98 protein-coding genes (2 of these 98 only partly in view) are annotated in these 115,343 nt (G+C 42.9%); 44 read left to right on the forward strand and 54 right to left on the reverse strand.

Going from position 1 to position 115,343, the window contains the following annotated elements; all coding sequences use genetic code 11:
• From ACYFDN_RS05465 to ACYFDN_RS05475, 3 genes are all read left to right on the forward strand, one after another.
• Nucleotides 1-848, forward strand: the 3' portion of a protein-coding gene (locus ACYFDN_RS05465) for a DUF2333 family protein (RefSeq protein WP_483510237.1). It extends 142 nt beyond the left edge of the window; the window shows 848 of its 990 coding nt (coding positions 143-990); its start codon lies beyond the left edge, outside the window; its stop codon occupies nucleotides 846-848.
• Between the two features lie 87 nt (nucleotides 849-935).
• The gene (locus tag ACYFDN_RS05470; protein WP_152782442.1) at nucleotides 936-1,229 is read left to right on the forward strand and encodes a DUF1244 domain-containing protein; all 294 of its coding nucleotides are present in this window, start codon (nucleotides 936-938) and stop codon (nucleotides 1,227-1,229) included.
• Nucleotides 1,230-1,336: 107 nt separating this feature from the next.
• Complete coding sequence (locus ACYFDN_RS05475; protein ID WP_472590781.1) at nucleotides 1,337-2,026, forward strand: DUF2982 domain-containing protein; 690 nt, start codon at nucleotides 1,337-1,339, stop codon at nucleotides 2,024-2,026.
• A 31-nt stretch (nucleotides 2,027-2,057) separates the two neighbouring features.
• Here ACYFDN_RS05475 and lpxM read toward each other — a convergent pair whose 3' ends face one another.
• From lpxM to ACYFDN_RS05490, 3 genes are all read right to left on the reverse strand, one after another.
• On the reverse strand, nucleotides 2,058-3,005 hold the full coding sequence (lpxM, locus tag ACYFDN_RS05480; RefSeq protein WP_483510239.1) for a lauroyl-Kdo(2)-lipid IV(A) myristoyltransferase: 948 nt from the start codon (nucleotides 3,003-3,005) through the stop codon (nucleotides 2,058-2,060).
• Between the two features lie 90 nt (nucleotides 3,006-3,095).
• Nucleotides 3,096-3,425, reverse strand: coding sequence for an antibiotic biosynthesis monooxygenase family protein (locus ACYFDN_RS05485; RefSeq protein ID WP_220718180.1), 330 nt, complete (start codon nucleotides 3,423-3,425; stop codon nucleotides 3,096-3,098).
• 67 nt (nucleotides 3,426-3,492) lie between these two features.
• Nucleotides 3,493-4,509 (reverse strand): adenosine deaminase, encoded by a 1,017-nt coding sequence (locus tag ACYFDN_RS05490; RefSeq protein ID WP_483510241.1) that lies wholly within the window; start codon nucleotides 4,507-4,509, stop codon nucleotides 3,493-3,495.
• A 133-nt stretch (nucleotides 4,510-4,642) separates the two neighbouring features.
• On the opposite strand from ACYFDN_RS05490, the gene ACYFDN_RS05495 reads away from it, so the two are divergent.
• The 3 genes from ACYFDN_RS05495 to asnB all read left to right on the forward strand — a co-directional run bounded on the left by ACYFDN_RS05495 (nucleotide 4,643) and on the right by asnB (nucleotide 8,864).
• Entirely contained in the window at nucleotides 4,643-5,392 is a 750-nt protein-coding gene (locus tag ACYFDN_RS05495) for an HAD-IIA family hydrolase (protein WP_016401134.1), read from the forward strand.
• A gap of 20 nt (nucleotides 5,393-5,412) precedes the next feature.
• On the forward strand, nucleotides 5,413-7,005 hold the full coding sequence (locus tag ACYFDN_RS05500; protein WP_040307008.1) for a cation:proton antiporter family protein: 1,593 nt from the start codon (nucleotides 5,413-5,415) through the stop codon (nucleotides 7,003-7,005).
• Nucleotides 7,006-7,199: 194 nt separating this feature from the next.
• A complete protein-coding gene (asnB, locus tag ACYFDN_RS05505; protein ID WP_016401136.1) occupies nucleotides 7,200-8,864 on the forward strand; it encodes an asparagine synthase B in 1,665 nt (554 codons plus the stop codon).
• A gap of 98 nt (nucleotides 8,865-8,962) precedes the next feature.
• Here the strand turns inward: asnB and ACYFDN_RS05510 are convergent, their stop codons facing one another.
• The 4 genes from ACYFDN_RS05510 to apt all read right to left on the reverse strand — a co-directional run bounded on the left by ACYFDN_RS05510 (nucleotide 8,963) and on the right by apt (nucleotide 12,725).
• Nucleotides 8,963-9,385: a DUF3010 family protein gene (locus tag ACYFDN_RS05510; protein WP_338621493.1), complete on the reverse strand. Its 423-nt coding sequence runs from the start codon at nucleotides 9,383-9,385 to the stop codon at nucleotides 8,963-8,965.
• A 93-nt stretch (nucleotides 9,386-9,478) separates the two neighbouring features.
• Nucleotides 9,479-9,805 carry a YbaB/EbfC family nucleoid-associated protein gene (locus tag ACYFDN_RS05515; protein WP_016401138.1) on the reverse strand — a complete coding sequence of 109 codons (327 nt, stop codon included), beginning with the start codon at nucleotides 9,803-9,805 and terminating at the stop codon, nucleotides 9,479-9,481.
• Between the two features lie 71 nt (nucleotides 9,806-9,876).
• Entirely contained in the window at nucleotides 9,877-12,165 is a 2,289-nt protein-coding gene (gene dnaX / locus ACYFDN_RS05520; protein ID WP_483510243.1) for a DNA polymerase III subunit gamma/tau, read from the reverse strand.
• Between the two features lie 14 nt (nucleotides 12,166-12,179).
• Nucleotides 12,180-12,725 (reverse strand): adenine phosphoribosyltransferase, encoded by a 546-nt coding sequence (apt, locus tag ACYFDN_RS05525; protein ID WP_483510245.1) that lies wholly within the window; start codon nucleotides 12,723-12,725, stop codon nucleotides 12,180-12,182.
• A gap of 433 nt (nucleotides 12,726-13,158) precedes the next feature.
• Here apt and ACYFDN_RS05530 point away from each other — a divergent pair, with 433 nt between their 5' ends.
• Both ACYFDN_RS05530 and ACYFDN_RS05535 read left to right on the forward strand, forming a co-directional pair.
• A complete protein-coding gene (locus tag ACYFDN_RS05530) occupies nucleotides 13,159-14,100 on the forward strand; it encodes a tRNA-dihydrouridine synthase (protein ID WP_483510246.1) in 942 nt (313 codons plus the stop codon).
• A 180-nt stretch (nucleotides 14,101-14,280) separates the two neighbouring features.
• Nucleotides 14,281-14,655, forward strand: coding sequence for a TraR/DksA family transcriptional regulator (locus ACYFDN_RS05535; RefSeq protein ID WP_246611969.1), 375 nt, complete (start codon nucleotides 14,281-14,283; stop codon nucleotides 14,653-14,655).
• Between the two features lie 72 nt (nucleotides 14,656-14,727).
• Here ACYFDN_RS05535 and ACYFDN_RS05540 read toward each other — a convergent pair whose 3' ends face one another.
• Together ACYFDN_RS05540 and ACYFDN_RS05545 are read right to left on the reverse strand one after the other, a co-directional pair.
• Nucleotides 14,728-15,750 (reverse strand): porin, encoded by a 1,023-nt coding sequence (locus tag ACYFDN_RS05540; RefSeq protein ID WP_483510248.1) that lies wholly within the window; start codon nucleotides 15,748-15,750, stop codon nucleotides 14,728-14,730.
• A 397-nt stretch (nucleotides 15,751-16,147) separates the two neighbouring features.
• A complete protein-coding gene (locus ACYFDN_RS05545) occupies nucleotides 16,148-17,164 on the reverse strand; it encodes a porin (protein WP_338621498.1) in 1,017 nt (338 codons plus the stop codon).
• Between the two features lie 348 nt (nucleotides 17,165-17,512).
• Between ACYFDN_RS05545 and dinG the strand changes: the two genes are divergently transcribed.
• The 6 genes from dinG (at nucleotide 17,513) to ACYFDN_RS05575 (ending at nucleotide 22,945) form a co-directional block, all read left to right on the forward strand.
• Nucleotides 17,513-19,537: an ATP-dependent DNA helicase DinG gene (dinG, locus tag ACYFDN_RS05550; protein WP_483510250.1), complete on the forward strand. Its 2,025-nt coding sequence runs from the start codon at nucleotides 17,513-17,515 to the stop codon at nucleotides 19,535-19,537.
• On the forward strand, nucleotides 19,537-20,316 hold the full coding sequence (locus ACYFDN_RS05555) for a TSUP family transporter (RefSeq protein ID WP_016401150.1): 780 nt from the start codon (nucleotides 19,537-19,539) through the stop codon (nucleotides 20,314-20,316). Before dinG ends, ACYFDN_RS05555 begins: the two co-directional genes overlap by 1 nt.
• Nucleotides 20,304-20,912 carry a primosomal replication protein PriC gene (gene priC, locus ACYFDN_RS05560; RefSeq protein WP_483510252.1) on the forward strand — a complete coding sequence of 203 codons (609 nt, stop codon included), beginning with the start codon at nucleotides 20,304-20,306 and terminating at the stop codon, nucleotides 20,910-20,912. The genes ACYFDN_RS05555 and priC overlap by 13 nt, the downstream gene beginning before the upstream one ends.
• A 3-nt stretch (nucleotides 20,913-20,915) precedes the next feature.
• The gene (locus tag ACYFDN_RS05565) at nucleotides 20,916-21,692 is read left to right on the forward strand and encodes a YccT family protein (protein WP_483510254.1); all 777 of its coding nucleotides are present in this window, start codon (nucleotides 20,916-20,918) and stop codon (nucleotides 21,690-21,692) included.
• A gap of 74 nt (nucleotides 21,693-21,766) precedes the next feature.
• The gene (rsmS, locus tag ACYFDN_RS05570; protein WP_016401153.1) at nucleotides 21,767-21,928 is read left to right on the forward strand and encodes a pleiotropic regulatory protein RsmS; all 162 of its coding nucleotides are present in this window, start codon (nucleotides 21,767-21,769) and stop codon (nucleotides 21,926-21,928) included.
• Nucleotides 21,929-22,201: 273 nt separating this feature from the next.
• Entirely contained in the window at nucleotides 22,202-22,945 is a 744-nt protein-coding gene (locus ACYFDN_RS05575) for an outer membrane protein OmpK (protein WP_016401154.1), read from the forward strand.
• A gap of 48 nt (nucleotides 22,946-22,993) precedes the next feature.
• On the opposite strand, the gene ACYFDN_RS05580 is transcribed toward ACYFDN_RS05575, so the two are convergent.
• Together ACYFDN_RS05580 and ACYFDN_RS05585 are read right to left on the reverse strand one after the other, a co-directional pair.
• On the reverse strand, nucleotides 22,994-26,050 hold the full coding sequence (locus ACYFDN_RS05580) for an AAA family ATPase (protein WP_483510257.1): 3,057 nt from the start codon (nucleotides 26,048-26,050) through the stop codon (nucleotides 22,994-22,996).
• A complete protein-coding gene (locus ACYFDN_RS05585; protein ID WP_483510259.1) occupies nucleotides 26,050-27,189 on the reverse strand; it encodes an exonuclease SbcCD subunit D in 1,140 nt (379 codons plus the stop codon). The genes ACYFDN_RS05580 and ACYFDN_RS05585 overlap by 1 nt, the downstream gene beginning before the upstream one ends.
• 211 nt (nucleotides 27,190-27,400) lie before the next feature.
• Here ACYFDN_RS05585 and ACYFDN_RS05590 point away from each other — a divergent pair, with 211 nt between their 5' ends.
• From ACYFDN_RS05590 to ACYFDN_RS05615, 6 genes are all read left to right on the forward strand, one after another.
• On the forward strand, nucleotides 27,401-27,628 hold the full coding sequence (locus ACYFDN_RS05590) for a hypothetical protein (protein ID WP_220718200.1): 228 nt from the start codon (nucleotides 27,401-27,403) through the stop codon (nucleotides 27,626-27,628).
• A complete protein-coding gene (locus tag ACYFDN_RS05595) occupies nucleotides 27,628-28,260 on the forward strand; it encodes a DUF2959 domain-containing protein (RefSeq protein WP_152782410.1) in 633 nt (210 codons plus the stop codon). Before ACYFDN_RS05590 ends, ACYFDN_RS05595 begins: the two co-directional genes overlap by 1 nt.
• Nucleotides 28,261-28,371: 111 nt before the next feature.
• Nucleotides 28,372-30,036 carry an EAL domain-containing protein gene (locus tag ACYFDN_RS05600; protein ID WP_483510260.1) on the forward strand — a complete coding sequence of 555 codons (1,665 nt, stop codon included), beginning with the start codon at nucleotides 28,372-28,374 and terminating at the stop codon, nucleotides 30,034-30,036.
• 103 nt (nucleotides 30,037-30,139) lie between these two features.
• Complete coding sequence (locus ACYFDN_RS05605) at nucleotides 30,140-30,580, forward strand: dCMP deaminase family protein (protein ID WP_016404080.1); 441 nt, start codon at nucleotides 30,140-30,142, stop codon at nucleotides 30,578-30,580.
• A 538-nt stretch (nucleotides 30,581-31,118) separates the two neighbouring features.
• On the forward strand, nucleotides 31,119-32,366 hold the full coding sequence (locus ACYFDN_RS05610; RefSeq protein WP_483510261.1) for an alginate lyase family protein: 1,248 nt from the start codon (nucleotides 31,119-31,121) through the stop codon (nucleotides 32,364-32,366).
• Between the two features lie 68 nt (nucleotides 32,367-32,434).
• Complete coding sequence (locus tag ACYFDN_RS05615) at nucleotides 32,435-33,190, forward strand: oligogalacturonate-specific porin KdgM family protein (protein ID WP_338621508.1); 756 nt, start codon at nucleotides 32,435-32,437, stop codon at nucleotides 33,188-33,190.
• A gap of 64 nt (nucleotides 33,191-33,254) precedes the next feature.
• On the opposite strand, the gene ACYFDN_RS05620 is transcribed toward ACYFDN_RS05615, so the two are convergent.
• Complete coding sequence (locus ACYFDN_RS05620) at nucleotides 33,255-33,689, reverse strand: DUF4174 domain-containing protein (RefSeq protein ID WP_483510263.1); 435 nt, start codon at nucleotides 33,687-33,689, stop codon at nucleotides 33,255-33,257.
• A 356-nt stretch (nucleotides 33,690-34,045) separates the two neighbouring features.
• Here ACYFDN_RS05620 and ACYFDN_RS05625 point away from each other — a divergent pair, with 356 nt between their 5' ends.
• Nucleotides 34,046-34,834, forward strand: coding sequence for a PEP-CTERM sorting domain-containing protein (locus tag ACYFDN_RS05625; protein WP_483510264.1), 789 nt, complete (start codon nucleotides 34,046-34,048; stop codon nucleotides 34,832-34,834).
• 68 nt (nucleotides 34,835-34,902) lie between these two features.
• On the opposite strand, the gene ACYFDN_RS05630 is transcribed toward ACYFDN_RS05625, so the two are convergent.
• Entirely contained in the window at nucleotides 34,903-37,044 is a 2,142-nt protein-coding gene (locus ACYFDN_RS05630; RefSeq protein WP_483510265.1) for an alpha-amylase, read from the reverse strand.
• Nucleotides 37,045-37,430: 386 nt separating this feature from the next.
• Between ACYFDN_RS05630 and leuC the strand changes: the two genes are divergently transcribed.
• From leuC to ACYFDN_RS05645, 3 genes are all read left to right on the forward strand, one after another.
• A complete protein-coding gene (gene leuC, locus ACYFDN_RS05635) occupies nucleotides 37,431-38,834 on the forward strand; it encodes a 3-isopropylmalate dehydratase large subunit (RefSeq protein ID WP_040307706.1) in 1,404 nt (467 codons plus the stop codon).
• 48 nt (nucleotides 38,835-38,882) lie between these two features.
• Complete coding sequence (gene leuD, locus ACYFDN_RS05640; RefSeq protein WP_016403980.1) at nucleotides 38,883-39,500, forward strand: 3-isopropylmalate dehydratase small subunit; 618 nt, start codon at nucleotides 38,883-38,885, stop codon at nucleotides 39,498-39,500.
• A gap of 94 nt (nucleotides 39,501-39,594) precedes the next feature.
• Nucleotides 39,595-41,097 carry an alpha-isopropylmalate synthase regulatory domain-containing protein gene (locus ACYFDN_RS05645; protein WP_249483649.1) on the forward strand — a complete coding sequence of 501 codons (1,503 nt, stop codon included), beginning with the start codon at nucleotides 39,595-39,597 and terminating at the stop codon, nucleotides 41,095-41,097.
• 73 nt (nucleotides 41,098-41,170) lie between these two features.
• Here the strand turns inward: ACYFDN_RS05645 and ACYFDN_RS05650 are convergent, their stop codons facing one another.
• Complete coding sequence (locus tag ACYFDN_RS05650; RefSeq protein ID WP_483510268.1) at nucleotides 41,171-41,416, reverse strand: Rho-binding antiterminator; 246 nt, start codon at nucleotides 41,414-41,416, stop codon at nucleotides 41,171-41,173.
• 158 nt (nucleotides 41,417-41,574) lie between these two features.
• On the opposite strand from ACYFDN_RS05650, the gene ACYFDN_RS05655 reads away from it, so the two are divergent.
• A complete protein-coding gene (locus ACYFDN_RS05655) occupies nucleotides 41,575-42,798 on the forward strand; it encodes a DEAD/DEAH box helicase (RefSeq protein WP_483510269.1) in 1,224 nt (407 codons plus the stop codon).
• A gap of 69 nt (nucleotides 42,799-42,867) precedes the next feature.
• Here the strand turns inward: ACYFDN_RS05655 and ACYFDN_RS05660 are convergent, their stop codons facing one another.
• From ACYFDN_RS05660 to ACYFDN_RS05675, 4 genes are all read right to left on the reverse strand, one after another.
• Nucleotides 42,868-43,440, reverse strand: a complete 573-nt coding sequence (locus tag ACYFDN_RS05660) for a DUF6151 family protein (protein ID WP_483510270.1) — start codon at nucleotides 43,438-43,440, stop codon at nucleotides 42,868-42,870.
• 17 nt (nucleotides 43,441-43,457) lie between these two features.
• Nucleotides 43,458-44,597, reverse strand: coding sequence for a GNAT family N-acetyltransferase (locus ACYFDN_RS05665; RefSeq protein ID WP_483510272.1), 1,140 nt, complete (start codon nucleotides 44,595-44,597; stop codon nucleotides 43,458-43,460).
• Between the two features lie 124 nt (nucleotides 44,598-44,721).
• Nucleotides 44,722-46,359 (reverse strand): putative bifunctional diguanylate cyclase/phosphodiesterase, encoded by a 1,638-nt coding sequence (locus ACYFDN_RS05670; protein WP_483510273.1) that lies wholly within the window; start codon nucleotides 46,357-46,359, stop codon nucleotides 44,722-44,724.
• A gap of 385 nt (nucleotides 46,360-46,744) precedes the next feature.
• Entirely contained in the window at nucleotides 46,745-49,945 is a 3,201-nt protein-coding gene (locus ACYFDN_RS05675) for an FG-GAP-like repeat-containing protein (protein ID WP_483510275.1), read from the reverse strand.
• 389 nt (nucleotides 49,946-50,334) lie between these two features.
• Here ACYFDN_RS05675 and ACYFDN_RS05680 point away from each other — a divergent pair, with 389 nt between their 5' ends.
• Nucleotides 50,335-50,655 (forward strand): hypothetical protein, encoded by a 321-nt coding sequence (locus ACYFDN_RS05680; protein WP_215426499.1) that lies wholly within the window; start codon nucleotides 50,335-50,337, stop codon nucleotides 50,653-50,655.
• Nucleotides 50,656-50,836: 181 nt separating this feature from the next.
• Here the strand turns inward: ACYFDN_RS05680 and ACYFDN_RS05685 are convergent, their stop codons facing one another.
• The 6 genes from ACYFDN_RS05685 to ACYFDN_RS05710 all read right to left on the reverse strand — a co-directional run bounded on the left by ACYFDN_RS05685 (nucleotide 50,837) and on the right by ACYFDN_RS05710 (nucleotide 56,011).
• Nucleotides 50,837-51,310, reverse strand: coding sequence for a P-loop nucleotide/nucleoside kinase family protein (locus tag ACYFDN_RS05685; protein WP_483510276.1), 474 nt, complete (start codon nucleotides 51,308-51,310; stop codon nucleotides 50,837-50,839).
• Between the two features lie 20 nt (nucleotides 51,311-51,330).
• Entirely contained in the window at nucleotides 51,331-52,101 is a 771-nt protein-coding gene (locus ACYFDN_RS05690; protein WP_483510277.1) for a GNAT family N-acetyltransferase, read from the reverse strand.
• Between the two features lie 123 nt (nucleotides 52,102-52,224).
• Nucleotides 52,225-52,839: a bifunctional 4-hydroxy-2-oxoglutarate aldolase/2-dehydro-3-deoxy-phosphogluconate aldolase gene (locus ACYFDN_RS05695; RefSeq protein ID WP_016403991.1), complete on the reverse strand. Its 615-nt coding sequence runs from the start codon at nucleotides 52,837-52,839 to the stop codon at nucleotides 52,225-52,227.
• A gap of 16 nt (nucleotides 52,840-52,855) precedes the next feature.
• Nucleotides 52,856-53,800: a 2-dehydro-3-deoxygluconokinase gene (gene kdgK / locus ACYFDN_RS05700; protein WP_483510278.1), complete on the reverse strand. Its 945-nt coding sequence runs from the start codon at nucleotides 53,798-53,800 to the stop codon at nucleotides 52,856-52,858.
• Nucleotides 53,801-53,812: 12 nt separating this feature from the next.
• Nucleotides 53,813-54,148, reverse strand: a complete 336-nt coding sequence (locus ACYFDN_RS05705) for a cupin domain-containing protein (protein ID WP_016403993.1) — start codon at nucleotides 54,146-54,148, stop codon at nucleotides 53,813-53,815.
• 96 nt (nucleotides 54,149-54,244) lie between these two features.
• Nucleotides 54,245-56,011, reverse strand: coding sequence for a sodium:solute symporter family transporter (locus ACYFDN_RS05710; protein ID WP_406608818.1), 1,767 nt, complete (start codon nucleotides 56,009-56,011; stop codon nucleotides 54,245-54,247).
• A gap of 318 nt (nucleotides 56,012-56,329) precedes the next feature.
• Between ACYFDN_RS05710 and ACYFDN_RS05715 the strand changes: the two genes are divergently transcribed.
• From ACYFDN_RS05715 to ACYFDN_RS05730, 4 genes are all read left to right on the forward strand, one after another.
• Nucleotides 56,330-58,468 carry a heparinase II/III domain-containing protein gene (locus ACYFDN_RS05715; RefSeq protein WP_483510280.1) on the forward strand — a complete coding sequence of 713 codons (2,139 nt, stop codon included), beginning with the start codon at nucleotides 56,330-56,332 and terminating at the stop codon, nucleotides 58,466-58,468.
• Nucleotides 58,469-58,470: 2 nt separating this feature from the next.
• The gene (locus ACYFDN_RS05720; RefSeq protein ID WP_483510282.1) at nucleotides 58,471-60,618 is read left to right on the forward strand and encodes a heparinase II/III domain-containing protein; all 2,148 of its coding nucleotides are present in this window, start codon (nucleotides 58,471-58,473) and stop codon (nucleotides 60,616-60,618) included.
• Between the two features lie 290 nt (nucleotides 60,619-60,908).
• Nucleotides 60,909-61,247: a hypothetical protein gene (locus ACYFDN_RS05725; RefSeq protein ID WP_016403997.1), complete on the forward strand. Its 339-nt coding sequence runs from the start codon at nucleotides 60,909-60,911 to the stop codon at nucleotides 61,245-61,247.
• A 181-nt stretch (nucleotides 61,248-61,428) separates the two neighbouring features.
• A complete protein-coding gene (locus ACYFDN_RS05730) occupies nucleotides 61,429-63,048 on the forward strand; it encodes a phospholipase A (RefSeq protein ID WP_483510283.1) in 1,620 nt (539 codons plus the stop codon).
• Between the two features lie 5 nt (nucleotides 63,049-63,053).
• Here ACYFDN_RS05730 and ACYFDN_RS05735 read toward each other — a convergent pair whose 3' ends face one another.
• From ACYFDN_RS05735 to ACYFDN_RS05755, 5 genes are all read right to left on the reverse strand, one after another.
• The gene (locus ACYFDN_RS05735; RefSeq protein ID WP_483510284.1) at nucleotides 63,054-63,746 is read right to left on the reverse strand and encodes a DUF4336 domain-containing protein; all 693 of its coding nucleotides are present in this window, start codon (nucleotides 63,744-63,746) and stop codon (nucleotides 63,054-63,056) included.
• Nucleotides 63,747-63,934: 188 nt separating this feature from the next.
• Entirely contained in the window at nucleotides 63,935-64,657 is a 723-nt protein-coding gene (locus tag ACYFDN_RS05740; protein WP_016404001.1) for a FadR/GntR family transcriptional regulator, read from the reverse strand.
• Nucleotides 64,658-64,945: 288 nt separating this feature from the next.
• Nucleotides 64,946-65,701 (reverse strand): SDR family NAD(P)-dependent oxidoreductase, encoded by a 756-nt coding sequence (locus ACYFDN_RS05745; RefSeq protein WP_483510285.1) that lies wholly within the window; start codon nucleotides 65,699-65,701, stop codon nucleotides 64,946-64,948.
• 110 nt (nucleotides 65,702-65,811) lie between these two features.
• Nucleotides 65,812-66,492 (reverse strand): oligogalacturonate-specific porin KdgM family protein, encoded by a 681-nt coding sequence (locus ACYFDN_RS05750; RefSeq protein ID WP_483510286.1) that lies wholly within the window; start codon nucleotides 66,490-66,492, stop codon nucleotides 65,812-65,814.
• Between the two features lie 497 nt (nucleotides 66,493-66,989).
• Entirely contained in the window at nucleotides 66,990-68,885 is a 1,896-nt protein-coding gene (locus ACYFDN_RS05755) for a LamG domain-containing protein (protein WP_483510288.1), read from the reverse strand.
• A 1,218-nt stretch (nucleotides 68,886-70,103) separates the two neighbouring features.
• Here ACYFDN_RS05755 and ACYFDN_RS05760 point away from each other — a divergent pair.
• Nucleotides 70,104-71,048, forward strand: coding sequence for a LysR family transcriptional regulator (locus ACYFDN_RS05760; RefSeq protein ID WP_483510289.1), 945 nt, complete (start codon nucleotides 70,104-70,106; stop codon nucleotides 71,046-71,048).
• Between the two features lie 74 nt (nucleotides 71,049-71,122).
• Here ACYFDN_RS05760 and acuI read toward each other — a convergent pair whose 3' ends face one another.
• Together acuI and ACYFDN_RS05770 are read right to left on the reverse strand one after the other, a co-directional pair.
• Nucleotides 71,123-72,103, reverse strand: coding sequence for an acrylyl-CoA reductase (NADPH) (gene acuI / locus ACYFDN_RS05765; RefSeq protein WP_483510291.1), 981 nt, complete (start codon nucleotides 72,101-72,103; stop codon nucleotides 71,123-71,125).
• Between the two features lie 142 nt (nucleotides 72,104-72,245).
• Nucleotides 72,246-72,437 (reverse strand): (2Fe-2S)-binding protein, encoded by a 192-nt coding sequence (locus tag ACYFDN_RS05770; protein ID WP_483510292.1) that lies wholly within the window; start codon nucleotides 72,435-72,437, stop codon nucleotides 72,246-72,248.
• A 237-nt stretch (nucleotides 72,438-72,674) separates the two neighbouring features.
• On the opposite strand from ACYFDN_RS05770, the gene ACYFDN_RS05775 reads away from it, so the two are divergent.
• Nucleotides 72,675-73,907, forward strand: a complete 1,233-nt coding sequence (locus ACYFDN_RS05775) for a carbohydrate porin (protein ID WP_483510293.1) — start codon at nucleotides 72,675-72,677, stop codon at nucleotides 73,905-73,907.
• A 3-nt stretch (nucleotides 73,908-73,910) separates the two neighbouring features.
• Here ACYFDN_RS05775 and ACYFDN_RS05780 read toward each other — a convergent pair whose 3' ends face one another.
• From ACYFDN_RS05780 to ACYFDN_RS05790, 3 genes are all read right to left on the reverse strand, one after another.
• Nucleotides 73,911-74,252: a hypothetical protein gene (locus tag ACYFDN_RS05780; RefSeq protein WP_483510294.1), complete on the reverse strand. Its 342-nt coding sequence runs from the start codon at nucleotides 74,250-74,252 to the stop codon at nucleotides 73,911-73,913.
• 21 nt (nucleotides 74,253-74,273) lie between these two features.
• Nucleotides 74,274-75,686, reverse strand: a complete 1,413-nt coding sequence (locus ACYFDN_RS05785) for an esterase/lipase family protein (protein ID WP_483510295.1) — start codon at nucleotides 75,684-75,686, stop codon at nucleotides 74,274-74,276.
• A gap of 203 nt (nucleotides 75,687-75,889) precedes the next feature.
• Nucleotides 75,890-77,569 carry a sodium:solute symporter family protein gene (locus ACYFDN_RS05790; protein WP_483510297.1) on the reverse strand — a complete coding sequence of 560 codons (1,680 nt, stop codon included), beginning with the start codon at nucleotides 77,567-77,569 and terminating at the stop codon, nucleotides 75,890-75,892.
• Nucleotides 77,570-78,330: 761 nt separating this feature from the next.
• On the opposite strand from ACYFDN_RS05790, the gene ACYFDN_RS05795 reads away from it, so the two are divergent.
• From ACYFDN_RS05795 to ACYFDN_RS05805, 3 genes are read left to right on the forward strand one after another with little or no spacing between them, the layout of a single operon-like run.
• Nucleotides 78,331-80,253, forward strand: a complete 1,923-nt coding sequence (locus ACYFDN_RS05795; RefSeq protein ID WP_016404012.1) for a PrkA family serine protein kinase — start codon at nucleotides 78,331-78,333, stop codon at nucleotides 80,251-80,253.
• Between the two features lie 18 nt (nucleotides 80,254-80,271).
• Nucleotides 80,272-81,543 carry a YeaH/YhbH family protein gene (locus ACYFDN_RS05800; protein ID WP_483510299.1) on the forward strand — a complete coding sequence of 424 codons (1,272 nt, stop codon included), beginning with the start codon at nucleotides 80,272-80,274 and terminating at the stop codon, nucleotides 81,541-81,543.
• Nucleotides 81,544-81,550: 7 nt separating this feature from the next.
• Complete coding sequence (locus ACYFDN_RS05805; protein ID WP_472590738.1) at nucleotides 81,551-83,050, forward strand: SpoVR family protein; 1,500 nt, start codon at nucleotides 81,551-81,553, stop codon at nucleotides 83,048-83,050.
• A 220-nt stretch (nucleotides 83,051-83,270) separates the two neighbouring features.
• On the opposite strand, the gene nhaD is transcribed toward ACYFDN_RS05805, so the two are convergent.
• Nucleotides 83,271-84,686, reverse strand: coding sequence for a sodium:proton antiporter NhaD (nhaD, locus tag ACYFDN_RS05810; protein WP_483510300.1), 1,416 nt, complete (start codon nucleotides 84,684-84,686; stop codon nucleotides 83,271-83,273).
• Between the two features lie 56 nt (nucleotides 84,687-84,742).
• The gene (locus tag ACYFDN_RS05815) at nucleotides 84,743-85,921 is read right to left on the reverse strand and encodes a GGDEF domain-containing protein (RefSeq protein ID WP_483510301.1); all 1,179 of its coding nucleotides are present in this window, start codon (nucleotides 85,919-85,921) and stop codon (nucleotides 84,743-84,745) included.
• Between the two features lie 108 nt (nucleotides 85,922-86,029).
• Between ACYFDN_RS05815 and ACYFDN_RS05820 the strand changes: the two genes are divergently transcribed.
• Together ACYFDN_RS05820 and ACYFDN_RS05825 are read left to right on the forward strand one after the other, a co-directional pair.
• The gene (locus ACYFDN_RS05820; protein WP_483510303.1) at nucleotides 86,030-87,244 is read left to right on the forward strand and encodes an aminotransferase class V-fold PLP-dependent enzyme; all 1,215 of its coding nucleotides are present in this window, start codon (nucleotides 86,030-86,032) and stop codon (nucleotides 87,242-87,244) included.
• A complete protein-coding gene (locus ACYFDN_RS05825; RefSeq protein ID WP_483510304.1) occupies nucleotides 87,237-87,632 on the forward strand; it encodes a SufE family protein in 396 nt (131 codons plus the stop codon). The genes ACYFDN_RS05820 and ACYFDN_RS05825 overlap by 8 nt, the downstream gene beginning before the upstream one ends.
• A gap of 4 nt (nucleotides 87,633-87,636) precedes the next feature.
• Here ACYFDN_RS05825 and ACYFDN_RS05830 read toward each other — a convergent pair whose 3' ends face one another.
• From ACYFDN_RS05830 to ACYFDN_RS05860, 7 genes are all read right to left on the reverse strand, one after another.
• Nucleotides 87,637-87,879 (reverse strand): hypothetical protein, encoded by a 243-nt coding sequence (locus tag ACYFDN_RS05830; protein ID WP_016400514.1) that lies wholly within the window; start codon nucleotides 87,877-87,879, stop codon nucleotides 87,637-87,639.
• 129 nt (nucleotides 87,880-88,008) lie between these two features.
• On the reverse strand, nucleotides 88,009-88,899 hold the full coding sequence (locus ACYFDN_RS05835) for a LysR family transcriptional regulator (RefSeq protein WP_483510306.1): 891 nt from the start codon (nucleotides 88,897-88,899) through the stop codon (nucleotides 88,009-88,011).
• Nucleotides 88,900-88,974: 75 nt separating this feature from the next.
• Complete coding sequence (locus ACYFDN_RS05840) at nucleotides 88,975-89,415, reverse strand: hypothetical protein (protein WP_016400516.1); 441 nt, start codon at nucleotides 89,413-89,415, stop codon at nucleotides 88,975-88,977.
• Between the two features lie 156 nt (nucleotides 89,416-89,571).
• On the reverse strand, nucleotides 89,572-91,308 hold the full coding sequence (locus ACYFDN_RS05845) for a sodium:solute symporter family protein (RefSeq protein WP_016400517.1): 1,737 nt from the start codon (nucleotides 91,306-91,308) through the stop codon (nucleotides 89,572-89,574).
• Nucleotides 91,309-91,560 (reverse strand): DUF4212 domain-containing protein, encoded by a 252-nt coding sequence (locus ACYFDN_RS05850; RefSeq protein WP_040306877.1) that lies wholly within the window; start codon nucleotides 91,558-91,560, stop codon nucleotides 91,309-91,311. It lies immediately after the preceding gene.
• A 362-nt stretch (nucleotides 91,561-91,922) separates the two neighbouring features.
• Complete coding sequence (locus ACYFDN_RS05855; protein ID WP_152782333.1) at nucleotides 91,923-92,195, reverse strand: hypothetical protein; 273 nt, start codon at nucleotides 92,193-92,195, stop codon at nucleotides 91,923-91,925.
• A 216-nt stretch (nucleotides 92,196-92,411) separates the two neighbouring features.
• Nucleotides 92,412-93,452: a porin gene (locus ACYFDN_RS05860; protein ID WP_152782331.1), complete on the reverse strand. Its 1,041-nt coding sequence runs from the start codon at nucleotides 93,450-93,452 to the stop codon at nucleotides 92,412-92,414.
• Nucleotides 93,453-93,765: 313 nt separating this feature from the next.
• Here ACYFDN_RS05860 and ACYFDN_RS05865 point away from each other — a divergent pair, with 313 nt between their 5' ends.
• Both ACYFDN_RS05865 and ACYFDN_RS05870 read left to right on the forward strand, forming a co-directional pair.
• Complete coding sequence (locus ACYFDN_RS05865) at nucleotides 93,766-94,443, forward strand: tRNA (adenine(22)-N(1))-methyltransferase (protein ID WP_483510307.1); 678 nt, start codon at nucleotides 93,766-93,768, stop codon at nucleotides 94,441-94,443.
• Nucleotides 94,444-94,596: 153 nt separating this feature from the next.
• Complete coding sequence (locus ACYFDN_RS05870; protein ID WP_483510308.1) at nucleotides 94,597-95,898, forward strand: inosine/guanosine kinase; 1,302 nt, start codon at nucleotides 94,597-94,599, stop codon at nucleotides 95,896-95,898.
• Nucleotides 95,899-95,939: 41 nt separating this feature from the next.
• On the opposite strand, the gene ACYFDN_RS05875 is transcribed toward ACYFDN_RS05870, so the two are convergent.
• From ACYFDN_RS05875 to ACYFDN_RS05890, 4 genes are all read right to left on the reverse strand, one after another.
• Nucleotides 95,940-97,985, reverse strand: coding sequence for a putative bifunctional diguanylate cyclase/phosphodiesterase (locus ACYFDN_RS05875; RefSeq protein WP_016400523.1), 2,046 nt, complete (start codon nucleotides 97,983-97,985; stop codon nucleotides 95,940-95,942).
• Between the two features lie 2 nt (nucleotides 97,986-97,987).
• Complete coding sequence (locus ACYFDN_RS05880) at nucleotides 97,988-98,524, reverse strand: YfiR family protein (protein WP_483510309.1); 537 nt, start codon at nucleotides 98,522-98,524, stop codon at nucleotides 97,988-97,990.
• Between the two features lie 3 nt (nucleotides 98,525-98,527).
• Nucleotides 98,528-100,579, reverse strand: a complete 2,052-nt coding sequence (locus ACYFDN_RS05885) for a TonB-dependent receptor plug domain-containing protein (protein WP_483510310.1) — start codon at nucleotides 100,577-100,579, stop codon at nucleotides 98,528-98,530.
• A gap of 204 nt (nucleotides 100,580-100,783) precedes the next feature.
• The gene (locus tag ACYFDN_RS05890; RefSeq protein WP_406608845.1) at nucleotides 100,784-101,713 is read right to left on the reverse strand and encodes a sensor domain-containing diguanylate cyclase; all 930 of its coding nucleotides are present in this window, start codon (nucleotides 101,711-101,713) and stop codon (nucleotides 100,784-100,786) included.
• Between the two features lie 821 nt (nucleotides 101,714-102,534).
• Between ACYFDN_RS05890 and ACYFDN_RS05895 the strand changes: the two genes are divergently transcribed.
• The 3 genes from ACYFDN_RS05895 (at nucleotide 102,535) to ACYFDN_RS05905 (ending at nucleotide 106,479) form a co-directional block, all read left to right on the forward strand.
• Nucleotides 102,535-103,308, forward strand: a complete 774-nt coding sequence (locus ACYFDN_RS05895; protein ID WP_483510311.1) for a family 16 glycosylhydrolase — start codon at nucleotides 102,535-102,537, stop codon at nucleotides 103,306-103,308.
• 231 nt (nucleotides 103,309-103,539) lie between these two features.
• Entirely contained in the window at nucleotides 103,540-105,564 is a 2,025-nt protein-coding gene (locus ACYFDN_RS05900; RefSeq protein WP_483510312.1) for a methyl-accepting chemotaxis protein, read from the forward strand.
• Between the two features lie 9 nt (nucleotides 105,565-105,573).
• Nucleotides 105,574-106,479 carry a heparin lyase I family protein gene (locus tag ACYFDN_RS05905; RefSeq protein WP_483510313.1) on the forward strand — a complete coding sequence of 302 codons (906 nt, stop codon included), beginning with the start codon at nucleotides 105,574-105,576 and terminating at the stop codon, nucleotides 106,477-106,479.
• 5 nt (nucleotides 106,480-106,484) lie between these two features.
• Here ACYFDN_RS05905 and ACYFDN_RS05910 read toward each other — a convergent pair whose 3' ends face one another.
• A complete protein-coding gene (locus ACYFDN_RS05910) occupies nucleotides 106,485-107,387 on the reverse strand; it encodes an alpha/beta fold hydrolase (protein ID WP_483510314.1) in 903 nt (300 codons plus the stop codon).
• Nucleotides 107,388-107,555: 168 nt separating this feature from the next.
• On the opposite strand from ACYFDN_RS05910, the gene ACYFDN_RS05915 reads away from it, so the two are divergent.
• Nucleotides 107,556-107,981, forward strand: a complete 426-nt coding sequence (locus ACYFDN_RS05915; RefSeq protein ID WP_483510315.1) for an RNA-binding S4 domain-containing protein — start codon at nucleotides 107,556-107,558, stop codon at nucleotides 107,979-107,981.
• A 104-nt stretch (nucleotides 107,982-108,085) separates the two neighbouring features.
• Here the strand turns inward: ACYFDN_RS05915 and fusA are convergent, their stop codons facing one another.
• Nucleotides 108,086-110,170 carry an elongation factor G gene (gene fusA, locus ACYFDN_RS05920; protein ID WP_016400532.1) on the reverse strand — a complete coding sequence of 695 codons (2,085 nt, stop codon included), beginning with the start codon at nucleotides 110,168-110,170 and terminating at the stop codon, nucleotides 108,086-108,088.
• A 312-nt stretch (nucleotides 110,171-110,482) separates the two neighbouring features.
• Nucleotides 110,483-110,824: a YajD family HNH nuclease gene (locus tag ACYFDN_RS05925; RefSeq protein ID WP_152782311.1), complete on the reverse strand. Its 342-nt coding sequence runs from the start codon at nucleotides 110,822-110,824 to the stop codon at nucleotides 110,483-110,485.
• A 159-nt stretch (nucleotides 110,825-110,983) separates the two neighbouring features.
• On the opposite strand from ACYFDN_RS05925, the gene ACYFDN_RS05930 reads away from it, so the two are divergent.
• The gene (locus ACYFDN_RS05930; RefSeq protein WP_483510316.1) at nucleotides 110,984-111,589 is read left to right on the forward strand and encodes a hypothetical protein; all 606 of its coding nucleotides are present in this window, start codon (nucleotides 110,984-110,986) and stop codon (nucleotides 111,587-111,589) included.
• Nucleotides 111,590-111,605: 16 nt separating this feature from the next.
• Here the strand turns inward: ACYFDN_RS05930 and ACYFDN_RS05935 are convergent, their stop codons facing one another.
• The 4 genes from ACYFDN_RS05935 to ACYFDN_RS05950 all read right to left on the reverse strand — a co-directional run.
• The gene (locus ACYFDN_RS05935) at nucleotides 111,606-112,784 is read right to left on the reverse strand and encodes a glycosyltransferase (RefSeq protein WP_483510317.1); all 1,179 of its coding nucleotides are present in this window, start codon (nucleotides 112,782-112,784) and stop codon (nucleotides 111,606-111,608) included.
• Between the two features lies 1 nt (nucleotide 112,785).
• Complete coding sequence (locus ACYFDN_RS05940; protein ID WP_483510319.1) at nucleotides 112,786-113,505, reverse strand: acyltransferase; 720 nt, start codon at nucleotides 113,503-113,505, stop codon at nucleotides 112,786-112,788.
• A 141-nt stretch (nucleotides 113,506-113,646) separates the two neighbouring features.
• On the reverse strand, nucleotides 113,647-115,068 hold the full coding sequence (locus ACYFDN_RS05945; protein ID WP_483510320.1) for a lipopolysaccharide biosynthesis protein: 1,422 nt from the start codon (nucleotides 115,066-115,068) through the stop codon (nucleotides 113,647-113,649).
• Nucleotides 115,055-115,343: the end of a glycosyltransferase family 2 protein gene (locus ACYFDN_RS05950; RefSeq protein ID WP_483510321.1), read on the reverse strand. The gene runs 677 nt beyond the window's last position; only the last 289 of its 966 coding nucleotides appear in the window; its start codon lies beyond the right edge, outside the window — the gene reads right to left on this strand; the stop codon is at nucleotides 115,055-115,057. The genes ACYFDN_RS05945 and ACYFDN_RS05950 overlap by 14 nt, the downstream gene beginning before the upstream one ends.

Genomic DNA, 115,343 nt, shown 5'->3' on the forward strand with positions numbered 1-115,343 from the left:
GTGAGGAAGCGGTAACCGGATATGCCACCACCACCGCATTGATGTTTGTGGCCGAAACCCTGCTAAACAAATCGGGCGGTTACTTAAGTAACGATAAAATGCCCCCCAGTGTGTTTATGGACAATATGCCAAGTTGGGAGCTTGGTGCATTAAACCAAGTTCGAGATTTATCGCTGATTATGCGTAAAGATTTTAGCCGCTCTCAAGCGCAATCAGTAGAACATGCTCAGCTTAAAGTCGCCCAGCCTAAGTTCAATATTGACCATACTTCATGGCAGCTTCCAAGTGCAGAACGCGAATATCAAGATGCTATAGATGCCCTTGCAATTTATCGCGCCCAATTAGCCGATCCTAAAGACCCAAATGCGCAGTTTTATGCTCGTGCCGACAACTTAGTTACCTGGCTTAACGAAGTACAATCACGCCTGGGAAGCATGTCGCAAAAGCTTTCGGCCTCGGTAGGCCGAGAGCGCATTAACACTAGCTTAGTGGGCGATGAAGGTGCTGCACAATCTACCTTTGCTCCATCAGAAAGCATGGTTAAAACCTCTTGGTGGAAAATTGATGATGTGTTCTATGAAGCGCGTGGCGAAGCGTGGGCATTGTTGCACTTTTTCCAAGCAGTAGAAGTAGACTTTAAAGGCGTATTAGAGAAGAAGAATGCTACAGTAGCGGTTCGTCAAATTGTTCGCGAGTTAGAAGCGACCCAAGAAACCGTATGGAGCCCAATGATATTAAACGGCACAGGTTTTGGCCTTATGGCTAACCACTCTCTAGTAATGGCTAACTATGTATCACGTGCTAATGCGGCCATTATTAATTTGAATAATTTGCTTACCAAAGGCTAAATTGGCTACCTGGCAATACCAAAAGCAGCGTTGATTCGCTGCTTTTGTGCATTTACACTGGCTTAACTTTTACCAAGGATAAGTAACATGGACAAACAACAAGCAATTGAAGCTGCCACTTTTCGCCGTTTGCTGGAACACCTAGACCAACACAAAGAAGTACAAAACATTGAGCTGATGAACTTAGCTGATTTTTGTCGAAACTGTTTAGCCAAGTGGATGATGGCAGCAGCAGAAGAGCAAGGTGAAAGCCTTAACTATGATGAAGCAAGAGAAAAAGTGTATGGCATGCCATACTCAGAGTGGAAAGAGCACCACCAACTGCCAGCTACCGATGAGCAAATGGCCATTTTCAACGCTAAACAAGCCGCTAAAAAGTAATACGCTAAGGTGATGTGAGCGTTCTTCTTTCACTAACCATTGTAATGAACATTTAGCCAATCCGGTCCGTATATCTAAGTGTCGCGGTAAATGATTGAGGTAACACAATGCCAAAATCAGTATGGATAAAAAGCAAGGCCAGCAATAACGCTAAAACCTTAGTTCTAGCTGGCTCTCTACTAGTCTTGATAGGAATAAGTACCCTCTACGTTCCAGCGGTATTGGTGTCACTTATAGCCTCGGTGATTTTCTTTTTAGCATATTTGGGAATTCGAGTCGGCGTAGAAAAATGGATGCAACCGGTGTATTCAGTTGTATTGTGTTACGACCACATTCAATTTCACCATCGTTATGGTGGTTGGTGTTTGCCCTGGGATAAACTACAACGTATCGATGTCCCAAGGTTAAGTGATGGACTTAATTGGCAGGATATGAATTACGTTGGCTTACGTTTGAGTGACCCAGATTATTTACTCGACAGTCTGTCCCCTCGCCTATCTGCACATTTACTCACTGAGCAAAGAGCGGCTTTGCTCGCATCCTTACGAAGAAGCTGTAAACATTGCCAAGACAGTAAAGTGAGTGACCATTTAATTGAAGACGATTATTTTAAATCGAGCAGTGGGAAGATTTACACCGGACTCACCGGCATGTTCGCAAACAGAATGAAAAAGCTTCGAGAGCTCACTGGTTATGATCTATTAATTGAGCAAGATATTCTTGACCGAGAACCAGAAGATTTCATTAGCTTAGTTCGTAACTACAAAAACCAAACTCTGCGCGAGCACAACGCATAATCACCTAGCTCGCTAGAGAACGATTACCAAATTAATAACGCGGCTTATCGCTGCCTTCAACGGTACGCAATAACTTTAAAGTCCACATGTATTGCTCTGGCGAGCGAGAGATTAACTTCTCTACCTCTTGATTCATTCGCAAGGTATCTTGCGCAACATCTTTGCTGGGGAAGTCTTGCATAGCAGGATGAATGAACAACTTAACTTTATGCAGTTCGCTGTCGTATCCCGCATAGATAGGCACCACCTTTGCGCCACTTAATTTGGTCATTTTACCCAATACCGGCAACGTGGCTTTTTTAGTAGCAAATAATGGCGTCATTAAACTGGCTTCTGGACCAAAGTCTTCATCTGGTAAATAGATACACCCAAAACCGGCTCTTACTGCTTTGATCAGCGTTTTAATACCTGCGTTACGTTCAAAAATAACGCCGCCAAAACGAGTACGTTGTTTTGCCATCGCCCAATCAACAATGGGGTCACCAGTTTTTTTAAACATGGTGCACATATCATGGCCTCGGGTACAAAAATAAGTCCCCAGAAAATCCACTGGGTAGGTATGTGGTAATAGAATTATAAAGTTTTCATTATTATCGAGAATACTTTGTATATGCTCTTCACCATCAACCACAATACGGTTCTGCAGATAACGTTTTGAGCGAACAGACATCTCGCCCGCTCCCAAAATAAGCTGAGCAAAAATCTGCATATTTTTTTGCATTAATTGCTCGCGCTGTTGCGCGGTCATATCGGGGAAACACAGCTTTAAATTAGTGTCGGCAATTGCACGGCGTTTCTTCAAGGCTTTAAGGTTAAAGATACGGTTGGCAATAGCTACGGCAATTTTATCTCGTAGCTTTACCGGCACATAGGCCAGCAGAATGATGAGTCCGCCCACCAACCAGGTGCCCCAATGCTTAGGGGCTAACCATGTTTTGGAAAACGATATAGAAAATGCTTGAGACTCAAACTTCGACATAGTCTAACAACACTACCTTAAGAAATTGATAAAACTGCGCGCCAGTTTACTCTGCAGTGGCGCTAAAGCAAGTTTACTCAAGGCGGTGAGTTACAAAATAGAGTGTGTAGCATCCAAGTTACTCGATACGAAATGATCAAGTTGTGGCGCCATTAATAAGGGTTCATCTTGCCAAATAATCGCTTTACGCATTTTTTGGCGTGCATCTAATACCATAGATTCAGATTCTTTAGAGCGTAACCAATGGTCTTTACTAGGCCACTGAGAGTAAGAAATCCACGTGCCGTCGGAGGCTTTATGCAAACGCGATCCCAATGCGGCACACTTATCAATATTAAAATGAATAATCTCTGACCAGCCTTCTTTAAAGGACTGAATATGCTCTTCATTTAACTTCCAACGAAACAACACAACAAACATCGACAATCTCCTTATTATTCTCGCTTAACATAACTATGGCTGTAGCCTGCCTTAAAACACAAGGTCTCTAGCTAAACTCTGCTAAACGGTTATCAATTAGTTGACTTAACTCACTTTTTCTTTGCTCACTGGCATAACTTGCGGCAACAGCGTTGTGGCAAAGCTGGGCAATCTGTCGCGGGCTCCAGGCAAAAGTTTCACTGCAGGCCTGCAAGTTATCCAGTAAATATCCACCAAAATAAGCAGGATCGTCTGAGTTAATAGTAACCGCTAAGCCTTTTTGCAACATTTTCGGTAATGGGTGCTCACTTAAGTACTCAACCACCTTTAGTTTTACGTTACTAAACGGACAAACAGTTAAAGGCATTTGAGCGGCGGCAAGTTTTTTAACTAAAGTTTCATCTTCTAAACAGCGAACGCCATGGTCAATTCGGCTAACACCCAACAACTGCCAAGCGTTTGCCACATTGGCTGCTGGGCCTTCTTCTCCTGCATGAGCCACTCTTTGCAGCCCCAGTTGCTTGGCCATCGCAAACACTTGTTGGAACTTCTCAGGAGGATGACCTTGTTCACTAGAATCTAAGCCCACACCAATTATATGTTTAAGGTAAGGTTTAGCCGCTTCTAAAGTCTCTATTGCAGAGTCCTGCGATAAGTGGCGCAGAAAACACAATATATATTCGCTGGTTATTCCAAACTGGGTAAAAGCTTGTTGCTTAGCCCTCACCAGCCCATTAATCACTGTGCTTATTGCGATACCGCGTTCAGTGTGAGTTTGCGGGTCAAAGAATATTTCCGTATGTAATACATTATCGCGGTGGCAGGTTTCAAAGTAAGCCCAAGCTAAATCGAAAAAGTCCTGTTCTGTTTGCAACACTTCTGCACCTTGATAGTACAAATCTAGAAACTCTTGAAGGTTATTAAACTGGTAAGCTTTTCTTAAGTCATCAACGCTGGCATAAGGCAAAGTAATATTGTTTCGTTTAGCTAGCTTAAACATTAACTCAGGTTCTAAGCTACCTTCAATGTGCAAATGCAGCTCAACCTTTGCTATTTTTTTAATAAAATCTTGTTGATTAAACATCAATCTTTTCCTTCAACTGCTTGGATACTAATGAATATAAGCTATTTGTTGCCGTTAGGTTATTTTTCTCTAGCGCTTTTTAGTCACACTACGTTACTCTGAACTACGGATTATAGGGTTCTAAGGAAAAAGAATGAGCAAAGCAGTTATTTGTGACATTGATGGTGTACTACTACACGACAACCAACTGATAGACGGAGCCAAAGCATTTATTGAACGTTTACTGGCTAACGATACCAAGCTAGTAATTTTAACTAACTATCCTGCTCAAACTCCGCAAGATTTACAGAACCGCTTTCAAACTGCTGGAGTTGATATTCCAGAAAGCTGTTTTTATACCTCAGCGATGGCTACCGCAGATTTTCTTAAACGCCAAGAAGGTAACAAAGCCTATGTTATTGGCGAAGGCGCGTTAATTCATGAACTTTATAGCGCTGGATTTACCATCACCGACATTAACCCCGACTTTGTAGTGGTGGGCGAAACCAAAAACTACAATTGGAATATGATTCAACATGCGGCAAAATTTGTTGCACAAGGCGCGCAGTTTATTGCCACCAACCCAGACACTCACGGACCAAACATGAGCCCAGCTTGTGGTTCACTGTGTGCCCCTATCGAACGAATTACCGGGCGCGAACCCTTTGTTGTTGGTAAACCCTCTGCTTGGATTGTACGTGCGGCTCTCAATAAAATTGGCGCACATGCAGACGACACCGTGATTATTGGTGATAACCTACGCACTGATATACTGGCTGGCTTTCAAGCTGGTTTAGAAACAATTTTGGTACTATCTGGTGTGAGCAGTGAAGCCGACATTGAAATGGTACCCTTTAGACCGAACTATGTTTTCCCTAACGTGGCAGCAATCGACATAATATAACGATAAAGATTTAGCACTTAATGGATATTTCTATACTAATAACAGTGACGTTTTTGGCAGGATTTCTTGCTCATTTAGCGCACTTACCCCCTCTAATTGGATTTTTGGCCGCCGGTTTTGCCTTACGCGAAATGGGTTATGAACAAAATGAATTGATCTCTACGGCAGCAGATTTAGGTGTAACATTACTGCTGTTTACCGTTGGGTTAAAACTAGATATACGTACCTTGTTTAAACGCGAAGTTTGGGGAACCGCTACCGCGCATATGGGTACCAACATGCTGCTGTTTGTAGGCACGCTATCAGCCGTTAAATGGTTTGGTATAAGCAGCATTGGTGAGCTGTCTACCACTGGTATTGTTGTATTGTCTTTTGCATTGTGTTTTTCCAGTACAGTATTTGCAGTAAAAGTATTAGAAGACAAGAGTGAAATGAATGCACTGTATGGCCGCGTGGCTATTGGTGTATTGATTATGCAGGACATCTTTGCGGTAGTATTCCTGGCTGCTACCACTGGCAAAGTTCCAACCATGTATGCGCCACTACTATTGCTGTTATTGCCGCTACGGCCAGTGTTGTATCGTTTGCTAAACCGCGTAGGCCACGGCGAATTGCAGCTAGTTTTAGGCTTCTTTTTAACTTTTGTTCTAGGCGCGCAACTATTCGACAGCGTTGGCCTTAAATCAGATTTAGGTGCGCTAATTATAGGCATGTTGCTAGCAGGCCATCCCGCTGCAAGTGGCATGGCAAAGGCCTTATTTAGCTTTAAAGAACTCTTTTTAGTTGCCTTCTTCCTATCGATTGGTTTATCCAGTGAGTTAAGCTTCGAATCTATCTATATCGCACTATTCTTAGTGGGCATTCTAGTGATAAAAACAGCATTTTATTTGCTGTATTTACTGCAATTTAGATTACGTTCGCGAACCGCATTTCTAGGTGCTGTGAGCTTGGCAAACTACAGCGAATTTGGCTTGATTGTAACGGCTGTTGCAGTGCAACTTGGCTGGCTACATGGCGACTGGATGGCAACCTTAGCAATGGCTGTAAGTATTAGCTTTTTGGTTGCGGCTCCTATCCACAAAAACGCCGATATCATTTACCAGTTTATTCGCCCAAGCCTAAAACGCTTACAGCGCTCTAAGTTGCACTTAGAAGACCAACCTATCGAGCTTGGGCAAATGCAGGTAGTAATATTAGGCATGGGCCGAATTGGTGAAGGTGCCTACGATATGCTGCAGCAACACTATCCCGATTTGGTTATCGGTATTGATACCGACCTTGAGAAAATTCAGCACCAAATTGAAAGTGGCCGAGCAGTAATTCAAGGTGACGCTACTGACTCCGATTTTTGGGAAAAGTTAGCCCCCTCAAAAGATTTAAAACTGGTATTACTGGCAATGCCCCATCACCATGGAAACCAATACGCATTAAAGCAACTTAAGAAAGGTGAGTTTAATGCCAAAATTGCCGCCATTGCGCAGTTCGCCGATGATGTTGAAAAGCTAAAGCGCCTTGGCGCAGACGAAGTCTTCAACCTCTACAATGAGGCCGGTGCGGGTTTTGCCGACCACGTTCACTCGCAACTCATTGATAGCAATAAACCACAAGAATAAAGCTTAAAATTTGCAAAAAGACTTACAAAAATAGCCAGTTTGTTAATAATTCTTAGTTTTCTGGCTTTTTTTAGCAAAAAATGTCATTCAGGACTTGCAATAATTTCTGATCTTGGCAAATTGAGGGCAATATTGGAACAAATGGCGAAGTACCATTTGTTCGAGAGTAAACACAAAGTAGTTAAGGGAAGAGTATGTGTTCCATATTTGGAGTTCTAGACATTAAATCTGACCTCAGTGTATTGCGTAAGCAAGCACTTGAGATGTCAAAACGTTTACGCCACCGTGGCCCGGATTGGTCAGGTATTTACACTTCAAAAAATGCCATCTTAGTGCATGAGCGTTTATCTATCGTAGACGTAAATACCGGCGCACAACCTCTTTATAATCCCGAAAAAACTCACGCTCTTGCGGTTAATGGTGAGATCTACAACCACAAAGATCTTAAAGCTCAGCTTAATGTTGATTTTGAATTTCAGACAGAGTCTGACTGTGAAATCATCTTGGCCTTGTACAAAGAAAAAGGCATTGAGTTCTTAGACGACCTAAACGGTATCTTCGGTTTCTGCTTATACGACTCTGAAGAAGACGCCTACCTAATTGGTCGTGACCATATTGGTATTATTCCTCTTTACACTGGCTACGATGAGCACGGTAACTTCTACGTTGCCTCAGAAATGAAAGCATTGACGCCTATTTGTAAAACAGTGAGCGAATTCCCTCCTGGTCACTACTTATACAGCAAGAACGGCGAACCTGTTAAATACTACAAGCGCGACTGGATGGACTACAAAAACGTAGAAAACAACGACGCTAGTGTAGAAGATTTAAAAGTAGCTTTAGAAGCTGCGGTAAAACGCCAGTTAATGTGTGACGTTCCTTACGGTGTATTACTATCTGGTGGTTTGGATTCTTCGGTTATTTCTGCAATTACTAAAATGTATGCTGACAAGCGTGTTGAAGATAATGACAACTCTGAAGCTTGGTGGCCACAACTACACTCATTTGCAGTTGGCCTAGTAGGCTCGCCAGACCTAATTGCTGCACAAAAAGTTGCTGACCATTTAGGTACTGTTCACCACGAAATTCACTTTACCGTTCAAGAAGGTATTGACGCCATTAAAGACGTTATTTACCACCTTGAAACCTACGACGTAACCACCATTCGTGCGTCTACTCCTATGTACCTAATGGCCCGTAAGATTAAAGCGATGGGCATTAAAATGGTACTTTCTGGAGAAGGTGCAGATGAAATCTTCGGTGGTTACTTGTACTTCCACAAAGCACCAAATGCTAAAGAATTCCACGAAGAAACCCTACGTAAACTTGAGAAACTGCACATGTTCGATTGTAACCGTGCTAACAAATCTCTTGCTGCTTGGGGCATTGAGGGCCGCGTACCATTCTTAGACAAAGAGTTCATGGATGTTGCAATGCGCATAAACCCAGAAGCTAAGATGTGTGCCGGCGATAAAATTGAGAAGCACATTGTACGTGAAGCTTTTGAAGGTTACTTACCTGCTGAAGTGGCTTGGCGTCAAAAAGAGCAATTCTCAGATGGTGTTGGTTACTCATGGATTGACAGCTTAAAAGAATTGGTTGAATTGGAAGTATCTGACCAAGAGTTGTCAAATGCGGCCTTCCGCTTCCCAATTAATACACCAGATACTAAAGAAGCGTACTTCTATCGCAGTATGTTTGAAGAGCATTTCCCACAAGACTCTGCAGCAGAATGTGTACCTCACGGTAAGTCTGTAGCTTGTTCAACCCCTGAAGCGATTGCTTGGGATGAGAGCTTTGCCAACAACGCCGATCCTTCTGGTCGCGCAGTACTATCTGTACACAACGAAGCTTACTAGTTACTAAAAACTTTACCGCTTTAAACAAAAAACCGATGCTTTAGCATCGGTTTTTTATTGCGCGTAAATCCAGCCCTAAGGCTAAATCTAAACGTAAATCAAGCCATACAAGCTACATAAGCAGTGGTAAACGATGCCTCTTGAAAGGCTTTAAGGCCCGTTGCAGAAAACTCTACCGGCATTGGGTTATCTTTGAGTACTTGCTTAGATTTAGTGGCTGAAACTAAGTCCACATTTAGCTCGCTAATTAACTCGATAGCCGCTTCTAATTTAAAGCCTACCGCACCACCGGCAAATTTACCTTTCATTGGGCGCTGCTTTATCGCCACCTTTTCAACCTTGTAATCACTCATCAACTTAGCAAAAGCGAACTGGAAATCACGTAAGTGCTGAGTGCTGTTTATGTCGCTTAAAGTAAGACGGCGCACACGACAATCTGGAATTTGAAATAGTCCATCTTCCAGCGTTAGCAAGCTAACAATAACTTCATTACTTTTTATTTCTACACCGCATACTTTCATCTTGCTACCTATTTTAATCTACGTTCATGCAAACTAAGTGTTGCACAAAAAAGGCCGCTATGCGGCCTAATCAATTTGCTGCTCTAAGCTAGCTTAGAATGGCATTTTCATACCTGGAGGCATTTGCATTCCACCAGTTACATCAGCCATTTTTTCTTTGCTGGTTTCTTCTACACGACGCACTGCATCATTAACCGCTGCAGCCAGTAAGTCTTCAATCATGTCTTTGTCATCGTCCATTAAGCTTTCATCTAGCTCAACACGACGAACGTTGTGGTTACCAAGCATAACAACTTTCACCAAGCCTGCGCCTGATTCACCAGTAACTTCCATTTTGGCGATTTCTTCTTGAGCGCGCTGCATTTTATCTTGCATTTGCTGCGCTTGCTTCATTAGGTTACCCATTCCGCCTTTAAACATAACTATTCTCTTCTCTTCTATTAGTTATAACTGCGACATTACATCTAGATTAATGTCGAAAATCAAGTTGTTCAGTGGTATTTCACACTGTCGTTATCTAATTCTGCACCAAAGCGTTGCTGTAATACTTGGATATTAGGATCTCCCAATAACCTATCAATGGCTGCATTGGTATTTTTTTGATGAAGTAACTGCGCCAACTCTAAAGGTGTTTTGCCATTTGAGTTTTCACCGACAGTTATTTCTAATTCAATTTCCTGCTGCAAGCACACGCTCAATTGCTGATTTAACTCTTCTACCGAGCTTGGTTTAGGCAAGTGAGATAACTCGGGTTTTAATAGCAACTTTACGGTGCTTTCGGAAAGTTGATACAAAGAGTTAATGGCTATTTGTCGAGCAATTGGCCCTAATTCCATAAACTTCACCATCTCGGACCAAGCTTCATCATTGTCGTTTGTAGTGGCGACAAAACTTACCGTTTCTACTTCCTCTACTACTTCAACCGTTTCTGGCTGCGCTTGTGAAAGATTATTAGACGATGGCTCAGAAGCATTTGCTGATGCTAAGTTTGGCTTTAGATTGTTAGAGGCGCCCGCCTCTTCAGACTTTTTTCCGGACTTTCCTCGCCCACGTAGCTGGCTTCTTAACTGCAGCAAAGAAGCCGTTTCTTCTTTAGCAGGTGCTTGAGGAATATCTACTGGAGTAGCCTCGGGCATTGCAGTAGGCAAGTCTTGAGCTTGGTATTCGACAGCATAATTAGGCTCTTGATATTCAGCCTCAGCATTCATGTCGGCAAACTGGGCATAATAACTATCATCAACCGTTGCTTGATCTGCACTAACAGCGATTTGCTTGGTGTTGGCCTGAGGAGCAGCTTGAGTTGATGAAGGTGGTGTTTGGGAAGGCGCCGGATGGCTTGCCACTGGTGGCGTGCTCCCTGTAGATGCTTCCGTTGCAACTGGTTCTGCTGGGTTGCCTACATCCGCTGAAGAAGCAGCTTGTTTGGTTTGCTGTTGCTGTTGCTGTTGCTGTTGCTCAGAATTATCGCCTCGTAACTGATTTTTCAGCTTGGCAATGCTCTGCTCTCGCTGCACAACTCGCTCATCTTTATCAACAGGAGCCGGCGCATTATCGCTAATACGGGAAACTGCAGGAGCGGTAGGCATTTCGTAACCTTGCTGCGTCGCCTGTTCCAGAATTTCCTGTTGCTCTTTTACTAAGCTTTTATCCGCTAAATCTGCATTGCTCGGGCTATTTTCTTTAGTAATCGGGCTTGCTACTTCACCCTGCTCTGCCGGCTGAAATGCCAACATTCGTAACACGGTCATTTCGAAACCGCTACGTGGACTTGGAGCGTAAGCAAAGTCTCGCTTTCCAGTAATCACTATTTGATAAAGTAACTGCACCAGTTGCGCGTCTACTTGCTCTGCAAGCATTTGAATCGTTTCATCATGTTGACTTGCTGGTAGCACCTGCGCCATCGCTACTTTATGAATAATCTCAGCGAGTTGTTGATGCAAGTGCTCGTAATCAGGCGACATACTCGCTAACTCTGAGATTTTGCTGAATACCGACTCTGTTTGCCCGGCAACGACATGACAAAGAAGCTGACGTAACTGATGAGGATCTAACACGCCCAACATGTTAAGTACTTGCTGGTAAGCTAGCTCTTGATTAGACAAGGCTAAGGCTTGATCAGTTAAGCTTAAAGCGTCTCGCATACTGCCATCGGCTGCATGGGCTAAAGCAGCAAGTGCTGCAGGCTGATATTGACGCTGTTCAGCATCTAATATATGCGCTAACTGCTGAGAAATTTGTTCTTCACTCAGCGCTTTCAACTGAAATTGTAAGCAGCGTGACAAAACCGTTACCGGCAGTTTCTGCGGATCGGTGGTAGCAAGTAAGAATTTAACGTGCTCTGGTGGCTCTTCTAACGTTTTTAGTAGCGCGTTAAAGCTATGGCGTGACAACATATGTACTTCGTCAATTAAGTACACCTTATAGCGGCCTTTGGCGGGGCTATACTGCACGTTGTCTAGAAGCTCTCGAGTATCTTCCACTTTTGTGCGCGAGGCAGCATCAATTTCTAACAAGTCAACAAAGTTACCTTGGTCGACCTCTAGGCAATTACTGCACTTGCCACAAGGATTAGAAGACACTCCTTGCTCACAATTGAGGCTTTTAGCAAACAAGCGCGCAATGGTTGTTTTACCCACACCGCGGGTGCCACTAAACAAATATGCGTGATGCAAACGCTGTTGGTCTAATGAGTTTATCAAGCCAGCTAGTACATGTTGCTGGGCAACAACTTGCTGGAATGTTCTGGGTCGCCATTTTCTCGCTAGGGCTTGATAATTCATTAAATGCTGTTGTCCTATTCGCCTTCGAACTCAACTAGATAAGTTGATTCTACTCCGAGTGTCGTTAATTTCTGTGCGCCAGGTAAGTCTACCAAATTAATGACAAAGGCCGCATAGTTGATTTCACCGCCTAACTGGCGAATTAACTTCACAGACGCCTCGGCGGTACCGCCAGTTGCGATTAAATCATCAACCAACAACACTTTGTCGCTAGGCTGAATAGCATCGGTATGTATTTCCAAAGTATCCATACCATATTCAAGCTCATAGCTTTCGCCAATAACTTCGCGAGGTAACTTGCCAGGTTTGCGAACCGGAATAAAACCAACCCCTAATGCCAGCGCTAGTGGCGCACCAAAAATAAAACCTCTTGCTTCGGTACCAACGATCTTGGTAATACCAAGGTTTTCGAAACGCTGTTGCCATTCATGAATAACCAAGGCAAAAGCCTTTGGATCTTCAATTAAACTGGTAACATCCCTAAACAATATCCCCTCTTTTGGGTAGTTAGGGATAGTTTTAATTGCGTTCTTTATATACTCAAGATTAGCGCTGCTCATACCGGCTTCCATTTTCCAAAAAAAACGCCCAAACAGGATGGGCGTATTTACAATCTTTAATTATCTCAGTTTATGACGATAAAGCAACGAAGTGCTAACCTAGATAGTAGCCAAAAATTAGCCAAATATTTTTAGCAGAGACAAGCTCAAAGGTAGGGTTGGTAACAGCAGCGCCACTACAAAACCTAGGAAATAGAATACGTTATAATCTTCTTTAAACTGCTGGTCCATCTAAACTTCACCTTTAAACTAAATTCAATCAACATTGATCTAGATCAATTATACTTGAGCGTCACCTTCACAAACACCCAGCAAAAACATGGAAATAAGCTGTTCATTCAGCTTATTCAGGCTAATGAATTGCGTAGCTAATTTGCTAGCAGCAAAAACCGCAAACCGTTAGAATGGCCGCTTTTTCAAACTAAGGTTTACTATGCGCGTAGTTTTAGCCCCAATGGAAGGCGTTGCAGATGCTTCCATGCGCCAGCTTTTGTCTAGTTGTGGTGGCTACGACTGGTGCGTAACAGAGTTCATTCGTGTTACTGACGTAGCCCTGCCCGACAAAGTATTTTACAAGTACTGCCCGGAACTACATGAGCAAGGTTTAATAGCAGGCCACACCCCGGTTAGAGTACAGCTGTTAGGCCAGCATCCTAGTCCCATGGCAGAAAATGCGGTACGAGCTATCGAACTTGGCTCTCATGGTTTAGATCTAAACTTTGGCTGCCCCAGCAATACTGTTACTGGAAGCTGCGGTGGTGCCTCTATGTTAAAAGCCCCTCAGTCGATTTATGATGTTGTAAGTGAAGTAAGAAAAGCCGTACCCAAGCAGCATGTTGTATCTGCCAAAATTCGCTTAGGTTGGGAAAACAAAGATGACTGTTTTGATATTGTACAAGCTGTGCAAGAAGCAGGCGCCAATGAGCTAACCATTCATGCTAGGACCAAGCTCGACGGTTACAAAGCGCCAGCGCATTGGCACTATATAAAGCAAGTTAAACAGCAGTTCTCTATTCCTATTATTGCTAATGGAGAAGTTTGGAACCGAGAAAACTACTTACAGTGCAAAGAAGCCAGCGATTGTGAAGATGTAATGATTGGCCGCGGCGCACTTACTATTCCGAACCTTGCTAAAGTAGTACGAGGTGACGAAGAACCATTGCCTTGGTCAGCAGTGATTGAGCTACTAATCCGCTACTCTCAGCACGAAATCACCAGTGAAAAAGCCAAGTACTACCAAAGCCGGGTGAAACAGTGGTTAAGATATCTTTCTGGCTACTACACCGAAGCCGACGATCTATTTCGCAACATCAGAGTATTAAAAGATACCAATTCTATTGTTAAGCAAATCCGCTTACAGCAATGCAAAGATTGACCTTTCGTTAAGCTTGGCTTTACGTTTCTTCGCACTATTTGCTCATATTCTGTATTAGATCAACAAAACCCTAATAAAAGTAGTTATATAGCTTTTTAGTGTTTCGTTTTGATTCACATCATATCTCGGGGTTAGACCCGGTGTTTATACTGCTAGCTCATTTAATAATTGGGCTTAAACGTGGAATTTAGAGATTATCAGTTGCGACTCACGCAACAATTAGAGCAGTTAAAGTCTGAAATAATCTCAATTTTAACTGCCTCAGAAAAAACCAGCTTGAAGCTAACAGCTGACAAATTGCAGTCTTTAACTAACGAAGAACTTATTGACCAGGCCCTGAAATTGCAGCTCTCAGAGCTAACGACTCAGTTAAAACAATTACAAAGGGTTGACGCAGCACTTTGCCAAATAGACTTAGGTTTATATGGTTTGTGTAGCGACTGTGAAGAAGAGATTGAAATTAGCCGTTTAGAGAACGACCCAAGCACTCAACGCTGTCAACGCTGTAGTGACAAACACCGTATGTTTAAGCGGCGCGAAAGTTTCGCACTTTAAATAATACTGAAACCAGTAAATACAAAAAGGCCACCCTTAGGTGGCCTTTTTACTTCCATCTTCTTAGAAGAATTAGAAGTTGTAACGTACACCCACAGCTAAGCGGTTGTCGTCTTCTTTAGCACCAGATACAGACTTAGTAGTCTCGTCTTGGTACTCGGTGTACAAAAGAACGTTGTTCCAATCGTACATTGCACCAACTAAAGCAGTTTTTAGGTCAGCAGAAGAGTTTTTGTCTTCTTGAACGTTCCAACCAGTGTAAAGCTGTAGACCCATGTCTAGCGTGTAAGCGAATACACCTTCGTGGCCGATAGCTTTGTCAGATACGCCATTAGCGCCTTCAAACTGTACGTGGTTTTTGAACTCACCGTAAGATACCGCAGCGTAGATAGGGCCTTGGTTGTAGCTAGCCGCTAACGCAGTTAGCTTAGCATCGCCATCGTTGAATACGTCTGATTTTTCAGCATCAGTACGGTTCATTTGGTGGTAAGTTGCACCAACATTTAGACCGAAATCGAAGTCATAAGAAACAGCACCAGAGTAGCTATCTTTACGACCTTCATCTTCGTCAGCGAATTGGTACTGACCGCTTAAGTTAACGCCGCCAAAGCTACCGTTGTATTGCAGTGCGTCGTTAGCACGTGCAGTACCTACTTTGTCACCGTTGTCGTAAATACCCATTGCGGTACCGCCGTATACCCAAAATACATCGGTTACGCCAGTGATAGTGTAGTAAGTAGACCATTGCTTACCGTAAGAAACAGAACCATAGTCTGCGTGGTCAACTGCGATGAAACCTAAACGGTTGAAGAAAGGAGAGTCACTGTTACCATTTGGGTTGTCTAAACCGTACTCCATAGTAGCGCGAGCAGTAACATTTTCGCTCATTTTGCGAGAGAAGTTTAGGTTAATACGTGAAGAGTTGTTTTCTGAACGAAGATCGCGCTCGCCTTCGTTGTTAGCAGACTCAACCATAAGGTTAAGACGACCACCGATAGAAAATGCGTTTTCGCCGTCGTTGTAAATTTCTTGAGCGTTAGTTGCACCAGTTGCAAATAATGCTGGGATTGCGATTGCTAGAATAGTCTTTTTCAAAGTTCCACTGCCTATTTTGAGATTAATAATTTATCTCTTCCTTGACCCATTCATTCGTCCTTGGAATGGTTTCCTTGAGCAGTGAATTCCCTCTCACGGCCGACATATTTGCTGATAATGAGAGTGAAATCAACATTTTTTTGAAGTTTTTATGAACTTTTATGGTTAATTGAAAGTGCAATAGGCATATCAACAAAATAAAAATCTAAACAATGTCTATTTAATAGCAAATATTTAGGCAAACTTAAGATTTAAAAAGCTTTTTAGGGAAAGTAAAGGAAGAGAGTTTACAAGCTAGACAAGGAAAATTTGGAATCAGGTAAAACGAAAAAGCCCACCGAAGTGAGCTTTTTAATGGCTATAGAACGCTTAACTAGCGTTCATCGCAACAATAAACTTAGAAGTTGTATTGTACTGCGATAGTCCACTCGTTGTCTGCGCCTTCTAGGCCATTGTTCAAGTACTCAGCCCATGCTTTCATGTTGCTGTTGAACTTGTAAGCTGCACCCAATTTGAATGCTTTAGCAGTATCGCCTAAACCACTAGCGTCACCTTTACCTTCTTGCGCAGCGTAACCAGTATATAGAGATACAGCGTTAATATCGTATGAAGCAACTAAGTCATAGCCTTCAAGTTCTGCACCATCTAAATCAGTAGTAGCGTATACAGCGCCTAAGTACAGGTCTTCCCATGAGTAAGTAGCAGAAAGTGCCATGTTCTTCTTATCAGCACCATTTACTGTACCGTTTTCGAAAGAATCAAATTTTTCTACGTGGTAACCACCGTATAGACCTAAACCGAAGTCAAAGTTGTAACCTAAAGTAGCAGCGTAACCTTGATCTAAAGAAGCTTGAGTAGGTTCAGCAGGGATGCCTGAGTCAGGGTTGCCAAAACCTAGTTTGAAGTTTTCATCACGGAACTGGTAAGAAGCACCAACGTAAAAACCACCAAACTCACCAGAGTATACGATTTGACCTTCTTGGCGACCATCTTCGATTGCTGTGAAAGCTTCGTAACCGTAGGTATTGAAGATATCTGTTGCTGCTACAGCTTGGTAGAAAGCAGTATCAGTTTGACCAAATACTACTGAACCAGCATCATCGAATTCGAAACCAGCGTAGATGTGACGAGCTGAAAGCTGTTTAGCTGATTCGCCGCTGTTTTCAGCACGAATTTGCCATTCACCACGAGCTAAACCGTAAACGCCTGATGCAATTTCAGATTTTGCTTTAAAGCCCATGCGAGCAGAACCAACACCATCAAGGTCTGAATCATCGCCACCAGCATCACTGATATCAAATTGCATACGACCGTAAAGTTCAGCTGTTACGCCGTCAGCGTCATATACTGTTGCAGCTTGTGCAGATGCTGCGAATAGAGCTGGTATTGCTACCGCTAGAATTGTCTTTTTCATTTTTCCTGTGCCTTCTTAGCAATTAAACACTTGTTCCTTAAATTCCCTGTGCGACAGTGATTTCTCACTGTCTGGTCAATACATTATCAAGCTGAAAAATTTTTGCAATAAAAAATTGAACTTTTATAAAATCACGTAAAACCCTGTATCTACGTGCTTTTAGAGTGGTCAAACTATAATCAGGCACAATAAAAGAATGTATCAGAGATAAAAACGTGATCTACATCTAACAGTATTTAAGCCAAGAATTTGATTTTTTTGCAGTACTTTATATCGCAACACTCATCTATAATACACAAGCTGAGAACAATCAGTCTTTACTAAGTTGTTAACAACATTGAGGAATTCATGTTAACAGAAAAAAATAAGAAACGAATTCGCCATTGGTATAATACTCTTCAGGAGCAAAACCCAACATTTATTAAGAGGGCTGCACAAAGTTCTCTTATTGCGCAAATAGCCAAAACAATTGCTGGGGACATTAATCGTAAACAACGGGTACTTTTAGCAGAAGCTGGCACGGGAACAGGTAAATCGCTAGCTTATTTACTGGCCTCTATTCCATTAGCCAAAGCCCTTAATAAAAAAGTTGTCGTTTCCACTGCAACCGTTGCCCTACAGCAACAGCTCATAGAAAGCGATTTACCCACTGTGCATAGAGCAGCAAATGGCGAGTTTGAGTTTGCCTTAGCAAAAGGAAGGCAGCGTTATTGTTGCGCCCATAAACTTGTAGCAGCTACAAGCACCGATTTAAGCCTCACCCCAAAACAATTAGATCTCACCAAAAGAATGGCGATTGCTTTACAGCAAGGTAAATGGGATGGCGACAGAGATAGCTGGCCAGGGCAAGTACCTTGGCAGATTTGGCAACATGTTGTGGTTGATACGCTAAGTTGCTCGGTTCAATCGGCTAGGCATAGAAGTTGTCCGTTTCATAAAGCGCGCAAAGGTTTAAAAAAAGCTGACGTTATTGTGGTAAACCACAGTTTGTTGCTTGCCGATCTTCATGCTGGCAGTGGTCATATTCTGCCGGCAGCTGAGGATTGCATCTATATATTAGATGAAGCTCATCAGTTTCCAGAGATAGCAAGAGAAGCTAGCGCTAAGCAACTAATGCTAAATCACGCATTGAAGGAGCTAGAGAACCTAAAGCTGTTCGACAAAGAATTAGCGAACATACTAAACCCAAATGCCATTGCAGGAAGCAGCCTAAAGCTAAAGGAAGCTTGCGCAGAACTAAACCGCTGCTTTAACAAACTTAAAGATGTTGCCAATGCGAATAAAGAATCTTTTGATAACAGTCAGCATTGGCGCTTCGCACTAGGAAAAACACCCTCGGCAATTATTAACCTAGCCAGTAACTACCATAAAGAAGCCAATAAGCTCAGCAATAGTTTGCAGCATTACGCTGGGGTTATCCAAGAGAACGTTGCCAACAATCAAATGAAGTCTGCCCAGGCTGAAGCCTTACTGAGTAGATTAAGCATCATGCAAAGTTTAGCTGAGTCTTGGTTGGAGGTGTTGTTTAGTTATGCGAACGAAAACAACCAAAAAAACTATGCCTTTTGGTTTACTCGTAAAGATAAAGAAATACAGCTTTGTAGTTCACCAATAGAAATTGGTGGTTTACTGCAACAGCTGCTGTGGCAAGATGCTTTTTCGGTCATAGCCGTATCAGCAACACTTAGTGCTCTAGGTAACTTCTCCTATTATGTAAACCAAATTGGCTTACCTAAGTTAGCCAGTGAACAGCTCATAAAGCTGCCTTCTCCTTTTAACTACCAACAGGTTATTTTAGAGGTTCCGAATAATATCGCCGAGCCAGATCATCCAGAATTTGCCAATAATGTTGCTGAAAAGATCATCGAAGCTCAGCACAATCAAGGCGGCATATTGGTACTTTGTAACTCTTATCGTTTAGTGGATAAAGTCGCAGAGCAATTAGAAAAGCAGAAGCTAGATAACCTTTGGATTCAAGGTCAATTAACCAATCAGCAAATACTGGCAAAACACCGACAAAGCCGCCAACAAAATCAAACCAGCACTATTCTAGCAACTATCGGCTTTAGCGAAGGCATCGACTTACCCGGTGATCTATTAACCGACCTTATCATTGCTCGCCTCCCCTTTGCAGTTCCTACAGAACCAGTAATGGCTAGCCATGCCGAGCTGCTTGAAAGTCGCAACCAAAATCCGTTCATGTTGCTAACTTTACCTAGCGCCAGCAGAAAACTAGTACAGAGCTGCGGAAGACTAATGAGAAAAGAAAGTGATTCAGGTAGAATCGTGCTGCTCGATAGTCGACTCACTACTCGTCGATACGGCAAGCAACTATTAGCTGCATTACCACCTTATAAAAGAAGTGACCATTGATGTTAGAACTGGGACTCGACCCTTCTGTTTTAATCCTTATCGTAGGCATAGGCCTAACAGCCGGTTTTATTGATGCTATTGCAGGAGGCGGGGGCCTATTAACCATTCCCGCCTTACTAAGCATTGGCTTACCTCCTCACATTGCCTTAGGTACCAACAAGCTTGCTGCGAGTTTTGGCTCAAGCACCGCTGCATGGACATTTTATCGCAAGCAACTGTTTAACCCGGTGTTTTGGCTTTGGAGCTTTGTTGCTACCGCAATTGGCGCTTTTGCCGGCACCTTTATCGTAGATTTTATTAGTACCGAGTGGTTAGAAAAGCTATTACCTCTAGTAATTATGGCAACCGCGGTTTATACCATCCTAAATCGTAAACAAGCCGACGGCCAAGCAGTGCTTCCCAAAGCAGACAAAAAACTAACTAAACAAATGCTTGGGCAAGGTTTAAGCTTAGGCTTTTACGATGGTGTTGCCGGTCCAGGTACCGGAGCTTTCTGGACGGTATCGTCCATGGCCTTATATAAGATGAACATTTTATTGTCCTCTGGCCTAGCAAAAGCAATGAACTTCACCAGTAACTTTGTTTCCTTTATTACCTTTGTATACTTAGGCCATGTAAATTGGGCAATTGGTTTAACCATGGGCGTAAGTATTATGCTTGGTGCAGTTGTTGGCGCGCATTCTGCCATTCACTTTGGTGCTAAATTTATTCGTCCGGTGTTTATTACTGTGGTAATGGTTATTGCTGGTAAACTGGCTTGGCAAGCATGGTTGAGTTAGAACTTGAAAAGTTGGCGCAAAAGCTTCGACAACTAAAGGAGCAAGCCGAACACCGAGATTTGCAAGGTGAACGCAGCGCATACGCAAAAACCGCAGTTCTTGATGAGCGATTTAGCTGTCGTAGTGATCTGTTTAGTGACTATGTTAGCGAGCTTGAACAAGACCTCCTTCAAATAAGTCGCTTAGGTAAAAAAACCAAAGACATAGAATTGCTCAAACTATACTGCGACCGATTTGTAGGTAAATTTGCCATGCTGCAAGGTAAAATTAACCAGATAACTCGCAAACAAAAACAACGCTCCATTCCCCAGCAGCAGCGGATCCAGAGTTGGCAAAATCGCTTAAATAAAGTAATGAACTCTGGCGATCAAAATCAACTGCGCGAAAAGCTCAATCAACAAAAGCAATTTGAAGCGCAATTAGAACAAAAAATTGCAGAAAAAAACCAAGTACTTAATCGTAGTAATATCAAGACAGATACTGCTAGACTAAGCGCGGAGATCCTCAGCTTAAAAAGTCGTTTAGGTGAGTGTCAAAAAACCACTTGGAAACTGGAACAGAAAATAAATCAGTTAGAATCACGCTTTAAGGAGTAATTCATGCGATTCTTTGGGAAGACTGTAAGCTTAACATTTGCTTGTATTGCAAGCTTCAACGCCTTTGCCGCGAGCTTTTCTACACCTAGTCACTTTGAGATTATGTATGTAGATAAACAGTCTACTGGTGTACTTAGCCTTAGCAAAACTAGCGCCGACTTAAATGCTGGTCCTCATCAAGTTGTGGTTCGCTACGCAGACAACGTAGGCTCTAACAGCAATTCAGAAATTATTAAGTCAACGCCCATCGTTATCAACTTAAACGTTAAAGATGGCCAAGACATCGTTTTAAAAGCTCAACAACCCCGCAGTATTAGCAAAGCCAAAAAATTTGCTGATAAGCCAAGTTTTAGTTTAAAAGATGAAAACGGTGGTTCTGTAGACTCAAGTTATTATCTTCTGCCTTTAAAACCAGGTATGCAGTTTTCTCGTGATTATTTAGAAGAGATTGCAGCCATTGAAGCTAAACAAGGTACAGCGGCTCCAGCAGCAGCTGCCGCCACAACCACTGCCGTGGTAGCTAAAAACGACACTCCAGCGGCAAGCTCTACAAATAGCAACAGCAATACCACTGCCGCAGTAGCAACAACCGCAGTAGCAACAACCGCAGTTGCAGCTACAGCAGTAGCAGCCTCTAACGATAGTCCAGCTGCAGCGAGTAACGATGTAGCAGTTCCTGCAGGTGACAATACCGAATTACAAATGCTGCAATTTTGGTATCAGCGTGCCGATGCAGCTACTCGTAAGCAGTTTCAAATTTGGGTAATCCAACAGCAATAAAAACCTAACTAATACTGGCCTGAGTTGTGTCAACTCAGGCCATTTTCCTATAGCTTTAACTCTCCCGGATCTCTATGTCTCTTAACTCCGCTCCAAAACACATTCAGTTGGCTGTAGATTTAATTCAATTACTTGAAGAAAACCACATTGAGCCAGAGCTCGCGCTTAAAGCACTAGAAATAGTGAGCCAAGACTGCCAAAAAAAACTTGCAGAACAAGCAAAACCAGAAGATTAAACTCAAAATATCCTCACAAATTTAACTTAGTGCTCAACAATTAGCCTAAGAGCCTGAATTTTAGATATTTGTCACTTATATATTTTTATTATTTTTTTGTGAAATACCAAATACCATAAACATATTTGGTTAATAAGATTTAATTGACCAATAAGTGAGCGGTTTTTTGTGATCCAAATCAGAACTTTAGTTCCCTTCCACTATAAACTTTCTGCCGAACTCAAAACAAAACACACACGGTAATTCACTTAAACGTGAACAAGGAACTACCCTATGAAAAAAATTGCACTACTTTCAGCTGCCGCTCTTTTAGCCAGCGCGCCTGCCAGCGCCGAGTATCTTTACGGTTTTGGTAACATCAGCGTAAACTACTTAGATTGGTCTAAAAACACTCAAGACCGTACTGGTTTCCAAGAAGATTTTGCTTACCTTGAATTAGAAGGTGGCGCAGGTTTTGATTGGGGTGAAGTATACGGCTTCTTCGATCTAGAAAACGTTCAAGATGGAAGCGATGAACTACGTACAGCGTATAAAGGGACTATTGCTTACAAAATCGCTGATACTGATTTCCGTTTATACGGCCAACACTACGCAACTGACTCAAAAGGTTTTGCTGCAAACAACACTGTACTAGGTGGTCAATACCGCTTCCAAGGTGACGGTTGGTTTGTTACTCCTTGGGTTGGTGCTCACATGACTATCACAAACCCTTCTTGGAACGACGGTTTCACTGGTTTTAACGGTGGTATGTTCGGTTGGACCGCGGTTTACAACTTTACCGCTTGGGACCAAAAATTCTGGATCTCTAACTGGCACGAATCTGAATTTGCACGTAAGTCAGATTACACCGACGTTTCTGGCGAAACTGATGATGTATCAATGAATGGTGCATTAGCATTTTGGTGGGATGCCACCGAGCACGTAACTACCGGTATCCAATACCGTTACGCTTACAATAAGCTTGGTACTGTAGGCAACCAAAACGCCTTCATCTACTCACTACGTTACAACTTCTAAGTTTGTATGTAGTTGAGCGAAAAGCCAGGCATTGCCTGGCTTTTTTGTTTAAGGGAGGTGTAACTGAGTAGTGCTACCAGATGAATGCTTAAGCACATCTATACGGCTGGTAATTTGTTCCTTCATTTCAGACACATGGGAAATCACCCCCACCATCCGGCCTGCACTTTGCAAATCCACCAAAGTTCGAATCGCCAAATCTAATGACTCTTGATCCAAGCTACCGAAACCTTCATCAATAAACAGAGTATCTAGCTTTATGCCACCCGCATAGGCTTGTACCACATCAGACAGCCCTAACGCCATGGCTAGCGCCGCCATAAAGCTCTCGCCACCGCTTAGGGTTGCGACGGAGCGTACTTTAGAAGTGTAGCTATCTTCCACTTCTAGCTCTAAGCCAGAGGCTTTGTTGCCTTTCGCCCGTTGCTCTTTGCGAATAAGCTGGTAACGCCCTTTACTCATAACGCTTAGCCGCTGGCTGGCCTGCAGCAATACGTCATCCAGCAAAACACTCAATACAAAGCGCTGCAAACTCACTTTGTTACCGGTTTGACCGTTAGCCACATCGGCTAAAGTGCCTACTACTTGGTATTGGTCAGCCAGAGATTGGGCATTCTTATCGGCTTGATTTAGCTTGTTTTGAATCTCTAACAAACTTAACTGACGATTATTGAGCTTGTTCCACTCAGCATCTGCTAAATCTTTTTGTTCTAGCAGCTTGTTAAGCGCTTGCGCTAACTCTTCGAGATTTTGCTGCTTTTTACCCTTTAGTTTGACCTTCAATTGCTCTAATTGCGCAGACACTGTTGTTAAGTCGCTATGATAATCTTCTAGCTCCTTTGCAAGTGCTGCCATTTCATCATCACTAATCAAGGCCATGTTAAAGGCGCTTTCATTGGCAAAACTAGACTTTGCTAATTGTTCAGAAAACGTAGCTTGCGCTTCACTTAAAGCTTGCTGAGCGAGCTGCAGCGCCTGTTTTGCTGCTGTAGCTGCCGATTGCTTAGCACTTAAGTCTTCACGAGCGACATTGTGTTGCTCGTTTATCGCTGCAATAGATGTCTTAAGTTGCTCAATTTTCTGGTGTTGTAAGTTTATTGCTTCATCAAGAATTGACGGCTGCTGAAACTTCTCGGGTAGATTTTGCTCAGCACTTTCACGCTGCCCCTGCAACACATCTAACTGGCTTTTGGTTTGCTGATATAAGTCTCGCGCTTGCTCTACCTGAGCTTGCAGCTGCTTCTCTGTTTGCTCTGTTTGCTCAAGTTGTTGTTGCTGTTGTTTAGCATGTAACTGAGCCTGTTGAGTGGCGGCCAAAGCTTGCTGTGCAGCATCCAGTTCTGCGCGAAACTGTTGCAAGGAGGTTGCCGCTTTATCTCCCAGTTGCTGGCTAAGGTTCTGTTGTTGATTTAGCCATTCGCTCTGCTTGGTTTTTAAGGTTTTGTAGTGCTGACGCGCTTCTTCTAGTTTATCGCGCGCGATTTGCTCATTGTTACGTGCCTGCTCTACATCATTTTCGCTGGGCAATGCTTGCTGGCTCGCCGCAAGTTGAGGATGCGCAGTACTGCCACATACAGGGCAAGCATCACCAGCCTTAAGTCGTTGCGCCATGATAGCTGCTTGGCCTTGGTGCCAAGTTAGTTGAACCTGATTCGCCTGCTGCTGAGCTTGCTCGTAATGAGCTTTAAGCTGCTTACCTTGCTCAGCAGATTGTTCAACTTCCCGTTTATTCTCACGTAGCTGTTGATTGAGTTTAGCTAAAGAATCAGCCTGCTCAACATACTGTTGAGCTAAACCTAAAAGCCGCTGTTTTTCCGCTTGGGTTTCCGCCAACTGGCGACTGCTGGTAAGTTGCTCGCTCAAAGCGGCTTTACTGCTAACTAAATCTACCAGCTGCTGCTTTAACCCCTTGCCTTGTTCTGCTTGGCTATCTAGTTTTGCTTGAGCAGCAGTTTGCTGCTGCTTAAGCTTTTCTAGCTCTTGAATCAGTGGCTTAAAGTTTTGTAGCGAAAGTAAGCCTTCTTGAGCTTGCACAAATTGCGCTTCTTTCTCTGGCATTTGCTCCACTTGCTGCAGAGCTTGCTGCAAGTTTTGTTGAGCCAAACTTAATGCCGATTCACCCTGGCTTTGTGCCAAACTGGCTTGCTTAGCCTCGTTAAAACGCTGCACTTTTGCCGTATCAAAGGCCTCAATAGCCTGTGCGGCTTTGGCTTGTTCTAAGCGAGTTTGCTTTTCGCTAATATTGGCTTTTTGTTTGTTTAAAGCACTTAAAGATGTTTTGAGACTAGCCAGTAAATTAAAGTCTTCGTCGAGTAGTTTGGCCGCTTCATAGTCTTTATTTGCTGCTGAATACTGAGCCTCAGTTTGCTGTTTTAGTTCTAAGGCTTGCTCAAGTTGCGAGCTTAACTGGGCTAACTCTTCGCTTAAATCACTTTGCTCATTTAGATCTGCACTTTGTAAAATACCTTCGCGAATATTTTTTTGCTCTAAGGCTTTTGTGCGAATGCTAGCCGCTTGGTTTTTAAGGCTATCTTCAATTTTTCTGTATATATGCGTTTGAAACAATTGAGAAAATATTTTTTCCCGCTCTTTCGAGTCAGCCATTAACAGCTGACGAAACTTGCCCTGCGGCAAGACCATCACTTGGCGAAACTGGTCGGCATCTAAACCGGTAAGCGCTTCTATCTGACTATTGGCTTCAGACACTTTGGCGGGCACCAACAGCTCTTCACTGCCATCATCATTAACTAAACTTAACTGTGCTTCGGGCTTTTGCTGGGTATAACCATCACCTGACTTCTTAAGGCGTGCTTGTTCGGGCACGCGACGAATTTTATAGCTCTTCGCCCCTAGTTCAAACTCAAAAATCACTTCAGTTAGTAGGGCTTCATCGGCCAAATCACAACGCATTTGTGAAGCTTCGCGCTCGTCACCAGTGCTCTTTCCATACAAAGCGAAACACATGGCATCTAAAATGGTGGTTTTACCTGCGCCAGTAGGGCCATTGAGCAAAAATAGTGGGTTTTGACCGAGTTGGCGAAAATCTATCAACTCTGTTCCAGCAAAGGGGCCAAAGGCGCTCATGCGTAAAGTAATTGGGCGCATTATTGGTCTCCGCGGTGCAGTTGGTCGATAGTTTGCTTTAACAAGGCTTGCTGCTCAGCGCTTAGCTCATCGCCAGATACTTGGGCAAAAAAGTCGGTGAACATGTCGTATTCACCTTTTTTTATGTGCTCTCGATTAAGCTCAAGCTTATCTGTATTCGCCATCAAGCCGGTTCGTTCAAGGTGCAGAACATTTGGGTATACTTCGCGTAGCTTTCCCATGGCATCTAAAATGGCCGACTTATCTAACAAACGCACCATTAGATAATCATCTTGTTGACTATCGGCGCTTCCGCTAGCTAATAATTCGTCGAGATGACCTTCTATAATGCGTACGTCTCGCTTAGCGTTTAGAGCAATCAGCTCTATTTTGCTGTCGTCTTCAATGAGCTCAACCAAAGTCACAGACTTAGCCTGATGCTGCTCGCTAAAGGAATACTTTAATGGAGAACCGGAATAACGTATCTGCTGCGAGCCCTTATATTGGGGCCCATGTAAATGGCCTAGGGCAACATAATCAAAGTCGCTAAATAGCTTTGGAGAAATCTTGTCGGCCCCGCCAATGCTAAGTGGCCGCTCTGATTCTGACTCATCACCGCCATCTAAAAAGCAGTGAGCAATCACCACCTTTTTTAAGCCTTCACTATCATGTTGTTTAACTTGTTCAACCAGCACTTGCATTGCTTCTTGATGGCTAGTTGCTTGGCACTCAAATACTTCGCGCACGGTCGCTGGTTCAGCATAAGGGAGCGGATAAAACACCACTGATTCACCATCTTTGGCGGCAAGCTTAATGGCAGGAATTTGTTGACCTAAAGTACCACTAATATAAAGGCCACTTTCACGCATTTGTCTCGATGCAAAAGCTAGGCGCTGCGCGCCGTCGTGATTTCCAGCAATCAGTATCACAGGGATGTTTAGCTGATTAACGAGTTTATCTAGGGTGTCATCAAGCAGCTTAACAGCATTACTGGGTGGCACAGAGCGATCAAATACATCACCGGCTACGATCAACGCATCCACTTGTTGCTGTTGGGCAATTTGAATAATTTGCTCTAACACATACTCTTGATCTTCTAATAAAGACTGATTGTGTAACTGGCGCCCAAGGTGCCAATCAGAAGTGTGGAGAAATTTCATTCAATATCCGTAAGTTAAACCAGAAACCAGCACAAGTGCTTTACTAATTGCAGTGCCAGCATTATCGCCAAGCCATGCTTTTAAGGCAACGAATATACGCATTTGACACCAAGCAAGCTGTCAAAGAAATGAATTCGTCAGCGAAACTCGCATAGCGCCTTAGACTCTGGCAACATACAATTATTGTTTCGAGTTAATTCAAGGAAGAACAGTGTCTGATCAAGGTTCTACTGGCAACGTGCTTGCCGCTATTTGTAGCTTTTTTATCCCCGGTTTAGGCCAATTAGTTCAAGGCAGAATTCTGTCGGCGTTGATGTTTTTTGTAATAACTGCTGCAGGCTACGCGCTTTGGTGGTTAATTGTACCCATTGTGATTGCGGTGATCGTTCATATTTGGGCAATTATTGACGCAGCGAGATTTACACCAGGGAGTAACTAATGAGAATTTTTAGCATATTATTATTGCTTACAGGCCTTGTTGCTTGTGAATCCACCTATTACTCCGCAATGGAAAAGGTTGGCTACCACAAACGCGAGATATTAGTTGACCGAGTAGAAGATGCACAAGAAAGCCAACAAGATGCACAGCAACAATTCACCTCGGCTCTTGAACAGCTAAAAACCTTAACTAATTTTGATGGCGGCGATTTAGAAGATGTTTACGATGAAGTAAATGCCCAATATAAAGACTCTAAAGCAGCAGCCGAAACCGTAAGTGAACGGATAGATGAAGTAGACAGTGTTGCAGAAGCACTTTTTGATGAATGGCAAGATGAGTTAGAGCAATACCAGTCAGCCAGCCTAAAAGCAGAAAGTAAGCAGCAGCTTTCAGATACGCGTAAACGTTACGCCGCCATGCTCAAAGCCATGCGCAAAGCTGAAGCGCAAATGGATCCCGTTCTTAGTCGTTTAAACGATAATCAGCTTTACTTAAAACATAATCTAAATGCTCGAGCCATTGGCGCGGTTGGCAAAGAGTTTTCTCGATTAGAGCAAGAAGTTGCCGACGTAATTAAACAAATGAGCAAAGCGATAGCCGAATCTGACAAATTCATCGCAAGCATGAAGTAACTAAGTTACAAGGCTACAAGTCCTTCTTTTGTAGCCTTTTATTTGCCTTTTCTACTATCAATCCCTTCTTACCAACAGCTGTAACATTTCTTTCATAAAAATGAAGTAAATTTGCCACTCGAAATTATTTTTGAACTAAGCAGCACAATAGCTAAGCGCTTAATTTCTGTTGCAGGCCAAGGTACTTTATTGATGTTTTGTCGGATTAAACAGCTACAGCTTAAGCCTGCGTTATTTGCGCTACTTTGCAGCCTGTTTCCCATCATCATTAGTTATTTTTGGATTGTTGAAACCAGCAAACAACAAAGGCGAGAAGCTTTTAATCACGACTATCAAATAACCTTCAACAACATTAGTCATAACCTAAAGGCCATTGACCAGCAGTTTGAGCAACTCTCTCATGTAAGCGAACAGTGCCAAGAAGATACTTTAATCGCCTTGCGCAAAGTTCACTTTAAGATCTCTTACATTGCAGAAATGGGCTTGGTAAGCCAACACGGCAAATTGCTGTGCTCCAGCTGGGGGAAGCTAGATCCTCCCATCGACGTACTTAAGCCAATTAATTCTAAAGTGTTGCGCTACTTTGGGCCTCTCGTTCTAGAGTACACCAAAGAACCAGCCATGGTTGTTGCCAAAACGCGCCCCGATGGCAGCGAAGTTAACGCAGCAATACCGTTAGAGGTATTCCGTTCATTTATCGAAGATACCAGCCAATCTAGTGACATCGTCGCTTTAAGCGACAGCCAAAATGGCACTCCCCTTTTTGTAAGTGGTAGTTACAGCTTGCCGCTAAACTTAAATAGCCCTTTGTTCCCATTACAACAAAGTAAAACCAGCGGTTTTGCACAATTTGACGATGACAGCAATAAATATTTTGTTAGCGAAGTTTTTCCTGCACTGCCAGGCTTAGCCCTCGTTGCCAGCCGCCCAACTTCGGAACTATATAAAGGTGTCTACTGTTTAAGCCTAGTGCAGTTGAGCATGTATACCCTACTGCTATGCTGCACGGTGTTCTTGGTATACCGACATCGCAGTCAGCGCCTTAGCCAGCGTTCTCGGCTTAAGCTAGCACTTAAAAACCACGAGTTTATAAACTACTACCAAGCTATTTTTGACACAAGGAACAGCCAGCTTGTCGCGGTAGAAGCGCTTGTTCGCTGGATGCACCCGGTAGATGGCCTGCGTTACCCAGATGCTTTTTTGCCCGATATTGACCGCTATCGCTTGCAAGTTGCTCTTACCGAACAAGTGATCAGTAACTTAAAGAATGACCTTCACTCGTTGTTAGCCAAATGTCCTCAGCTAAAAGTGAATATCAACATCACTGGGCAGCATTTAAAAGACGCATCTTTTATTAAACAAGTGCTAAGCGCACATGCCGATTTCCCTAACTTGTGTTTAGAAGTAACCGAAACCGAACTGGTAGAAATAGATTCTCCTCAGGTGCAACAGTCGTTGCAGAGCTTAAAGGAGCAAGGCGTTAAATTGGCTATCGACGATTTTGGTACTGGTTATGCCGGCCTACAATATTTACAACAACTGCCCTTAGATGCCTTAAAAATAGACCGCAGTTTTGTGGTAGCCATTAACACCAATTCTCCACAAGCCAAAGTACTAGATGGCGTAATCGACTTAGCCTTAAACCTAAATCTGCAAATAGTGGCCGAAGGCGTAGAGAATCAGCAACAAGCAAATTACCTTATTTCTAAAGGTGTTTATTTACACCAAGGTTGGCTCTATGGCAAACCACAGGCTATTAACAAATTTAGCGAGTAAAGATTGGCTGTATTGCTTGAGCTGTTTTTTGTAATGTTTATCAATACTTGCAAGCCAAGGCGTTCAACCGCACAATAGCCGCGTTAACGAAGGAGTAAAACAAATGGTTTCTAAATGGGCTAAGCGCTTTTTTCAAATGGCAGAACTCGTGGCTTCTTGGAGTAAAGACCCCTCTACTCAAGTGGGGGCCGTCATCACCGAGAGTAACCGCATTGTTTCTTTAGGCTTTAATGGCTACCCACACGGCATATCTGACAGCGCGGAAACAGACAACAGAGAAATGAAACTGCTTAAAACCTTGCATGCTGAAGAAAATGCAATTCTGTTTGCCAAACGAGATTTGTCTGGCTGCGAGATTTGGGTTACTCACTTCCCCTGCCCTAACTGCGCCGCAAAAATTATTCAAACAGGGATTGCAACCGTGCATTGCCCAGAACAATCTGAAGACTTTTTATCGCGCTGGGGAGACAAAATTAAAGTTAGTGAAGATATGTTTAGCCAAGCAGGTGTTGCTGTTGATTGGTTGCCGCTAAATCAAAACTAGTCTTTCATATTTTTAGGGTTGTTGCTTCGACAGCCCTTTGATATGTAGTACAAAATAGAGAAACAGAGTCTACTTTTAGGCTTACAAAGCCTTTGTCATTATCTAATCAACACTATTAATAAATCCATACAAAACCGTTTTTAGTTTTAGCCTTTAACAAGATTTAGCCTTGATAAGCATTACGAAAATCAGTCACTTATATCGATGCCTTTAATAGCTTTTACTCTTATTCCAATCCAATAAATAAACTATTCAATAACTTATAATCTTACGAAAAAGTGTTTTTTCAGCTAAGTTTCTACTTTTCCCTCAACATCAGTTTGCTGTTTCAATTCTCCCTTAAACAAGGTTGATTAGCTGTTTAAGCTCACATTTCTTTACGCTAAACCTCATCTAGCCCACAGTTTTTAACCTTTTTCTTTTAATCATACAAAAATATTTAATAATCTGATCGGGTTCACAGATACAAATCCAAAATCCCAATAGCATATTTGTATTACATTAATACTAGTAGCGAAGTCACCTCTAAGGACTAATGATGACAAGTTATAAACCTTTAGCTTTTGCAATTTGTATCGCAACCAGCTCAAGCGCTATTGCAGCCGAATTTGTATTTGTGAAAGAAGAAGTATTAAAAAACAACCGAGTATTGCTGCATTCTGAAAATGCTCCAGCAACTATGACTCAAAGCTATGAGCGTTTGTTAGAAGAAGCAAAATACGCCACCAAAGCAGGTCGATTTTCGGTGACCGATAAAGGGATGACTCCTCCTAGCGGTAACAAAAACGACTATTTAAGCATTAGTCCTTACTGGTGGCCTGACAAAAATAAAGCTGATGGCCTTCCTTGGAATCGTATTGATGGCAAGGTAAATCCCGCATCAAAAACTAGCGAAACGGATTCTAAACGTTTAGGTAAGTTTACCCGCTCTGTAAGAGCCTTAGCTATAGCCTACTATTTTAGTCAAGACGAGCAATATGCAGAAACGGCTATAGATTACATTCGCACTTGGTTTTTAAACCCTAAAACACGAATGAACCCAAACATGAACTATGCCCAAGGTGTGCCGGGCCGAGCTGAAGGACGCCGCGGAGGAATTATTGATTCACGTTCATTTGCAGACAGAATGTTAGACGCAATTGCAATGGTGTCTCAGTCTCCCGCTTGGACAGAAGCAGACGAGAACGGCATTAAACAATGGTATGGCGAATACTTAGATTGGCTGCTCACCAGTGAGTTGGGCGGTGGTCCTAAAGGTGAAGCCTATGCTGAAAACAATCATGGCTCTTGGTATGACTTGCAAGTTGCAGGCATCTCCTACTTTTTAGGCAAAGAATCAATTGCCATGAACGCGGTAGAGAAAGGCAAAATGCGTATAGACAGTCAGTTTAGAGCCGACGGCACTCAACCACATGAATTAGCGCGCACTCGCTCTTACCATTACAGCTACTTTAATTTAGATGCTTTATCTGGTGTTGCTCAAGTGGGCGAAAAAATTGGCATAGACCTATGGAATTATGAATCTCCTAATGGGGGTTCATTAAAAAAAGGTATCGAGCTGTTAGCTCAATATCAAGACAAAGCAGAAGACTGGCCTTACCCGCATAAAAAAACTCCGCGAGTAATGCGCATGATGCCAATTTATCGTAAAGCGGCCCTAGGCATGAGTGACCAAACCTTATTGGCTCTCTCAAAGTCAGGTGAGTTTTCTCAGTTTACTGTTAAAAAGAATCTCGCCGAAATTTGGGCTGAACGAGATATAGAACTGTTATACCGAAAACAATAACAACTACCCTAAATCCCTAAATAAAAACTAGGCCTGTTAAAGGGCCTTAACTGGAAATGGAATTTATCATGACAAAAATGAAAAGCCTTTCAATTGCAATTGGTGCACTATTAATCGCAGCACCTGTAGCTGCGGGTCAATTAGATTTTCGTAGTGAATACAAACACGAAACAGAAGCTCACGCCTACCGAATTAAAATCGGTGATTCAACTAAAGTAAGCGATGCTGGTCAATGGAACTACAGCGTAGAGATGAAGTTCTTTAGTGGTAAGAAAGAAGACGGCGAGTACGGCGGTTTTCTTGAAAACTTACAACGTGGTGACTCAGAGTTTGACCTAAGCTACAAACACAAGTTGAACAAGAAGTGGTATATCCAACCTGGTATGCCAATTACCTTTGGTGATGAGCGCGTAACATATAAGCCGCAGTTTCGTGTAGGTTATACTTCAGATTTCGGTTTAAAAACTGCATTACGCTACCGCTATGAAATTCGCCAATATGCCGATGGTAAAGAAAACGGCGAGACATGGACTAAATCTAAAGTCACTCTAACTGGTGGTTACAAAGTTAAAAGCATGCCTAATCTAAAATTAGATTACGAAGCGAACTACTGGAAAAGCCATGAATACGAGTGGGACCCTATTTCTGGCACAGCAAAGGATCCACAATTCAACAATGGTGATGACAACTGGGACGCTGGTATCTTCATCGGTTACCAAATTGAAAAATGGCGTCCGTACGTAGAGTTTTGGAACTCAAGCGTTAGCTCTAAAACTGACCAACGCCAACTTAAAACCCGTGTTGGTGTTAAATACAAATTTTAAGCATTTCGTAAATATTTAGCTTTCCTTCTTTAAAGCCAAGCAGGTTTTCTGCTTGGTTCTTTTTTTATGCAGAGCACACACTAGTATTATTTAGCATTTCTTGTTTGCGCATCGGCATTGCATCAATAATTTCAAATACTTCCTGCCAATTGGTAGTCGCGCCCCAGCGGTGTTTTTCGTGACCATCTTTACCAATTAACACTGCTATGTGCTTGTTATCTTCTACCTTATATTTGTCGCGTAAATAAGAGACCCCATGGCTTGCTACTGGGCCAGTTTTGCCTAAAGCTTGTTGCGGTGTCATCACTACAACAACAAGATCTCGTTCTTGGATCTGGCAACGGTAACGCATTTCATCTGCCAAAAATTGTTCAACTGCGTGGTCTTGTTGTGGCGCAAAAAACAACACACTTCGATGCGCCCAATAGTCGCTGTCTAATGGATAAGACATAGCAACGCAACTAATGGATAACAACATAGCTGTGATTACTTGTTTCATAACAATTCCCCCATTCTCTGCTAATTAGAACGAAGCGTTAGGGGATAAAGTTCAATTTTTCGCCACTTTATAAATAGCCTGCTGGTCAGGATTTTTTACAGCAATAACTGGGTCTTTGTAAGTGGCTAATCTCAAAATGAAAAACCATCCTCTCAAGCTACAAGGGAGTTTATTTACAAAAACATTAATTAATATAATAAGTACAGCTCCCTGCTATTGGTAACAAAAGTGTCATTAATGTTTACATAATCCATTGATTTACCAGCCCACGCTTTCTTAAGTACTGATTTTTATAACTTTTACATCTTGGCGCAATTATTGATTTACAGGGTGTTCACTTTACAAAGGAATGCCTAATGCTAATCACTAGAAATATACTCACCGTAAGCTTGTTGCTACTCACCGCACCTGTTCAAGCAACTATCATCGCCTACGACATGGTAAACAGCAGTAGCCTTAATGTAGTCGATTATCAAAACCCATTTAGCCAACAATTTGTTAGTGATCAGGACGGCTTCGATAAATACCAAGCAGTTCCAAGTGCCAGCATTCCAAATAGCTTGATTGATTCAAGCTTAAGTAATCCAAGTGATAGCCTTGGTATTGTTGATTCTCAAACTGACCAAGAAAGCTTTTTTGGCGTAAGTGATACGCTAAATCCAAACAACCCAAGCGGTGATACGCAAACAACTTGGCAGTTTGATATTAGTGGTTTTTCCTTAAGTTCAATTTCTATTTCCATGGCTGCGATGGGTGATTTTGAATCATCTGATCACTTTAGTTTTAGCTATGCAATTGATGCTTCCCCCATTCAAATACTGTTTGCTAGTTCTGTTGATGAACAAGCCAACCAAAGCTACACCATGGCCAATGGGAACCAATACCTACTAAACGACCCTCTATCTATAAACGGTCAGGTGCTAAACAACCAATTCCAGCAACTTAGCCAGAGCCTAATTGGCAATGGTTCAATACTTAGCTTGTACTTTAACGCAAATCAAAATGGTGGGAATGAGGCATTCGCCTTTAGGGAGATTATCGTTAACGGAGAAAGTCTACTAGCTAGTCAAGTACCTGAACCAAGCAGTATTTGGCTGGTGCTATTGGGCTTAGTCGCGCTAAAGATGAAGCGCAGCCAGGTTTAAAGCAAATAAAAAAAAGCGACAGCATAGATTTACACTGTCGCTTTGCTATTACCGCTTATTTCTTGTTGTTATTGCTTTATTCCAGCAAATACCACAACCACTTTGTCGTCACCTTTGGTGCGACTAAAGGCGTAAGGTTGATCGCTTATCTTGTTATGTTCACCTGCACCAATGGCAACATGGCGGTCGCGGAACTGGCCCACTGTTTGCCAGTGTTTTACTAGCGCTTGGCGATCTGCTTCTTTAGCAATTTGCTCCCAGTTCATAAACGAACGGGTTGGAGAGTCGAAGGCATCCGATTGTGGCCCACGCGGTCTGCCGCTCTCATCACCATAGTACAATTGCACGCCACCAGGCATCATAAGTAATGCGGTACCGGCACCCGCTTGCAGCGGTAAGTCTTCATAGTTTGAGTAGAACAACTTGGTATCGTGCGAACTAATGTAAGTAAGCAAGTTAAAGGTTGGATCGCTGTTTATGTCTTTGGCATAGGTGGCATACATCTTTTCATTTTGAGCCAAACACTGCGATCCTTTAAGTGCTGCACTTTCACCAGCGTACTCAAAGTTAATTAGGCTATCCATACCGTTGTCGAAGTAAAAGTCGCGGTAAGCGCCGTGGTGCCATACTTCACCCACCATCCAAAATGGTTTGTCATCAATGGCTTTCTCTGGATTATTACTCTTCCATTCTGCTAAAGCGTCGGTAGCTGCATCTTTCAGTTTAGCCCACACTTCAGGCTCTACGTGCTTAACAGTATCAGCCCTAAAACCATCAATACCGTAATCTCGTACCCAGTTAGTATGCCATTCAACTAAGTAATCCAACACAGTGTAGCCTTCACGCTCTACTGCTTTGGTATCTTTTTTGTTTTTAAGAATCGGCGGCAAACCTACGTGTTTAGTGCTCTCAGTCAATAAGTCAGGTAAACCTGCTAGGTTCATGGTGATATCATCACCACCAGGTGCGGTGTAACCTGCCATGCCACTGCGGACCCAATCAGGTCCCCACCAGTTATCTACCCACTCGCTAGAGCTCCAACGAATAAAGTTATTATAGCGGTGCCAGTTGTGGCCTTTATCAAAATCAGGCTGCCAATCGGTCCACTTTTCTGGAACAGGAGCACCAGGAGCCATCGCGTTAATGCCGAAGGTTTGCATGTCATCCATGGTTGGATAACCCACGTGGTTAACTACCACGTCAACCAGCACTCGAATGCCGCGTTTATGTGCTTCGTCAACAAAGCGACCAAAGTCTTCTTCACTACCTAGGTTTGGATCGATTTTAGTAAAATCTAAAGCCCAGTAGCCATGGTAACCATAGAATGGGAAGCTGCCTTTATCACCGCCGCCCACGAAACCATGAATTTGCTCAACAATAGGCGTAACCCAAATGGCGTTCATGCCTAAATCTTTGATGTAATCCAATTTTGCGGTAATACCGCTAAAGTCACCACCTTGGAAGGTACCAATTTCCTGTTTACCATCGGCTTTACGATTCAGCGGGTAATCATTACTGGTGTCACCATTATTAAAACGGTCAGTCATGATGAAGTAAACGCTCGCGTTATCCCATGAAAACTCACTGGCTTTGGCATCTGCAGCTTCCAGCAACAAAATACCGCCGCTAGCAGGGTCTGGCAGCATGGTAACTTTACCATTAGCCACTTTCTGGGTTTGGCCAGAATAAAAGTCTTTAACGGTTTGACCATTTTTAAAGGTGGAGCTTACGTCAACCGTTACCGGCTGCCCATCCCAAGCAATACAATCAACCGCTGGTGGTTTACGTTTAAAGGTTGAAGCTTGCGCTTTGCGTGAAACTTGTAAGGTCGGTTTGTCGGCGTCTGAGTTATCTAAAATTAACTCATAGTTACCCGCAAACAATATTTTCAACTCGTAATACTGCTCTTCAGCACAATTACTCAAGTCGTGAGGTTTTGAAAAACGAAGTTTACTTTCTTCAGCAGGACCAAAACGTAAGCCACACTGCAAGCCTTCGTCAGAGATCTGAACTTTATAAGTCCCCTTCTCTAGCGGAACAGTAATTTTATATTTACTTTTTCCTGCAAATTTTAAGCGCTGCTCAACATTTACACCGCTATCGGCATAATTCATGTAAATAGGCGTTTTGATCATCGCTGCCGACAAGTTCGCCGAACCACCCGCCATAACAAGAGCCGCACTCAATAAACCTAGTTTAAAACCTTTCATTCAACCTCCATGGTATTTACCTATCGCAAAAAGCGCGCAAACACCTCGTTCAACTATTTGAAGTGATGAAAACAAAAGCTACTTAAGTTTTCACTAACAAAGCATGATTATTTGCGAATTTTATGACTGACAGCGCTTTCATTTGGCAAAACAGCACGTTCGCCGTCATATACACATTCATTGGCGCGTGCCCCTTGCTGCACCTGTGATGTTGTTTTATGATGTCGGGTCTTTATTGTGGTTATTTTTGCAGAATAATTCGCTTAAAAAACACAATTAGCAGACAGATAAAAGAAACAGTTTAAGTTAGTAGTATTCGCTTAAAGCTTGACTAAATAAATAAGAATAGCGCGAGTGAGAGCAACAGACAGGGTGTAAAGGAAGCCATGAAAAAAACAATGTACGAAAAGATCTGGGACGCGCATGTAGTCCACGAACCAAAAGGTAGCGCATCTATCCTTTTTGTTGACCGTCACCTCATGCACGAAGTAACAAGCCCGCAAGCCTTTGAAGGTCTGCGTATGGCTAACCGCCCGGTTCGCAATCCACACAGCATTTTGGCCACTATGGACCACTGTGTTCCTACTAAAGCAGCCGACCGCGCTTCTTTGCCAGACCCAATCGGCAAAAAACAAATTGAAGTTATGGCGCAAAACTGTGCCGACAACAGCATCAACTTATACGATATGAACAACGCCAATAACGGTGTAATTCACATTGTTGTACCTGAGCATGGTTTTGTTCACCCAGGTATGGTGGTTTGTTGTGGTGATAGCCACACTGCTACACACGGTGCATTTGGTGCCCTTGCGTTTGGTATAGGTACCTCTGAAGTTGAACATATTATGGCAACTCAGACCATCCAACAGAAAAAATCTAAAACCATGTTGGTTAAAGTAGACGGCGAGCTAACTCAGTTTGCAACTGCTAAAGACATTGTACTCGCCATCATTGGTAAAATCGGTACTGCTGGCGGCACCGGTTACGTGATTGAATTTGCCGGTAGTGCAATTGAAGCCTTAAGCATGGAAGGTCGTATGACCGTATGTAACATGGCGATTGAAGGCGGTGCACGTGCAGGTCTTATTGCACCAGACCAAAAAACCTTCGATTTCTTAGAAGGCAAAGAGTTTGCACCTAAAGGCGAACATTGGGAACAAGCTTTAGAATACTGGAAGTCTCTAACCACCGACGAAGGCGCCGAGTACGACGCTGTAGTTGAATTAGACGCAGCAGACATTGCACCTCAAGTAACTTGGGGTACTTCACCAGAGCAAGTACTGCCTGTAGACCAGCCTATTCCTGACCCAGCCAAGATTGAAGACTCAATTAAATCATTAGCTGCTAAAAGCGCCCTAAACTACATGGGCTTAGAAGCAGGTAAGAAAATGACCGACTTCCCAGTAGACGTGGTATTTGTTGGTTCATGTACCAATGGCCGTATTGAAGACTTCCGCGCTATTGCAGAAGTGTCTAAGGGCAAAAAAGTAGCACCTGGTGTTCAAGCTATCGCTGTACCGGGTTCTTACCCAGTAAAAGAGCAAGCTGAAAAAGAAGGCATTGATAAAGTGCTTATCGAAGCTGGCTGGGAATGGCGTGAGCCGGGTTGTTCAATGTGTTTAGCGATGAACGGTGATTACCTTCAACCTGAACAGCGTTGTGCATCAACTTCAAACCGAAACTTCGAAGGACGACAAGGCAAAGGGGGGCGTACCCACCTTGTATCACCAGCAATGGCAGCAGCAGCGGCCGTTGAAGGTAAGTTCGTCGATTTACGTAATTGGAAATAATGTAAACACGTTGATTAATCAATGTGAGTGAAATTTTTGGAGTTTATTATGCAACCATATAAAAAACACAGCTCAGTTGCTGCGGTAATGAATCGTAGTAACGTAGATACCGACCAAATCATTGCTAAGCAGTTTTTGAAAAAAGTAGAACGTACCGGTTTTGGTGTTCACCTTTTTCACGATTGGCGCTACCTAGAAGATGGCTCTGACAACCCAGAGTTTGAATTAAACCGCCCTGAATTTAAGGGGTCTAAAATCCTAATCGCCGGTGATAACTTTGGCTGTGGTAGCTCACGTGAGCACGCACCTTGGTCAATTGCCGATTACGGTTTTAATACAATTATTTCAACTAGCTACGCTGACATTTTCTTCAGCAACTGCTTTAAAAATGGCATCTTGCCAATCATTGTTGATGCAGAAACATTACAAGCATTAATGGATGAAGTAGAAGCCGCACCTGGTATTTCAATTACTATCGATTTAGAGAATCAAGTAATTCAAACTCCAGCCGGTAAAGAAGTAGCGTTTGATGTCGACCCATTCCGTAAAGAGACTTTATCTAAAGGCCTTGACGACATTGGTTGGACTTTAAAATTTGAAGACAAGATCTCTGAATTTGAAGCCAAACACAAACAACAACTACCTTGGTTGTGGCCAAGCGCATAGTTGCAGCTAGGCGCTACTAAGGTAGCGCCTACTCTTTAGCTAACTTCTTTACTGCGAGACATGGTTTATGGAGCAAAACCGCTCAATACAACTCATGGACACTACCCTTCGCGATGGCGAACAAACCCAAGGTGTGTCTTACTTCCCCCAAGAAAAAGTCAGTGTAGGTAAAGCCCTACTCCAATCCTTAAAAGTTGATCGTATCGAAGTAGCCTCTGCACGTGTTTCAGACGGCGAAAAATCTGCGGTACAACAGCTTACCGACTGGGCTAGCAACGCAGGACACCTACATCAAATCGAAATTCTTGGTTTTGTTGATCACACCAAAAGCGTTGATTGGATTGTAGAATCGGGCGCTAAAATCATTAACCTACTGACCAAAGGCAGCTTAAACCACTGTACTAATCAGCTAGGTAAAACCATAGAGCAGCATATCGCCGACATTAAACAAACGGTGAGTTATGCCCAAGCCCAAGGCTTAAGCGTAAACGTCTATTTGGAAGACTGGTCAAACGGCTATGCCGATAGCCCAGACTACGTATACCAGCTGGTCGACGCACTTAAAGACTTAGGTATAGAACACTTTATGTTGCCAGATACCTTAGGGGTAATGGCACCAAAAGAAGTGTTTGATAGCTTAACTGACATGATTGAGCGCTTCCCAAGTATTAAGTTTAACTTTCACCCGCATAACGATTACGGTTTAGCCACAGCCAATAGCATGGCAGCGGCAGAAGCCGGCGTAGCAGCGTTGCATTGCACCATGAACTGTTTGGGTGAGCGCGCTGGTAATGCTTCGTTAGCCGAAGTGTCTGTGGTTCTTAAAGATAAGCTCGGTTTTCAGCTAAACATCGATGAAAAAGAAATTCACAATATTGCCAAGCTAGTTGAAAGCTTTTCAGGTAAACGACTAGCCGCTAATACCCCGATTGTTGGTGCAGACGTATTTACTCAAACCGCGGGTATTCACGCCGATGGTGACCATAAAGGTGGTTTATACATTACCGAGCTAAGTCCAGAGCGTTTTGGCCGAGAACGCAGTTATGCCTTAGGTAAAATGGCAGGTAAAGCCTCAATTATTAAAAACCTAGAAGCGATGGAGATAGAAATATCTCCAGAGAATCAGAAAAAGCTGCTCGACAAAATCGTTAAGTTAGGCGATCAAAAAGCCACTATCACACCTAACGATTTGCCGTTCATTATCGCCGATATCATGGAGAGCAATGACTTCGCCCATATTGAGTTACTTAACTGCTCAATTACCAGTGGGTTAGATTTAGAGTCTTCCGCCAACATTCGCCTACGCATTGGTGATAAGGTTTATAAGAGCTCAGGACACGGTAACGGGGGTTTTGATGCCTTCATGAAAGCACTCGATCATCCTTTAAGCGATTCTAAGCTAAGCATGCCAGAACTGATTGATTACGAAGTTCGTATTCCTCCAGGTGGCCAAGCAAATGCACTTACCGAGTGTGTGATTCAATGGGCCGATGATGCTAAGCAATTTCATACCCGTGGGGTTAACTCCAACCAGGTCTTTGCCGGTATTCAAGCTACCTTACGCATGCTAAATGTGCGTTTACACCAGCGCCAGTAACACTAACGCAGGTGTAAACTAAAAAAGGCGAGCATGGCTCGCCTTTTCTAATTAAAACCAACGATAAAAGGCTTCAAGCGAAGTCCACTAGAGTAAAACGCGGGTGGTCACTTAATACTTGTAGCTGCTTAAGACTATCTAGCAGTACAAGGCGTTCACCTTCATTCTGTTGTAACTTGATACATTCTTGTTTCTGTTGATTAGTGCAAGTATCAACTGCTATCCCTTGAAGCACGGTACCGTCTCTCAATTGCAGCTTAACGGAGTAGCGAAACATGCAGGCTATTTCAATATAATCATATTCGTTGCAAGAAATCATAGTCACCCCACTCCACTAATATATCGCGAACTAAAGACCTGAGAAGAAAGCGATTAATTCCCAAGCTTGCAAGTAAATAAGGTGCTACACTCCGCGCTCGTTAACTTATAGGCTAGATACTATACTAGCTGTTGCCGCTTATTTAGCAGAGTACTCCAATGCCTTTTACAAAACTTGGTTTAAGCACACCGCTTATTCAAGCCATACAAGAACAAAACTACCAACAGCCTACTCCTATTCAGGCTAAAGCCATTCCATTGGTATTAAAAGGCAAGAACCTTATTGCAGCTGCGCAAACAGGCACCGGTAAAACTGCCAGTTTTGTCTTACCCATTTTGCAAAGTATTTCCCAGCAAACCGAAGCACTGCGCGGTAAAAGAGTACGAGCCTTAATACTAGCCCCTACTAGAGAGCTAGCTCAGCAAGTTGAGCAAGGTATAAAGGACTATGCAAAACACCTTGAAATAAGCTCACTAGCAATGGTTGGTGGAGTAGACTCAGAACCACAAAAACAGGCCCTAATTTACGGTGTAGATATCTTGGTGGCAACTCCTGGTAGGTTGTTAGACATGATGTATCAACGTGCGGTGCACTTTGACCAGCTAGATACCTTAGTGCTCGACGAAGCTGACCGCATGTTAGATATGGGCTTTATCGACGACATAAGTAAAATCGTTGATCGCCTACCTGAGCAGCGTCAAAGCCTATTATTTTCGGCCACACTATCTAAACAAGTTAAACAACTTGCTAAGACCACGATTGGTGATGCGGTTGAAATATCGCTTACCCACGATAGCAACAACGCGCCCGATATTGATCAATGGTTAGTCACCGTAGACAAAGACAAAAAGTCATCATTACTTAGTCACATGATTAACGAGAATGATTGGCAGCAAGCGCTTATTTTTATTCAAACGAAACATGGCTCGGCCAAATTAGTTAGCCAATTGGAAAAGCGTGGAATAGCTGCAGAAGCCTTTCACAGCGGTCGTAGCCAAGCGTCTAGAACTAAGTTGTTAGAAAGCTTCAAAGCCGGTGAGGTAAAGTTTGTAGTAGCCACCGGTATTGCCGCTCGCGGTATTGATATTGAAGAATTAAATCGAGTGGTTAACTATGATTTACCCGACCAAGCCGATGACTATGTGCACCGCATTGGCCGAACCGGCCGTGCAGGTGCAAGTGGCGAAGCGATATCCTTTGTATCAAAAGATGACTTTAGAAACCTATGTGCAATAGAAAGCCGAATTGGCCACCTTATTGAGCGCAAAGAAGTAGAAGGATTTGAACCAAAGAAGGAAGTGCCCATTTCAATTCTCAACTACAAACCTAAATCTAAAAAAGGTAATGGACATTACAAGAGCTCGAAAAAGACGAACAGATAATCTGTAACAGCCTTCACTACTCGTGAGGGCTAATTAAATCAGTTATAGAAAAAGCTATTACTTTCTAGGCTAGCTTTTAAGTATCAAGGGTTTTACTTTTGCCCTGCCCGAGTTTTCGAAAAATGGATTGGGTTTTCCTTTTCCGGTCAGTTTCCAGCTTAGTAATTTAACAATCAGTTTAAATTTGGTTGTTCCAGGGGATGCTCCCAACAGTGCCTTAGGTAGTGGCTTTAAGGCTTCATCTTCATTTACGGCCCCCAAGTCTTCAACTTGACTTTGTAAAGCGCTAGTTTGCTCTGCAGCCACAAAATCTTGATAAACCGTAACTAAGGGCAGTTTAATGCCCACGGTATTAGCAATAGGTGTATTACAACATTGGCTATACCAGCGATAAATGCCTTTACGCGTTAAACGCAAACAGGCTAACTGCTGTTTGCCCTCAATTATTTCAACCTTAGCGGGCGCCGCTAAATATAGCTCGGAGCCACCATATTGGTTTATTGAGCCTCCCTCGCTCTGCAAATGTAGAGAGAACTTGCGGCAGTCTTCACAGTAACAGACTAACTGCTTAACAGCGCTTGGGCTTACTTGCTTTATCTGCCCTTTTATTTTCCCACAACGGCACTGTAAATCGACATCCATGACTAACTCCAATTAACTCAGGCTTGTATTTTATATGGAAGCAGCTTCTTACACTGCTCGGCATATTGCGCAATTTGCCGCTGCTCTTCGAGGCAAAAATCTTTTATTGCAGCTGAAAAATCACTACGAGCAACATAGTGAGAAGAATACGTAGTCACCGGTTCGAAGCCCCTATACAGCTTATGCTCACCTTGCGTTCCGGGGTTAAACCGCTGTATTCCCTTGGCAATCGCAAACTCAATGCCTTGATAAAAGCACAACTCAAAATGCAGCATATCTAGCTCTTGCAAACATCCCCAGTAGCGGCCATATAAGTTATCTTGGTCGAAAAAGAATAAAGCACTAGCCACAATTTTCTGGTCTTTTTCTGCTGTCACTAGCAGCATGTTATCGCCCATTTGCTTAGCGAGTTGCTGAAAAAAGCCAAACGACAAATAGCCTTTTTGTCCACGCTTCATATAGGTAGTTTGATAACAAAGATAAAATGCCTCTAAGGCTTGATAGTCGATATCTTCGCCCGTTCGCCAAACTATCTCGTCCACGCTGGATATCGCTACTCTGCGCTCTTTGTTAGTGGTTTTTCTTTTGCGAGAGGTAAAACGTGATACATAATCTTCAAAGCTAGCATAGCCTTTATTATGCCATTCAAACTGCACCCCGTGACGCGTCATCATGCCATTGCTTTGTAATTGCTCGGCAAAAGACTGCTCAATAAAATTGCAGTGCCAAGAGCTTAAGTTCTGCTGTTGGCAAATATCTACCACACTATCGGTTAGTTGAGAAACGGCGCTATCAGTGAGGGCATTACCAAAGTGCTTGTGCCCAGCGATAGGCGTAAAGGGTTGCATGGTTACAAGCTTGGGGTAGTACTGTAAACCGTAACGTTGATAAGCATCGGCCCAGGCCCAATCAAACACATACTCACCGTAGCTGTGTGACTTTAAATAGCTGGGAAACAATAATTGATGATCGGGCAACTCTATATGATGAGGCTGCCAGCCGCTATTAGCACCCACACATGCTTGTTGCTCTAAAGCTTGTAAGAACAAAGGGTTGTGAAATGGTGAGCTAGCATTAAGCGTAATTTCACTATGGTTAATATTAGAGTGCAATAAATAACTGCAGTTGTTAGTTAACGCGTTTTTACTGGAAGTCACAAAATCACATTTCGTTACATTGATACAACCAAATTACAACAAAGCGACGCATAACAATACTATTTATTGGCTCTGTTGGCCGCTTTTACAAAACATGCTCTTTGCAACTTAATATAAATAAGCCTTAAGTAGCTAAATCACCGGCGCTAGTGCAAGGCAGCGGTGGCAAAGCTTGGTTGCTAGCAGCATCTCTTTGCCTGTCGCTGAGCCATTCCAGAAACTCTCGCTCAGGTAAGGCCTTTGCATAAAAGTATCCTTGGGCAAGCTCACAGCCTAAGCTCAACAATTTATCTTGTTGTGCTTTGCTTTCAACTCCCTCTGCAATAACCGGCAATGAAAATACTTTTGCCAAACTTATAATGCCTTTTATCATCCGGAGATCCTTAGGGTCGTCCAGTACATCACGAACAAAACTTCTGTCAATTTTGATGAGTTCGGCAGGCAAGCTTTGCAAATAGCTTAAAGACGCATAACCAGTTCCAAAGTCATCCAAGGCAAAGCTAAAACCTAAGCCTTGGCATTGTGCCATCACTTTAGCGACTTGAGCAAAGTCATCTAATACTCCCGTCTCTGTAATCTCTAGCTCTAAGCAGCCAGGCTTTACCGTTGGATATTGCTTAGAAAGGTGATCTAAGCGTTCTGCAAAATTATCTTGTTGGATATGAAAAGCAGATATATTGACACTTACTTTAAGATGCACGCCTTGTTGTTGCCAACGCTCTAATTGAGCCAAAGCTTGGTTTATTACCCACTCGCCTAAGTCAATAATAAGCGGGTGATCTTCAATGGCCTGCAAAAAGCTCACAGGGGAACGTATTCCCAAGTTAGGATGCAGCCAGCGCAATAGGGCTTCAGCACCAATCACTTGTCCGGTTTTGGTATTCACTTGAGCTTGATAGTAGAGTTGCAACTCTTGGTTTGCCAAGGCTGCTTTAAACTCTTCGCGTTGAGCAAATAGAGACTTGATCGTTCGAGCGCTTTCTCCATCAAATAGCTCATAGCGATTTTTACCAGCCAGTTTTGCGCGATATAAGGCTTGATCAGCTTGGCGGATTAATTGTTCCGGAGCCAAGCTTTCTTGATCCTGTTCCGGATAAAATGTCACCCCAATACTGGCCGAAGTTTCAATCTTTAGGCCGTCGATAACAGTGGTAAAATTGCAGGCCTTTATGATGCGCTCTACAGTTAACAAGCATGCTGATTGGCCTTTGTCGCAATTTAGTACCGCAACCAACTCATCTCCACCAAACCGCGCGATAGTATCTTCGGCTCGAATACCTGAGGCGATTTTTTGGGCAATCTCCCGCAATAAACGGTCTCCCGCATCATGCCCCAAATAGTCATTTACCTTTTTAAAATCATCAAGATCTATCATCAATACAGCGATACGAGAGTTGTTTCGATTGCAGCGTGCCACTGCTTGGCTTAAGCGGTCTTCCAAAGATATTCGGTTAGCTAAGCCGGTGAGTGGGTCGTGAGTCGCTTGGTAAGCCAACTGAGATTCGCGCTCTTCTCTCATTTTTGCTTCGTATTGTGCTTCGGCCCATCTACGTACCGCGAGCCACAACAAAAATATCGGAGATAACAGCACCATTAAGATGATTTCGTCTAGCTCCCAACTTTCATGGTTGCGAGAAAAGGAATATAGGGTTTCAAACGCTTCAAGATGAGCGAGAACAAATCCCAATAATAAGGTAGCCAATAACGCCGCAAGAGATTCTGCAACGATACACTTGTTAGAACGTTTTGCTTTGCTAATCAAACCCAATCCCTGGAGTTTAAAGCCTTTGCGCTGGTTATTATCGTTAAGTCACCAGTATCAAGGTTGTATTACCATCATATTTTATGAAATTTAGTCTATTGCTTTGCGTACTTCCTTACAATAGCTATTGAGTAATAACATTAAATAAAATTGATAAAAAACAGAGCATTATTTGACATACCAATCAAAACTCAGGCGCTGAGCCAAAAGTATTTTCTCGATTTGAAAGAGTAAACTGATTACAACACAAGTTGGTTGCCCTAGCGCGGTCCAGAACATAAGGCTTGTTAGACGAAGAGCGAATGATAAGCGCAAGCTCGCTAAGCTCAATGGTAGGATAACAACAAAAAGCAAGAGCCGATAAGTCGGCTCTTGCAAAGTAAACTTAAATACAGTCTACGATTTTAATATCTCCAGGTGCCCAACCGATACCCCTCTCGAATTTCTTACCTTCGTCAGTAATAAATTCAACAAATAGGAAGTGGAAGTGCCCGTCTGGAAGATCTGCAGTTGGGATAACTAAAGGATCACTTAGGTCAAATTCAGCAGTTGCCGTACCTGATTCACTGTTAGCCGATTCCGGATGTTCAATGATGTAATCATTAACAAGCCCCCAACCAGCATCCATGTGTCGTAAGCGGAAGGTTAAACCATTGCTGTCAACTTCTGACCCCGAGCCGGCATGATAATTTGCTACCACATCAAGGGGTTGATTTGTACATAGCTCTGGTCCTAGGTATTTACTGTTGTCATCAAATACAACACTCGCTTCTACAAATGCCTCTACATCCAATGAAACGGTATCTTTTACTTGATCAGCTACTTCAGAACCTACCGCAGTTGCAGTAATCACAACATTACCCGCAGCAATAGGATTAACTTGACCACTGGTTGATACGGTTGCAACACTCACATCAGATGAAGACCATAGAATTGAAGGATCATCAGGTAGTTCTCCAGGTTCACTGGAAGTCAGCTGCGCGGTTAATTGGTAGTTCTGACCAATATAAACAGCTTGCTCTTCCCAGTCGATGCTAATGCCTGTTGCATAGATAGGATCAAACTCGCCTGACTTCACCAGCAATGAAGCAGAGACACTTTCAGCAGCAGTGGATTGTACAGTGATTGCTGCCTCGCCTAGCTCTATTGCAGTGACTAAGCCAGTGTCACTAACTGACACTAGATCTGGAGCGCTTGAAGTGTAAGTCACGCCATTAATCGCATTAACCGGCGTAAAACTTGGCGTGATTTGGTAGCTATCACCAGGGCGCAGTTTACGCTCTTCGCGACCTAAATCGATATCAGTTGGCGCTGGCATTTCAGCATCATCACTGGTGATTCGTTCATTAATGGCTGGAGCATTTAAATAAACTGTCTCACCATTACGCCACGTAATCTGGACTTGTTCGATAGCTGTAGATTTACCTAAGCCAAAATGTACTGTGTTCAGTAAACTTTGTGAAAAGTTTTCACCTGAAGAGCCTACACGTCTTGTATAAGACTTACCTTCAACTGACACTTTAACAACTGCCGACATTGGGTCGACATTATGCACTGGGCTATAACCAACGTGCACTAAACTATGGCTGTCGGTAATTTCTGTTTGGTTTTTATAGAGATACCAAATGCCGTCTTCACTGCCATTAAGTAAGTCAACTTTACCATCACGAGTTAGTGCAAAGGCTTGTCCCATGTCCCCATGACCAGGGTCTTTTGGATCATGAGCGCCATGCATTTGAGTTAATTCAAATTTACCTTCACCGGTATTTATCAATAGATAATCGGTAACACGTTCCTTTAAGAAACCATAGCGATGAACAAAGATGTCATTGTAACCGTTGTTGTTAAAGTCTCCGTAAGTAACCCCCCAGTGATTACCACCTGGAGGAAGATTCCATTCGCTGGTTTCATCAACAAATACTCCGCCTTTGTTAACCAACAGTATATCTTGCTGATTTCGGTTCTGAGGCTCCCATGCAGTATTCACATTTTGAATGTTATCGAGTGAGAACGCTACCTGCCAAAACACGTTGTCATTTTTAACCCATTCCACATTCCACTGATTGTCGCCAACGTAGCCGATGTAAATGCCATTTTCTTCGCGATTTTCTGGCCACCCCATTGCTGCTTCTTGAGCAATAGTTAAGTCTTCAGGAAGTGTGTAGTAATCCTCAACTTTAACCACTTCATGGGCAACTTTGTTCTCGCCCAGCATTATCGGGAAACCACCGTCATATTGACGATAAGTCAGGTGAAGATTTTTTAGTGTAAACGAATCTTCAACCGTGAGCTGCATGGTTCTGCGCCCCTGATTACCATCATCGTTAAGATCAAGTGTTTGTGAGGTCGGGTTAAAGTCTAAAGAACGATTTGAAAGTTGGTAATGCGGAAGGCCTTTTGATAAGTAGATATCTGCAAAACCATTTCCTGTCACATCCACATCAGCAGCCGCTTGAACTTGCCATGTTTGGCGTACATTCTCAGGTAAAGCTGTGTCTGTTACGTCAGTAAACGTGAAATCGCCATTATTTTTCCACAAGGTCATCGGAGTGAGGAATAATAAGTCATCTATACCATCACCATCGTAATCCAACACTAATACCCGTTCAGTATTAGCTTTTTCGATGCCGGGTACATCAATTCGACTAAAGGTTCCGTCTAGGTTGTTTTTGTAAAATAAATGCTGCGCTCCACTGTCACCGTTAATGCCTTCAGCATTAATGAATACTAGGTCAAGGAAACCATTGCCATTCATATCGATGAAACGAGCACCACGGCCACGGGCACTTTCAGTGATGCCTACCTCCTGGTAAGACTCTGTTAGTGTAGTGTCCTCGTTAACGAAAAAGTCTGGGTATGAAGGTGTTGTTCCGTTGCCGCCACCTCGCGTTACGATAATGCCCAAATCACCCGATTTGTCATAATCAGCTGCGGCAGTACCATGCATATCACCCCATGATAAAGAACCATCCCAGTCACCGGTGTTTAAGGTAAATGTGCCGTCTTGGTTATTCCAATAAAGCTGATTGGTTGGACGCCAATTATGGTTATTAAGAATAAGATCGTAGTAACCATTATTGTTAATATCGGCAACGGTTGGTCCACCATATTTAGGTAGATTGAGTTGGTCTGTGATCCCCACCTCTTCGGCAATATCAACAAACTTAGGCAGTAATAAATCGGGACGTTCACTAAACTCCATTTTATTAACAGTGATATCACCACCACGGGCCATTAACTTAATACTTTTTTGCCCCACCTCACCAATATCCACTAATGCATTAATAGTATTGATACCAGAGGCAGGAATATCAATATTGTCTATTGCAAGCTTGTCATCGATGTATAGCGATAAATTAGCAAAGTCACTGTCGATAGAAACTTCGAAGTCAATTCGTTGTAACGAATCGCCACTTAAATTTTTCTCTAAGGTAACTGGCTCAAAAATGCCAACTGTAAAACTGTCATCTACTGGGGGGGGAGTACCATCGTCAGAACTGCTACCACATCCGTATAACGTAGTTAAAGAGGCGGCTAGCAAGGTCAAACAAAGACGCTTATTAAAGCGTTCAACCATGTGGGGCATATTAAATCCTTTTTATTCAGATTATGACTGGAACCAAATTCCCCCTTAAGCTAATTCATTGGTAAACCATGATTCAATATTGGTTCATGCTTTGTGCGATAGCGATCCATATTGGTTAACCATTATTGTGGAGTAGATCGATGTTTGACCTTAAACATACTGATAACAATTGGAATTACTGCAATGATTAATCATTAAAAATATTTACTCCCGCCTATCCTAGGATTTTAAAAAGCCTATAGGTAAGAAGTATCATGAAAGGCAAGTTACTGATGTTTAATATAAAAAATGGACCACTATTAATACTATTGAGTTTGTTCTGCTTGCTTACACCAGGTATAAGCTCAGCCTGCGAGGACGGACGATTTCATGGAAGCTATGACCCAATATTGAATAGACCAATAAAGCTGCCCGATGGCGTTAGAGTTGTAACACCGAAGATATTGGACTTGGTCGATCGTGAATTTAGCTATCAGGTTATTATTGAATCCGATGGCGAGATAGAAGACTTAGCTATAAAAATTGCACCTGGCCCTGGAGTGATTGTTAATCAAGAATCATTCGGTGTTTTCGAGAATACGATGTCGCATACCGTAACCGCAAAATCTGTAGCAAGTGTAATGACGATGACCTCGGTACAGGTTCGCGGCCGCTACAATGGGCAAGAGTTTAATGCATATCGTTTTGTCACTGCGCTACCTAAAAAATAGATATTCGGCTACATCGGTAAATGTGTTTTATGCCGATAGCGTAACGCAGTGAGAAACGATGATACTAGCTACAATTCGGTTCGTTTATACCTACGAAACAATAAGCGAGCCGTGAAAGAATCTATGATTGAAATACAAAAAAGTAGTTAGGTAAGAGATATTGGCCCCATTTCGCAAAGCGCTAAGAGCAAACTCTAATAACAACTTCTTCTGCACTCGGCTTCTCAAATTGTTGCCAAAACATCTCTATCATCTCGGGTGTCATTTCGTAAGCGTTCTCACCGCGCTGCTTATTGCGAGAATAAGCCCGGTCACAACATTGCTCAAAACTTACGTCTAGATAGTGAATCTCAAACTCAAAGCCTTCGGCTTGGGCCCACTGAGCCATTTCTATTCGCTCTGTTTTTTGCCAAAGGCCGCAATCAAACACAACTGAGTTTCCCAACTTCAATAACGATATTGCAGATTGTTGAAACAAGCCATAAAGAGTAGCTTGTCGCGCATCAAATATCTCGCGCTCCATATGCTCACCAAACAAAGGGATCATCCACTCATCCATGGTGAAACGAAATGCCGGCAGCTCCGCCGCTAGCTTTTTTGCGTAAGTGGTTTTACCTGAACCAATAAAACCACACAGAAAAATGACTTTAGCCATTACTCTCCTCAAGATTACGCCTAAGGCGTAATAAACTTATCAAAACGACTATCCATACAAGCGCTTATATCAGTGGTAATAAATTGCCCCTGATAATAAAGGCTAAAGATAGTTTGCGGACAAGGGCAATTTTGCGCTTTTTCTACACTATCTAATTTAACAATGCTTAACGGGATGTTCCGCTTAACACAGCTTTGCTTCAGAGACTCCAAGACATGATACTCAGCAAATGGACAGCGATTAGAATAATATACAAGGCAACCTCGCTGAGCATTGCTAAGATCTGCATTATGCACCGAGTTTGCAAAACGCGGGTTTTGCTCGTCTGCAGAATTGGGGAATTGATACGCTAAGAGCAAAAAGCCATTTGGCGCCTCATCAACCACTACAAAGCCTTGCCTAAGCAGCCACTTGGTATCGCTCATAAAGTGGTATTTTTTCTTACCTACAACGGTAACCAAACCGAGCTTGTTGTTTTCTTTAGCAGCACCAAGCGCCTCTGCTAACAAGGCTTTGCCATGACCTTGCTTCTTATACTTACCAGATACCCAAAAACAACCAAGTGCCAAATACTGTGGCGCAACAATGGGTAACCATGCTTGCTCGGCAGCTTGATACTCAATAAAGACCTTGGCTCTTTCATCTAAACGCTGAAATACAAACCCTTGTTCAAATTGCTGGCTCATCCATTGTTTTTTTGCTTGGTAGCTGTTGGCACATTTCTTATCAGAAAAGCCGCAACAAATGTGCTCATTCTCGATGTTGTCATGATTAAGCTGAATATAATCCATGTGCTTTGCACTCCAAGTAAATGCATAGCTTTACTCTACCAGCCCCAATAAATGCAATATTGATACAACACAAAAAAGCCCTTGCAGATTGCTCTGCAAAGGCTTTTTAAACATAACTAAATACTAGTTTAAATCGATAGCTTTAACTAGCTCAGCGATAGCATCCCAGTTTTGTTCTTTGATTAGATTCGCTGGAACCATCCAAGTACCGCCACAAGCAAGTACAGCATTAATGCTTAGGTAATCGTTAATGTTCTTAACCGATACACCACCCGTTGGCATAAATTTAACTGGGTAAACCGCTGTTAACGCTTTTAACATGCCTACGCCGCCTGAAGGCTCTGCTGGGAAAAACTTCAAGGTGTCTAAACCCATTTCCATCGCTTGCTCAACCAATGAAGGGTTATTAACACCAGGAATAATCGGCATGTTACGTTGCTGACAGTAACGCACGGTTGTTGGGTTGAAACCAGGGCTAACCACAAAATCAACACCTGCTTCGATAGCCTGATCAACTTGGCCACTGTTTAATACCGTGCCCGCACCAATTAGCATGTCTGGATAGGCTTCACGCATGTTAGCAATTGCTTGAGCCGCTGCTGGCGTGCGGAAAGTGATTTCAGCACAAGGCAAACCATTATCTACCAATACTTTTGCCAATGGCACAGCATCATCTGCGTTATCAATAGCGATAACAGGAATTACTTTAAGCGCTTGAAGTTGTTCATTTAAGTTCATGTTTTGTTCCTAGTTCTTACACCGCATCTGCGGTAAATAATAGCTGAATCTTTGGCATATGTGCGGCGTCAATTACTGCGCCTTTATGCTGAATAACTGTACCAGCCACTTTATGGCCAGTTAATGCCGCTTGTTCGGTATTTGCACCGTGTAAACGAGCAACTAAGTAACCTGCAGCAAACGAGTCGCCAGCAGCATTGGTATCAACCACATTAGCAACTTTTGTAGCAGGAACACTAATTGCGCCATCTTCAGTAACGATTAAACAATCTTTACTACCGCGCTTAATCACTAATTCGCTAACACCTAGCGCTAAAGTACGCTCTATGCATTGCTCTATATGTGCATCATCATAAATCTCTTGCTCATCATCAAAGGTGAGCATAGCAGTATGAGTGCAGGCTAGAACTTTGGCATATGCGTCGATAGCTTGTTGTTTACTTTGCCATAAAGCTGGGCGGAAATTGTTATCAAATACAACTTTCGTCCCGTTGTTTTTACACTGAGCTAAAACTTGGAAAAGCTTCTGTTGAGATGCTTCTGGCAACACTGCAATGCTAATTCCCGACAAGTAAATTACATCGTAATTAGTTAGCTCTTCAATTAAAGCGTCACTAGCACGCTCTAACCAGAATTTAGCAGCGGAATCGTTGCGCCAATACAAAAAGCTACGCTCGCCAGTCTCGTCTACCTGCACCATATAAATACCAGGTAACTTGTCTTCTAAACGCTGTACCAAATGGGTATCAATATTGTCGGCATGCCATGTTGCGATCATTTGCTCGCTTAAGGCATCGCGGCCAAGTGCGGTAACATAGCTAGCTTTGGCATTTTGGCTAATACGCGAAAAATAAACCGCTGTATTTAGCGTGTCGCCACCAAAGCTCTGACGAAGGCCATTTTCTTGTTGCTGCAGTTCTACCATGCATTCGCCAATAAAGGCGACTTTTAACTCAGTCATGAATGTTTCCTCTTAAGACAAGAAGTCCTCACGCGGTGGTGAGAAACAATCTACTAATACGCTACCTTCTTCTAGCGCAACTGCACCATGCATGAAAGTACGCGGGGCAATGTAAGCATCACCTTTCTTAACAATTCTTTTTTCGCCGTTGATTTCAGCTTCAAAGCTACCTTCAGCTACGTAACCAATTTGGTCGTGAAATTCGTGGGCGTGTGGAGCACCAATAGCGCCCTTTTCAAAACGTACGTGAACAACCATTAACTGGTCGGTGTGACCCACAATTTTACGGGTAACGCCATCGCCAAGGTCATCCCAAGGAGTTTCTGCTGAATTAAAAAATGCTGTCATAATGTTTCTCGTTATGGTTAGTTTTCAGTTGTGCTTAAGGTAAATCCTTCTTTTACCAAGGCGAGACGAGCTCGCCTTGGCTTAAGCCTCTCGCGTTTATTCCGTTATCGCTTCTGTGTCTAAGTTTTTATTTGGTTTTCTAGAAGCTTGTACCAACAAGATCCCTGCTACCAATACTATGGTTCCGCACAGAACAAACAGTGCTCGACCGGAAATGTCATTTGGAATCAATGCCATGGTGATGATGCCGAAACCAGCAACACTAATTAGGTTACCCAACATTGAACGCTGTTTAGTATCTAGGTTGTGCTGCTCTTCAGTGTTTGCATGTACTGGAGTATTCCAATCGCGGAACAGCTCAGCCACTTCAGCTTCACGCTCTGGCGTACGCCCTTTAAAGAACAAGGTTGAGCCAACAAAGAAGCCACCGGTAAATATCACGTGTGCTGCTAGGCTAAGTCCTACTTTCAGGTCAGCCCATTCACGACCAGTTAGGGCTTGCTCTAAGCCAAACCAGTTTTGAATGTCGTCAGAAGTTAACGCGATACCAAATACATAAGACACCACACCACCAACTACTAAGGTTGCCCATCCAGCCCAATCAGGCGTATTGCGGATCCACATACCAAGTAGCACAGGAATCAGCATAGGGAAGCCAATCAACGCGCCAATGTTTAATACAATGTCAAATAGGCTTAGATGACGTAGCGAGTTAATAAATAGGCCTATCGAGATAATCACAAAGCCCATGAATATCGTTGCGGCTTTACTTGCAACAATAAGCTCTTTTTCGCTGGCTGCTTCTTTACGTAAAATCGGTGAATAGAAGTTACGAATAAAGATACCGGCATTACGGTTAAGACCCGAGTCCATAGAGCTCATCGTAGCGGCAAACATTGCCGACATTAACAAACCCACCATACCTGCTGGCATAACGTTTTGAACAAAGGCTAAGTACGCTGCATCGCTGCCACCTACGGTGCTATAAGCTTCCGCAAAGTCAGGCATAAAGGCATTTACATACCAAGGTGGTAAGAACCAAATAAGCGGACCAACAATCATCAACACACAAGCTAAACCAGCAGCTTTACGTGCGTTATCACTGTCTTTGGCACATAAGTAGCGGTATGCATTAATGCTGTTATTCATTACCCCGAATTGCTTCACAAAGATGAATACAATCCACAATAAGAAAATGCTTACATAGTTAAGGTTACTGCCCATCACAAAGTCGCCATGGAAGTTACCAATGATGTTGGTTAGACCGCCACCATGGAAGTAAGCAGCAATGGCACAGGTAATTGTTACCGCCATTATCACTAACATTTGCATGAAATCAGACGCAACAACCGCCCAAGAACCACCGGTTACGGCCATTATCACCAATACTACACCGGTGAAAATAATCGTGGTTTCCATAGGAATGTTGAAAACAGCAGCAACAAAAATTGCCAAACCGTTTAACCATACACCGGCAGAAATCAAACTGTCGGGCATGCCTAGCCAAGTAAAAAATTGCTCAGAGGTACGGCCGAAACGTTTTTTAATCGCTTCGATTGCGGTAACTACGCGAAGTTGTCGAAACTTCGGAGCGAAATAAATGTAATTCATAAAGTAGCCAAACGCGTTGGCTAAGAACAAGATAACGATGGCAAAACCGTCGCTAAATGCTTTCCCTGCTGCTCCAGTAAAGGTCCATGCTGAAAATTGAGTCATAAATGCTGTCGCACCTACCATCCACCACAGCATTTTACCGCCGCCTCTAAAGTAGTCACTGGTGGAAGATGTAAAAGTACGAAACATCCAACCTATCGCAATTAAAAATACGAAGTAGGCTAGTACAACAACGATATCAATACTCATAGCCGCCTCTGAAGGTCAAAAGTTAAGTGTGAAATAATTAAAGCCAGCTAAGTGTATTACAAATTAATTATATTGTAATACAAAAACACTTTATGTGTGATGAAGATCCAATTATTTTTTGCTTAGCTTGTTTTGATTAATTTTAAGGCAAATCCAGCCTCATGCTACATAGCTTCAACAACTAAGCTACAATGCTGTAGAACGAATAAACAGCAAAAAGATATATTGTGAGTAAGTTCACTTTTTTACCTGATTATGCTGAATTCATTTTTTATTTGTATTACTTTATATCAATAAATTATGTGTATGAGGTTTCAAATGCTTGCGAATTTAAATGCAGTGTTACTAGACCAGCAGGAAATTGCTGAAATTAGCCAACAGCTAAACACCAAAAGCTTAATGGGTTTAAGCTTAGCCAAAATGATTAGCGAAACTCAGGCTTATATGGCTAAGCCTATTGAAGTACCTGGCCATGGCGAAGCCGGTGGTTACGAGCACAACCGTCACAAGCAGAACTACCAGTACATTAATCAAGCGGGTCGCTTATTTCTTATTACCGGTGAAGAGCAATACGCCCAATACACTGCAGACATACTGACTGAGTATGCCGACAAGTACCTAGGCTTTGGCTTTCATATTCAACGCAATACCAACCCACCGGGGCGTTTGTTTCACCAGATTCTTAACGAACACGTGTGGCTTCTCTATTCAAGCTTAGGCTACAGCTGTATTAAGCACTGGTTAAACAAAGAGCAAGTTAAACATATCGAAAGCCAACTATTTCAACCTATGTTGGATATGTTTACCGACAAATACGGTTTTGATTTTGACCGCATTCACAACCACGGCCTTTGGGCAGTGGCAGCGGTAGGTATTTGTGGTCTAGCCATTGGCAAACCAGAATATGTAGAAATGTCGGTACATGGCCTAAAAGGTGACGATGTTACTGGTGGGTTCTTAGCACAAATTAGCCAACTGTTTGCTCCATCAGGCTACTACATGGAAGGGCCTTACTACCATCGCTATGCGATTCGCCCACTGTGTTTGTTTGCCGAAGTGTTGCACCGCCATCGTCCAGAGCTAGACATCTTTAACTACAAAGACCAAGTGATTGGTAAAACCATTAAAGCGATGTTAGCTACCGCCTACCCTAACGGTGTGTTCCCGGCGCTAAACGATGCCTCGTTAACAATGGACATTAAAGATCAAGGTGTAGTTGTAGCAGTGAGCCTAGCTTACAAACACTACGGCCACGATGAAAAACTGCTTGGCATGGCTAAAATTCAGCAGCAAGTTTGGTTACACGGCTGCGGCGCGGCCTTGTCAAAAGCTTACCAAGAGTCAACCAACACAGCCCTTCCTCACTGGCCAAGTGTTGAATTAAACGAAGGACCAAATGGTGATCGCGGCGCACAAGGCTTTGTACGTATGCAAAGCAAAGACGGTGACGTAAGCCAATTAGTAATGAACTATGGCCAACACGGCATGGGACATGGTCACTTCGACACCTTAGGCATTAGCTTCTTCAACCGTGGTCAAGAGGTACTTAAAGAGTACGGATTTGGCCGCTGGGTAAATGTAGAACCAAAATTTGGTGGTCGTTATTTAGATGAAAACAAATCTTATGCACGCCAAACCGTTGCTCACAACGCAGTTGCTGTAGACCAAGCTTGTCAAAACAATTTCGACGTAGAATTGGCAGACAGCAAGCACGGCATTCCGCACTTCTTCGAAAGTAGCAACCAAGATCTACAAGCAGTAAGTGCCTTTGCTGAAGAGTTTTACCCTGGCGTTGACCAACAACGCAGTGTAGTACTCATTAACGACGACGCACTAGAAGCTCCGCTATTACTAGACGTGTTCCGTTTGTCTAGCGACACCGAACATAGCTACGACTACGCCCTACAATACCAGGGTCAAATTGTACGTTGCACAAACGATTACCAAACACATAAAGAATTGGCACCTATGGGTGACAACTTTGGTTACCAACATTTGTGGAACGAAGCGCAAGGCAAAGCCTCTGAAAACAATTTAGTAAGCTGGCTACAAGGCAATAGCTACTATTCTTGGATTAGTGCCAGCGAAGCAAACGACGAGCTCTTCTTCACTCGCGTAGGCGCTAACGACCCAGAGTTTAACCTGCGCAGCGAAACCAGCTTTATTTTACGCCGCCAAGCTAAATCTACGGTATTTGCTAACGTATTAGAAACGCACGGCTACTTTAACGAAGCTGTAGAAGCCAGTACTAATGCTCGCGGCAAAGTAAGCCAAGTTACTGTAGTTGTAAGCAACGACATTGGCAGCGTTATTGAAGTTAAAGGTGAAGGCATTGATTTCACCGTAATGCTTAGCAACCAACGCGATGTAAGCGCTGAAACTCAGCACACTATTGAACATAATCAACAAACTTATTGCTGGCAGGGATCTCTGGCGTTAGAAAAGAACCGAGGTTAACCATGACTTACCAACCATTATTGATAAGCTTTGAAGAAGCAAAAGAGCTCGCTAAGCATCTAAATACCGATTCGCTGATTGGTCAATCTATCGCGGCAGAAGTTGCCGCACTAGAAGCCTACATGCCTTTAGGCATTGAGATCCCAGGCCACGGTGAAGCAGGCGGTTATGAGCATAACCGCCACAAGCAAAACTACATCCACTTGGATTTAGCGGGCCGCTTGTACCTAATTACTGAAGACCAACGCTACCTAGATTATGCACGTAGCATGCTGGTTGAATACGCCAAGGTGTACCCTACTTTAGAGCTAAACACTAGCCGAGACTCAAACCCACCAGGGCGTTTATTCCATCAAACATTGAACGAGAACATGTGGATGCTGTACGCCTCATGTGCTTATTCTTGCATTCGTCATAAGTTGGCAGAAGACGAGCAAACACTGATCGAAAATGACTTATTTAAGTTGATGATTGAGCTGTTTGTAGACGTGTACGCCCACGACTTTGATATTGTGCACAACCACGGTTTGTGGGCAGTAGCAGGTGTTGGTATTTGTGGTTACGCAATTCAAGACCAAGCCAGCGTAGATAAAGCCTTGTATGGCCTTAAAGGTGATAGCGTAAGCGGCGGCTTTATTGCTCAGCTTACTCAGCTGTTTTCTCCTGACGGTTACTACATGGAAGGTCCTTACTACCACCGCTTTTCGTTGCGTCCAATCTTCTTGTTTGCCGAGGCTATTGAGCGTCGCCAACCAGAGATTGGTATTTACCAACTAAAAGATCAGGTTATTAAAACTACAACCTACGCAGTAATGGCTACTGCCTTCCCTAATGGTGTGTTACCTGCACTTAATGATTCATCAAAAACCATGGACATTAACGACGAAGGTATTTTGATTGCTACCAGCATGTGCTTTAGCCGTTACCAACGTGATGCCAACTTAGTGGCTATGGCCAAACACCAAGCTAAAGTTTGGGTGCATGGTTCTGGTGCCAGCCTATCGGATGCTAGTGAAAATGCTGCAAGTATTGGTGGCTTTAACTGGGGCAGCTTAGTATTAACCGACGGCGCTGAAGGCGACCGAGGCGGCGTAGCAATTTTGCGCCACCGTGATGCTCAGCAAGACGACAGCATGGCGCTACTTTGGTTCGGCCAGCATGGTAGTGACCACAAACTTCACTCGGCCTTAGACCATGGCCATTTTGACGGCTTGCACTTCAACCTATTTAATCGTGGCCAAGAAGTATTGCACGACTACGGCTTTGGCCGCTGGGTAAATGTAGAGCCAAAATTTGGCGGCCGTTACATTCCAGAGAACAAAAGCTACGCGAAGCAAACCATTGCTCACAACACTGTGGTTGTTGACTACCAAAGCCAAAACCAAGGTGATACCGCCACCGCAGAAGAAAAATGGGGCGAGCAGCACTTCTTTGTAAGTGGAGACAACCAGCTACAAGCAATGAGTGCGTTTGTACGCAACTACTACCCCGGAGTTGATCAACAACGCAGTGTAATCATGTTTGAAGCAGAAGGCTTCGCTAAGCCTTTGGTATTGGATTTGTTCCGCCTAGTAAGCGAGCAAGAGCATAACTATGATTACGCCCTTCACTACTCTGGCCAGTTTATTCGCAGCGACTTTAACTACGAATGCAATGCACGCCTTAAGCCGTTAGGCGAAAACAATGGTTACCAGCACCTATGGCATCAAGCAACAGCTGAAATAGAAGGCTCAAGCCTAATCACTTGGTTGCAAGGCAACAGCTATTACACAATGGTTAGTTCTGCGGTAGAAAATAGCCAAGTTATTATGGCGCGTACCGGTGCAAACGACCCAGATTTCAACTTGCGCAGCGAACCAGTATTACTGTTACGTCAGCAAGGTAAAGATCATTTGTTCGCCAACGTATTCGAAACTCACGGCTACTTTAATGAAGCGATTGAAGCGAGCACCGAGGCTCGTGGCCAAGTTACTTCGGTTGAAGTATTGGCTCACAACAAAGTGGCGTCAGCAGTGGCGATTCACTTGGTGTCTGGCAAACAGATTACCGTTTGTGTTTCTAACCAAGCAAACGTGAAATCAGATACTCAACATCAATTAGAGATTAATGGCGAAACCCTACGCTGGAGTGGCGCGGTTTACATAGCTTAATACTCTTGATTCTTATAAAAGCCTCGCTAAGCGGGGCTTTTTTATTGCCTCGCGTCAAGCTCATACTGCTCTACCAACATTCTGCTGTAACAAAATATTCATCTATCGCTATCTCCTGCTCTGACAAGCTTGCCAAAGTTGATTAATTAACAAACAAGTAATTTAACCCAAATGGGGAATGGTCGTGAATTATCAGCTTAGGTTACTCTTTCGTCATACCTAATTAGTAACATACTTGATTTAGGTAACTGTTTAACAAGGATTGTTATCAACGAATAGAGGTTAAAGGAATGACGATAGTATTAACGCTTTCTCTACTAACACTAATTATGCTTGCACCGATTAAATTGGGCACTCAAGTGCTCAAGATTGAGCGCTCAGGAATAGACGTTTGTTTTGTTGCTGTAATTGCTGCCATAGCAGCTACAGCGTTTACCGAAATGGTTATTGGCGAGGGACTCTTCCCTTCTTTAGTTGCTTTAGTTATCACTAGCATTCTATTCTCTTTGGTCTTTCGAACCACAGCAGTAGCGGGTTTTGTATTAGCGCTATTGTCTACCGCAATACAGTTTGCTTTTGCTCTAGGGCTTGTGGCCTTAGGCGTTGTTATTGCTTATAGCATCTCTTAACTAACCCCCTTATTCACCCAAAGGGCGCTTTCGCGTCCTTTTACTTGCGCCAAACTAAATTCACCCACAAAGAATTTCTACTAGGTTTGCTCGCTTCTTTTTCTTTTCCCCGCTAACATAAAAATGTTAAATCATTGATCTAACGCTAGCTTGCTAGTTAACAAAGATTTTCAGGGACGGAATGAAGAAAACAGTACTTAGTATCTTGCTGCTATCGCTATCAAGTACTAGCTTGGCAGAGCAAGACGGTGGTCCTAGATTAGTTGCCTATCGTGATACCTATATTTTGCTAGGGAAATACAACCCTAATCCACCAAGCTTAGGCGATTACTCTTCGGTATTGGCGACCAAAGAAGCCGAAAATGGTAGAGGTATCGACAACCTAGAAACTGAGTTTCAAATTAGTGGCAAGCTCATCGTAGCTGAAAACCTATTAAGTGAAAGAGACTACTTTAGCATTGCCTATACTCAGCAAAGTTTTTGGCAGGTATATAACAAACCCTTCTCGTCCCCATTTCGTGATACCAATTACGAGCCCGAGCTCATTTATACTTGGCGCCCCGATCAATTTAGCATTGCCAAAAATCGCTGGTTGTTGCGCGCAGCTAGCCTTGGGTTTAGCCATCAAGCAAATGGTTCTTACGGTGATTTTGATCGCTCCTGGGAGAGAATTTACGCCCAGTTTGATACCTCTTATAACGATTGGTTAATCACCTTTAAACCGTGGATTCCCGTAGGCCCCGAAGTGAACAACGGTGGTGACTTCACCGATTATTATGGTTACGGAGAACTGACTGTAGGGTATTTATTTGGTGATAATCAATGTAACCACCGCATCACAGCAATGGGCCGCAATAATCTGCAATCTGATAATAAAGGCGCTTTGGATTTGCGTTTTGCTTACTGCATTAGTCCTGCATTTTCTCTCTACGCCAAGTATTTTAATGGCTATGGCGAGTCAATGCTTGACTACAACATCCACAACCAGTCTTTTGGCTTAGGGGTTGCCCTCAACCGGATCGGCGACCGTCGTGAAATGATGTCTACCAGCAGCCAATGGACATTTGCTGGCATGAGCATGTTTAGAGATAACTATATTCTGCCATTTAAATATAACCCCTCCCCTGCTATCCCTGATTTAGCCGGAGGAGTACCTGGTCAACAGCCAGAAAAAATGGAAGTAGAATTTCAGTTTAGTTTCCGCCTCACGCTTCCTTTCACGCTATTTACCGATAGCGATAATTTAAGCTTTGCTTACACTCAACAAACCTTTTGGCAGCCTTATGAACGCTCTGGAGATTCGATTCGAGAAACCAACTATGAACCCGAATTTTTCTACCAATGGAACAGCCAAGCTGACCAAAAATCACAATGGTCGCCTGAATGGCTGCGCCTTGGCTTAGTACACGAATCAAACGGACAAACACAAATACGCTCGCGCTCATGGAACCGAGTGTACGCAGAATTTGGCTTTGATGCAGACCCGGTAAGCATCGCGATTAAGCCATGGTATCGAATACCAGAAGACGAGTCTGAAGACGATAACCCTAACATGGAAGACTACTACGGCTACGGTGAGCTAACGGCCAAATGGCAAATAAATGAGCGCCAGCGTTTAAGCTTTTTAGGACGCAATAACTTTAAAAAGGAAAACAAAGGCGCTTTAGACCTACGTTGGTCCTACGGTATAAGCCAAGAGTTAGCGCTCTACCTTAAGTACTTTAACGGCTATGGTGAATCCTTAATTGATTACAACAAACATAATCAAAGCTTGGGTATTGGTTTTGCCATTAACAACTAGTGGCTTTACAGCAACCACCGAAAAGAGCGTTTTAAAAAGTTAGTCGCATCTTCGTAAATAATTTCACCATGCGACATCACTAATGTATTAGCTTGCCAGTTGAGTATCTGGGTTAAATGTTGGCGTGCTTTGGCTTTACCAAACATAAAACTCAGCCGCCAATCTAGCGGCATTTTTCCATTCGGCGCTACTATACCGGTCATTCTTGCCAATAAACGTTGCCACCAGTTAAAACCAGCAGGGTTAAAGTTCTCAAGTAAGTCGGTAACAATTAGTACACCTGATGAAGGGTGGTAAAAAATGCATTCTTGCATCAATGGAGAACCGGTAAAAAGCACTTGTTTTATCTGTTGATGCCAAGGCCACACTTCACTTGAACTGTTGGTTAAAGCGCCATCAAAATCCAGGTCATTACGCTTAATAATTAATTGTTCTGTGCCATACAAGCGAGCATCAGGAAACTGCTGTTGCCAAGGCTCAATAAACAGATGATGCAGATGGTTTGGCGCGACCAAATACTTAACCTCTCCTAGCGAGGCTATATTTGTTAGCAAGTTATCGTTTAAGGCTATTGGGCTGTGGATCCACAACTGCTGATTATCCAAGCGGATAATAGTCATACGGGTAGAATAAGGTAAACCGAAAAAGGGAACACTAGGCCCCTCTACAACCCAAACATTCTCGGCAAGTCGTTGCATTGTACTCCCTTTCACTACGCACTATCTCTATAGTTTGTCCTCTTCTAAACAAATAAGTTCTTGAAAGCGTGAAATAAAAATCAAGAAAGTCATTTAAAGAAGAATTAGAGAGCAAGTTATTAAGGAATTAGAAACAAAAATGCCGACAGTATAACTGTCGGCATTTAGCAATTATCAACGAGGTAATACTAAGCAGCGTTATCAGAAGGCAAACGGTGATTACTGTTATTTAGTAAGGCTAGGTTAGCTTCACGCGCTTTTTCTGCATTGCCAGCCATAATCGCATCATAAATCGCCTTGTGCTCATCAATACAGGTGCCACCTTCTTTTGATGAGTGGTCAATAAATCCGATAAACATGGTGCGCAGTACGTTAGCAAAAGGAATATAAAAGCTATTACCGGTAGATAGGAATACCAAACGGTGGAACTCCATATCTACGTCTGTCCACGAAGTGTCTTCATCAACCCCGGTAGCAACATCGAACATCTGTTGAAAAACAGCCGACAAGCCCATACGCTGTTCAGCCGTAGCATTTCTTGCCGCTAAGGCAGCTGCTTCTGGCTCGATAGCACGGCGTAAAGCCAAAAATTCTTGATAAGCTTGTTCGGTATTGCTTAACCCCATCATCCAATCAAGTAATTGGGAGTCTAAAAAGTTCCAGTATTCGCGGTCACGCACACGCGTACCAATTTTAGGCCGAGACTCTAATAAACCTTTAGAGTTAAGCAATTTAATCGCTTCACGTAATGCAGTGCGGCTTACACCAAATTGTTCGCACAAGTCGAGTTCGCCAGGAATAATGCTGCCCTGAGGCAAGCTCCCCGACAAGATGCCCCGGGCAATCTCTCTCGCTACTTGCAAATGTAGGCTGCGAGACGCACCTTCTATTTGCATGAATTCGTTAGACATAAAATAACCTTAATCAAATATTGTGTTAGCAATAACCAATCCGTCGGATTTATCATTGCTAACACAACTCATTCTACATTTAGTATGACTAATACTACCCTATTTGTAATAGACCAGATACAAAAAAAGCCGTCAAATGTAGGCTTGATCGCTATATTTGTAACACTTAAATACTAAAGTCTTAGCTCATCATCGAAGAAACAACACTCGCTGAGTGCTTTCAGCCATTAAAAAAGCCACACTTAATGTAAGTGTAGCTTTGCTATTCTAAAGCGCTAAACGCAGCAATTAGATACCTAAAGCTTGTCCACCACCAATCTGTACAGTTTCAGCGGTGATGAATGAGGCATCTTTGCTTACCAAGAAAGAGATAGTTGAAGCAACTTCTTCAGGTTGACCTAAGCGGCCTAGTAGAATGCTATCTTTCCAAGAAGCAAATACTTCAGGCTTGGTTTCTTTGATTTGAGCATGGAAAGGCGTATCAATAGTACCTGGAGATACTGCGTTAACTCGAATACCAGCCGGCGCGAGTTCTTTTGCTAACGCGCGAGTTAAGGTATGTACCGCACCCTTAGAAACGCCATATATTCCAGCACCCGGACCACCGGCATTCCAACCAGCATTTGAGGTGAAATTAATGATTGAAGCATTTTCACCTTTCTTCAAGAATGGAATTGCAGCACGCGATACAAAGAATGCACTATCTAAATTTAGCGCCATTACAAAGCGGTAGAACTCGGTGGTCATTTCTTCCATAGGGCTACGACCGCCTAAGCCACCGGCGTTGTTTACCAGCACGTCAATTTTGCCAAACTTTTCACCAATTTTGGTCACATTGCTAGTAACTGCAACTTCATCAGTAACGTCAAAGCTATAGTATTCAGCTTCAATACCCAGTTCTTGTAATTGAGCAACGCGCGCTGCGCCGGCTTCATCTTCGATACCGTTCAAAACAACGGAATAGCCATCTTCACCTAAGCGTTTTGCCACTTGAAAACCAATTCCACCGGTTGCTCCGGTAATTAATGCAACTTTATTAGACATATCTACACTCTCAATTAAAGGTTAAGTAATGTTAGAGAGCCAACGGCCTCTTTAGTAATACAAATAGACTACACCCTGGTGATTTGTAATACAAATACGCAGATCACACTTTAGAAGTTATAGCGTAGGCCTATGCGGCTTCTTAACTCTCGTTGGCTAGATTGATCGGAAACTGAAACATCACCAAACTCTAACCACGGCGTCCAGTTGCCCATGCTGTAATGAATGGTAAAGTTGTTTTCATAATTAGTTCGGCCATTGTTATAGAGGTGATATTCAGAATTGTCGGAGTAATAATAGTTACCCTCTAGACCAAATGTCCATTGCTGATACTTATACCCAATGTTGGCGGTATATCGATGGCGATACTTATTAATATCTTCCCCCGGTTTTACGTCAAGTCGGTAACGGCCACTTAATGACAACCCCTTTAACTTTTCTGGGGTGTAGGTCAATCGGAGTTGCGGTTTGTAGGTAGCACCGGATTGACCAAACTCTATAGGCATACCAGGAATTAGCGCCCATTGATCGTTAATTTTATAGCGGTAGCCAAGGTCCATTTCAGATCCGTTTGATTGTAAGTCTTCCATGAATTTGCCCTCTTCTCCTTTAAATTTAAGCTCTAAAGCCATAGAGAAATTATTTTCGAACGTATGGGCCATCTTTACTCGGCTAGCATGCTGCTTGGTATCACTTTTGTACTCATGGCGAAAGTCTACTGAAGTCGCGAGAACGTTCGCACTCAGTAAACAACCACCGCTTAGTAACACTGCTAGACTGTATGATTTCATGTTTATAACTCTACATTGAACACAATGAATTGTATTACAATATCATTTTAATGCATTTTATAGACTAAACCGTTCAAAATGTGATCATCAGCATTACTGTTGAAACAAAACGTCTAACAGATCACCTTTTGCAGTCCATTGATTCGATAATTCAATAAAACGCAAAATATAATATTACAAGAAAGCAGGTAGGCGACATTGCTAACTTAGGGTGCAGCTATATTGCTTTACGAAGTGTTAGAACGTCTTGATAGCATGTAAACCTTCGAAGGCGACACATTTACTTTTAGAAGAGCGTTTACTGAAAAGAAAAATGCACCATATAAGGTGCATTTTAAAACTGTTATTGTTAGCGATTTATAAATTCACGACTATTGCATCACAACTAGCTTGCTGGTCGGCGATGTTTCCATTTATATCTAATTGAGCAATAAAAGATGAACTCGCTAAATAAACAAAACCCTCACCTATAGCGGTGAGGGTTTAGCTTTATGTTATTAGTTAACAGTAAAACCTAATGCTTCAGCGCGTGCAGCCACTTCTTCAGCAGTTAGGGTGTCTAACCAGAACGCAACGTTATCTATAGCGCCTTCAAGGTTTTTCTGTGAACTGTTGGCGCCACCACCGATGTAAAGCTTGTCGCTTGTACTTTCGTTCGGTAAGAAGTCAGTAACCTCTTGAGTAGCATCTAGCACACCATTTACATACACGGTTGCAGTTGTACCATCGTAAGTTGCAACAATGTGTGTCCATTCATCATCTTGTAAAGGTGTTGCACCAATTACTGAAGTAGAGCTTGAGCCGTTATAAATTCTCAATCGAGGAAGTAACGTAGTCTCGTCAATAACCAGTTTATAACCTCGGTTACTATCAACATTTTCAATCAACTGTAAATCTTCACCAGCATCAGAGTTAAATGCAGCGTCAGTTGACTTAAACAGTATTTCAAAAGAAATAACACCATCAGCTGCTGCTAGTGGGCTAGTTGACATATCTACATCATCAATGTAGTGGTAACCAAAGTTTCCACCTTCAGCTTGAGTAATTTGAACAGCGCTTCCCGTACCAAATGCTCCGGTCACAACCTCACGCGGGTTATCACTAGACTTGCTCATACTTAAGGTGTAATCACCGATGGCAGCATCTCCGTCAATGGTAGAAAATTCCCACTGATAGTTAGCAGCTGGTACATCTGGATCAACAGGCGGATCTACAGGCTCTTCTCCATTAGCAAACTGAGATGCACGCTGAGCAACTTGAAGCGCATCCAAAGCTTCATTCCAAGTAGCAATGTTATCTACAGTACCTTTGAAGTTTCGGTCTTTACTGTTTGCACCACCCAGAATGTAAAAATCATCTTCGGTGTTAAAGCCGTAATCAACAGAAACATCGCGAGAATTATCTAGTTCACCATTAACATAAATCTTGATAGTTCCTGTATCACCGTCATCTGCGTCATACACAGCAGCTAAGTGATACCAATTTCCTGTTTCGAAAGCTGTTGCGGCGGTCACTTCTACAGTATTACCACCAGCACCATAAAGCTTAAAGCGAATAGTTTGGTCTGAAGCAATATAAAAGTTAAAACCTTTATCATTATTGCTGGTTTCAGCAAATTGAACGATTTGCATGTTCTCTGCAGCAGCAGTGTTGGCATTGATTACAGCTTCTAAAGAGAACGAAGGTGACTCTTCTGTAGACAGCGTATCTGAACCATAAGTAACACCTTCAACAATTTCTGAAGAATCATACTTCAAATAACCGTAAGCACCTGAACCAGCATTAAACTGATCGAAAGTAATCGCTGTTGCGTCTACACCGCCCATACCGGCAGCAGCAGAAAAGTTTACGTCTTCAGACGAGGCATAGATATCATTCGCTGCAGTTCCGCTATCGGACTCAAAATCCCCATTTGAGAACTGGTATTCATTCACTGCGTCAGGAATTTCAACTCCAGAACCGTCTTCTTCTTCAGCAGCAGCAATAGAGTCAAGTACCGCTTGATCGGTAACCTCTGTGCCGTCGTCCGTATACTCTACAGAGTCTTTTGTATAAGTAATTGATAAGGCACCATCAACTACTTCATAAGTACCATCGACGTCGCCATAAGTAATTGTTGTTTCAGAAACAGTATAGGCCTGCTGGCTATACGTGTAGAGGTCATCTGTTTCGTTGTAGGTATAAATTTTTAGAATATCATTTTCGAAATAGTAAACTTCTGGATACTCTGCAGATGTAGGTGCTATAAGAGACGTTGCACTTGTAATGTTCCAAGTAACTTCTTCAATGGCGTAAGTCGGCTCTGGTGGCGGAACGTATACTTCTGGCGCCTCAAAACAACCAAACATAAAAGTTGTGCTCATAGGGATTAGCAGCAGCTTAGACGGTTTCATTTAAACCTCCTTGTAGGTATAAATAATATTATTGTAATAGTTAAAATACTAATATTGCTAAGGTCATCCATAGTTAAACAGTCCGAAACCTATTTAACGAAATACAACCAGATGACTTTTCCTTTCCAGACTATTCGCTCTCTTAAATGATTAGCCGGCGATAAGTTCCCATTTATACCTCCTAACTACGGTAAAAATGATCATATTGTATTAGTAATACAAAACTATAATGTGGCAAAATATTGTGATTGTAAAGTGACCGACTTCGCACTATTTGCGATTAATCTTTTTGGCTTCACAAGTTGTAGAATCTAGATAAAAGCAGAGTAAGCGATGAAATTATTGATATTGCGAGGAACGAACTTATATGCAAACTATAAAGCAAAATAACTGTTTAATAACTTATTAAGTAATGATCTTGAACACCACAACCCTAGTGGTTAAATTCTCCAGTTGCACCAGATATAAGTGAACACAGGCTAAAACTAGTAGGCTTGTTAACCAGCTAACTGCGCCTAGTTTTGTATCGCTAGCCAAGAGAAACACTCTGCTTAGTTCCACTCCAAACCGAAATTGGTAATACAAATAGCCTGTTTACCCGTTTAGGTTTTTCGGTAGAAGCGATATTGCTATTACTGGTTTAACGCTAACAAATTTTGTTACTTAAGGCGCTTAGCTTCACTAATCTGATTGAAATGCCCCATTGCTTAAGCAAAACAAGATCAATCTCACAGACATCTGTTTAAAAAATAGGCTTTAATTGTATGACTATTTAAGCTTGTAGCTTTAATAGCAAGACAGGGTACTAGCTGTTTTAAGCTAAATACGCTGCAAAAAATAATAAGAAAGATATACATCGTTAAAACCTTCATTGCACTGTTGTCGGAACTGTTGGTTTTAATAATTAAACGCGAGAATAAGGACAACATTATGATTTTTGTAGGAATATTCCTGGCATTAGTCGCCTCTTACTTAGTAATAATGGACGTAGCAGCCATACTAAAAAGTCATCATTAAGATAAAAAACATGAATAAGACTAACGTTCTAACCGACGCAGTTTGTCGGTTAGAATACTTCACCAAGCGCTAAACTCCTCTTCCAACACTGAATCATCTTGGTTATTAATTCTTAAAAAGCTTTCTTCAAACCAAAGATTTATACCGACTCCTTTGCAAATAACGCATACTTAAGCAATTGTTTAGACAGTATTTAGTATTATGGACTTAGAAGAAATCTATCGTCGTGACCTAAACTTACTCATAGCTTTAAAGGTGCTCATCGAGGAAGGTAGCGTAAGTAAAGCGGCTATCCGCTTGAGTCTTAGTCAATCGGCGATGAGTAGAGTATTAACTCGCTTACGTGACTTACTCAATGACCCTTTGTTTATTCGCCAAGGCCAAGGTTTGGTGCCTACAAAGCGAGCCTTAGAATTGAATCAAGCCTTACAAGGCCCCTTAGAAAACTTGCGTCAGGTACTTAGCCCAACTGTGTTTAACCCAACAGAATGCAGCCAACATTTCACCATCGCTACTACTGACTATGCAATGCAAACCATTCTGCCCTTTGCCCTAGCAAGGATTTATCAAGAAGCGCCGAATATCTCTCTCGAATTTGCTCCTCTGCAGCATGAACAACTCGCCCAACAGTTATCTGCAGATGGCTGCGATATGGCGATTTGTCGACCTACCAAACCAGTAGCCCCGCTTGCTAAAGACAGTTTGGGTTTAGTGAGTGTATTTTGTTTACTTGCCAAGCATCACCCATTGGCAAACAAAGAGCTCACTCTAAAAGAGTATTTAGCTTATCCACACGCGATGATAGCCATTAGCGATGGCGTTAAAAGCTTGCTGGATGAAGCATTATCTGGTCAAGATAAACCACAACTGCTGCTTCGCGCTTACCACTTAGAAGCGGCCCTAGCAATTAGTGAACAAGTCCCGGTGATTATTACGGTTCCCGCTGATTTAGCCTATCTAGTCGCGGAAAAGAATCAACTAGTAGTTAAACCGCTGCCTTTTGAATTTAAGCCTTTTGACTACTCACTGTTATGGCACCCACGCTGCGAGCACTCTGCTCCGCAAATTTGGCTGCGCAATGTAATTAAACAAGAATGTAGCCGCTTAATAAGTAGACGAGTGCAAGACATGGGATTAGTAGAATAAGTGCTAAGCAATCAAAAGCAGAGCAATAAAAAAGCCGACCCTATAGATCGGCTTAGACGTAAGTTACTAAGTTTTTAAAGCTTGATAACCACCCGCCCAGTGACTTGGCCATTCGTTATAGCTTCAGCGTAGTCTGCAACTTGCTCTAATTCCACTTCGGTGCACGCTTGCTGGTAGTAACTATCTGGAAGCAACTCAGCTAAACGCTGCCACGCATTAATCCGCTTCGCACGTGGGCAACTCACTGAATCTATGCCTAACAAGCTAACATTACGCAGAATAAACGGCATTACCGTAGTTGGTAAATCAAAGCCGCCAGCTAAGCCACATGCGGCAACGACGCCATTGTAATCCATTTGAGCCAGTACTTTAGCCAACACTTTGCTACCCACGGTATCAACTGCACCGGCCCAAACTTGTTTTTCTAAGGCGCGCGCTGGCTCTTCAAACACGCTACGGTCGATAATTCGACTAGCGCCAAGTTCTTCTAATAAAGCACCATTTTGTTCTATTCGACCACTAACAGCAGCCACTTTATATCCCAGCTTAGCAAGTAAGGTAACGGCTACTGAGCCTACGCCACCACTGGCACCTGTAACCAGGATTTCGCCCGATTCTGGCGTAATACCGGCATCAACCAAGGCTTGTACACATAACATAGCAGTAAAACCAGCAGTACCTACCATCATGGCTTGCTTACCACTTAAGCCCTCAGGCAGAGGAACTAGCCAATCTGCTTTTAAACTGGCTTTTTCTGCCATTCCCCCCCAATGGCCTTCACCAACTCCCCAACCGGTTAACACCACTTTGTCACCAGCAGCGTAACGAGGGTCATGAGATTGCTCAACAGTACCGGTTAAATCAATTCCGGGTACCATAGGGAAATTGCGAACAATTTTGCCTTTACCAGTAATGGCTAGGCCGTCTTTATAGTTAAGTGAGGAATAATCAACTTTTACAATTACGTCACTCTCGGGCAAGTCGGTATCATTAAGTTGGCGAATGCTAGAAGTGGTTTGTTTCTCAACTTGATCGAGAACGAGTGCCTTAAACATAGTAGAGCTCCGAGTTAGTAAGCAAAATTTACAAATATCAGTGTAGCCGCTCTAGCTCTATGTATTAAATGAATTTTTATCATTTAATACATGTACAACACACATAATGACTAAAGTTTAATCGCTTCGCTACTTAGCGCTTCTAACTTAAGAGGCTTACTTGAATAAGCGAGCTATCTAATTGAGCAAGCTTTTGTTTTGCTAATCGAATGCACTTACCACAGGTGCTACCTAACTGCTTTGATTGTTTTAAGTGCTTAACCGTTTTTAAGCCTTGCATATAACTAACTGTCAATGCTTGTTCGTTAATCTGTTCACATAAACACACCAACATAAGTTTGCTCCTGTATTCAAAAAACTAAAGCAACGTTAAATCAAGGCTAACTGGCTAAGCAGTTACACACTGGAGCGTTGAGCAGAACGCAAAAACCGGAGCTAGGTAACTTTAGGTAACAAACAGCTAGGTATAAAGCGTTAACTTTTTGTATTAACGGGAGTAAACCGTAATTTACTCAACAGTTAGATGTTTGCATAAGAGAATGTGTCACCCAATATTTACTGAGACATCATCATGCAAAGCGTACAAATTCTGATTTGTTTATCACTGTTAGCATTAGGACTAAGTAAGGGTTTGCAAGCGCAACAATTTGCAGATTTGTCCAAACAGGTTTCCCCTTACAACCACAAACCCATGCTGAGTGATGTCGATGAACTAAGCAATTATCAAAGCATGAAACGTTACTTGTCGGTAAATCATGGCTTAGACTATCAAATCCAAATTGCGCCTATTGCCCAAACCGACGGCCATGGACATAACTACCTTGATAACGAAACCGACCTGATTATCACCAAGCGGTTTTGGGAAGATCAACAAGGTTACGGCAAGCTAGTGTTTGCCGGCGTGATGGTTAACATGCTTAACAACAGCTATACCCGAAAATTTGCCGACGATGTCGGATTAGGGCCAAGTCAACCAAATGGTGGAATGACAGGACCAGACCAAAACATCACCGCAATTAACGGCTTATGGTGGGAACATAGCTTACTAAACCATGGACTCACCTATCGCCTAGGACACCTTTACACCACTCGACTATGGGCAACCAACAAATATCTAAGTGATGATCGCAGCACCTTTATGGCCTCGCCATTTTCACACCAAGGTTTAAGTTGGACTAGTGGTCAACGTGCACTAGGAGCGACATTGTCAGTTCAAAACCAATGGGCCTATGTACAGGTGGGGTTTAACGATGCGAAACCTAACGGCAAAGATATCGACATTCGTAGCTTTAGTGATGGGAAATTTGTACGCCATCTTGAGCTAGGGCTAACACCAAGCTTTGACTTTGGTGAAGGTGAGTACAAAATCAGTCTTGCAGACATTGACGATACAACTAGCTCACATACCTCGGCAAATGATCTCGAGGCAAATAAGGCCGGTCAAACTTTATCGGTGAGTATAAGCCAAGACTTTGGCAACCTAGGCATCTTTGCTCGCTATAATCGCTCTTATCAACGTTACGCGGCAAAAACTAAAGCAGTTGCCGTGACTGGCCTAGTGATAAATGATTTGTTAGACAACCAAGATGTATTAGGCATTGGATACGCCGAAGTAGAACCCGTTGATAGGATCCGCAAACAACACGGAAACGAAAAGTCCATCGAGATTTACTACGATATAAAACTGACTAATCGCTTAAGCATTGCGCCTGATATTCAATACTACTTTACCAAAGCAGCCACCAAAGGCGTAAATACTGCTGGAGATACCATTTTTGGCTTACGGCTTCGCTATATGCTGTAGTGCCTATAACGATACGTCGTCAGCGCATATAATCATCGCCTTACCCAGTGCACTGTAACAAGTTACTGGGTCTTTTAAGATGTCACTAGGAAGCTGCTGCGCAGCTTCCTTATTAATGGTGACTTCATTAAAGCCTTGTTCCGCATGATCATAAATTTCGGTGCCATCTTGCAGTTCCCAATAGATTGTTGAATCGTTAGCGCTGGCACAGATTTTTATCTCACAAGGCACAAGCGTTATCTCATCACCTTGATAAACTCGGCATTCAAACACATCTCTACCACAACCAGCATTCCCTGAGATGCTATAAAACAGCGCTAAAGTTATTGCGATAAGTTTAGACAACTTAGTATCTCCGAAGCAGATTCAAGAAATATTATCACCAGAGGGTTTTATATTTTTAAAGCTTTCTCGTGGCGCTTCAGCAGACGCAAACCTAAACACATTTTTATCGACATCGCGATGAATAGTGATATCGATATATGTGGTTTGATTAGCAGCACACACCTCATCGATGGCTAAACCCTCAGAGCGAAACTGGGTGTTGGTGTAAAAAGAAAAGCCCTTGTTTGGTCTAGCCATCACTTGCAGTCCAAAGCAGCTATCTTTAATTTGCGACATTTTGTCGGCATCAATGTAATACACCAAGCTATGTGTCGCTTTATTCATTTGCTTATCGACAAAGAAACCATCCGGTAATTGATGAGGTTTATAACCTTTACCTGCTAGTAGCAAAACATCGTAGTTTTCATTGTGAATGTGCTCGCCAGTTTGGTCTCTAACCCGCACAACCAACATGCAATACTTACCAATGCTTCGCTTTTTACCGAGCGGCACTTTAGCTTGTTCGGCTTGGCTTAATTGCGTTAGCTCAGCGCTGCGTTGTTGGTAATCGCTGGCACTGTTTACCTGCAAGCACGCAAGTACTTGGTCAACAACGATATGATGATTAGCAGAACTCGCTTTATTCGCCATAATACCCATTTTGGTCCCTGAATGACTAAATTCACTTAGTATCCCAATAGGCACTTCTGCAGGGCGTCGAACAGGCTCAACTTCGCTAGGGTTTAGTCGATACGCTTTACCTTGAAAACCAGTCAGCTGTTCTTCAGACTGCTCTAGAGCAAAGTAGCGATAATTCATATTGGCACCCGCTACGCGTACCACGCCATCTGAACCAGACTCTACCAAGTAGCCGTTTAAAAAATCATAGAACTTAGTATCAATCCCCTGACCACTTAATACAAAGGGATAAAAGCTGTTGCCAACATAATCATAAGCCATGCCATTTTCATTTAGCTGCCACTGACCTTGGCTACCCAAGCACAGCCAATCCAATACTCTTTGGCCTGGCTCAACACCAGCAAACCAAGATTTGATACGCCCAACTCGCTGTTTGCCTAACACCGCTAAACTAGAGCCATGGTTAGCTGGTGCTAGCATCACTAAATGCTTAAGCGGTAACGAAGCTAAACCTGCTGCACCGTAATACTTATCAACCCAAGAACGCACAACCGGCCCACCAGTAGAGTGGGTAATACAAGAGAATTCTTGAATGCCTGTTTCGTTACCGGGTAAATCCAATAATGCTTGCTGCATAGCTCGCGCGATATCATCCATCGATACTCCATCGTGGAAGCTAATGTATTTACCCAAATAGATGTGTTCTAAATCTAGCTGCAAACCTGCAGCGCTAGCTTTAGCCACTAAAGACTGTGGTAGCTCGCCGTATGTGGAGGTATTAGTCACACTCCAGCCATGCACAAAAATCAATTTCATCGTATTACGTCCATGTAATTTAAATAGCTAATTCAAAAGCTTAGTTTTTTCGCAAACGATTGTTAACCGTAAGTTAAAAAAAAGCAATCTCCCTTTTACACTATTGCATAGCCTAGGTAAGCCACTAGCAAAGTGCGATGAAACTAACGAGAAAAGACGCGATGAGGCTGTAGTAGATAGTGGACAGCAAAAGCGCTGTAGAGCTATGGCTTACGCAGTCTAAGCACTAAGTTTTGAACACTAACGGGCGCTGGCTGAGTATAGCGCTGGACAATAAACACAATAGCGAAATTTACTAGCATTCCCAGGGCGCCAATTCCCTCTGGAGAAATCCCCCAAAGCCAGTGTTCCGAATGGTTTAGGGCTGGAGATACAAACTTAAAGAAACCCACGTAAGCCAAGGTGATACTCATGCCGCTTAGCATCCCGCTTATTACCGCTGTACGCCCAATAGACTTAACAAATATACCCAAAACAATGGCTGGGAACAGCGAGCTAGCCGCCAAACCAAAAGCAATAGCTACTACTTCCGCAACTAAGGCCGGAGGGTTAATGCCTAAATAGCCAGCCGCGCAAATTGCTACAATTGCGCAGCAGCGCGCTAATTTCAGTTCCTGTTTATCACTAAGCTTTTTTTGCCAAGTTTGCTTCACTAAATCATGTGATATCGAACTAGCAATCACCAGCAATAGGCCTGCAGCGGTAGAAAGTGCTGCTGCTAAACCTCCCGCAGCAACCAAGGCCACGACCCAGTTTGGCAACTGTGCTAACTCCGGTGAGGCCAGCACCACAATATCTTGATTAATGGTGACTTCATTGCGCTGGTCTCCCGAGTAAAACAAACGGCCATCACCATTTTCATCTCGCCACTCCACCAGGCCAGCTTGCTGCCAATGAGCTAACCAGCTGGGTTGTTGTTCTTCAGCAATGCCGTTTAAATCCAAGCCGTTGATAGACTCGATAATATTAACTTTTGCAAAGGCTCCGACCGCCGGTGCTGCGGTGTACAATACGGCAATAAAAGCTAAAGCATAACCGGCAGATGCTCTGGCTTCTGCTACTTTAGCGACAGTAAAAAACCGTACAATTATGTGCGGTAATCCAGCAGTTCCCATCATCAATGCAGCAGTGATAAACACTTGGTCACTCAGGTTTCGAGTGCCATTGGTAAACTTGGCAAATCCTAACTCTTCAGATAAGCCATCAAGCTTATCTAACAAGTAAACATTTGAAGCTCCACTAACATTGCTACCTAAGCCAAACTGCGGGAACACCTGCCCAGTTAAAGCTATTGATGTAAAAATAGCTGGAACCAAAAAGGCAAAAACCAGTACGCAGTATTGCGCAACCTGGGTATAGGTAATGCCCTTCATTCCTCCCCACACCGCGTAAAAGAACACTATAGCCATACCCAATAATATGCCTAAATTTACGTTCACTTCTAAAAAGCGCGCAAACACAACACCAACGCCGCGCATTTGCCCAGCAACATAAACAAAAGAAATGAACACCGTGCATATTACCGCTAGCACTCTCGCCCGCTTAGAGTAGTAACGCTGACCAAAAAAATCGGCGACAGAGTATTGGCCAAAACGATGTAAGTAGGGCACTAAACATACCGCTAGCAGCACGTACCCCCCTGTCCAGCCCATTAAATAAACTGCCCCGTCATAGCCAAGAAAAGAGATAACCCCCGCCAAAGAAATAAAAGAAGCTGCCGACATCCAGGTAGCAGCAGTAGCCATGCCATTGGTAAGCGGATGAATGCAGGCATGAGCAACGTAGAAGTCTTGGGTATTGTTGGCTTTAGCCCAAATGGCTATCACCATATACAGCGTGAAACTAGCCGCAACGAATAAAGAAGTCCAAGTTTGAATGTCCATATCTAGCGATACTTATCCTACTGGAGCTAAGATGCTGATAATCGAAAAGAGACACCAACAAAACAGACCAAAAGTTAACAAATTGTTACGCATTAACTTAGGGCGCATTTAGCCACTTGAAACTTATACTTTGGTATAGATGAGACACTCAATAGCAAAGGTGCTTTGTTTATTTACAGATTCACACGTAAGCCATTGAATAAAAGTAAAAAGGAGACCAAAACCCTTCTGTTATCCTTTAGTCTAAACAATGATAAACAGGGCGATGTTTCTATAAAAAAGACAAAAAAAGAGCTCTTGCAAAGCAAGAGCCAATGGAAACGTGCTTTTTGGAAACCTTCAACACTACTCCCCTCGATGTAGTGCTCGCCGACCAAAGCTAGAAGGTTCAAGCTACTAAACTAAATTAGCATGCTGATTTTGTAGGTCAACCATAAATTTTACAATTCATTAACTTTATGTGAGCAGCCTAACACGCTGAAGAAACGATGCATTTTTCGATCTCTTTTATTTCTTTAAACGTACTTTACTTAAATAGAGCGAAGCAAATCACGCCTGTTTGTAATACTCAAAGAGCCTTGCGCGGGAAATCTTGAACGGACAGGATGGCAACAATTAATGACTAAAGGTTTTTAAAAAAATGCTTATTTTTTAGAAATTTATTTTTGCCATGGTATAAACTTATTTTAGCGCTTCATGAAATCTTTTGTTTCCAAATTCTATCTTTTATAGAGATAGCTTGTATTTAGGAGGCCTAGGCCATGAGTATTTTTGACCACTATCAACAGCGTTACGAGCAGGCTCAAGAAGAAGAGTTATCCCTCGACCAGTTTTTAACACTTTGTAAAGAACAACCAAGTACTTACGCCAGTGCAGCAGAACGCCTTTTGCTCGCCATTGGCGAGCCAGAAATGGTAGATACCTCTAAAGATCCACGCCTAAGCAGGCTTTTCTCCAACCGTATTATTGCTCGTTATCCCGCCTTTAAAGAATTTTACGGGATGGAAGACAGCATTGAACAAATTGTCTCTTATTTAAAACACTCTTCTCAAGGCCTTGAAGAGCGCAAGCAAATTCTTTACTTGTTGGGTCCAGTAGGTGGTGGTAAATCATCCTTAGCCGAGAAACTGAAAGCCCTTATGCAACAAGTACCTATCTACCGCTTAAAAGGCTCACCAGTAAATGACCATCCATTCTGTCTGTTTGATGCTAACGAAGATGGCAACATTCTAGAAAAAGAATACGGCATTAGTAAGCGCCATTTAAAAACCATTATGTCTCCTTGGGCAGCCAAACGTTTAAATGAATACGGTGGGGATATTACTAAGTTCAAGGTGGTAAAATGCTACCCATCTATCATCAACCAAATTGCGATAGCTAAAACAGAGCCCGGCGATGAAAACAATCAAGATATTTCATCTTTAGTGGGTAAAGTAGACATTCGTCAATTAGAACACTTTGCGCAAAATGACCCCGATGCCTACAGCTACTCAGGCGCACTATGTAGAGCTAACCAAGGTTTAATGGAGTTTGTAGAGATGTTTAAAGCGCCTATTAAGGTGCTACACCCTCTACTCACCGCCACCCAAGAAGGTAACTTCAACGGTACCGAAGGGCTCTCGGCAATTCCCTTCGAAGGCATTATTTTAGCTCACTCAAATGAATCCGAGTGGCAAAGCTTTAAAAACAACAAAAACAACGAGGCCTTTTTAGACCGCGTTTATATTGTAAAAGTGCCTTATTGCTTACGAGTAAGTGAAGAGATAAAAATTTATCAAAAATTACTGGATAATAGTGAATTGAACACAGCCAAATGTGCACCTAGCACTTTGGAGTTATTATCGCAGTTTTCAGTCCTATCGCGGCTTAAAGACCCAGAGAACTCAAGCATCTATTCAAAAATGCGAGTTTACGACGGTGAAACACTTAAAGACACCGATCCTAAAGCCAAGTCTTATCAGGAGTATCGTGATTTTGCCGGGGTAAACGAAGGCATGGAGGGTTTATCTACCCGTTTCGCCTTTAAGATACTATCGCGGGTATTTAATTTTGATACCACCGAGGTAGCGGCTAACGCAGTGCATCTGTTCTATGTGCTTGAACAACAAATAGAGCGCGAGCAATATAGCCAAGAAGTGGCAGACCGCTACTTAGAACACTTAAAAGGCTACTTAATTCCTAAGTACGTCGACTTTATCGGCAAAGAAATTCAAACCGCCTATTTAGAGTCGTACTCAGAATACGGACAAAACATATTTGACCGCTACGTTATTTACGCCGACTTTTGGATTCAAGACCAGGAATATCGAGATCCTGATACTGGCCAACTATTTGACCGCGCAGCACTCAATGCCGAGCTAGAAAAAATAGAGAAACCCGCGGGTATTAGTAACCCTAAAGATTTTCGTAATGAAATCGTCAACTTTGTACTCCGCGCTCGCGCGGGCAATGACGGCAAAAACCCTAACTGGACTAGCTACGAAAAACTTCGCACTGTTATCGAGAAGAAAATGTTCTCGAATACCGAAGACTTGCTACCGGTTATTTCATTCAATACTAAAACCTCCGCCGACGACCAACAGAAACACGATGATTTTGTTGCCCGAATGATGGAGAAAGGATACACCCGCAAACAAGTGCGCTTGTTGTCGGAATGGTATTTACGCGTTCGTAAATCGTCTTAGATTTGATGGAGGGCGCCTATGGCTCATTTTATCGATCGACGTTTAAATGGTAAGAATAAAAGCGCGGTGAACCGCCAGCGCTTTATTCGCCGCTATAAAAGCCAAATTAAACGCGCAGTAAACGATGCGGTTAATCAGCGCAGTATCCAAGACTTGGAGAACAGCGAAAGCATAAGCATTCCTCATAAAGATATTACCGAGCCCTTTTTTCACCAAGGTGAAGGGGGGCATCGCCAACGCACCCTACCTGGTAATGATCAGTTTGGAACAGGCGACAAAATAGAACGCCCTCCTGGTGGAGAAGGAGCTGGAGGACCAGGTGATGGTGAGGCCAGTGACCAAGGCGAAGGCACCGAAGAATTTCAATTTAACATTTCTAAAGACGAATACCTTGATATTCTATTTGACGATTTGGAGCTCCCCAATCTTCAAGAAACAGACGTAGATAGCATTGTTGAATACCGCACCGCCCGCGCCGGCTTTACCAACGACGGGGTGCCAGCCAATATAAATATTGTGCGCTCTTTACAAAACTCCCTAGCGCGACGAATGGCGATGGGAGGAGACAAACGCAAACGCTTACGCGCATTGGAACAACAACTAGAACAAAGCCAATCAGACTCGCAAGTTCCACATAGCGAGATAGAAGCGATAAAAGTAGAAATCGAGGTACTAAAGCGCAAGCTTTCGAACATCCCATTTATCGATACCTTCGATCTTAAGTTTAATAACTTTGCTAAACACCCTGTACCAAGCAGCCAAGCGGTGATGTTTTGTTTAATGGATGTCTCTGGCTCTATGGACCAAGCCACCAAAGACATTGCCAAGCGTTTCTACTTACTGCTCTATCTATTTTTGACCCGTAGTTACGAAAAAATCGAGGTAGTGTTTATTCGCCACCACACTCAAGCTAAAGAAGTTGATGAGCATGAATTTTTCTACTCTCAAGAAACCGGTGGCACCATTGTTTCTAGCGCACTTAACTTAATGGATAAGATTATTGAAGAGCGCTACCCGCAAAACCAATGGAACATATACGCAGCACAAGCTTCCGACGGCGATAACTGGGCAGATGATTCACCCAAGTGTCGCGCATTACTGGAGAAGACCCTGCTACCTCTAAGTCGTCATTACGCTTACATAGAAATAACCAGCCGTGCCCACCAAAGCTTGTGGCACGAATACGAACAACTCAGTGAAATTTTCCCTAACTTCTCTATTCGTCATGTGAAAAATGCCGAGGAAATATTGCCGACATTTAGAGACCTCTTCAAAAAAGCCACTGTGTGAGGCCCTTATGAGCAAAACAAAGATGTTGCCCGATGGACCAGATTGGACCTTTGAAATGCTTGAGCTTTATCATCAAGAAATTGAGAAGGTTGCACAACACTATCAATTAGATACCTATCCTAATCAAATTGAAGTAATTACCGCCGAACAAATGATGGATGCCTATTCCAGCGTAGGTATGCCGATTGGTTATCACCACTGGTCCTATGGCAAAAAATTCATCCAAACTGAACAAACCTACAAACGCGGTCAAATGGGCTTGGCCTACGAAATTGTTATTAATTCAGATCCTTGTATTGCTTACTTGATGGAAGAAAATACCATGCCAATGCAGGCTTTAGTTATCGCCCATGCTTGCTTTGGCCACAATAGTTTTTTCAAAAACAATTACCTGTTTAAAACTTGGACCGATGCCAGCTCAATCATCGATTATCTGGTGTTTGCCAAAAACTACATTAGCAAGTGCGAGGCTCGCCATGGTGTACAAGCGGTTGAAGACTTGCTCGACTCTTGTCACGCTTTAATGAATTACGGCGTCGACCGTTACAAGCGCCCTAGCCCAATTTCAATGGAAGAGGAAAAGTCTCGCCAAGACGCTCGAGCAGAATACTTACAGAGCCAAATCAATGAACTGTGGAAAACCATTCCCACCAAGGAAGACCCAAACGTAGAAAAGCGTCAGCGTTTCCCCGCCTCACCAGAAGAAAACATTCTCTACTTCATCGAAAAACATGCCCCCTTATTGGAGACTTGGCAGCGAGAAATTGTTCGCATAGTAAGAAAAATAAGTCAGTATTTTTACCCTCAAAAGCAAACTCAAGTGATGAATGAAGGATGGGCGACGTTCTGGCATTACACCATCACCAATCATATGTTCGACCATGGACAAGTGAGCGAGCGCTTTATTCTTGAAATTTTACACAGCCACACCAGCGTAGTAATGCAACCGGCTTATAACAGTCCATATTTTAACGGGATAAACCCTTACGCGCTGGGCTTCGCTATGATGACCGATATCCGCAGAATATGCGAATCGCCCACCGATGAGGACCGCAAATGGTTCCCCGATATCGCGGGCAGTGATTGGCTTCAAACCCTACACTTTGCTATGCAAAACTTTAAAGATGAAAGTTTTATTAGCCAGTACTTATCGCCTAAGGTAATACGTGACTTAAAACTGTTCACCCTCGATGATGACGAAAACAAGCCCTACTTAAAAGTTAAAGCCATTCATGATGACCATGGCTACCAACAAGTGCGCGAAGCGCTAAGTGCTCAATACAATCTAAGTAACATTGAACCAAATATTCAAGTTCATAACGTAAACCTTCGTGGAGACCGTTCACTTACCTTACGCTACGTCCCTCATCAAGGCATTCCACTAGGCAAGAGCAAAGATGAGGTAATTAAACACCTTCATCGCTTATGGGGCTTCGATGTGATTCTCGAGCAAAGTGACGATAAAGGCGGCGTACAAGAAATAGCCCGCTGCCCAGCACAAGAATAACAATGCTGTTTATAAAAAAGGCCACCATATGGTGGCCTTTTTTTATTTAGAGTGAATTTATACCAATCGTACCAAGTAACTGTTCATTCTATCTAGTTAAAATACTCGATAACTGCGTTAGGGCTTTTGATTGTAGAATAACTACTTATCGAAAAATCCTGCCTTATTCTCAAGTATTTTTCCTGCGTTATTTCTGATCACTTCCTTAGTGTGATTGGTATTAGAACAACGTTTTGTTCAGCATTAAGTGGCAAACAATAGATGCCGCATAACCTAAGGCAATAACTGGTGCCCAGCGAAGGTGGCTAATAAAGGTATAGTGGCCTCTAGCCTGCCCCATTAACGCAACCCCCGCCGCAGAGCCAATCGATAACATGCTACCACCTACCCCTGCGGTTAACGTCACCAATAACCATTGGCCCAAGGACATTGCGGGCTCCATGGTGAGAACAGCAAACATCACTGGGATGTTATCTACAATGGCACTTAATACCCCAACGGCGATATTGGCGTAGGTTGGGTCCCAATTTAAGTACATGGTGTTAGATGCCATTTCTAGGTAACCAATAAACCCAAGGCCACCAACACAAACAACCACGCCGTAGAAGAACAATAAGGTGTCCCACTCGGCCCGTGCCACCCGGTTAAAAATATCGAAGGGCACTACACTGCCTAAGGCTTTTAATCGGGCATCATCACGATGAGAAATCGCATCAACGGCTTTTTTATGCAAGCTAGATGCAAGTGTTTTGCGCAAGAAGAAACCAAAGAACTGTAAGTAACCTAAGCCCATCATCATGCCCATTACCGGTGGCATGTGGAACAAACTATGCCCCATTACAGCTGTGGCAATAGTTATTAAAAACAAACCTACAATTCGTCTTGCGCCGCGTTTTAATTCAACTTCTTCGTGTTCTGCTTCTACTGCTTCAGCAGAAACAAACATCGACATGATAAAGGCAGGAATAACAAAATTAACAAATGAAGGGATTAACAAATCGAAGAACTGACCAAAAGTAACCAAACCTTTTTGCCAAACCATCAAGGTAGTAATATCACCAAAAGGACTAAATGCTCCACCAGCATTAGCACCAACAACAATATTGATACACGCTAGATTAATAAATCGGCTGTTACCTTGCGCTACTTTAGTCACCACCGCACACATCAGTAGTGCAGTGGTAAGGTTATCGGCCACCGGCGAAATAACAAAGGCTAAGCAGCCCGTTAACCAAAACAGCTTACGATAACTTAGTTTTTTACTAACCAGCCAAGCTCGCAATGCATCAAATAAGCGTCGTTCCTCCATGGCATTGATGTAAGTCATCGCCACCAGCAAGAACAGCATTAATTCTGAAAACTCCAATAAGTTATGGCGAAAGGCATCAGTTACCAGCTCTTCGTGACCAGAGCCGCGATAATAAATAGCAATCAAAAACCAAATTAAGCCTGCGGCGACCAGCACGGGTTTCGACTTTCTTAGATGAATAACCTCTTCACTCATCACCAATAAGTAAGCAATGGCAAAAATGACTAAAGCGCTATAGCCCACCCAAGATGAGGTTAAACTCAAGCCATCAGCGGCATAACTAGCAGAAGAAAAAAACAACAATAGCAGAGGCAACAATATACGCATTAAATCCCACTCCTTAGGCGAATGCTCATTTGTTTTAGATTGATAAAGATTTCGTTCTAGCGTCCGTAGCTTAGGGCGCTGGCACTTCGATGATTGTTCATTGCATTTTCAGCTTTGCTTATTAGTGCCTCAATATTGTTGGCAGTGCCATCTACGCAAGCCACCCCCAACCGAGAGCCAAGTTCTAACTCATCAAGATAGTTGAGCCAAAACTCACTACCTAAAGCATCGTGGATCCGTTCTGCAGTATCCAAAGCTTGGTACAAGCTAGATTCAGGTAAACCAATAACAAACTGATCTTTTTCGCAACGCGCTAACAAGTCAACTTTGCGTACCTTCGATTGTAAAAAATTCGCTAGTTTAACCAATAGCTTATCAGCTTCATCAGCACCTAATTTATCACGGTATCGACTAAAATGATTGACGTTAATCAAAACAATAGAATAGGCATTCTGATAACGAGAGGTACGTTCAATTTCTATCTCAGAAAACTGTTTAAAGCGCGCAAAGTTAGCACAGCCAGTCAGCTCATCGGTATCGATAGATTGCTTAAACAAAGGTAGGTTTTCGCTACTTGGCTGCTCCTTCTCTTGAAATAAATCTAAGCCTTGTTCATGAGTATAGCGATGACGCCACAAGGCATGACAAAGACAAACGATGATACATACCAATAAACAGTTCACTAAGGCATTTGGCAGCTCGACATAAGGCCAATTTTGTACTTGGCTTGCGTTTAAGGGCTCAACACCACTCAAAGTGAGCAGAGTAGCAACAACTATCAACATAACTGCGAGCATGATAGGCAAATAGAAACAAATAAACAGCAGTGGTAGGCTGTACACTAACCAATCAGGAACGACACTAAACTGAAGCGCCCCTCCACCATGCATTAACGCGAAGACTAAAGCGAAATGAATCACTGCATGGCCAGCTAACAAGGCATGGGCTGAGCGCGCCGTCACCAACTTTAAACCACGCCAAGTAAGCAACATTTGATAACAAAACCAAACACTTAATGCTAAAGATGCACCTATATTGGCTTGTTGCCACCAAGCAGCAAGTACGCCCGATTGAAAGAGATAGGAAATAACACACAAGCAATAGAGCGATTGAACCCAAAAGAGATGTTGGCGCTGTTGTTGCCACTGCCAGTTAGCAAATTGCCGCTCTTGGCTTGAGGAAGAAAAGCCCATAAATACGCTTTTCCACGCTTGCATAACTTGTGGCTGTTGCATCTTTCCTTTAACTCCTGTTGTTAAATCAAAGAGAACACCGATATAAACTAGTTTAGATTTGCGCCTAGGGCTACAATATCGGCTTTAATTGCCAAACAAAGAATCATTGTGACTTCACTTAAGCATACTCGCTATCGACAGTTTTTCCCGTCATTAAACGGTACTAATCAGCCATTTGCATACCTTGATAGCGCAGCTTCAACTCAAGTCCCTGAAGTTGTCTTAAAAGACATTGAACAATATTACCGCCAAGGTCATGCCAATGTACATAGAGCAAGTCATAGCTTTGCTCGACATGCCACCAATGCCTTTGAATTAGCAAGGAAAACACTTGCAGAATTTATTGGTGCTAAGGCGCAAAACATTATTTGGACCAGCGGAACAACTCAAGCAGCCAACCTATTGGCAGATGGCCTCGCCCATTTAGTTGATGAAGGCGACGAAATTTGGGTTAGCGAGCTCGAACATCACTCAAACCTAGTACCTTGGCAACAATTAGCCCTTAAGCGTAAGGCGAATCTAAAAGTAATTCCTGTACTAGACAATGGTGATATAGATTTAGCTTACTTTCGCCAGCAACTTAGCGACAAATGTAAAATTGTTGCCGTTGCCCATGTATCAAACAGTATTGGTGCTATGCAACCAATACCCGAATTATCTAGGCTAGCCCACCAGTTCGGCGCAAAAATAGTTGTGGATGGCGCACAAGCGGTAGCCCACTTAGACGTCGATGTTAATCGCTTAGCTTGTGACTATTACTTGTTTTCTGGACACAAGTTATATGGGCCAACTGGCATAGGCGCGCTATATGGAAGCGAAGAAGCCTTGGAACTGCTCGAGCCCAGTGTGTTTGGTGGAGAGATGATAAGTAAGGTGTCTTTTGAAGCCAGCACTTGGAACAGTCTTCCTTATCGCCTAGAAGCGGGGACCCCAAACATAGCTGGGGCAATAGGTTTGGCCTCAGCCATTAAATTCTTAGCACAGTTCCCTTTAAAAGAGCGTCTTAGTCACGAGCGCCAATTATTAGCTTATGCGCTACAGCAGCTTAAACAGCACCCCAAGGTTGAACTGGTTGGTGAACCGATGATGAGAGTTGGCTTAATTGCGTTCAATTTGCAAGGTGTTCACCCTCAAGATGCTGCCACCCTATTTGACCAATACAATGTTGCTTTGCGCTGTGGCCATCATTGCGCAATGCCCTTGAGCAGTCGTTTGTCTCCAGAAGGCAGTATTCGTTTGTCACTTGGCTTATATAACAATCAACAAGATATCGACCAAGCGATAGAAGCAATTGATAAAATTATGGAGTTGTTTGGTGAATAGAGCACCCCAAGTTGAATTAAACATAGAACAGATTGAACAGCGCTTTGTTAATTGTAAGTCTTGGGAAGAGCGTTACCGCCAACTGCTGCTGTTAAGCAAAGTACTGAGCCCGATGGACTCTCAATACCAAATACAAGAAAACTTAGTGCAAGGCTGCGAAAGTGATGTGTGGCTGTATTATGCCAATACGCAGCTACTAGTTGATAGTAATGCGAAAATCATCAAGGGTTTACTGGTAATCATGCTAGCCAGCTTCGCGCAGGATGCTGAAAACACTCAAGTAACATTTAGCCAAACTTTAGAAAAGCTTGGCTTAGCGCATCATTTAAGTGAATCGAGAAACAATGGAATAACGGCGATATTGCAGAGAATCGCAAAGTTAAGCTAAGCGGTTACTCTTCGCTGGGAATGGTATAAGTGCGGCGTTTTTTGGTTTTAATCACAACTTTTGATTTAGCACCTCCTTCTTCCATCACCGCCCTGTATTCACTTCTAGGTACTGGTTTAGCTTGAGGTACTGGCTTGGTGGCTGCAGGTGGACGGCTCGTTACACTATAGGTAAATCCACAATCACGACAGGCCATTAATGCTGGTTTATGGCCACCGCAAGATGGACATTTTTGATTAGAGCTCACTACTGGTTCCTATTTCTTTCTATGGGAAATTTAGTTTATTGCTTAAGTGTATTTGATCATCTGCAATTAATCACAACAAATTAAACATTTAATGATCCGGTTAGCTATTTACTTAGATTTATCGCTAGTTTATTCGCTGTTTTGCTCTGTCAGATGCTCAATAAACCATTCCCCTGCAGGCCCAAGAGCTTGACTCCAAACCACTTCAATTGGCCACTCAAAGTCATCCACAATAAAATCTCGTTCTAACTCAACCAGTTGATTATTGGCAATGTAGGTTTTAGCTAAAGGCTCGGGGAACAAACCAAAGCCAACGCCATTAAGCAACAGCTGCTTAAATTGGTACATTCTTGAACAATTAACCACCTGAGAACTAAGGCGCACTGACTCAGCTAAATCTTCAGTAATAAAGTTAGACACCGCAGGAGTTATTTGAATTTGCGATAGGAGATCTTGAATAGATAAAGCATGTTTTATCTTGGCAAGCGGATGGCTTGGCGCGCAAACACACAACCATTTAATTCGGCCAATCATAACACTCTCTACTCCGCGACGCGGGATAAGCTCTGCAGGAGTAATAAGAATGTCTACCTCCCCTTCTTCACCAAAATTATGGGAGTCGAACTCATCTACATCAATGATCTTCACATTTAGTTGCGGAAACTTAGCTAACAAGCTCTTTATCGCCTCTCCATACTCTGGAAAAAAGCTATAACCCGACACACCAATGGTTAATTTGTCTTCAATCCCCTCATGGTAAGACTGAGCTTTTTTCTCCATAGCTTGTAAGCGTGGAACAATCTCCAAAGCCTGAACGTAAAGCGTGCGCCCCACGTCGGTTAAGGTTGGCGCTTGGCCAGAAACACGGTCAAAAAGTCGAATGTTTAAATCCAACTCCATGTTTTGAATCAATTGGCTCACTGCTGAAGGGCTTACCCCCAGTTTACGTGCGGCTGCTGAGAAAGAACGCGTCTCAGCTACTGTCACCAAATAAACTAAACGTTCGGGAGTAATATGCATGCAGTACCTAGGAACAATGCTTTGTTTTTATTGATTAAATGTTAGCACTAGCAGTTTGCTTTTCCCAGCGGTCAACTACTTAATTGTTTGGCTATAAAACTCACTAATGTATTTTCCGCCTTTAATATTGGCAATAATACGTAACTTATAGCTATCTCCCTGGTTAGGGATCAATTCGCGTAATTCGGTGGGGCTTCTCCAGTAATAAGGGCTATCACTCATGCCTAGTGGGTAAGCGGTCACTACATTTGCACTGCTTACAATAAAGAAGGTGGCACTATCTAAAGGAAAGGTAGAATTAACCGTGGTTGTTCCTGCTTCATCACTAATATTGAGCTGAAAATCACCGGATTCAAGAATACACTTTTGGTTAATAATGTCGCAGTGACCATAGGTACTTAGCTGGAAAACGCGCTCTTTTTCTGCATCATGCTCCAAATAAATATCCGATGCGATATACCCGCCAATTGCCAAAAACGGCATCACTAACATAGCTAACTTAGTGTGTCTGTTCATTGTTACTTCCTGTAATCAACCTTATTGAGTGATGCTAACCAAGTACACTCTTTAACACTATCATATTGAAATTTAGTTATTTTTACCAAGCTCCACCGCAAAAAAAGGCTCCCTCTAGGGAGCCTTTTGCTTACTAGGGATTAGTTCAATTCAAGCTTAATGATCGTGAGCTGCGCCTGCACCATGTGGTACACGGAAGTTATCAACCATATCTTGAATATGCTGCGGAGCAGGACCGGTTACTTTACATACTGCGAAGGCAACACCAAAGTTAACCAAAGCACCTACTACACCAAAGGCATTTGGCGAAATACCCAAGAACCAGTTTGGTCCCATATCACCTAAGAATGAAGTACCTGGGATAAACATAATGCCTTTATGTTGGAATACGTAAAGCATTGTTACACCAATACCTGAGCACATACCGGCTACCGCAGCGGTACCACTCATTTTCTTAGCAAAGATACCCATCATCAACGCTGGGAAGATAGACGAAGCGGCTAGACCAAAGGCCAGTGCAACGGTACCTGCGGCAAATCCAGGCGGATTTAAACCGAGATAACCGGACACCAAGATGGCAAGTGTCATCACTATTCGCCCTGCCAGCAACTCATTCTTATCTGAGAGGTTAGGCGTGAGCACCCCTTTCATTAAGTCGTGAGATATCGAGGATGAAATAGCCAACAACAAACCAGCAGCGGTTGAGAGCGCAGCCGCCAAACCACCAGCAGCTACTAATGCAATTACCCAGTTAGGTAGGTTAGCAATAGCTGGGTTAGCAAGTACCATAATGTCGCGGTCTACTTTCACCATTTCATTGGTTTCTTTATCAGCAACATATTGGATTTTGCCGTCACCGTTCTTGTCTTCAAACTTCAGCAGACCTGTGTTTTCCCAATCTTTGAACCACTGTGGACGTTCGTCATATACCAAGTTATCACCGGCTTCAGGAACAATAGTGTTCATTAAGTTGAAACGAGCCATGGCACCTACAGCTGGCGCTACAGTGTACAAAATAGCAATGAATACTAGAGCATAACCAGCAGAAGAGCGGGCCGCTTGAACGGTAGGCACAGTAAAGAAGCGCATGATTACGTGAGGTAAACCTGCAGTACCAATCATTAGTGACAAGGTATAGGCAAACATGTTTAGAGTGCCGCCTAGGTTGTCGGTGGTGTACTCTTTAAAGCCAAGATCGGTAACTACCATGTCTAGCTTATCGAGTAAGTAAACACCGCTGCCATCAGCCAGGGTACTACCCAAACCAATCTGCGGAATTGGATTACCGGTTAGCTGCAGTGAAATGAACACGGCAGGAATGGTGTATGCAAAAATTAGTACACAGTATTGAGCAATCTGGGTGTAAGTAATCCCCTTCATGCCGCCTAATACTGCGTAAACCCAAACTACAAACATGCCAATGTATAAACCCATATCGTACTCAACTTCTAGGAAGCGAGAGAAGGCAACACCAACACCTTTCATTTGGCCAATAATGTAAGTAAGCGATGCGATAATCAAACACAATACCGCAACAATACGCGCACCTTTTGAGTAGTATCTATCGGAGATAAACTCAGGTACCGTAAACTTACCATGCTTACGCATATAAGGAGCTAGTAACATTGCTAGCAGCACATAGCCGCCGGTCCAGCCCATTAGAAAAACAGAACCACCATATCCTAGGAAGGCAATTAAACCCGCCATAGAAATGAACGAAGCTGCACTCATCCAGTCAGCACCAATTGCCATACCATTTTGGATAGGCGTAACACCACCACCAGCAACATAGAAGTCACTGGTAGAGCCTGCTCTAGCCCACCAAGCAATGGCGAAGTACAGGCCAAAGGAGCCAAATACAGCGATATAAGTATAGAGTTTTAACTCGTCCATTTATGACTCCTCAACATGGTATTTTTTGTCGAGCTTATTCATTTTGGCGGTATACCAAAAAATCAAAGCCACAAAGGTATAAATAGAGCCCTGTTGTGCAAACCAAAAGCCCAGTTTATATCCGCCTAAGCGAATTTCATTTAGCGGCTCAACGAGAAGTAAGCCAAAACCAAATGAAACCACAAACCATATGACGAGACAGGTAAATATTAGGCGCAAGTTTTCTTGCCAATATGTAGTCTGTTCTTCCATGATATTTCTCCAAGCAAGCTATTAAAGCCTCGCAATTTTGTGCCAATAAATATGTAAACAACATGTTAACGGCCGAACACATCATTAAGTTTTTATCTGCGGCTAGTGGAATAGATGCACATATAAACTCAATTCAAGCCTATCGAAGAAAAAGTTAACAAACGATTAACAGACTAGGTATTAATCTTTAGTCTAAAGTCTCTGAATACAAGTAAAAATTGAGATCTAGACGCAGAAAATAAACACTAAAAGAAGCAATAGAAGGATGCGGTGAATAATAAAAGAGGGCTAAAGAAAACAAAGCTAAGCAGAAAAAAGCCTGAATAGACAGGCTAGGCAAGTTTTAGTTAACAGTTTGTTAACTACACACAAAAATCCAATTCAGAAATATCAACCGGATTCTCTTCAGAAGAAATTTCAGCGTAACTATCGTCGGCAAACGATAGTTCTTGACCATCATCTAATACAATAAAGTATGAAAGACTCACTGGATCAACACGCAACTCCCCTTGCAAAAAACAACCACTGTTAAATACAACCGTAGTATCCGGTTTAGAATAGAAAATGGCGTTAACTCTAGGGCCAAAATTAACTAAGGCAATTATTACCAAAAAGGATATGGTTACCCACTTCATCTTAAGTCTCGTGCAAAAAAGAAAGGATTGTAGCAGGTCTGCACTCTGTGGCGAGTTGACCAAGAATAATTAGTGGTATTTCGATAATAAAAAAGGCATTGCGAGGAAAAGTGCAATGCCTTTTGTTGGCTACAACAAGCGACTTCTGATTACTGCAAAACTTCTAGTTTTGTAAAAAGCTATGAATAACTTAGAGCGCTAATTGCTGTTACTTGGCTAGAAGTAGTATCGGGCTTGTATCGACATTTCGTCTTGTTTTTTATCTGCACCTAATGCGTCTTTATTTTCTAGACCAAACTTATACTCTAGAGCCAAAAGAACTTGGCCGGGCTTCCACCCCACTCCAGCTAAAGCGTAGCTAAGCTCGCCTTGGCTACCACTGGTTTTATCTTCTAAACCGTTATAACCCGCATAAACGTGGTAAAGGCCGCCATCGATTTTGTAAACGCCAATTAACTCTAAGCCATTAGCTTTATCAGCTAATGTACTAAATTTACCGCTTAAATTTTCATACTCACCATAGACACCTGAAGCATAAAACATATCAGACTCATACACCGCGCCAGCTAGCCACGATGTTGCTTTATCCTGATCATCAGCTCCAACGTAATTTACATTTTTAACATCGTAACCATTGGCTGCATATGCCGCACCTATTGATAAACCAAAATCAAAGTCATAGGTACCACTCAATTGATAACCATAATCTCTAGCTGATGAATCATTTTCAAACTGATATTGAGCCGCTAAGCCAAAGCCGCCAAAAGACTTTCGGTAGGTTAATGCATCATCAGCGCGCCCCATACCCGACTCATCACCACCATTTCGACCATCATACGTACCCGACGCATCACCGCCAAACTTCCAAAACTGATCGGTCCACACAGCTATATCGTAGTAGGCAGACCACTGCTTACCGACTCGAATTGAACCAAAGCTATCATTATTAAAGTAGATGTTGCCTAAACGATTGGTGAATAGTGGATCCGCTTTTTCAACGGGATTAAACCCCCACTCTAATTGGGCACCAGCAATCCAGTTTTGCACCATTTCATGTTCAAAAGCAAAACGGATCCGTGAGGCCCTGTCTTGTAACTCAAATGACTTGTCTTTATCTCCGTAGCCCGCTTGATAAAATGCCTCTATCCCTAAGTAACCACCTATACTTACGTTAGTTTTACCATTTTCATAAATAGTAGCGGCCGAAACGCTACCTGCCATTGCACTAAGTGCAAGCCCTGCAATTACCTTATTCATGGTTTACTCCTTGGTTTGAGTTTTTTCATTAACTCTTAACAATTGGGGAACAAAAGTGTGCTAACAGTTAAAGCCCCCAAAATTCAGCGTAGTAACAAACCAAAAAATAACCAGTTAACTAATTGGAAACATAAAATAGCGGAATAGTTATTAGTCGTTAATATCAGCAACTAAAGTAACAAAAACGTCAAAAAACAATATTTACTAACAGGTTTGAGCTAATTCCCCCTATTAAGCCCTAAAGTTCCTGGAAAAAATTCTTGCCACTTATTAACAATTAACTAGTATTCATAGCCTTACTGAGGAGGGATAGGTGAAAACGAGTAAACGTTTAACAGCAATTAACCAACACGTGATTAAGCACTACCAAGATATATGGGATTGCTGTTGCGACCACGGTTTATTGGGCGCAGAGCTGGTAAAACGCAACAGTGCCAGCTGTGTGCACTTTGTTGATTGCGTGCCACAAATCTGCCAGCAACTAGAGCGACAATTGCAGCAGCACCTTGCCTATTCATCATCTAGCTTAACCAGCCCATGGCAAGTACATTGCCAAGACGTAGCTCAGCTAAAACTCAGTAAAAATGGCAGTCAACTGGTTATAATCGCAGGAGTTGGTGGCGAGCTATGCATTCAATTGCTAAAGGGGATACTAGAACACAACCACGCTGTGAACTTTGAATTGATTATTTGCCCAGTACATTATCAATATGAACTTCGACAGTTTTTGCAGAGTAATGGCTTTGGTTTAATTGATGAACAGCTAATAGAAGAGAACCGCCGCTATTACGAAATACTGCATCTTTCTACCACCGCCAACTCACCAATCAGCCATGTTGGTGACGCAATGTGGGACTTGTCTAAGCCCGAACATAGAGCCTACTTGAATAAAACCATTGCACATTACTGCCGTATGGGCGGAAAAACGGTTCATCCAGCTCTGCGAGCCTATGAAACATTGCAAAAGAAAAGCTCGCTAGATAACAGCTAAATCAACACGCCATTTAATAAAGATAAAAAATTTAAATCTAATATTGATCTACAAAGCAACATTTTGAGTCGCCTATGCTAGAATCGCTCGCTTTTGTGCAGTGCTACCCGTTCACTGCTACAGTAAGCCTTAAATAGAACAAGCGATCATTGCATGAAATTTCCTGGCCAACGTAAATCCAAGCATTATTTTCCTGTTGAATCTCGAGACCCCTTAACCAATGAGCTCAATCCAGTCATTAGCCCAAAGCACACACATATAACTGGCATTGATCAAACCTTGGTGGATATCGAAGCGCACGTTGACCAAGCATTTATAGACCGCCATCAACTTGTTAAAGGCAATTCCTTGCTTATTGATGACTTAGCGGCTCAAACGCTATATCAAGAACTACAAGATAAACATCTTATTACTGCCGAGTTTGCCGGTGGCACTATCGGCAATACCTTGCACAACTACTCTACCCTAGCCGATGGTCGCTCGGTGATGTTTGGAGTAATGAGTCAAAACATCACCATTGGTGATTACGCCTATCGCTACTTATGCAATACTTCTTCGCGCGTAGACCTCAATTACCTGCAGGCGGTAGACGGCCCAGTAGGGCGATGCTTTACCTTAATTAGCGATTGTGGTGAACGTACCTTTGCTATCTCGAAAGGCCATATGGATAAACTTACCCCAGAGTTTATTGACGAAAAATTAGTAAAAACTGGCGCAGCTCTCACGCTCACTGCCTACCTTATGCGGGCCGGAGAAGACCCCATTACTCAAGCCGCTATGCAAGCCATTGAATATGCCCACCAAGCAAACGTACCCGTAGTGCTTACTTTGGGCACCCGCTTTTTAATCGAAGATGATCCTAAATGGTGGCAACAGTTTATTAGCGAACACGTTACTGTATTGGCAATGAACGAAGAAGAAGCAGAAGCCTTAACCGGCGAGAGTGACGTATTACTCGCCTGTGAAAAGGCTCTAGAGTGGTGTGATCTTATTTTGTGCACGGCTGGCTCACGGGGCTTATTTATGGCCGGTTACACCGATGAAGCCTTTAAACGAACCACCAGCCATACTCTGCTGCCAGGAGCCATCCCAGAATTCAACCAATATGAGTTTTCACGCCCAATGTTAAAAACCGATTGTGAGCAAGCGCTGAAAGTTTACTCGCATATTGCGCCATTTATGGGCGGACCAGAAAAAATCACCAACACTAACGGCGCCGGAGATGGCGCTTTATCGGCGCTGCTCCACGACATGGCAGCAAACGTATTTCACCGCAGTAATGTTGAACAATCCAGTAAGCATCGCTTTGAAGCGCTCAGTTACTCCTCGTTTGCGCAAATCTGTAAATACGCCAACCGCGTGAGTTACGAAGTATTGGCCCAGCATAGTCCTCGTCTTTCACGTGGGCTACCAGAGCGTGAAGAAAGCTTAGAAGAAGCTTATTGGGAGCGCTAACGCTAAACTGAACGAGGCCTACTTAATAGGCCTCGATAAGCTTAAGTGATTTCCGCATTGCCTAACAAATAACGATGATAAAACTCATCTTTAGGTACCGGCTTCGCAAAGATATATCCCTGCAAGTAATCACAGGCTACATTTAACACATGCTGACGCTGTTGTTCAGTTTCCACCCCTTCTGCCACTACTTTTAGCCCCAAATGATGAGCCATAGTCACAATGGCCTTAACCAGCGCTACGCTGTCGTTGTCGGTGGTCAAGTGTTGAATAAACGAGCGATCTATTTTTAGTAAATCGATATCTAATTGCTGTAAATAAGACAAAGAAGAATAGCCAACACCAAAGTCATCAATTGCTACATCAAACCCGCGTTGTTGCAGACGAGAGAGCTGATCTTTAATGGAGTCATCGGTGGTCATCAAAACATTTTCGGTAATCTCAATCATAATGCTGTGAGCCGGTAATTCGTGCAGCGCAATGGCATGGATCCAATCATCTATCCACTTACCCCCATCATTAAACTGCGAAGGCGAGGTATTTACGCTAATTTGAATATCATCCAGCCCCTGCTTATACCATTGTGACACCGTGGCAACAGTTTGCTGCATTACCCATTGGCTAAGCTCGCGAATTAGCCCTGCTTCTTCCGCAACATGAATAAATTCTTCTGGTCCCACCACCCCGCGCTGTGGATGGTTCCAGCGCAATAGTGCTTCTGCCTTTTTCACCCCGCCCTCTTCTGTCTCGAACTTAAGCGAGGTTATGGGCTGATAATAGAGTTCGAACTGTTCTTCTTCTAATGCGGTACGTAGCTCTTCTAACAAACGGCGTTTCTGCTGAGCTTCCACCTGCATGTCTGAAGAAAAGAACTGATAGCAGTTTCGACCACGACTTTTAGATACATACATCGCTTGGTCAGCATGTTTTACCACGGCTTCCACGCTATCACCGTCTAGTGGGGAAAAAGCGATACCAATACTGCCACTAACATGAGCGGCTTCTTGTTTAATCGTGAAGCGTTTCGCCAAACCTTGTAATACGGTTTCGGCAATGTTGGCAACTCGCGCTTGTTCGTTTACCCCTTCAATCACAATGGTAAACTCATCACCCCCAAGGCGGGCCACGGTATCTTGCTCGCGCACACAACGTAGGATCCGCTGCCCAGCTTGACTTAACAATACGTCACCATAATCATGGCCTAAGGTATCGTTAATCTCTTTAAAGCCGTCTAAATCAATAAAGATCAGCGCAAATTCAATTTTCTCTTTAACTAATGTATGGAGTTTTTCGTAGAAAAAGTGGCGGTTAGGCAAACCAGTAAGGCCGTCAGTGTAGGCATATTGCAATAGTTGCTGATTTGCTCCCTCAAGCTCTTGGGTTCGCAGCCTTACTTGCTTCTCCAGCATACGCTCACGCAGTTCAATCGTCTCTAACATGCCGTTAAAGCACTCGGTAAGGTTGGCTACCTCATCGTCGCTAGATTGCTGAGCGCGCAAACTATAATCATTGGATGCCGTTACGCGCTCGGCAACATCCGACAAGTGTAATAAGGGACGCAAAAAACCACGTTTTAGAAACAGTGAAAAAGACAAACTTAAGCCAAACGTAATCACCAACAGCACCGCTAAGAATTGCCCATAAAATCCAATTCGTTGGTCTATGTAACTGTCATTAGCCAGTACCGTAAGCGCACCATAAACTTGCTCATCAAGAATAAGTAAACTGCTTACCTCTATCAGTTCGTCGGCTTCTTCTGCTAACTCTTCTTGGTAGTTGTCACTTTCTACCACTGCCAAATTTTGCTGCTCGGTATCGGTAATGGCCGCTCTGATTACGCCTTCACGTAATAACAATGATGAAATCATCTCCTGCATGGCATCTCTGTCATCAAACAACAAAGCGGCTGTGATGTTGGGCGACAAAGTATCGGCTATGTTTTGCAAGCTTTGAGTTTGTTCTCGCTTGGCACTTACAAATTCGTAGGCACTTAACACCACCGTTACCATGGCAGCAGAAAAAATCGCCATACTCATCAAAATGACTAGCAGCTTTTTACTCATGGTATTTATGCTAAGAAAAGACATCTCTACTGCTCCTCCTTAACAACGCGACTCAATCTCAATACCTTTGAGCTCATGGTTATATCGGCCTTTTTAAGTTCTTCGGGGGCAACTTCGAAACGGATTTTTCCAGCTAATAAGAAGAAGCGAATGTGCCCTCCTTGATGAATAAAATCAGGAGTCTCCCCAACCAACATGGTGTGAGGCAATAAGGCTCTGTCTAGAGTTAGCCAGGTTTTTCTATAGGCAGCAGGGACAAACAGTAAGTTACATTGATTTATCGATAACGAATCCAACTCAACTAGGCTCACCCGTATTTCTAATTCATGAATGCGCTGCTTATGGAGCACCCAACTAGCAGTATCGACAAACTCAATGTCTGGGCTACACAGCTTAAAATAACCCAATGGTTTAGCTAAACCTTGCCATTCACTATAACGCGCAAAATTAAACATAAACCCAGCCTTTAAGGCTGCTTCTTTATCAGCTGCACTCACCTCACTAGCAAGGCCCAATATAGCCAAGGTAATGAGTAGCTTAACAAAGCGCCTTATTGCCAACACTGGCTAAAACTCCGCCATAAATCGTAGCACGACACTTTGCTCAATATAGTTTGGAACCGTAAAGGTTTCGGAGGTGTTGTTGTATTCTAGGTGACTACCAGCTAATAAATTTTTGCCTGTTAATGACAGCGAACTATGCGGCATTATCTGCCAAGCCCAACTTAGATCTAGCGCATCATAATCATCTACTGAATAAGCATCGCTGTTAATGGAGCGGAACAAAGCAAAAAAGGAATGCTTCTTAAAAGGTTGCCAACCAGTCTTGGCAAAAATCTGTTTGCTGTCAGAGTCATATCCTATAGCAGGCTGAGTATTTTCTTGTAAGCGATAGCGATAAGCCATTTGGCTGTATCCTAGTTCGGCGCGAAAATTGGCACTTGGTCGCCAAGCAACTAGCGCTTCACCACCTTTCACGTTTAAATCAGCATTAGATGCAACGTCAAATTCAAGCACTGTGCTTTGTAAAGCTTGCTGCGCCTCGATGATTTTACCCTGTGCTAACAAAGCTGCGATTTGATCCAAGTTGGCACTGTCTGGATTAGGCTGCACCGCAAATACATCTTTAGATTGCGTATGAAATAAGGCTAGGTCGAATGACCAATCTTGTTTGCTAAAACGGTACCCTAGTTCGTAAGAAAGAGACTTTTCTGGCTCAACTTGTTGATTGCCGTTCAACACCGTGCGCACGTGGTAGCTATCAATAGCGTCGATACCGGTTTGAAAATACTCGCCAACACGCGTGCCATTAATAGCAGAATCGTAATCAAACTCTGCCAACGATGGGATCCGCACGCCTTGCGATATGGCACTCCAAAGTACATGCTCGTTATTGGGCTGCCAAGTTATACGTGCAACCGGCTGATGCTCCCAACCAGTAAAACTGTTGTGTTCAGACTTGTTACCAAAACTTAAATTTAATTGCTCAGGAATAAGCGCAAATTGCAGCTGTAAAAAAGCGCCATATTGCTCTAAACGGTCGATATCTTCGTCACTACTAATAATGTAGTTTTCTTCAAAAGGTAAATAGCTATTACGGTAGTTTAAACCCCAATCAAGTTGGGTAGCCCCCCACAAGCTATTCATTTGATAATCAATATCCAATGTTTGAAATCGTTCTTCTAAATATAGCTGTTTACCATTTTGAACAGCCCACGAAGCTTGCAACATTTGGTTAGAAGAGCCAGATAGTCGGTGTTCTGCCCGCGCCATAATACGCCCGTCATCACGCTCAAAGCGCTCGGCATATAGGGTGTTTTGGTTTGTGGCTAAAGATAGAGCTTTAAGATTTTGCCCCATATCTGTATGGGTATAACTGAGCTGGGTAAGAATAGACAAATCATCATTAGGCGCAAAATCAAAACGAGCACCAATACTTTGTTGTTTGGCTTCGTCATTAGCAGGTAGCGACTTACCCGTTTTGGCCGCATCAGAATCTCGCACGCTACCATAGATGCGGTAGCTACCGTTAGAGCCAATATTTCCACCGTGGCGCAGCCCTACATCATAATTTAGTTGGTCACCACTGCTTACTTGCACCAAGGTTTCGCGTGTGTCTAAACTATTTTTGGTGATAATGTTAATCACCCCATTGGTGGCATTGCTGCCCCACAATAAACCACCTTGACCTCGAATAACTTCAATACGCTCAATGTCATAGAGAGGTACATCTAAGGTTTCCCAATAAACCCCAGCAAAAGATGGGTTATAAACGCTTTGCCCATCCACCATCACCAATAGTTTACTGGTATAACGCCCAGCAACACCACGCGCAGTGATAGCCCACTGATTACTGTCTAGCTGCCGTACTTCTAATCCAGGTACCAACTTTAATGTTTCTGCCACCGATACCGCACCCGATGCGCGAATGTCTTCCTTGCTTAGTACATATAATGACGCCGCGGTGGTAAACGCTGATTGAGCACGTTTCATCGCAGATGTTGCTTGCACATCTGTAGCCATTAACGATTCTAAATCCAAATTAGGCAAGGGTTCAGCTGCTGCAAAGCTGTAATTAGCCATACATAGCGACCACAAAACACCAGCTGAATACTTCAACTACACCACTCCTTGGGCTTTTAATCTATCCTTGATAACTGAAACAAAAAGCTCGACACGAAATTGGGCGTGAGAACAGAATAAAACTCTGAGCAATTCTTCAGCAAAAATTAGTGACATTTATCTCATAGAAAACAGGCGAGGTAAACTACAAACTGATCTTAGGTATTCGTCTTAGGATTAACTAAATCTCTGATTTATAGCTTAAATACTAAATTCTTCTAGGAACTGAACAGCTTGATTTCGTCCAGTTTTCTTGGCGTGATATAAAGCATCGTCGGCGCGCTGTAATACACTATCGCAATTACTGTCGGTCACTTCTATGCTACTCACTCCTAAACTAACCGTAACATCAACCTGATGATTTAGGGTGGTGAAGGTGTATTCTTCAATCGCTATTCTTATCCGTTCGGCGCTGCGCAGAGCTTCTGATGTTTTAGTATTGGGAAGTAAAATGGCAAACTCTTCCCCGCCCATTCGCGCGCAAATATCCACCTCACGGAGTTGGGTACAAATCTGCTGATACACTTGCTTTAGCACTCTGTCACCACATGGATGACCATATTGATCATTAATCCTCTTAAAGTTATCAATGTCTAACATGATTAAGCTGCAATCAAGAAAGTGACGGTGAAAGGTTTGATAGTGATTCGCTAAACTTTCAAAGAAACGACGGCGGTTAAACGCTCCGGTTAACTCATCGGTTTCACTAAGTCTACGCAGTTGTTGTTCTAGCTTGTAGCGCTCATTAATATTGCGCGCCGCCCAAACCACCGCTCGCTGACCATCTATAAAAGAGTTTAAGGGTAGAATGCGAGCTTCAAACCAATGCTCTCTTTCTAATTTGGCACTTTCACAGTTAGGTAAACGAATATCGTCTGGTGAAATGGCGTACTCCGAAACACGCAAGCGCTGTTCAAAAATACTATTGCGGATTTGTTGTAAGAACCATTTAGCTTTTTCTTCGCTAAATACATCAGATACAAAGCGACCGGTTAATAAACGGCTGCTTGAGAACTCATGGGTCTCTTGATCACCCAAATGAGCAATACAATAACCATCTTCGGTAAATACCAATGTGGAATCGGGAAATGCTGCAACAATCTCCAACAGCTGTGGAGTCGATAAATGCATATAATAAGCCTTAACTAACTGCAAAACAGAAACGACAAGGTTTAGTTACACAAACTACAAATCACTATTATTAGAATTATAAAGCTAAACGAAATTTGAGTTATAGCTGAAGCTTTAGACTACTCTGACCACTTGATGATGAAATTGATTCACATCAATTTGCGAAATAAATAGCAAGTAAATCTAATAAATCATAAGGCATAAGAACATTAATCCACACATTGGCTAATAACCCCAACTAACTCACTAATTAGCTCTAAGCTGGTTTTGCTACCAAGCTGCTATCTAAGCCAACTATTCACGCCTTTGCCTGCATGCTGCATCTTTAATGCACAGTAAAAACTAAATTTTTTGATGGTATTTCAGACAAGCCGACTTAATCGTTAAAACTGTCACAGCCTAATAAAACAACAATTGTACTACCAAGCGTTCAAGATAAAAGTATTAATCAATTGTTAAGGATTTTTGAATAGCTAAGGACAGCTAATGAGTTTATTTAAAGAATTAAACCCTATTAAGTGGGTGGTTTCTATTCTCACCTGTTTGCCCACTAAGTTAGCTATTTGGCTTTTTAACACGCTAAAACTTCATCAGTTTAGCGCTCTAGTGTTAATGGCAATAAGGCTTATCCGCCCAACATTTACAAGCGATACCCAATTAGATGCTTCATCAATCAACTTGAGTTTTCCAACTCAGTTTAGGTATTGCGAACCCAAGTCCCAAGTGCTGTTAAATCGAGATGCTTATACATTTTGACGTCACTTAGACAGAAGCAAATTGTTAATAAAAACAATAAACTCCACATAAGGAATATGATAAAAATGAAAATTAGTTCTATATTTGCAATAGCAATTGCCGTAGCAACAATAACGCCATCCCACGCTAATTATTTTAAGGATGATTTTAGCTGGGGATACAACTCTGGCATTTGGCAAGCCCGTGATGGCAGCAATGGTAGCCCTTTTGGCTGTAAGTTTACTCCGTCTAAAATCTCACCAAGCTCCCATGGTATCACCCTAAACGTAGCGCCAAATCAATGTGCCGAGCTTAGAACCAAATCCTTACTAAGTTATGGCAAGGTTCAATCAAGCTTAAAAACAGGAAATGCCAAAGGTACTGTATCCTCTATATTTACCTACACTTCATGGCACGATGTGCCTGGCCGAGCTTGGCAAGAAATAGACATCGAGTTTTTACCTAGCCTTGGCAACGTTGTACATACTAACCTTATCTACCAACCCCAAGGTGGCCAATACCAAAGCTGGGAACTAGATATTGATTTAGGGCAATATGGTCTAAACATACATCAGGACCTAATCCATATAGGTTTCGATTGGTCTAGCTGGAAAATCGATTGGTACTTGATAGATTCTTCAGGAAATACTCGCATCATTCGTAGCCTGTACAAAGACAATGGGGATGGCTATATTGCCGCAAATGAAGTTCCACAATACGCATGGCCTGTGGATCCAACCCGCATAATGATCAACCATTGGCACGGCGACAACTCCGCAGATGCAATGTACTTCCCGCAAGAGTACTTCTATCAAAACAACTGGGCCTACTACGATTACCTAGAATACACACCTAAATAAACTCAGCTATCGGCAGGCTTTATCAAAGCTTGCCGATTTTGGCCCAAGTTCATCTACTTACTCAGCATACAAGTCCTAACGTCTCTGCGTTAGTTCTCTAAAATTTTTGCCTTTCTTAACATAAGTGTTAGTCGAATCACATCCATAGCACAACATTATTGTAATACCATAACAACAAAAATACATTGCGTAATAAACAAACTATAATCGACTAAACGCTAAGGATGGCACATGCAAATTTCAGTAGTGATGAGAACACTAAGCGGTTTTGCAATTCTATTTGTTTTACTCATTGCAGTAGCGCTGATTGGCCAAATAAACATACGCAACCTAGAAGCACAACTTAATGAAACTGTTGACCGCCTCACCCCTACTGCTGAGCTAACTAATCGCCTATCGGGCCTGCTGCTAAACACAGCATGGGTGATTGGCTTACATAGTAATACTGAGTCCCAAGAACAACTAAGCCAATTAGAGAACCAAGCGTCTAGCTATATGAATAGTTACCAAGATAACTACCAACAGCTATTGTTACTTACTGAAAAATATCCCGATCTACATAATTTGCTTGGCCCAATAGAGGCAAATGCAGAAGCAACATTTAGCGCAGCCAACAGGCAGTTTGTAAGCCATCAACAATGGCTAGTAGCTAACAAATCGGTTGAAAATCTACGCCGTGATTTTAAGCAACAATGGAGTGGATACAATGACGATTTAGATCAGATAGCAGAATCAGTAGACGGCGATGCGCACTGGATTGCCGTTGATCTACAAGCTGATGGTGTAGTGTTAGAGCGCCAGCTTGATGAAGCGTTTTATGCAAAAACGCCTGAGCAAACCAGCCAACAAATGCAGCAATTAAAGAAACTCTATGCCAGTATGATTGAAAAGCGTGACGAGTTAGAGTTCTATATTGAAGATGATATCGAGAACGTGGTTAACTATTTTGTATTACTTAATCAATCGTTAAACTCTAAAGGCTTGTTCAGTGAAATAGACCGCCTCGTACGTTTAACCCAGCAGCAACAAGACAACTTTAAGCAAATTAACACCCAAACTGCGGAAGCTTTAAATCAACTTACTCTAGCCAGTAGCTCGGTATCGTTAATCATTGCCGAAGCGAAAAACCAAGCCAGTGAAAAATCGCAAAGTGCCATTAGCACCATGATTGCCGTAGTGCTTGCCTCATTAAGCATATCGGTACTGGTTGCATGGAGTGTCACATCAAGTATTAAAGGGCCATTGAAGCGTACTTTACAGCAAATGAAGCAGTTAGTTGAAGGCGACTTTAGCAAGCAAATAACCGTCGAACGCCAAGATGAATTTGGCCAAATAGCGCGCCAGTTAAACTCACTTACCGAGCAATTTAACCAAGTTATCGGTTCAATGGTAGACAGTGCAAAACAACTAGAGAACAGCGCCGAATCTGGCTTAAATGCAAGCCAACACTCTCGCTCAATTATATCCGAACAACGCGCACAAACCGACATAGTAGCCAGTGCGGTAAAAGCCATGGAACAAGGAGTACAAGACGTATCCCAACAAGCCAATACCTCACGCGATGATATTGGAGATGTGTCGGCGCTTACTGAGCAAGGCCGACAGGCCGCCCACACCACCCGTAAAACAACTACACAGCTAAAAACAACCATTCTTAATGCAGCAGAGAAAGTTGATACGCTTAAGCAAAGCTCTGATGATATAGGCTCAATACTCGATGTGATTCAAGGTATTGCAGAGCAAACTAACCTACTCGCACTAAATGCCGCCATTGAAGCCGCAAGAGCCGGTGAACAGGGCCGAGGTTTTGCTGTTGTCGCCGATGAAGTGCGTAACCTTGCAAGCCGAACTCAAAATTCGACGACAGAGATCTTCAACGTTATTGAAGGTTTGCAAAAAGGTGCAAACGAAGCCGTAGACTTAATGAAACAGGGCGAAACCATGGTGTTAGAGTGCTTAAGCCAAGCAGAGCAAAGTGACCAACAGCTAGAGAATATAGCCGTTATGCTGGAACAAATTCGCGCCTACAGCCAGCAAATTGCAACAACAGCTGAAGAGAAAATGGCAGTGGCTTCACAAGTAGCCAACAACGTACAAAAGATTGTAGAGCTAGGCCACTCTGCCCACAAAGATGCAGAGCACAATGAACAAGCAAGCGAATCACTAAAAGCCAAATCTGAGCAACAACTCGGGCAACTGGCTATTTTCAAGCTCAAAGAATACTTGCCTGCAAACAATCAAATTGCAACCCAGTAGCTTATTGTGATGAAACCAATAATAAATACGCTGACAAAAACCGGGCTATCTGCGGCGATGTTGGTTGTCTTAACTGCCTGTAGCTCCAACAAACTTAACGATGATTTGCAGAGCCAAGCGCTACACCCAGAAAACAAGCAGATTTTAGCAAGCGCTAACTTGGATGCAGATGGCCCAGACTACAGACAATCCGCTTACCAGCTAATTCGTCAGCAGTTTGGCAAGAACGCCATAGAATCACCTGATATCTTTCAAAAAGACCACCAAGGTGAGCTCCACATACAAGAGCACACAGACAAGCTATACGGCCCCTATTTTCGCTTTATTTTGCACCGAGATTTAGATGGCAATAAAGGAAAGTATATCGATAGGCAACGCAATGAAATTAAAGTCTATGGCGGCTCAGCAGACGCGCTAAAAGGCTACCAAGGCAGTCACTTCTCATACAGTTGGAAGTTTCGCGTTAGTAATGACATGCAGGTGACCAACAAGTTCACCCATTTGTTTCAACTAAAAGCTGTTGGCGGTGAAGATTCAATGCCAATTATTACGTTAACCGGAAATACTCGCAATGGTAAAGCAGATATAGAAGTAAGACATAGTCCATTACGCCAAACCCGTATTCTAGCAAGAGCAGATTGGGACTTGATTCAAGGAGAGTGGCTAGAAGCCAAGGTTCAAGCCAAATACAGCGAACTCGGTTGGTTCAGCTTAAAACTGGTTCGTTTAAGTGATGGAGCAGAAATATTTAACTTTCGCGAAGACAAGCTAGACATGTGGCGAGGTGTGAGCGAACAACATTTTGTTCGCCCTAAATGGGGAATTTATCGCTCGCTTGTTGAAGCAAACAAACTTAAACCAAGTGTACATGTAGACTTTGCTAACTTTAGCATCAAGCAATTTGTTACATACTAGCGGGATTAACCACAGTCACTCAGCTTGTTATTTACCAAGGCATAAGTACAGCTGCTAATTAATGCAACTTGCTCAACTTGCATAAAGTGCCCCTGTTCCGCTAGGCGAATAACTTTGGAGTGTTGGGCTGGTAAGTATTGCTCGGCAAAATCAGCATTTTTGGGATCAACCAAATGGTCTTTACCACCTTGTACCAACACCACAGGTATATTAAGCGAAGCTAAACGCTCGGCCGAATCAGCTAAACCATCTTGCAGGGCAAACATATCCAAATTAGCTTGGTTAAGTTGTTTCCCCATATCAGATAAAGACAATAAAAAGTGCCCTACACTACTTCTAGCAAACTTGTTATACCAACGTGCTTGAGTAAGCTGTTTACTCATTCCACCAGCCAACAATAACAAACCATCAACTTGCTGGGGGTTATGCTCAGCAATAATAGGCGCTAAGGACGCGCCCCAAGAATGCCCTACAAGAATTAGCGGCAGCTCAGGGTACTTTTGCTTTAAGTGTTGAATGAGAGGTGAAATCAGCTTCGCTTGAACCTGCATGTTAGCAACGGGTTTAGCTTGGTCTTGATATTGCGACAATCCCCAGCCAGGTCTATCAAAACTAACCACGCGTATTTTACTCGTTAATGAAGGCTCAGTAATCAAGTAAGCACTGTCTTGCCAAGACCCAGGCGTACCGTGGATCCACACCATCACTGCCTGCTCTGCGTGCCCATTAGCATGTACGTTCAAAGAAAAATTATCCGCAGTAAGTTGATAGTGTTCGATATCGGGGTTAGATAACAAATCACTTTGAATAAACTGCTGTTGTTGCTTTATCGCACTAGGCATCGGGCTACAGGCTAACAATGTGCAGAGCCCAGCCGAAAGACCTAAACACAACATCACTCTCTTCATTAAGAAGCTAAAATCCATAATCAGGCAACACCAAAGCAATAAACAGTCACTAAAACACTAGAAAGTGAAACAACCAAGTAAATTTCACATTCAATTACACTAGCCCAAACTTGACCCATTACCAGCACATCGCCATAATCTGGGCTCTTCCTCCCCATGGCATTAAAAATGACTAACCCAGAAGATTCACCAGAAGAAATTGAAGTAGAAGCCACCGAAGTATACGTGGACGAACAGCCTATCGAGCTTTACAAAGTATTAAAGATAGGCAATCTGGTGAATGGCGGCGGCGAAGCAAAAATGGCCATAGCAGAAGGTTATGTTGGGCTTAACGGTGAACTCGAACAACGTAAACGCAAGAAGGTGTATGCGGATGACATCATCGAGTTTAACGGTCAGTTTTTATATGTTGTTTGTGATCAGCCTATTTCTGAGCCAGAGCCTAAGAGCTCAGCGAAGAAAGGTTCAAACAAGCAAAAAAACAAGGGAAATAAAGCAAGCAAGCCTAGTCAAAAACCTACAGCAGCCAAACAACCTACCGAAAAGCAAGCTCAACGAAATGCCATAACAGGTCGCCACTCAATCAAGTTCTAGTAGCTAAAAGCCTAGAAATAAAAAGGCAGCCAAAGGCTGCTTTTTAGTAAACACAAACATAAAAAAAGCCGCTCAATGAGCGGCTTTTTTACTAAGTAGTAAGCTTACTTCTTAGCTTGACGTTCTTTTTCTTCTGCGATTACCGCTTCAGCCACGTTTTGTGGAGTAGCAGCGTAGTGCGAGAATTCCATAGAGAACTGACCACGACCAGAAGTCATAGTACGTAGAGAACCAATGTAACCGAACATTTCTGCTAGTGGTACGTCAGCTTTAATACGTACGCCAGTTACGCCAGCTTCTTGGTCTTTAATCATGCCACGACGACGGTTCAAGTCACCAATAACATCACCAACGTGATCTTCTGGAGAGAATACGTCAACTTTCATGATTGGCTCAAGAAGTTGTGGGCCAGCTTTTGGTACAGATTGACGGTAAGCGCCTTTAGCTGCAATTTCAAAAGCAATTGCTGATGAATCCACTGCGTGGAAAGCACCATCGTACAATTCTACTTCCATATCTAGTAATGGGAAGCCAGCTAGTGGACCAGTTTCCATCATCACTTCGAAGCCTTTTTGAACTGCAGGCCAGAATTCTTTAGGTACGTTACCACCAACAACAGTTGAAGAGAACGTGAAACCAGAGTTAGGCTCACCAGGCTTGATACGGTAATCAATCTTACCGAATTGACCAGAACCACCAGACTGTTTCTTGTGCGTGTAGCTATCTTCAATTGCTTGAGTAATAGTTTCACGGTAAGCAACCTGAGGTTGACCAACAACTAGGTCTACACCGTAAGTACGCTTCAAGATATCAACTTTAATGTCTAGGTGAAGTTCGCCCATACCTTTAAGGATGGTTTCGCCTGAATCTTCGTCAGTTTCAACTTGGAAAGAAGGATCTTCTGCAACCATTTTACCGATAGCAATACCCATTTTCTCAGTTGAACCTTTATCTTTAGGTGCAACAGCAATCGAGATTACAGGAGTTGGGAATACCATAGGCTCTAGGGTACAAGGGCTCTTAGGATCACATAAAGTGTGACCAGTTTGAACGTTCTTCATACCTACGATAGCGATAATGTCACCAGCTTGAGCGCTAGTTAATTCATTGCGGTCGTCAGCTTGCATTTCTACCATACGGCCAACACGCTCTGTTTTACCAGTAAACGCGTTAAGGATGGTGTCACCTTTGTTCAACACACCCGAGTAGATACGTACGAAGGTAAGCGCACCAAAGCGGTCATCCATAATTTTGAATGCTAACGCGCGTAGTGGTTCGTCAGCAGAAACAATAGCGTGGTTGCCAGTTTCTTCGCCTTCGTCATCCATAAGAGGTTGAGGATCAACTTCAGTTGGGTTTGGCAAGTAATCAACAACAGCATCAAGTACTAATTGAATACCTTTGTTTTTGAATGCAGAACCACAGTAAGTTGGGAAGAAAGACATATCACGAGTACCTTTACGGATACACGCTTTAAGTTGCTCAATAGTAGGTTCTTCACCTTCCATGTAAGCCATCATTAAGTCTTCATCTTGCTCAACTGCAGTTTCAACCAACATTTCGCGGTATTCAGCTGCCTTCTCTACCATATCTTCTGGGATATCGGTAACTTCGTAGTTCTCAGGAAGACCTGTGTCATCCCAGATGTAAGCTTTTTCAGATAGAAGGTCAACAACACCAACGAAGTCGTCTTCGATACCGATAGGTAGAACCATAACTAGTGGGTTAGCAGCTAGTACGTCTTGAGTTTGCTTAACTACGCGGTAGAAGTCAGCACCCATACGGTCTAATTTGTTTACGAAGATGATACGAGCAACTTCTGATTCGTTAGCGTAACGCCAGTTAGTTTCTGACTGAGGTTCAACACCACCAGAACCACAGAATACACCGATACCGCCATCAAGTACTTTAAGTGAACGGTATACTTCAACAGTGAAGTCAACGTGTCCAGGAGTATCAATAACGTTGAAGCGGTGGTCGTTCCAGAAACAGCTTACTGCTGCAGACTGAATAGTAATACCACGCTCAGCTTCCTGTTCCATGAAGTCAGTAGTAGACTCACCGTCATGTACTTCACCAGTTTTGTGGATCTGACCAGTAAGTTTTAGGATACGCTCAGTTGTGGTAGTTTTACCTGCATCAACGTGAGCAAAAATACCAATATTTCTATATTTTGATAAATCAGCCATTGTTCAACTCTAATTCAATTGTTTTTCAAATTCGCGGGGAGTATACCACTACTGTCGCACAAGGCGAGAGGGTGAACTGTATTTGAGCGATTTATTGCGAAATTTCTTTAAAAAAGTGTCTTTAATTAGCGTCAACAACTAGCCGCAAGCCTGTTAACCACGGGTTTTCACTTAAATTAATATTTTCTGCTCACTCAACAAAAAAAGTATAACTCCCCTACCCAATAATCAGCATAGTTGGCTTAATCGTTAGCGCAACCGGATTATTGCCCTTATTACCACCACCTTTGTTAGCAGTAGCTTAGGCTAGCATTACTTCTTTTTATCCATCATTGCTTTAAGATCAGCAAACGGGTTTGAGGTTGCCACTTCTTGCTTTAAATCACTACCGGCTTCTACTGTTGAGCCGTATTGAGCAGCTTCGGTATATTTAGAATGCTCATGATCATGACAGTACAAACATAACAGCTCCCAGTTAGACCCATCGTTTGGGTTGTTAGTATGATCGTGGTCGATATGGTGCACGGTTAATTCACGCAAATTAGAGTAAGGAAATTCACGTGCGCATCGCCCACAAACCCAAGGGAATAATTTCAACGCTTTCTCGCGGTAACCTTGTTCAAGGCTTGCGTAATTATTTGGAATATTAGCCATTCTCTGCTCCAGCTATTTTTGCCAAACACTATAACATCAGCACAGCTAAAACACGCAACTAAGCGGGCTTGTTTTGTTCAGCAACAGAAACTTGGGTAAGCGCTTTCATATTTATCAAAAATAAACCACACTAAACTTAGTTGCGCTAAGGGAACAGCCATGGATAAATCGTTAACTCAAGTACACTGTAATCGTTGTGAATGCAGCACCACCACCGACAAAGTAAACGGCTGGCGGGTATTTTTGTATAACGGTTTGGAGCTGCCACTCCGCAGAACCTTGGGTTGGTGCAAACAATGTGAAGCGCTAGTAACTGCGGAAGAATTTAGAGATATAAACCTCATAATCAAAGAAATGGGCGAACTGGTTCGGCAAGTATCTGCCTTAGAGAAAACCCTGAAAACTAACTACTGGCAACGGCTACTTAATCGCAAGCTTCGTAGAGTGCGCCGTCGCTCTGTGGAAAACTTACTAACCCTAGGTGCAGAACTTGATGTTGCCAGACAACGGGCAAATAAAGCGAGGTGTGTTTGCTGCGACTCTTTAGATGTAGAGGTTATAGATTCTTCATTAAACATTGTTGAGCAATTTTGGCAGCACAATAAACGTAATGAAGTTGCCACTGGGTTAACTCATCCCGGTTGTGGCGGCGAGTTTGTTGCACGTTCCAATTCAAAAGTAGCGGGTAAACATGCGACCGCCACTTCATCAGAACCACTCCCCACAGCAAACTCTCATAAACAAGACCAACAAAGTGTTGCCTAAGGCAACACTTTTTAAATTAACAAGACAACAATTGATGCACCTGCTTAGCTCGCTCTCCCCAGCTTTCTGAACGCACACTCATTCGTTGAAAAGACGTTCTACGATGCTGCAATGCCGAAGGAGTATCTAAGCTGTCTTGCAACGCTTGAACCATTTGAAACGGCTCTTCAACTTGCGTCACCATGCCTGCGTAAGGTTTAAGCGCAGGGAAAGGCGTGCTTACAATGGGGCGCCCCGCGGCCAAATACTCACGTAACTTAAGTGGGTCACAAGAAGCTATTTGCTTACAGCTTTTAAAAGGTAACCAAGATACCTGCCAATGCTGTACATAACGAGGTAGCTCACTATGGGCAACTGCTGGGTACACTTCTATATTGTCTACTTGTTTAAAAGCAGAAATATCGGTTTGCACTTGGCCAATAAATACAAAGCGCCACTCGGGTAAAGCCTTAGCGACTTTAACGATTAAAGGGATATCTAACCAAGCTGCTATAGAGCCATAAAAACCAGCAACCGGACCGCCTTGTAAAATAGATGGCGCTGGGCTCGAAGGGCGAACAAACAAGTTATAGTCTACCCCGTGCGGTAAAATACGAGTTTTCAAAGCCAGATGTGGTTGCTTAGAGAACTTACGTAACAGCATGTCACTAGCCACTAGCACGTGGTCAGCCTTTTCAACTAACAGCTTTTCACACTCAGTAACATGTTGGTGGTCTACGCCAGCTAGTGCATTAAAATCATCGCCACAGTAATAAATGACTTGCCTCTCGTTTAGGTGGCCTAACATATCTACCGCCGTTGGTAAGGCAATCCAAAGATCAGGGTTTGTTAACTTAAGGCGCTTAACTTGTTTATTTACCTGGGCTTTTAACAAGCAGCGGTTAAGCCAGCGAAACAAACGACTGCGTGGCGCAGGCAAGGCTATTGGCGACAATACATGAATATTGGCCGGCTTTTTAGCTGATGCTTTTCCTGTAGAATCTTGAGCTTTCGCGTTTGTTTTGGCCGCACCAATCATCGACTTCATTTTTTCTAGTACTCTTTTAGCATCTCGCAGGCTCAAGCGTGGCCTACGTAAACCAATAGAATTAATCCAAAGAATACGGTGGTTTTTAGCCAGTTCGGTTATCACGTGTTGGCTGCTACTTGGGTGGCGTTGCCAATCTTCACCAAATACTATGAGATCGTGTTTCATGTTATTTCTCCTCAATCGATTTAATGACTTTGGCGGGCACACCTGCGGCCAAAACACCTGCCGGCAAACTTCTCGTCACAATGCTACCTGCAGCAACCACTGTACCTTTACCAATAGTTACCCCAGCCATAACTGATACACCGGTAGCTAACCACACGTCATCTTCAAGAATAACGTCGCCAACCTGCTCATCTAGCTCGGGCAAGCCAGCAGCTCGTTGCTCTGCGTTTAGAGGATGACCTGGGTAGCCAGCAATAAAACAGCGCCCAGCTAAACGTACGTTGTTTCCCAAGATAACTTGTCTGCCAACGGCGATGGTAGTTTGCCAGCCAACATCCACGTTATCGCCAATCTTTAATAACGCGGGCTCAGCTGCACTGCTTCGTCCACTAAAGGTGGTCGCCCCAGAAATTCGGCAGCGATTGCCTAATTCAATATTTAGGCCTTCACTAATAAGTGGCATTCCACCGTATAGATACAAGGCCTGAGAAGGGCCGCTGGTTTTACTTCTAAACAAAGGCGTCCACCACAATATGCGCAGCACACTGCTTAAGGCATTAGATAAACTGGTTTGAAGGCGATAAAGCACCGAGAACAACAATGGCACTTTAGGTAGCTGACATAACCTTAGCGCCTTTAAAAACCTAAATAGTTTTTTTGCTACGGCAGAGTCACTACTTTTTAGCCAATGCTTAGTATGATGAAAAAACATGCTGCTCATATAATTCCCCTATAACAGGTAGATGTGTTGTCTTAAGCTATAGGTAGCAGCATTTATGCCAATAAACTAAAATCAATTTATTCAATAACTTACAGAGAAAAACAAAGAGCGAATTGCAGTTTGCAATTCGCTCTTTGGGGCTCAAGCATAAGCCTTCTTAAAATGCATTTTGGGCTTTACCAATGGCATTGCCCACAGCAACAACCAGCTTAAGCCAATGGCCGGTAATAAAGAGGTCCAGATAGAAGATGCCATAAACGGAACGATTAGAAGCAAACCTAAAGGAGGGAGTAAAGCGCTGAGCAGCACAGCTACTTTATAAGGCAAGGCCTGTAGGCGTAAGCTCAGTGCGGTGAATAGTATAAAGCGCAGGGCAAATACACTGTTAGTGGCCACAATAAGCCCCCAAACGCCCCAGCTTGGAATGAGTAAGTAATACAGTCCAACAGCCAATAACGCAGACAAGGCGTTTATTCGGGGAAGCCAAACTGGGCTATTAGGTAAATAGCAGCCTATGTCGGTTACCGCTGTAGCTAACTTAAAACCTAAAGCCAGCAACATTAACGGCAGCCATTCTATACCACCTAAGTATTCAACTGGCAGCACCCACTTAAGCACTATAGGCGCAAACAAAGCGGCAGACAGAATTAGCAACATAACCGCCAACAGCAAACGCTGATGAACCACACAGACTTCATTCGCCCCATTGCTTAGCTGCAACACCGTAAACCGACGTGGTAACCACCAGCTTTCTAATACACCAAATGCCATGGCGGTGGCCTCAACCACTTTAATCATAATGGCGTACTGGGCTAACGTTTCTGCGCCTAACCACTCTGCTAGTAGCAGCCGATCTAAACCATGCATAATGAATAGCGCGAGCGAAGCGCCAATTAAGCAGCGTTGATAACTTAAGGTTAACTTGGCAAGGGCAAGATCTAACTTCAACTTCAGCTGTTTGCGGCAAAACCACAAACCAATACTTAAACCTAAAGCATTGGCACAAACGCTAGCAACAATAACCGCATCCATCCCCCAGCCTTGCTGCAAACCAAATAAAGTCATTACTACTTGGCAACTCGCTTGCGCCACAACTAAATAAAAATAACTGTCAGCGCGGCGCTCAATGCGCAGCCACATCATAATAGGCTGCAAAGAAATGGATAAAGCAATAACCGCAGAAACGCCAGCTAACTGAATAAGACTTAACTGAGAGAACACCTCTAGCGGTACTAGGGCTAGTGCTGTTCCTGCCAATACGGCTAGCACTAGGCCGTAACTCAAACTTAATAAAACAGACGACGAAATAAGGTTCGCTTTAGCCATAGCATCTTTACACTCTGGGTAAAAACGTGGCAAAGCACCTGCACTTATTTCTAACAACGAACACAGAGAAAAAATCACCACAAGACTTTCCAACACGCCGTATTCTTGCAAACTCAAATAGCGCGTGGTGACAGGCAGCATCATTAAGCCAATGCCTTTTTGCAGAATCATGAGTACGCCATATATACCCATTTCCTGTAAGGACTGGCGAGCTTGCTTAAGCTTATTCCACAGCATAATTGGCTCTCCCCGCTCGAATGCGAATTAACCACAGAGCCCACTCTCGGCTTTGCCATTTACTAAAGCTGCTTACAAAATAATTATCTTGGGTTTGCGAGTCACTGTTGTTTAGCTGATATTTTTCGATGAGGTGCTGGGTAAAGCGCCAATAACAGAGTAAATCGAACCAACTCACTTGGGTTCTTAACTGCAAATAAGCATGCCGACAAAGCATTTCCAAACACAGCGGCGCAGCTTTAGGCAACAATTTGCTTTGCTCCATGCGCTGCATA

The sequence above is a fragment of the Agarivorans sp. D1326 genome (assembly GCF_056958115.1).

Coding starts and splice junctions, on each gene's coding strand:
- ACYFDN_RS05575 (WP_016401154.1), top strand. CDS start 22,202: ATGAAAAAAATTGCACTACTTTCAGCTGCCGCTCTTTTAGCCAGCGCG.
- ACYFDN_RS05870 (WP_483510308.1), top strand. CDS start 94,597: ATGAAATTTCCTGGCCAACGTAAATCCAAGCATTATTTTCCTGTTGAA.
- ACYFDN_RS05800 (WP_483510299.1), top strand. CDS start 80,272: ATGGCTCATTTTATCGATCGACGTTTAAATGGTAAGAATAAAAGCGCG.
- ACYFDN_RS05660 (WP_483510270.1), bottom strand. CDS start 43,440: ATGGATGTCGATTTACAGTGCCGTTGTGGGAAAATAAAAGGGCAGATA.
- ACYFDN_RS05470 (WP_152782442.1), top strand. CDS start 936: ATGGACAAACAACAAGCAATTGAAGCTGCCACTTTTCGCCGTTTGCTG.
- ACYFDN_RS05690 (WP_483510277.1), bottom strand. CDS start 52,101: ATGGATTATATTCAGCTTAATCATGACAACATCGAGAATGAGCACATT.
- ACYFDN_RS05770 (WP_483510292.1), bottom strand. CDS start 72,437: ATGTTGGTGTGTTTATGTGAACAGATTAACGAACAAGCATTGACAGTT.
- ACYFDN_RS05745 (WP_483510285.1), bottom strand. CDS start 65,701: ATGTCTAATAAAGTTGCATTAATTACCGGAGCAACCGGTGGAATTGGT.
- ACYFDN_RS05705 (WP_016403993.1), bottom strand. CDS start 54,148: ATGACAGCATTTTTTAATTCAGCAGAAACTCCTTGGGATGACCTTGGC.
- ACYFDN_RS05915 (WP_483510315.1), top strand. CDS start 107,556: ATGACTAACCCAGAAGATTCACCAGAAGAAATTGAAGTAGAAGCCACC.
- fusA (WP_016400532.1), bottom strand. CDS start 110,170: ATGGCTGATTTATCAAAATATAGAAATATTGGTATTTTTGCTCACGTT.
- ACYFDN_RS05875 (WP_016400523.1), bottom strand. CDS start 97,985: ATGTCTTTTCTTAGCATAAATACCATGAGTAAAAAGCTGCTAGTCATT.
- leuC (WP_040307706.1), top strand. CDS start 37,431: ATGAAAAAAACAATGTACGAAAAGATCTGGGACGCGCATGTAGTCCAC.
- ACYFDN_RS05935 (WP_483510317.1), bottom strand. CDS start 112,784: ATGAAACACGATCTCATAGTATTTGGTGAAGATTGGCAACGCCACCCA.
- ACYFDN_RS05630 (WP_483510265.1), bottom strand. CDS start 37,044: ATGAAAGGTTTTAAACTAGGTTTATTGAGTGCGGCTCTTGTTATGGCG.
- ACYFDN_RS05605 (WP_016404080.1), top strand. CDS start 30,140: ATGGTTTCTAAATGGGCTAAGCGCTTTTTTCAAATGGCAGAACTCGTG.
- ACYFDN_RS05695 (WP_016403991.1), bottom strand. CDS start 52,839: ATGAACTTAAATGAACAACTTCAAGCGCTTAAAGTAATTCCTGTTATC.
- ACYFDN_RS05910 (WP_483510314.1), bottom strand. CDS start 107,387: ATGAAGAGAGTGATGTTGTGTTTAGGTCTTTCGGCTGGGCTCTGCACA.
- ACYFDN_RS05730 (WP_483510283.1), top strand. CDS start 61,429: ATGAAGAAAACAGTACTTAGTATCTTGCTGCTATCGCTATCAAGTACT.
- ACYFDN_RS05775 (WP_483510293.1), top strand. CDS start 72,675: ATGCAAAGCGTACAAATTCTGATTTGTTTATCACTGTTAGCATTAGGA.
- ACYFDN_RS05595 (WP_152782410.1), top strand. CDS start 27,628: ATGAGAATTTTTAGCATATTATTATTGCTTACAGGCCTTGTTGCTTGT.
- ACYFDN_RS05515 (WP_016401138.1), bottom strand. CDS start 9,805: ATGTTTAAAGGCGGAATGGGTAACCTAATGAAGCAAGCGCAGCAAATG.
- ACYFDN_RS05860 (WP_152782331.1), bottom strand. CDS start 93,452: ATGAATAAGGTAATTGCAGGGCTTGCACTTAGTGCAATGGCAGGTAGC.
- ACYFDN_RS05790 (WP_483510297.1), bottom strand. CDS start 77,569: ATGGACATTCAAACTTGGACTTCTTTATTCGTTGCGGCTAGTTTCACG.
- ACYFDN_RS05930 (WP_483510316.1), top strand. CDS start 110,984: ATGGATAAATCGTTAACTCAAGTACACTGTAATCGTTGTGAATGCAGC.
- ACYFDN_RS05495 (WP_016401134.1), top strand. CDS start 4,643: ATGAGCAAAGCAGTTATTTGTGACATTGATGGTGTACTACTACACGAC.
- ACYFDN_RS05805 (WP_472590738.1), top strand. CDS start 81,551: ATGAGCAAAACAAAGATGTTGCCCGATGGACCAGATTGGACCTTTGAA.
- ACYFDN_RS05510 (WP_338621493.1), bottom strand. CDS start 9,385: ATGAAAGTATGCGGTGTAGAAATAAAAAGTAATGAAGTTATTGTTAGC.
- ACYFDN_RS05755 (WP_483510288.1), bottom strand. CDS start 68,885: ATGAAACCGTCTAAGCTGCTGCTAATCCCTATGAGCACAACTTTTATG.
- ACYFDN_RS05615 (WP_338621508.1), top strand. CDS start 32,435: ATGACAAAAATGAAAAGCCTTTCAATTGCAATTGGTGCACTATTAATC.
- ACYFDN_RS05905 (WP_483510313.1), top strand. CDS start 105,574: ATGAAACCAATAATAAATACGCTGACAAAAACCGGGCTATCTGCGGCG.
- dinG (WP_483510250.1), top strand. CDS start 17,513: ATGTTAACAGAAAAAAATAAGAAACGAATTCGCCATTGGTATAATACT.
- ACYFDN_RS05475 (WP_472590781.1), top strand. CDS start 1,337: ATGCCAAAATCAGTATGGATAAAAAGCAAGGCCAGCAATAACGCTAAA.
- ACYFDN_RS05655 (WP_483510269.1), top strand. CDS start 41,575: ATGCCTTTTACAAAACTTGGTTTAAGCACACCGCTTATTCAAGCCATA.
- ACYFDN_RS05925 (WP_152782311.1), bottom strand. CDS start 110,824: ATGGCTAATATTCCAAATAATTACGCAAGCCTTGAACAAGGTTACCGC.
- rsmS (WP_016401153.1), top strand. CDS start 21,767: ATGTCTCTTAACTCCGCTCCAAAACACATTCAGTTGGCTGTAGATTTA.
- ACYFDN_RS05565 (WP_483510254.1), top strand. CDS start 20,916: ATGCGATTCTTTGGGAAGACTGTAAGCTTAACATTTGCTTGTATTGCA.
- ACYFDN_RS05855 (WP_152782333.1), bottom strand. CDS start 92,195: ATGAAGTGGGTAACCATATCCTTTTTGGTAATAATTGCCTTAGTTAAT.
- ACYFDN_RS05940 (WP_483510319.1), bottom strand. CDS start 113,505: ATGAGCAGCATGTTTTTTCATCATACTAAGCATTGGCTAAAAAGTAGT.
- ACYFDN_RS05650 (WP_483510268.1), bottom strand. CDS start 41,416: ATGATTTCTTGCAACGAATATGATTATATTGAAATAGCCTGCATGTTT.
- ACYFDN_RS05740 (WP_016404001.1), bottom strand. CDS start 64,657: ATGTCTAACGAATTCATGCAAATAGAAGGTGCGTCTCGCAGCCTACAT.
- ACYFDN_RS05545 (WP_338621498.1), bottom strand. CDS start 17,164: ATGAAAAAGACAATTCTAGCGGTAGCAATACCAGCTCTATTCGCAGCA.
- ACYFDN_RS05625 (WP_483510264.1), top strand. CDS start 34,046: ATGCTAATCACTAGAAATATACTCACCGTAAGCTTGTTGCTACTCACC.
- ACYFDN_RS05895 (WP_483510311.1), top strand. CDS start 102,535: ATGAAAATTAGTTCTATATTTGCAATAGCAATTGCCGTAGCAACAATA.
- ACYFDN_RS05845 (WP_016400517.1), bottom strand. CDS start 91,308: ATGGACGAGTTAAAACTCTATACTTATATCGCTGTATTTGGCTCCTTT.
- priC (WP_483510252.1), top strand. CDS start 20,304: ATGGTTGAGTTAGAACTTGAAAAGTTGGCGCAAAAGCTTCGACAACTA.
- ACYFDN_RS05795 (WP_016404012.1), top strand. CDS start 78,331: ATGAGTATTTTTGACCACTATCAACAGCGTTACGAGCAGGCTCAAGAA.
- dnaX (WP_483510243.1), bottom strand. CDS start 12,165: ATGAATTATCAAGCCCTAGCGAGAAAATGGCGACCCAGAACATTCCAG.
- ACYFDN_RS05620 (WP_483510263.1), bottom strand. CDS start 33,689: ATGAAACAAGTAATCACAGCTATGTTGTTATCCATTAGTTGCGTTGCT.
- ACYFDN_RS05530 (WP_483510246.1), top strand. CDS start 13,159: ATGCGCGTAGTTTTAGCCCCAATGGAAGGCGTTGCAGATGCTTCCATG.
- apt (WP_483510245.1), bottom strand. CDS start 12,725: ATGAGCAGCGCTAATCTTGAGTATATAAAGAACGCAATTAAAACTATC.
- ACYFDN_RS05945 (WP_483510320.1), bottom strand. CDS start 115,068: ATGCTGTGGAATAAGCTTAAGCAAGCTCGCCAGTCCTTACAGGAAATG.
- ACYFDN_RS05715 (WP_483510280.1), top strand. CDS start 56,330: ATGCTTGCGAATTTAAATGCAGTGTTACTAGACCAGCAGGAAATTGCT.
- ACYFDN_RS05900 (WP_483510312.1), top strand. CDS start 103,540: ATGCAAATTTCAGTAGTGATGAGAACACTAAGCGGTTTTGCAATTCTA.
- ACYFDN_RS05610 (WP_483510261.1), top strand. CDS start 31,119: ATGACAAGTTATAAACCTTTAGCTTTTGCAATTTGTATCGCAACCAGC.
- ACYFDN_RS05735 (WP_483510284.1), bottom strand. CDS start 63,746: ATGCAACGACTTGCCGAGAATGTTTGGGTTGTAGAGGGGCCTAGTGTT.
- ACYFDN_RS05710 (WP_406608818.1), bottom strand. CDS start 56,011: ATGAGTATTGATATCGTTGTTGTACTAGCCTACTTCGTATTTTTAATT.
- ACYFDN_RS05725 (WP_016403997.1), top strand. CDS start 60,909: ATGACGATAGTATTAACGCTTTCTCTACTAACACTAATTATGCTTGCA.
- ACYFDN_RS05785 (WP_483510295.1), bottom strand. CDS start 75,686: ATGAAATTGATTTTTGTGCATGGCTGGAGTGTGACTAATACCTCCACA.
- ACYFDN_RS05760 (WP_483510289.1), top strand. CDS start 70,104: ATGGACTTAGAAGAAATCTATCGTCGTGACCTAAACTTACTCATAGCT.
- ACYFDN_RS05490 (WP_483510241.1), bottom strand. CDS start 4,509: ATGTTTAATCAACAAGATTTTATTAAAAAAATAGCAAAGGTTGAGCTG.
- ACYFDN_RS05750 (WP_483510286.1), bottom strand. CDS start 66,492: ATGAAATCATACAGTCTAGCAGTGTTACTAAGCGGTGGTTGTTTACTG.
- ACYFDN_RS05580 (WP_483510257.1), bottom strand. CDS start 26,050: ATGCGCCCAATTACTTTACGCATGAGCGCCTTTGGCCCCTTTGCTGGA.
- asnB (WP_016401136.1), top strand. CDS start 7,200: ATGTGTTCCATATTTGGAGTTCTAGACATTAAATCTGACCTCAGTGTA.
- kdgK (WP_483510278.1), bottom strand. CDS start 53,800: ATGACTGAGTTAAAAGTCGCCTTTATTGGCGAATGCATGGTAGAACTG.
- ACYFDN_RS05645 (WP_249483649.1), top strand. CDS start 39,595: ATGGACACTACCCTTCGCGATGGCGAACAAACCCAAGGTGTGTCTTAC.
- ACYFDN_RS05585 (WP_483510259.1), bottom strand. CDS start 27,189: ATGAAATTTCTCCACACTTCTGATTGGCACCTTGGGCGCCAGTTACAC.
- ACYFDN_RS05485 (WP_220718180.1), bottom strand. CDS start 3,425: ATGTTTGTTGTGTTGTTTCGTTGGAAGTTAAATGAAGAGCATATTCAG.
- ACYFDN_RS05685 (WP_483510276.1), bottom strand. CDS start 51,310: ATGGCTAAAGTCATTTTTCTGTGTGGTTTTATTGGTTCAGGTAAAACC.
- ACYFDN_RS05835 (WP_483510306.1), bottom strand. CDS start 88,899: ATGCATATTACTCCCGAACGTTTAGTTTATTTGGTGACAGTAGCTGAG.
- ACYFDN_RS05555 (WP_016401150.1), top strand. CDS start 19,537: ATGTTAGAACTGGGACTCGACCCTTCTGTTTTAATCCTTATCGTAGGC.
- nhaD (WP_483510300.1), bottom strand. CDS start 84,686: ATGCGTATATTGTTGCCTCTGCTATTGTTGTTTTTTTCTTCTGCTAGT.
- ACYFDN_RS05675 (WP_483510275.1), bottom strand. CDS start 49,945: ATGCCCCACATGGTTGAACGCTTTAATAAGCGTCTTTGTTTGACCTTG.
- ACYFDN_RS05850 (WP_040306877.1), bottom strand. CDS start 91,560: ATGGAAGAACAGACTACATATTGGCAAGAAAACTTGCGCCTAATATTT.
- ACYFDN_RS05890 (WP_406608845.1), bottom strand. CDS start 101,713: ATGCATTTATCGACTCCACAGCTGTTGGAGATTGTTGCAGCATTTCCC.
- ACYFDN_RS05500 (WP_040307008.1), top strand. CDS start 5,413: ATGGATATTTCTATACTAATAACAGTGACGTTTTTGGCAGGATTTCTT.
- acuI (WP_483510291.1), bottom strand. CDS start 72,103: ATGTTTAAGGCACTCGTTCTCGATCAAGTTGAGAAACAAACCACTTCT.
- lpxM (WP_483510239.1), bottom strand. CDS start 3,005: ATGTCGAAGTTTGAGTCTCAAGCATTTTCTATATCGTTTTCCAAAACA.
- ACYFDN_RS05840 (WP_016400516.1), bottom strand. CDS start 89,415: ATGAACAGACACACTAAGTTAGCTATGTTAGTGATGCCGTTTTTGGCA.
- ACYFDN_RS05815 (WP_483510301.1), bottom strand. CDS start 85,921: ATGCAACAGCCACAAGTTATGCAAGCGTGGAAAAGCGTATTTATGGGC.
- leuD (WP_016403980.1), top strand. CDS start 38,883: ATGCAACCATATAAAAAACACAGCTCAGTTGCTGCGGTAATGAATCGT.
- ACYFDN_RS05720 (WP_483510282.1), top strand. CDS start 58,471: ATGACTTACCAACCATTATTGATAAGCTTTGAAGAAGCAAAAGAGCTC.